A 110518-nucleotide genomic window follows, 5' to 3' on the forward strand; every position below is an offset into this window, starting at 1 on the left:
CGAGCGAGTCATCGGCACAGTGCGGTGGTGCCTCAGGTCGGCACGCAGCGGAGCGGAGTGCCGGCATGAGCGACGACCGCCAGGAACCGTCCGCCGGGGAACCCGACGACCGGACCCGCCCGCTGCCTCCGTCGGGCGAGCCCTCGGCCGGGGCGGAACCCGACCGTACGCAGCCGCTGCCCCGCCCCGACCGGCCCGCGCCGGATGCCGACGCCACCCGCCCCGTCGACGGCGCCACCCCGCTGGACCGTACGGCCGCCATGCCGCCGGAGCGGTCCGGGCCGGCGGCGTGGTCCGGCCGGGCGGAGGTGCGCCCCGCCCGGCCCGACGACCACCCGGAGGCCGAGTGGTACGCCGACGACCAGGGCTCGCGGCGCTGGTGGCTGCCGATCCTGTGGGGCGTGATCGTGCTGCTGCTGCTCGGCCTGCTCGGTGCCGGGCTGTGGCTGGCCCTCCAGTCGGCGGACGACGATCCGAGCGGGCCGGAGCCGTCGCCGTCGCCGTCGGTGACCCGCGCGTCGCCGACCACCGCCGCGCCGACCTCGGCCGTCCCCACCAGCTCGTCGCCCTCGGCGTCCCCGTCGCCCTCGGCGCCGGCCGAGCTGCCGATGCCGCCGGTGGTGAACCTGCCGCTGGCGACGGCGCAGGCGATTCTGGACGACGTCGGGCTGGGCCACCGGGTGGAGTACGAGACGTCCGACCGTCCCGCCGGCACGGTGATCCGCACCGAACCGGAGGCGGGTGAGCTGGTCCCGGAGGACGAGGAGGTCACGCTGGTGGTGGCCCGCGACGCCGCCTCGCCGACCGGCGAGGTCACGCCGTCGGTCGAACCGACCGCCACCCGGTGAGCCGCTGACCTCGCCGCCGCGGGGGGCGCCGCCGCGTCACCACATGCGCCGTCTCGTCCCGACCATGCCGAGTCCGGCCAGCGAGATGGCCAGTCCGAAGATGCCGGACCAGAAGAGGGAACGGCGGACGTCGTCGGGCGCGGGGCGGGCGGCCTGCGCCGTACCGGCCGGGGAGTCCGTGGGAACGCCGGTCCCGGCGGCGGCCGGTCCGGGCTCGTCGGCGTCGCCGAGCGCGTCCGGTCCGGCCAGTGTGTACGGGTCGTCGAGGTCTTCCAGCCCGTCGTCGCCGTCGGGCGGGTCCTCGTCCACCACGGTGATCTCCGGTGCCGGGACCGGGGTGGTCAGCCGCGTGGTGGACGAGAGGGCGGGAGCGCGGACCACGACCACCAACGTGGTGGCGGCGCCGATCAGCGCCAGGAGTCCGAAGGCGTAGGCGATACGGGAGCGGTGGTGCCGCCGCGCGGCGGGCTGATTGACCATGGCCATCCCAGGTTCGGGGTCCTGGACGCGCGGGGTGGAAACGTGCCGGGGTGGGCGTACCTCATCTTATGGCGACGGCACGCCCCTCGGCTGCCGATCGCGCAGGTCAGCCCACCCGGACCGGGGTGCGGGCGACGGGCCGGCGCGGCGCGCGCACGGTGTGCGGACGCGGCTCGGGAGCCGACCGCAGGTGGCGCAGCCCCTCCCGCTGGACGAAGATCGACCGCCGGTTGACCGCGTCCCCCGATGCGTTCAACTCGTAGCCTTCGAGCCAGACCCAGCCGTCGTAGGTCGGCCAGTCGAGCACCCGGATGACCCGGAACATGATGGGTCTGAGGAACTGGACACTCGCCGCGCGAGTCACGTGCACTACGTCACCGGAGCGGGGAAGCACATGGGCTCCTGGGGGAGGGTGGGCCGGCGGACGGGCCGGCGGTGCGGGTCGGGGGACGTCGATGGCCCGGGGGCGGGGTCGTGCCTCGTGGACCGGTGTCGCGGGTGGTGGTGGTCGGGCCGTACCCGCTGGTGGCGAACCGCCACCCGACCAACACCCGGCTACTCCGGGTACCGCTCCCGCCGCCGCAGCCAACTGGCGTGCAGCGGCGAGGTCATCAACCCGGGGCAGGTCTGGTTGTCGACTGTCGGGCGGTCCCGCCGCCGCGCGTCCCGCAGCCCGTGGGATCACCACGGCGGGGAAGCGGACGGAGACGGTGAGTAACCCGTGCCATACGGACAGACTGCATCAGCGACGTGCTTCATGCAAGTTGCACGTCGACTTTTGCCGATACGTGAGCGGCTCGCGCAAAGCAGCGCTTGAAGGCGTTCATGTATGCCCGGCACACTGGGAGCCGGTTTCGCCCGTCGCGGCCGGCCGATGACCGGCACCACCCCACGCCGCGAACGACGCCCGCCGCACGACGGTCGCGCCCCTGGCGGGTGACGACAGTGGCGCACGGCGAGGCGGAGGTGGACCGGGTGAGGCCTGACAGGCGGTGGTTCCGACCAGCGGGCGGGGTCGTGTCGTGAGCGAGCGGCGCAGCCCCACCATCCGACGTCGTCGCCTCGGCGCCGAACTGCGTCGGCAGCGGGAGGCGGCCCGGATCACCATCGAGGCGGTCGCCGAGCAGCTGGAGTGCTCGGCGTCGAAGGTCTCGCGGATCGAGACCGGCCACACCACGGCCACCCCGCGCGACGTGCGGGACATGCTGCGGATCTACGGCGTGGTGGGCGCCGAGAGCGACGAGCTGGTGCAGATCGCCCGGGAGGCGCGGCAGAAGGGCTGGTGGCACCCCTACAGCACGGTGCTGGTCGGCGCGTACGTCGGGCTTGAGGCGGCGGCCAGCTCGATCCGGGCGTATGAGCAGCAGGTGGTGCCCGGGCTGCTGGAGACCGAGGAGTACGCGGGCGCGATGATCCGGGCCGCCCGGCCCGACTTCACGCCCGAACAGGTACGGCAACGGGTGCGTGTCCGTCTGGGCCGTCAGTCGTTGTTGACGCAGGATGATCCGGTCGATCTGTGGGTGGTGCTCGATGAGGCGGTGGTGAGCCGTCCGGTGGGCGGGGACGACGTGATGCGTGACCAGCTCAAACGCCTGGTCGAGGTGGCGGAACTGCCGAACGTGACGCTCCAGATCCTGCCTTTCGAGGTGGGGGCGCACGCCGGCATGGACGGCACCTTCACGATCCTCAGCTTCCCTGAGCCCGGTGATCCGGATGTCGTGTACGCGGAGAATGCCACGGGTGGGCTCTTCCTGGAGAAGAGTGACGAACTGCAGAAGTACAGCTTCATCTTCGATCACGTCCGAGCGGCGGCCATTCGTCCGGAGGAGTCCATCGCACACATCGCGAAACTGGCAGAGGAGCCGTTGTGGAAATGGCGACCAAGGGGTTCCCCGTGGACCTGACGCAGGCAACGTGGTTCAAGAGCTCGAAGAGCGGGCCGAACTGTGACAACTGCGTGGAGGTGGCGTACGTGACGGGGGCGGTCGGCGTGCGGGACTCGAAGGACAAGACGGGCCCGGCCCTGGTCTTCGCCCCGGGTGACTGGCACGCCTTCGTCGCCGGCACCAGGGGCGGTGTGTTCGACAAGGGCTGACGGGCCCGTGGTGTGACGAGGTGCCCCCGTCCGGCGGTAGGGCCGGACGGGGGTGCCGCCGTGCCCGAGGGGCGGGTCGTGGCGTGCCCTCGCCCGGTGCCCGGGCGAGGGCACCGTCGTGCCCGCGTCCGGACCGGCCGGCGAAGACCTCCCGCCGTCGGCGTCGCCACATCGGGTCCCGGGTCGTTGTACCCCTCGGTACGGCGCTGGTCGACAGCCCGCCGCAGGGATCGGCAACCGAGCGAGACAGGCGAGACGGATGACGACGATCGGGTCAGACAACCTCACCAACGGGCCGGGCAAGCCGGAACGCTTCGGAGGCAAGTACCGGGGGGCACGCCGGGACACCGTCCTCACCGAGGTGGTGTCGACCGACACCGAGATCGGTGGCCGGGAGGGCCCGGCCGCCCCGCCGGAGCAGGCCGGTCCGCCACTCTCCCTGCCCTCGCTGGATCCCAACCCGCTGACCGAGCCGTCGTTCCCGCCCGGGGGCTGGTCGGTGGAGCCGGCCGAGTCGCTGGTCGACCACCCGCTGCTGCGCGGGCTGCTGATGGAACTGCCGCCAAAGGGCAGCGTTCCGCCGCCCGGCTGGCTCGACCGCTGGTTCGAGGCGACCCGGGCGATCCTGGAACTGCTATACGTGCAGGGCCCCGGCCGCTCGCGGTGACGCGGGCCGGGCCGGCACGGCCCGCTCGACGAGCCGGCTGTGTCGCAGGGCGTGGCGTACGCCGATGGCGACGACGCCCAGCACGCCCACGGTGATCGCCGGGCCGGTCACGCCGGGCCCGAACAGCAGGTCCGGCGTGCTCGCCGCGACCACCGCGGGCAGGACCGCCAGGCCGGTGACCTGCACCGGGAGCCCGATCAACGGGTGCGCGGCGGAGGCCCGCAGGCCGTGCGGCGCCGGGGTGCCCGGCGCCGAGGAGAGGGCGCCCGCGCCCGCCCGCAGCCGGCGTACCCGGCGCACCGTGCAGGCCGCGACTACGAGCGCGGGGGCGACGGCGAGGGTGAGTCCGGCGGCCGCCCGGTCCGCCGGGGTCGCGCCGGCGCTGGTGAGCCCCGCGACCAGCACGGCGGCCGTCAGCCCCAGGCCGGCCAGCGTCAGGGCGAGCACCCATCCGGTACGCCGACGCAGCGCCCGGGCGTGGTCCAGCCGGGGCAGCCCGTCCGCGAGCCAGCCGGCGACGAGCCAGACGGCGGTCAGCGACAGCAGGACGGTGAGGTGACTCTCCATGACGGAGAGCCTTGCCCGTTTTCGACGATCGTGAATCCGGGCAGGTCCCCGGTTCGTCCCGCAGCCGCCTCCCCTAGGGGCCATCCTCCCGATGTTATGGGGAAGTCGACATGTTTGAATTCCCGTTTGCCCCGCCCTACCCTCAGCCTGATCGGCATTCATCGATTCACTCGTCACGAACAGTTGGACGGTCGGTGCCGGTCGGAGGGAGTAGAAGATGGGTCTTCCACGCAGGTCCGTACTCGTCGGGGTGGCCACGCTGGCCATGGTGGCGACCGCCACGCCCGCCATGGCCGCCGAACCGGTGGGCACGATCCGCGCCGCGGGCGGTGCCACCGCCGTGGCCGACAGCTACATCGTCGTCTTCAAGGACAGCTCGGTCGCCCGCAGCGGCGTCGGTGACACCGCGCAGCGGCTGGTCGACCGGCACGGCGGCGCGGTCGCCCGCACCTACGGCGCCGCCCTGCGCGGCTTCGAGGCCCGGGTCGGCGCCAGGGCCGCCGCCCGCATCGCGGCGGACCCCGCCGTGGCGTACGTCGAGCAGAACCACACCGTCTCCATCAGCGGCACCCAGACCAACCCGACGTGGGGCCTGGACCGGATCGACCAGCGCGCCCTGCCGCTGGACAGCTCCTACACGTACCCGAACACGGCGAGCAACGTGCACGCCTACATCATCGACACCGGCATCCGGTTCAGCCACAGCGACTTCGGCGGCCGGGCCGTCTCCGGCTACGACGCCGTCGACGGCGGCTCGGCCGACGACTGCAACGGGCACGGCACGCACGTCGCCGGCACCGTCGGCGGTTCGGCGTACGGCGTCGCCAAGGGCGTCCAGCTGGTCGGCGTACGGGTGCTGAACTGCCAGGGCAGCGGCACGAACGCCGGCGTCATCGGCGGTGTCGACTGGGTCACCCAGAACGCGGTCAAGCCGGCCGTGGCCAACATGAGCCTCGGCGGCGGCGCGAACACCTCGCTCGACACCGCGGTGCGCAACTCCATCAACTCGGGCGTGAGCTACGGCCTGGCGGCCGGCAACGACTCCGGCGGCAACGCCTGCAACACCTCGCCGGCCCGGACGGCCGAGGGCATCACCGTCGGCTCGACGACCAACACGGACGCCCGGTCGTCGTTCTCCAACATCGGCACCTGCCTGGACATCTTCGCGCCCGGCTCGTCGATCACCTCGGCGTGGCACACCGGCGACACCGCGACCAACACGATCAGCGGCACCTCGATGGCGACGCCGCACGTGGTGGGCGCGGCGGCCCTCGTGGCCAGCGCCAACCCGGCCTGGTCGCCGCAGCAGGTCCGCGACTACCTGGTGAACAACGCCACCCCCAACGTGGTGGGCAACCCGGGCACCGGCTCGCCGAACAGGCTGCTCTACGTCGTCAACGGCGACACCCCGCCGCCGACCAACGACTTCTCCGTCTCGGTCTCGCCGACCTCCGGCTCGACCGCGCCGGGCGGCTCGGTGACCGCCACGGTCGGCACCGCGACGACCAACGGCTCCGCCCAGTCGGTGAGCCTCTCCGCCAGCGGGCTGCCGGCCGGGGCGACCGCCTCGTTCAGCCCGGCCACCGTCACCTCGGGTGGTTCCTCGACGCTCACCATCAGCACCTCGGCGAGCACCCCGCCCGGCACCTACACCGTGACCGTGACGGGCACCGCGGCCTCGGGCAGCAAGACCGCGACCTACTCGCTGACGGTCACCGGCACCGGTGGTGGCAGCTGCTCCGGCACCAACGGCACCGACGTCGCGATCCCGGACACGGGCGCCACGGCCAGCAGCTCGATCGTGATCTCCGGCTGTGCCCGCAACGCCTCGTCGGCCTCCACCGTCGCGGTGAACATCGTGCACACCTACCGCGGTGACGTGGTCATCGACCTGGTCGCCCCGGACGGTTCGTCCTACCGCCTGAAGAACAGCAGCTTCTTCGACGGCGCGGACAACATCAACGCCACCTACACGGCGAACCTGTCGAGCGAGGCGGCGAACGGCACCTGGCAGCTGCGGGTGCGGGACGTCTACTCGGGCGACACCGGCTACCTGAACACCTGGACCCTCACCCTCTAGCGGAGTACGAGGAAGGGCCCCCTCCCAGCGCTTTGCGCGTGGGAGGGGGCCCTTCCTGACGTCTGTCGGGAATCAGACGGCGAAGGTCGGCGGGCGTTCCGTGGCCGGGGCCGGCGGTCGCGCCTTCCACAGCCCCGTCTTCTGCCCGGCGAGCCGGGTCAGGTAGGCCGGGTTGAGGATCACGTAGCGTCGCCAGAGTCGCTTCGGTTCCAGGCCGAGGCGCCAGAACCACTCCAGGCCGGCCCGCTGCATCCACGGCGGGGGCTGGCGCAGCAGCCCGGCGTGGTAGTCGAAGGCCGCCCCGACCGCCATCAGCGGCATGTCCAGCAGCGGTCGCATGGCGTACGCGAAGACCTCCTGGCGCGGGCAGCCCAGCCCGACCAGCACGAGCCGGGCCCCGCTGGACCTGATCCGGTCGGCGATCTCGACGTCCTCGCCCGGCTGCACCGCCCGGAACTTGGACGGCTCCACGCCGGCGATCTTCAGCGCCGGGAACATCCGCTCCAGCGCCGGGATCAGCCTGGCCAGGGTCTCCTCGGTCGAACCGTAGAGGTAGACCGGCAGCCCCTCGTCGGCGAACCGGGAGAGCACGTGCAGGGTCAGCGTGGGGCCGTAGACCCGGTCGGTGAGCCCGGCGCCGTGCAGCAGGTTGAGCGCCCAGCGCACCGGCTGGCCGTCGGGGGTGACCACGTCGAAGGAGTTCAGCCGGGCGTTGTGCGCCGGGTCGAGCACCCCGGTCATCACGCCGTGCACGGCCAGCGCCGTCAGCGCCAGCGGGCGGCGCTCCTGCGCGGCCGCCACCACCTGCTCGGTCGCCGCAGCGTAGTCGGTGGCGTCGACCAGGACCCCGAGGACGTTCCGTTTGCCCCTGCCGGTCATGCTCCCGGCACCCACTTGTCCACGTTGGCCTCGTAGATCTCCCGCATGATCATGGGCACGTCGTAGACCTGCTTCCACTCGGGGTAGTCGGCCTGGAAGGCCTCGTTCGAGCCGATCCACCACTTGTGGTCGCCGATCCGGTTGGCCTCGACGTACTCGGTGATCATCTCTTGGCCGGTGATCTGCTCGGCGAGCGCGAACGCCTCGCGGTTGGAGGTGTTCGAGTGCCGTCCGCCGCCGAGGTTGTAGACCGCCGCCGAGCGGGGGTTGCGGAAGAACGCCTCGAACGCGGAGACCACGTCCGAGCTGTGGATGGCGTCGCGGACCTGCTTGCCCTGGTAACCGAAGATCTTGTAGGTCCGGCGCTCCATGTTGGCGCGCATCACGTAGCCGAGGAAGCCGTGCAGCTCCGTCGCGGAGTGCGCCGGGCCGGTCAGCGTCCCGCCCCGGAAGCAGGCTGTCCGCATGTCGAAGTAGCGGCCGTACTCCTGCACCATGACGTCGGCCGCCACCTTAGAGGCGCCGAAGATCGAGTGCAGGCAGGCGTCGATGGACATGTCCTCGCGGATGCCCTGCTCGTACGCGTGCCCCGGCTCGATCTCCCACCGGGTCTCCAGCTCCACCAGGGGCAGGCTGTTCGGCCGGTCGCCGTAGACCTTGTTGGTGGAGCAGTGGATCACCGGCGCCTCGACGCAGTGCTCGCGCACGTTCTGCAGGACGTTGAGCGTGCCAGCGGCGTTCACGTCGAAGTCGGTGAACGGGTCGCGCACCGCCCAGTCGTGCGACGGCTGGGCGGCGGTGTGGATCACTACGGCGACGTCGGTGCCGTACCGCTTGAAGAGCTTGGCCAGCGCGGCCCGGTCGCGGATGTCGATGCTGTGGTGCGAGTACGCGGACCCCAGCTCGTCGGTCAGCCGCCGGACGTTCCAGGCGGTGGACGCCTCCTCGCCGAAGAACTCCTGCCGCATGTCGTTGTCGATGCCGACGACCTCGAGACCGAGGCCGGCGAAGTGCCGGACCGCCTCGGAGCCGATCAGACCGCCCGACCCGGTCACGAACGCGACACTCACACGACACTCCTGGTCCGTCGGAGGCAGAAACCATCGGAGCATAGCGTGACGTACGGCACGCCCCGATACGGCGCGAGGGCCCCGCATGACTGCGGAGCCCTCGCGTATTGGTGGGGAAGGGGGGAGTTGAACCCCCACGCCCTTTCGGGCACACGGACCTGAACCGTGCGCGTCTGCCATTCCGCCACTTCCCCGTGGCCTGACCTCGAACACTGTAGTCTGTGCCGGTCCTGCTGTCTCCAGCGGGCCCCGGACATCCTACCCGGTCCGTGATCGTTGCACCGATCGGTTACCGTCCGAGGAGCGGTTACCGTTCGTGGCGGACGAAAGAGTAGCACGGCAGTAACGGCCCTTCCGAACGGGCCGCCGTCAGACGGCCGAGCGGCGTGTGAGCTGCGCGCGCGCCGGCCGGATACCATCATGTCCTCGGGACCCGAGGAGGAGCCGGTGAGCGTGCTGCAACGCTTCGAGAAGCGTCTGGAAGGCCTGGTCGAGGGGGCCTTCGCCAAGGTCTTCAAAGGGGTGGTCCACCCCGTGGAGATCCTCAACGCCATGCAGCGGGAGGCCGAGGCGCACAAGGCGATCCTGGCCGGTGGGCGCACGTTGGTGCCCAACCGCTACGTGATCGATCTCTCGCCCTACGACCACAGTCGTCTGGCGCCGTACGCCGCCGCGCTGGCCCAGGAGCTGGCCCAGTCGCAGGCGGAGTTCATCGGCGAGCAGGCCTGGACGGTCTACGGCGACGTGATCGTCGAGATCGAGCGCGGCGAGGGGCTGGACACCGGGATGTTCCGGGTCACCGCCGAGGTCTACACCGGCGGCGAGGTCGCCCCGGTCTCGGCGCCCGGCTACGACGCGGGCCCGCCCGCCTACCCGGCGTACGACCAGGGGGGTGGCTACGGTCCCCCGCCCGGCCACGGCGGCGGCCGCAACGTGCGGCTGGTCTCCGGCGACGGGCGCACCTACCCCCTCCAGATGGGCTCGACCGTGATCGGCCGCGGCGACCAGGCCAACCTCCGTCTGCCCGACGTCGGGATCTCGCGGCGACACGCCCGGCTGGACTTCGACGGCGGTCAGGTCGTGCTGACCGATCTTGGGTCGACCAACGGCACCATGGTCAACGGCCAGCGGGTCTCCGCCGTCGCGCTCAACCCCGGCGACATGATCCAGCTCGGCACCACGACGCTGACCTTCCGCGTGGACGGCTGATCCGCCTTGCCGGAACTCGTCATCACCGTCGCCCGGTTCGGGTTCCTCATCCTGCTGTGGATCTTCGTGTTCACGGTGGTCGGCGTGATCCGCCGGGACCTCTTCGCGGGCGCCAGGTCGGGCCGCCTGGTGGCCGCCCCCCGGGCGGTCGGCGCCTCGCTCGGGCAGGCGGCGAAGCCGGCGAAGGCGAAGCGGGGCAGGGCCGCGCACCAGCTCGTGGTGACCGCCGGTCAGCTCGCGGGGACCCGGATCACCCTCGGCGAAGCGCAGATCACCATCGGCCGGGCCGAGGATTCCACCCTCGTCATCACCGACGACTACGCCTCGGCACGGCACGCCCGTCTGGTGCCGCGCGACGGCCAGTGGTTCGTCGAGGACCTCGGCTCGACTAACGGCACCTACCTGGATCGCGCTAAGGTCACCGGACCAACCCCCGTCCCCCTCGGCGTGCCGATCCGGATCGGCCGCACTTCTCTCGAATTACGGCCATGACTCTGACCCTGCGCTATGCGGCCCACAGCGACCGCGGTCTGATCCGAGACGGTAACCAGGATTCCGTCTACGCCGGACCGCGGCTTCTCGCCGTCGCCGACGGCATGGGCGGCATGGCCGCCGGTGACGTCGCCAGCAACATCGTCATCGGTGCCATGGCGCCGCTCGACGAGGACGTCCCAGGTGACGCCCTCGTCGACGCGTTGCGTTCGGCCGTGGGCACCGCCAACCAGCAGCTCCGCGACACCGTGGACGCCAACCCCCAGCTGGAGGGGATGGGCACGACGCTCACCGCGACCCTCTTCTCCGGCAGCAAGCTGGGCATGGTCCACATCGGTGACTCGCGGGCCTACCTCCTGCGCAACGGCGAGTTCGCGCAGATCACCAAGGACGACACGTACGTCCAGATGCTCGTCGACGAGGGCCGCATCAGCGCCGAGGAGGCGAGCAGCCACCCGCAGCGGTCGCTGCTCACCCGGGCGCTCGACGGGCGCGACATCGACCCGGAATACAGCGTCCGCCAGGTGCTCCCCGGCGACCGCTACCTGATCTGCAGCGACGGCCTCTCGGGCGTGGTCAGTGCCGACACCATCGGCGAGACGATGCGCGAGTACGCCGACCCGCAGCAGTGTGTCGAGCGGCTGGTGCAGCTCGCCCTGCGCGGCGGCGGCCCGGACAACATCACGGTCATCATCGCGGACGCCACCGACCAGGACATCGTCGAGGCGAGCCCGATCGTCGGCGGCGCCGCCGCCCGGGACCGGGGCATGGCGACCTCCGCCGACGTCTCGACGCCGGCCGCCCGCGCGTCCGCCCTCTCCGCGCCCCGGCCCCCCGTCCCGGAGGAGCCCTCGGCCGGTGCCGACGACGATTCGGACGGCCCGCGGCGTCGGCCGGTGCGGGCCGCCGCGATCTCGCTGGCGTTGCTGGTCCTCGTCGGCGGCGCGGTCTTCGGTGGCTGGAGCTACACCCAGCGGCAGTACTACGTCGGCGCGACCGAGAACGGTCAGGTCGCCGTGTTCCGGGGCATCCAGGGCGAGATCGCCGGCATGGACCTCTCCACGGTGCACTCCACCAGCCCGGCTGACCTGGAGGACCTGACGCTGGCCGCCCAGGAGCAGGTCAAGCAGGGCATCCCGGCCAAGAGCAAGCCCGACGCCGAGCGCCGGCTGGCCGAGCTGACCAGCGACGACCCGACGAACCCGAACCTGAAGCCCGTCTGCCCGCCGAGCCCGAGCCCGAGCGCCGTGGCCGTCACCACCGCCCCGACGCCCAGCACTCGCCCGGTGTCGCCCGCCCCGGCCGCCAGCGCGAGCGCGAGCGCGCCGGTCAGCGGCCTGCCGAGCACGCCGGCCGCGCCGACCACCACGCCCGACGCCCCGCCCTCCGACACCGACTCGCCGGCGCTCGACCCCGCCGCGTGCCGGTCGCCGGAGTAGGCGCGACTCGATCCGAGGACGTTCCGTGACCGCAGCGGCCATTCCGGCATCCTCGCCCGCCACCACGGGCGAGCAGCCCGGCGTACGCCTGGCCCGGTCCCGGCGCAACGCCGAGCTGTCGTTGCTGCTGGTCGCCATGGTGCTGGTGGCGGCGTACGGGGCGATGGTCGAGGCGAAGGTGCTCGACACGATCACGGCCGACTTCTGGATGCCGGCCGCCGCGCTCACCGCCGTGTTCCTCGGCCTGCACCTGGTGATCCGGTTCCTGGCACCCTTCGCCGACCCGGCCCTGCTGCCGGCGGTCGCCCTGCTCAACGGGATCGGAGTGGGCTTCCTGCGCCGGCTCGACCTGGGCAACGCGGCGCCCGCCGAGCGGGAGGACCTGGCCATCTTCGCGGGCACGGGTGGCCGGCAGCTCGCCTGGACGCTCGCCTCGGTCGTCCTCGCCGCCGGCCTGCTCGCCCTCATGCGCGACCACCGCTCGGTGTCCCGCTACGCGTACACGCTGGGGCTGGCCGGCATCGTGCTGGTGATGATCCCGGCGGTGCTGCCGAACCGGTTCTCCGAGATCAACGGCGCGAAGCTCTGGATCCGGGTCGGGGGCTTCTCCATCCAGCCCGGCGAGTTCGCCAAGCTGGCCCTGCTGGTCTTCTTCGCCTACTACCTGGTGCGCAAGCGCGAGGTGCTGTCGCTGGCGAGCCGCCGGTTCCTGGGCATCGACTTCCCGCGCGGGCGCGACCTCGGCCCGGTGGTCGTGGTCTGGCTGATCAGTGTCCTGGTCCTCGTCTTCGAGAAGGACCTCGGCACCTCGCTGCTCTACTTCGGCATGTTCGTGGTGACGCTCTACATCGCCACCGAGCGGGTCAGTTGGCTGCTCATCGGTCTGGTGCTCTTCTTCGGCGGCGTCTACCTGGCCTACGTGCTCGGCGAGGTGGTCGGCGGGCCGTTCGCCAACTTCTACCTGCGCGCCCAGATCTGGCTGGACCCCTTCGCCGACCCGTACAACGACGGCTACCAACTCGTACAGGGGCTGCTCGCGCTCGGCACGGGCGGCCTGTTCGGCGCGGGCCCGGGCGGCGGCCAGCCGGGCCTGCTGCCCGAGGTGCAGAACGACTTCATCTTCGCGGGCATCGGCGAGGAGATCGGGCTCTTCGGCCTCTCCGCGCTGCTCGTGGTCTACCTGCTGATCGTCGAGCGAGGGCTGCGCGCGGCGCTGGCGGTGCGGGACTCGTTCGGCAAGCTGCTGGCCGGCGGTCTGGCGTTCACCCTCGGGCTCCAGGTCTTCGTGATCGTCGGCGGGATCAGCAAGCTCATCCCGCTGACCGGCCAGACCACCCCGTTCCTCTCCGCCGGCGGGTCGTCGCTGATGGCCAACTGGCTGCTCATCGCGGTCCTGCTCCGGATCTCCGACGGCGCCCGCCGGCCGGTGGCCGGCGCGGGCGGCAAGGCGGCCCGGCCGTCCGGCGGCCCACCGGAGCAGCTGCACGGTGCCCCCACGGAGGTGATCAAGCCGTGAACGCACCCCTGCGCCGCGTCGGCGTCGTCGTCATGGTTCTCTTCGGCCTGCTCTTCGCGAACCTGAACTGGATCCAGGCCTACAAGGCCGACGAATACCGCACCAGCGACTACAACGGCCGGGTCCAGGTCGCCACGTACGACCGCAAGCGCGGCAACATCGAGGCCGGCGGCACCGCGTTCGCGGTCAGCAAGGAGACCGACGGCAAGCTGAAGTTCCAGCGCAGCTACCCCGGCGGTGCGAAGTACGCGCACGTGCTCGGCTACAAGCCGGTCAACCTCGCCGAGACCGGCATCGAGAAGGTCGAGGACGACTTCCTGGCCGGCACCAGCGACCAGCTCTTCGCCAGCCGGTTCAAGGACATGTTCACCGGCGACAAGACCGGCGGCGGCAACGTGCTGCTCACGGTCTCGAAGCGGGCCCAGGACGTCGCGTACGAGCAGCTGCGCAACAACCGCAGGGACGTGTCGAAGGGCGCGGCGATCGCCATCGACCCGCATACCGGGGCGGTGCAGGCGCTGGTCTCGATGCCCAGCTTCGACCCCAACCCGCTGGCCAGCCACGACACCAACGAGGCCACGGCCGCGCACAACAAGCTGGAGCAGGACACGGAGGGCCCGCTGAAGAACCGGGCGCTCAACGAGGTGCTGCCCCCGGGTTCCACCTTCAAGATCGTGGTCGCCGCGGCGGCGCTGGAGAACGGCGTCGGTCAGGAGACCCGGATCCCGGCCGGTGCCAGCTGGACCCCGCCGACCTCGGGCACGCCGATCCGCAACGCGGCCCCGTCGATCTGCCCCGAGGACGAGGTCACCCTGATGAACGCGGTGACCGAGTCGTGCAACACGGGCTTCGCGCAGCTCGGCGTGCGGCTCGGCGCGGACAAGATCAAGGAGAAGGCCCGACAGTTCGGCTTCGAGCAGGAGGACCTCACCGTCGGCCACCTCGACCAGGGCGGCCACCCGGTGGCGGCGAGCCGGACCGGGAGCATGGAGAACCCCGACGGCGGGGTCAACCCGGCCGGGGTCGCGCAGTCCTCGATCGGTCAGTTCGACGTGCGGATGACCCCGCTCCAGGGCGCCCTGATCGCCGGGTCGATCGCCAACGGCGGCAGCCAGATGCGGCCGTACCTGGTTCGTCAGTTGCTCGGCCCGGACCGCACCACGAGCCACTACACCGCCAAGCCCAAGGAGCTGCGGCGGCCGGTCAGCGGCCAGGTCGCCAGCGATCTGCGGGACATGATGGTCAGCGTCGTCGAGAACGGCACCGGCCGCAATGCCCAGATCAACGGCTACACGGTCGGCGGCAAGACCGGCACGGCCGACATTCGTCCCGGCATCCCGCCCCACTCGTGGTTCATCGGCTTCGCGCTGGACAAGAACGGCAACCCGGTCTCCGCGGTCTGCGTCCTGCTGGAGAACGGCGGCGACGGCGGCAGCGCCGAGGCGGCCCGGATCGGCGGGCAGATCATGCGCGCCGCCATCGCCGACCCGGGGGGCCGCTGACATGCTCAGCCCCGGGGTGCAGCTCGGCAACCGCTACCGCCTGGACGAGCGGATCGCCAGCGGCGGCATGGGTGACGTCTGGCGCGGCACCGACCAGGTGCTCGGCCGGACGGTCGCCGTCAAGAGCCTGCTCCCCGCGCTGCTCGACGACCCCGACTTCGCCGAGCGCTTCCGCGGCGAGGCCCGCACCATGGCGACGATCAACCACCCCGGCGTGGTCGACGTCTACGACTTCGGCAACGACCAGCAGATCGCCTTCCTGGTCATGGAGTACGTCGAGGGTGACGCGCTGTCGGCCACGCTGGCCCGGGTCGGCCGGCTCACCCCGGCCCGCACGATGGCGCTCGTCGCCCAGGCCGCCGACGCGCTGCACGCGGCGCACGTCAAGGGGATCGTGCACCGGGACGTGAAGCCCGGCAACCTGCTGGTCCGTCCCAACGGCACCCTGGTGCTCACCGACTTCGGCATCGCCCGCTCGGAGCTGGTCGCCCAGCTCACCGCGGCCGGTTCGGTGCTCGGCACCGCCTCGTACATCTCTCCGGAGCAGGCCACCGGCGGGGTCGCCACGCCCGCGTCCGACGTCTACGCGCTCGGCGTGGTGGCCTACCAGTGCCTCGCCGGCCGCCGCCCCTTCGAGGGCGACAATCCCCTCGACATCGCCATGCGGCACGTCCGGGAGACTCCCCGCCCGCTGCCCGCCGACATCCCGCCGCAGGTCCGGGCGGTGGTCGAGCGGGCCCTGGCGAAGGACCCGGCGGCACGCTGGCCGAGCGCCGCCACGCTGGCCGGGGTGGCGCGTCAGCTGAAGGCCCAGCTCTCCCAGCAGGCCCGGGCAGCCGGCCAGCCCATCTCCGCCGCACCGGCGTCGCCGGCCGCCCCGCCCGGCCGCGCCCAGGTGCCGCCGCCGCGTCCGCCGGTGTCGCCCCACCGGCCGCAGAACGTCACCGCCCAGCCGCCGCGTCCGCCCATGACGGCCCACCGTCCGCCCGTGGCGAACCCTCGCCCGGCCGCCGCGCCGCACCGGCCCACCTCGGTCGCGCCCGCCGCGGCGGCACCCCGGCCGCAGATGGCGCCGACCGGCTACCCCCGCGGCGCGGCACCCGTGCCGCAGGCCCGGCCGATGCCGTACGCGGGACACGCCGTCCCGCCGGCGCACCAGCCGGGCGGGCAGCGGTCCCGGCCCGGGATGGTGCTCCTCGCCATCCTCGTGGCCGTGCTGGTCCTCGTCTGCTCCGGCGTGATTTCCTACAACGTGCGGGAAGGCACGAAGTCGGGTGCGGCCACCCCGCCGGCGGCGACGTCCGCCGCGCGGTGGCCCGACGGACGCGACGAACCGGCCGGGACGTCGTACCGTCGACAGGAACTGCCCCGGTGGGGCGGCGACGAGACGACGAGCGAAGGACGACAGACGCGATGACAGCGCAGGCCCGCCTGCTCGGTGGCAGGTACCAGGTCGGCGAGCTGCTCGGCTACGGCGGTATGGCCGAGGTGCACCGCGGTCGCGATCTCCGGCTCGGTCGGGACGTCGCGATCAAGATGCTCCGGACCGACCTCGCCCGGGACGCCACCTTCCAGATGCGGTTCCGCCGGGAGGCGCAGAACGCCGCGTCCCTCAACCACCCGGCGATCGTCGCCGTCTACGACACCGGCGAGGAGACCGCGCCGACCGGCGAGACCCTGCCGTTCATCGTCATGGAGTTCGTCAACGGGCGGACCCTCAAGGAGGTGCTGGGCGTCGAGGGGCGGCTCCAGCCGCGCCGGGCGCTGGAGATCTGCGCCGACATGTGCGCGGCCCTGGAGTTCAGCCACCGGCACGGCATCATCCACCGCGACATCAAGCCCGGCAACGTGATGCTCACCCAGACCGGCCAGGTCAAGGTGATGGACTTCGGCATCGCGCGGGCGCTGGCCAGCGGCGCCACCACCATGACCCAGACCAGCGCGGTCATCGGTACGGCGCAGTACCTCTCGCCCGAGCAGGCGCGCGGCGAGGCGGTCGACGCCCGCTCCGACGTCTACGCCGCCGGCTGCGTGCTCTTCGAGCTGGTCTGCGGGCACCCACCGTTCGTCGGCGACAGCCCGGTCAGCGTGGCCTACCAGCACGTGCGGGAGGCGCCCCCGACCCCGAGCGACATCAACCCGGACGTCAACCCGGCGGTCGACGCGATCGTGCTCAAGGCGCTGTCGAAGAACCCCCTCAACCGCTACCAGAGCGCCGGCGAGATGCGGGCCGACCTGCTCCGCGCGGCCGCCGGCCGCCCGGTGATGGCGACCCCGGTGCTGCCGCAGGAGGAGACGGCGCAGCTCGCCCCCGCCGCCGCCGGTTACGCGGGCACCCCCGGCGCGCCGCAGACCCGGCAGATGCCGGCCCGGGTCGGCGACCCGCGCCGACGGAAGGCGTCCTCCTGGCTGATCGCGACGTTCGCCGCGGTCGGCGTCCTCGCGGTGATCGCCCTCGCCGCCGCCCTGCTCAGTCAGCGCGACGGCGACGACCGGGTCACGGTCCCCACGGTGACCGGTTTGACCCAGCAGGAGGCGTTCGCCCGGATCCAGCAGGCCAACCTGGTCCCGAAGGAGGGCGACCAGGTCTTCAACAAGGATTGCCAGAAGGGTCAGGTGGTCAACCAGAACCCCCCCGCCAACTCCCCGCTGGAGCCGAACCGGGAGGTCGTCGTCCGGGTCTGCGGCGGCGTGGAGATGAAGGCCATCCCGCCCGGCCTCAAGGGCTCCACCTTTGAGAGCGCGAAGACGCGGCTGCAGGAAGCCGGCTTCGTGGTGAAGAGGGAGCTGAAGAGTGACGCCGAGAAGGCGGGCATCGTCCTCGACGTCTCGCCCGCCGAGGGCAAGGAGGTTGCCGCAGGAGCCACCGTCACCCTGACGGTCTCCCGGGGCAACGTCGGTCAGGTGCCGAACGTGGTCGGCTCCAGCGAGGACGACGCGAAGGACGAGCTGGACGAGGCGGGGTACGACGTCGTGGTCAAGCCGGGCCGGGAGGTGCCGCCGGACGAGGCCGGCCAGGTCACCTCGCAGACCCCGCGGGCGGGCAGCAGCCTTGAGAGGGGCAAGACCGTGACGATCGTTGTCACGGTGCCGCAGGCCGAGCCGACGCCCACCGACTCGGCGAGTCCGACGCCCAGCACCACGCCGTCCGCTCCCGGCGGCGGCGGGGGTCTCCCGCTGCCGACCACTCCGCCGATCCGGCTCCCCGAGCGCTGACGCGCTCGTGAGTGCGGGGGACCCGGCCGGGCAGCGCCCTGCGGATGTCGCCGGTCAGGGCCCTTTTGTTGCCGCCGGGCGGCGCCCTCCGGGCGTCGTCGACGACGAGGGACGGCCGGCGACAGGCGCGGCGGAACCGGCGAGCCGGTGGCGGCGACGCCTGATCCGCGCGGCGGTGCTGGGCCTGGTGGCGCTGGTTGTCGCCAGCCTCCCCTGGCTCTGGACGACCATCTCCGCCCGCGGCCACCTGTACGGCGAGGCCGACGCGCCGGCCGCCGACGTCGTGATCGTCCTGGGCACCGCGGTGGCGGCGGACGGCCGTCAGCCGGGTGACCGGCTCGCCGGCCGCCTGGAGACCGCCGCCGCGCTGGTGAAGAGCGGGCGGGCCCGGGTGGTCCTCGTGTCGGGCGACGGGGGCGGCACGTCCGGCGACGAGCCGGCGGCGATGACGTCCCACCTGACCGAGCGGCTCGGTGTCGATCCGCGTCGCGTCGTGGCAGACCCGTTCGGCCTGGACACCTACGACACCTGCGCCCGGGCGCGCGACGTGTACGGGGTCGACCGCGCCCTGATCGTGACCCAGTCCTACCACCTGTCCCGCGCGGTGACGCTGTGCCGGCACCTCGGCCTCGACGTCGACGGAGTGGCCGCCCGCTGCCCCGGCTGCGGGTCCGCCCTGCTCTTCGGCAAGGCGGTCCGGGACTACTTCGCCAGCGGCAAGGCGGCATGGGACGCGGTCCGCGACCGGCCACCCGCAGTGCGCTCGCCCCCGGATTCGGCGGTCCGGACCGCGCTGCGGGGCTGACCCGTCCTCGGGCGCCTGGGGCGAGCTGACCCCCTTCGGGGCCGCTCAGGAGCCGACGGGGCTCAGGTAGGAGACACCCGTCAGCCAGCCCTGGACAGATGTAAATATTCAGACTGTTGACTGTCTGCTTCTCGCGGTGATCGAATGAGGGGCCCTCGCTTTCTGTGAGGGCTTGATTACCACGGGGGTTCCATGCGCACGTCCATTCGTGCTGCCTTGCTACTGGCAGCGCTCGTTCCGCTGGTCATCGTCGCGCCGGGCGCGTCATCCGCTGCCGAGGCGCCGCAGGCGGCCTCGGCCCAGGCTCCGAGCTCCGCCGATCCCACGCGGCCGACGCGTGAGGAGGCCATCGCCAAGGAGCGGTACGGCCGGGACGACGTGACCCTGCCGAGCCGTACCGTCCGGCATGCCGACGGATCCGTCGAGACCATCGCCGACCCGGCCGCCGTCCGCGCCCTCAGCTCGACCCTCGCCGCCGGCGACGCCTGCGGCTCGGCCTGCGACGGGAAGGATCCCGCGTCCTACCTCGCGCCGATGCCTGGCGGGCCGTCGAACTACCGCTACTGCAGCACCGACGCCGTGACCGTCTACACGAAGAGCAACGGATACGAGTCGAGGGTCGAGTTGCGGTACAGCCCCGGCTGCCGTACGGCGTGGACTCGTGGGTGCTGCTACACGTCGATTGCCGGCTTCAGTTACTACTCCAGCGGCAACGTCAGGCTGTCGGTCTACAACTACGACGGTCGCTACAACGGCTCAAGCGTCTGGACCGCGATGCTCGACGACGCGGGTTACACCTACAAGGCCTGCTACGACACCCAGGTTGGTGGACCGTCGGTCTGGTCCTGCACGAGTGGCTATTAGCAGCCAGCAGCCCAGGTAAGGGGCTAGCGGGCCGGCGGACGGGTAGGGGCCGCCGCGACACGCGCGGCGGTCCTGCGGCATCATGCCGCCCGGCCGACTCCCGTAGCCGCCTCCCTCACCAAACACTGTCTGCACAGATTCTCTGACCACAGCAGCGGCTGGAGATTGGGTCTGCCCCTCTGCAGTTCCGTATTGGTCCGGCGCTGTCATACCCCCTCTCGAAGAAGGATCGCGGATGTCCGACGAGATGGTCCTGCGGGCCCAGCGTTTCATCAACAGCACGTACAACAACGGTGCAACTCTCGGCATATCCAAGCTGGAAGAGAATGGCCGAACCGGCTGGAGCACGATGTACGCCCTCACCCGGGCGCTCCAGTACGAGTTGGGCATCACGGCCCTGTCGGATTCCTTCGGCCCGACCACACTCTCGACGCTGCAGTCCAGATACCCCAGCCTGAACGCAGTCACCGTCCCGTCATGGATCTTCGGCTGCATCCTTCAGTCCGCCCTCTACTGCAAGGGCTACGACGGCGGCGGTATCGACGGCATATACAACTCCCGTGTCGAGGCCGCCGTCATCAAGTTGAAGCAGGACATGGGAGTCGACGGCGCATTCCCGGGCAGTTCCCTTGAACCCAAGGTGGTCAAGGCCCTGTTCAACATGGACGCGTACGTCACCGTCAACAACGGGTCGAGCGGGATCCGATCCGTCCAGCGGTGGCTGAACGGGCGGTACGTCAACCGGCGCGACTTCTTCATCATCCCGTGCGACGGTCACCACTCTCGCGACGTCGCGAAGTCGATGCTGCTGGCCATCCAGTACGAGTTGGGTATGGCCGACGGCACGGCCAACGGCGTGTTCGGCCCTGGCACGCAGGCGGGGCTGAAGTCCCACACGGTGACGCTCGGCACCACCGGCACCTGGGCGCAACTGTTCACCGCGGCAATGCTTCTCAACGCGCGGACCGTCGCCTTCGGGGACTTCACCGCCGCGGTGCAGGCTGCGGTCCGGGACTTCCAGGCGTTCGCGGCACTTCCGGTCAACGGAAACGGTGACTTCCAGACATGGGCGTCGCTGCTCGTCTCGTACGGCGACCAGACCCGCAGAGGCGCGGCGTGCGACGGTGTCACGAAGATCACGCCGGCTCGAGCGCAGGCGCTGAAGGACGCAGGTTACAAGTACATCGGTCGGTATCTCTACAACCCGTCGAGCACGAGCCTGCCCGAGAAGCAGATCCAGCCGGGCGAGCTCGACACGATCAGGCAGTACGGGTTGCGCTGCTTCCCGATCTACCAGACGTGGTCCCGGGACGCGGACTACTTCCGCTACTCGCAAGGGTGCGTCGACGCGTCCAACGCCATCGAATGGGCGAGGATCCACGGGTTCAAGCCGGGGTCGATCATCTACTTCGCTGTCGACTACGACGCGATGGACAGCGAGGTCACCTCCTACATCCTTCCGCACTTCAAGGGCGTCTACCGCACCATCGGCGAACTCTCCGACTACGGCGTGGGCATCTACGGCCCCCGCAACGTGTGCCAGCGCGTGTCCGACGCAGGGTATGCGGCCACCTCCTTCGTCTCCGACATGTCCTCCGGGTTCTCCGGGAATCTCGGTTACCCGCTGCCGACGAACTGGGCATTCGACCAGATCGCCACTATCTGGGTCGGCTCCGGCGACGGGCGGATCGAGATCGACAACAACATCGCCTCCGGTCGTGACACCGGTCAAGGAACCTTCGACCCCGCCACGCCCGTCACAAGCGGCCTGGACGTGGACCTTCAGGCCAGCTACAAGCCGGCGCTGCTGCACGACATCCAGACCTACCTCACCTCGATCGGCGTTCCGGAGACCGGCGGCGAGGGCTGGAAGGACGGTGACTGGGTCACCTATGACCAGGTCACCACGACAGAGGCGTTCAACTACGTCATGGAGGCCGACTGGCTGTTCACGAACCTGGCCCGGGCCTTGAAGCTCCGTAAGGCTCTCATCCAGGCTCCGGTCATGTGGGAGCTGCGCAAGCTGAACCCGCTCGATCCGATCGCCGACGACGCGGTGCGGACCGGGCTGAAGGACGACTCCAGCACCGGGTGGGGACAGATCTTTGCCTGGGTGGCCATAGAAGCCCGCAACTACTGCATCCAGCAGGGAATCATCAACGGCGTGCCGCTGAGCAGCAGCGACAAACGTGCGGTGTGGGACCTTCTCCAGGATCCGCACTACAACATTCCGACGGCCGCCTATCTGACGATCTACAATGCGCACCAGCTCGGAATTCCCCGTCCCTCGCTCACCACCGGCCAGGCCGACACCCAAGCTCTCCTGGCCCGGTACAACGGCACCGGTGACGGGGCGCAGCAGTACGGGCGAGAGCTGATCGGCCTTTACAACGTGCTGGAGAACTACAACCGCCTCAGCCGCGCCCAGTAGGGGGACTCGCTCTTGGCACGTCCGCGGACGTGGAACCTGGCTGTACCCGTCGGTGTGAACCTGCTGCTCGGGATACCGGCGATAGTGCCGTTGTTCCTGGCCTGGTACATCGTCGTGAACGGTCCGCTGGCAGCTCTGGGATGGACGCAGCGGGATCCGAACGAGGACGACGGGATGCTCCTCTGGTTGCTCATCGCCGCGCCGGTGTTCTGCCTCTTCGGCCTGATCTGGGGGCTGTCCAACCTGTGGATGCTCCGCAGGACAGCCGTGCCGGGATCCCAGTACTGGCCCGCGTGCGTTGCCGCCTCCCTCGCGCCGTACGTCGTGGGGTTCTTCCTGTTCTGACCATCCGAGAAGGGATACAGAGACATGGACCAGCAGATGACTCGGCGGACGGTTCTCAGAACCGCCGCCCTCACTGGCGCGGCCGCCGCCGTCGGCTCCGTGCTGCCCGCCGCTTCCGCATCAGCCGCTGAGCGCCGCGGGCCGAAGCGCCCGGCGACCTCGACGAACGGATGGACGATCCAGGCGAACGCGGACCGTGACTCACAGGTGTGGACTCGGTCGGTGGCCGGCACGGGGCTGAGCGTGGCGGTGTGGATCGGTGACGTCGAGTTGATCCTGTTGCACGTGGTACGCCGGTTCCACTACGAGATCGACCAGATCCAGCGGGCTGACCTGGTCGGATGGTGTGAGATCGGCAAGCTCCGCAAGGGCCTGCCCGAGTCCAACCTCGCTTCCGGTACCGCGGTACGCATCCGGCCGGGTGCCCGGGCCAGGGGAGGCTTCTTCCCACTGCAGGAACTGGCGCTGCGGGACGTCCTGGCGGACTGCGAGGGTGTCGTGCGTTGGGGTGGCGACGATCGTGAGGTGGACGAGTCACTGTTCTACATCGCTGTCGGTCCGCACGACAAGCGGGTTCCCGCTCTCGCCGACAAGCTCCGCGGATGGGCGGCGACACCCGGCGAGGGCGCTGGCGTGGGGGTGGACTTTCTGTCGCCGTCCCGGCGTGGTCGGGCCGACAAGCTGGCCCGCGTCCAGCGTCCGGGCTGACCCTGCGGTCGCCGGGGTCAGGCAGGGGAACGCCGTCGTACGGGGGAGGTGCGGCCGACGACCTGTCCGCGGCGTGCGGCCTCCACTGCGCGATCAGGAGTGCTGGTCAGGTGGTGGCGAAGGCGGCGCGGCGGCGGGCGTCCACCTCGGCGGCCAGCGCCGGGGCCCACTCCAGCGCCTCCGCGTGACCGCAGGCGGCGAGCCAGTTCGCCAGCATCAGGTGGCCGCCCTCGGTCAGCACCGACTCCGGGTGGAACTGGACGCCCTCGATCGGCAGCGTCCGGTGCCGCATCGCCATCACCACGCCGGAGCCCGTCCAGCCGGTGACCTCCAGCTCCTCGGGCAGCGTCTCGGGCAGCACGGCGAGCGAGTGGTAGCGGGTGGCGGTGAACGGGTCCGGCAGGCCGGCGAGCACCCCGACGTCGCGGTGACGGACCTCGGAGGTCTTGCCGTGCAGCAGCTCGGGGGCGCGGGTCACGGTGGCGCCGAAGGCCTCGCCGATCGCCTGGTGACCCAGGCAGACGCCGAAGATCGGCAGCTCGCCCGCGTACGCGCGGATGACGTCGAGGCAGATGCCGGCGCGGTCGGGGCTGCCCGGGCCGGGCGAGAGCAGGACGCCGGCCGCGCCGACCCTCCCCACCTCGGCGACCTCGATCTCGTCGTTGCGCCGGACCTCGCAGTCCACGCCGAGCTGGCCGAGGTACTGCACCAGGTTGAAGACGAACGAGTCGTAGTTGTCGATCACCAGGACACGCATCAGGGGCTCACTCGTTCGGAGAGGGCGGGGTGTTGTTCTGGTCGGTGTCGTACGGCAGGTCGTGATCGTCGCCGGTCGGGGCGCCGTCGCCCTCCCCACCGCCCGGCACCACGTCACCGCCGGGGTCGCCGGAATCCTGGGTGACCTGCACGTCGTCGAAGGGCAGCAGGGGCTCGGCCCACGGGAAGACCACGTACCAGAGCAGGGCCACCATCGCGCTGGCGATCAGCAGGCTGCCGGTGAGCTTGCCGGGCAGCCCGAAGGGAAGCTTGCGCCAGATCCAGCCGTACACCGTCAGGCCCCCAGTTCCGCCGGGCGCCCCGCCGACTTCGGCTGGCTGCGTGCCAGCTCGGCGTGGATGATCAGGCGTTGGTAGTTGTCGAACTTCGGGTTGCAGGTGGTCAGGGTGAGCATCGACCTGGTCGGCTTCTGCCCGGGCTTGCCCGGTACGGGCGCCACCACCTCGACCTGGGTGGGCTTGACGATCCGGCTCTCGGTGACCTTGTAGACGTGCCAGTCGGTCTTGCCCTCCACCACGATGGCGTCACCGTCGTTCAGCTCGTCGAGCCGCCAGAAGGTGGCCCGGTTGCGGTGCCCGGCGACGGAGAAGTTGCCGACCTGGCCGGGTAGGGCGCTGGAGGGGTAGTGGCCTGGCGCGTACCGGATGTCCTTCTGGGTGACGCCCTCGACGACGACCCAGTTCTTGTCGAGCTTGGGGATGTAGAGCCCGGCGATGGGCTTGCCCTGCACGGGCGGCTTCGGCTTGGTGGACGCGCTCGCCGACGGCGCCACCGTCGGGTCGCCCTCGGGGCCCCACGCCTGCGCCAGTTGCTGGCTGAGGTCGGTCTGATGGGCGTCGACGATCGCCGACTTGCCCCAGACCTCGTAGCCCGCGAAGAGCAGCACCACCAGGCCGAAGGTGATCAGCAGTTCGCCGCTGACCCGGATGCCGGTGCGCAGCCGGGAGCCCAGCGACGGTCGGGTGAGCTCCGAGTAGACGCTCTTGTAGCCCTCGCCGGTCTGCTCCGGGCGCAGCTGGACCACCCGCTCGCCCCGGCGTGGCCGAGGCTGCTCGGCGGGAGCGTCGGAGGTCTCCGGCTCGTCCGTCTTCGGAGGACGCGGCACCGCGCCCATCAGGGCGGTGGACTCGACGAGGGCGGCTGGGGCAGTCGGCGTACGCCCGGAGACGGCCGGGATCAGGGCGGTGGTCCCGGAATCGACGTCGCGGCCCGGGCCGGCCGGGGAGACCGGGGCCGACGGGCCGGTGCCCGACGCGCCCACCTTGGGGATGAACGCGGTCGGCGCGTCGGCGGTCGGCTGGCCCTCCCGGGCGGCGGCCCGATCGACCGGCGGGCGGAGCGAGTGCCCGCCCCCGGCCCCGGCCGCGCCCGGCCGTCGGAGGTCGTCGGACGGCGCGGTGGGGTGCGGCGGGGTGGCCGGCCGGACCGGGCCGGCACCGGGCCACGACGCCGGCGCGCCGGCACCGACGGACGGGCCGGAGTCGGCCGGGCCGGGGCGGCGGAGGTCGGCGGAGTCCGGACGGTCGAAGCCCGCCGGGCCGGGGCGGCGTGAGTCGCCGGGGCCGGGCCGGTCGAATTCGCCGGATCCGCGTCGGCCGGAGCCGGGGGACCCTTGGCGGTCGAAGTCGGCGGACCTGGGCCGGTCGAAGTCGGCGGACTCGCGCCGATCGAAGTCGAGTGACCCTGGGCGGTCGAAGTCCGCGGACCTGGACCGGTCGGAGCCGGCCGGCTCACGTCGGTCGAAGTCGGCGGACCCGCGCCGGTCGGCGGCGGCGGGCCGGTGCCAGTCGAGGTTGGCGGGGCCGGGGCGGCCGGGATCCGAGGGCTGATGGCGGCCGAGGTCGGCGGGGCCGGGGCGGCCGAGATCCGTGGGGCCGGGGCGGCCGAGATCCGTGGGGCCGGGGCGGCCGAAGTCGGCGGGGCCGGGGCGGCCGGGCTCGGTGGGCCGGGCGGGGTTGGCGGCGGAGCGACTCTGGTCGGAGCGGCTCCGGTCGCCGCCTGACGGGAACCGGCCGGGGTTGGCGGGTCGGCCCTGCTCCGGTGTCGGGCGGGCGGGTTCGGGCATGGCGCGCCATCCCCCGGCGGGCGGGCCGGCAGGCGCGCGACCGTCGCCGGCGGCCGGGTCGGGCCCGTGGGGCGGGCGGGGCGCCGGGGACCGGGTCGGCAGCGTGGGCTGCGGCCAGGCGCCGGCCGGGGCCGGGCGGGGCCCGGGACGGTCGACCTTGGGCAGGAATGCGGTCGGACCGTCAGCCTGGTCGCGGTGCCGGTCGTCGCGGTCCTCGGGCCAGTCGTCGGGCGCGCGGCTCACCGGGGCACCGTCGCCGAGCGCAGCGTGGTCGAGTCCTCGAACGCCGGCACGGTCACGGTGGAGACGGTCTCCCTGTAACCGAGCTTGTAGTCGTCGACCAGGTCCCTGAACAACCGGACTCCCTGAGAGTCGGCGAGGGCCTGCTGCAGGGCAGCGGGATCGCCGATTGCTACGATCTTGAATGGTGGGGAGTACACCCGGCCGTGCAGCAGCAGGGTGTTACCCACGCAGCGTACCGCGCTGGTCGACAGCACGCGGACGTTCATGATGGACATGGCCTCGGCGCCACCTGCCCAGAGGGCGTTCACCACCGCCTGCACGTCCCCCTGGTGGACGACCAGGTCGTCGTTGGTGGCCCCCGCGGGCAGCGTGCCGTCGTTGCGCCGCGGCGCGTCGTCGAGTTCCACTGTCACCCCGGGCCCCGCGAGCGCGGTGAAGCCGGCGTCGTCCCGACTGGCGGCGGCCCGGTCCTGCTGTTCCTTGATCGGGCCGTCGGAGCTGGCCAGGGCGTTCGTGCGGCCCTCGACCTCGTCGCGCAGGTCGGCCGCCCGCCGCTCGCTGGCCGCCACCTCCGCGCGCCGGTCCTCGATCAACTGGTTGAGCTGGGGTCGGCGGTCCTCGCGCAGGGCGGTGCCGCCGGCGGTGGTGGCCGTGGTGGTGAAGAGCAGCCCGGCCGCGGCGGCGATCAGCGGCACCCCGATCGACCAGCCCGGTCGTCGCTGCCGTGGGCGCCGAGGCAGCAGCCCGGCAACCGCCCGCCGGAGCACCTTCTGCCAGGAGGCCGCGCCGGATGTGTACTCCACCGAGCGTTCCTTCCCCGTCGTCTGGTTCAGCCCGCGGAGGCGCGGGCCGCTGCGGCGACCCGAACAGTCCCGCCTTTTTCGGTCACTGGGTGCACCGGCCTCGCCCCATTCGTGGATTGGACGCGCCTTCGGGACTACGCTAGCTGTCGAACATTATTGGCCATGGACCGTCGCCCCCGCGCCCGGTTGTCAGGCCGGACGAGGTCGTAACCCCTCTGGAGAGCGTCGTGCCCAAGTCTCAGGTTCGCAAGAAGAAGGTGTACACCCCGCCGACGGACGTCCGTCCGACGGCGACGGCGGCGACGCGCAAGCCTAGCCCGGTCTGGCTCCCGGTCTCGGCGGTCGCCCTCATCGTTTTCGGCATCGGCTGGCTGGTGGTCTACTACCTCTCCGAGCAGGAGTACCCGGTCATGGCGTGGGGTTACTGGAACCTCGCGGTGGGCTTCGGCGCCATGGTCGCCTCCCTGATCCTGCTCTCCCGCTGGCGCTGAGCCCGGCCACCCCGCCGCCGGCCGGCGGCGGGGCCCCTGGGCGCGATCAGCCCTGCCGTCGACCGCGGCACCGGCCCCCGAGCCGGTGCCGCGGCAATCCATGTCACTCAGTGGAGCCCCTACCCGGCGGTTCAGGGGCGTGCGCCCTATGGTGTGCGCAGGGCGGCGCGGCCCAGGTGCGAGATGACTCACGTTACTGCTGGGTAACCTTGCGCGTAGGCTGCACTGCATGACCGAGCGGAGCGAGGTCATCGACCGGTCCGGTCGAGGGTGCGGCAGCTGCGGCTCGCCGATCGCGCCCTGGCCCGGCCCCGGTCGCCGAGCCGCTCGACAGGCAGCAGACCGGGGAGGCCAACTCGATGGGCAGCGTCCAGATCGTCACCACGATCCTCGCGTTCGCCATCACCGCCGTGGCGGTGTGGCTTGCGGCACGCGCGGTCATGAAGATGGTGGCCGTCATCCGGCTGGGTCAGCCGGACCCGACCCGCTTCGGTGACAAGGGCACCCGCACGAAGACCATGCTGGCGGAGACCGTCGGCCACACCCGCATGCTCCGCTGGAGCGTGGTGGGCGCGGCGCACTGGTTCGTGATGGTCGGGTTCATCGTGCTCTCGCTGCTGGTGCTGGAGGCGTACTTCGAGGTCGTCTCCCCGACCGGCGGGCTGCCGCTGGTCGGCGGCTGGGCGCTCTACGGCGCGGTGACCGAGCTGATCGGCATCCTGGGCATCGTCAGCATCCTGGTGCTGATCGCGATCCGCGTCCGCAACCGGCCGACCCGGCCGGGCGGCCGCTCCCGGTTCACCGGCTCCACCATGTGGCAGGGCTACTTCGTCGAGGCCGTGGTCCTCGCGGTGCTGATCATGGGCTTCGTCATCCGGGGCTTCAAGGTCGCCACCGACCACTTCGAGTACCCGGTCTGGGCCACCCCGCTCAGCCACGCCGTCGGCGGGGTGCTGCCGAACTGGGAGACCGGCGTCAGCGTCGCCGCGCTCATCAAGATCGCCATCTCGATGACCTGGCTCATCGTGATCGCGCTGAACGTCACCATGGGCGTCGCCTGGCACCGCTTCCTGGCCTTCTTCAACATCTTCTTCAAGCGTGACCCGGGCGCCAACGTCTCCGGCCTCGGCGCGCTGCGCCCCATGACGAGCCAGGGCAAGCCGCTGGACTTCGAGGAGGCGGACCCGGAGAAGGACCAGTTCGGCGTCGCCCAGGTCGAGCAGTTCACCTGGAAGGGCCTGCTGGACTTCAGCACCTGCACCGAGTGCGGCCGCTGCCAGTCGCAGTGCCCGGCCTGGAACACCGGCAAGCCGCTGTCGCCGAAGCTGCTGGTGCTGAGCCTGCGCGACCACGCGTACGCCAAGGCGCCGTACCTGCTGGCCGGCGGGGGCAAGGACCTGACCGGCGAGGAGAAGGCGACCGCCGCCCAGCTCGCCCACATGGACGTCCTCGCGCTCGCCGAGGCCGACCGGCCGCTGATCGGCACCGCCGAGGAAGGCGGCATCATCGACCCGGACGTGCTCTGGTCCTGCACGACCTGCGGCGCCTGCGTCGAGCAGTGCCCGGTCGACATCGAGCACGTCGACCACATCGTCGACATGCGCCGCTACCAGGTGCTCATCGAGTCGAGCTTCCCGTCGGAGGCCGGCGTGATGCTGCGCAACCTGGAGAACAAGGGCAACCCGTGGGGCGCCCCGCAGAACACCCGCGAGGACTGGACCAAGGGCCTGGACTTCGAGGTGCCGCGGGTCGGCGAGGTCGACGACTTCGAGTACCTCTTCTGGGTCGGCTGCGCCGGCGCGTTCGAGGACCGGGCCAAGAAGACCACCCGGGCGGTCGCCACGCTGCTCAACGAGGCGGGCGTGAAGTTCGCGATCCTCGGCGAGGGCGAGACCTGCTCCGGCGACCCGGCCCGCCGCATCGGCAACGAGTTCGTCTTCCAGATGCTCGCCCAGCAGAACGTCGAGACCCTCAACGAGGCGTTCGAGGGCCGGGAGAAGAGCAAGCGGAAGATCGTCGCCACCTGCCCGCACTGCTTCAACACCCTGGGCAACGAGTACGGCCAGCTCGGCGGCGAGTTCGAGGTGGTCCACCACACCCAGCTCCTGGCCCACCTGGTCGCCACCGGCAAGCTCACCCCGGTGCAGCCGGTCGACGGCGGCGTGACCTACCACGACCCCTGCTACCTGGGCCGGCACAACCGGGTCTTCGCCCCGCCGCGCGAGGTGCTCGGCACCGCCATTGAGGGCGAGCTCACCGAGATGCCCCGCAACAGTGAGCGCTCCTTCTGCTGCGGCGCCGGTGGCGCCCGGATGTGGATGGAGGAGAAGATCGGCAAGCGGATCAACGTGGACCGGGTCGAGGAGGCCATGGCCACCGGGGCGAAGACGGTCGCCGTCGGCTGCCCGTTCTGCTCGACGATGCTCAACGACGGGGTGAACGGCAAGGGCGCCGGCGAGCAGGTCGAGGTCGTCGACGTGGCCAGCGTGCTGCTCCGGTCGGTCAAGCCCGAGCAGGCGCCGGGCGGCACGGACACCGAGCGGTTGCCGGTCGCCGGCTGACGCGTACCCCCTGCGACGCCCGACGGCGGCGGCACCCCCCCGGGTGCCGCCGCCGTCGTCGTTCAGGTGGCCGTGGTGGTCACGATGGCGACCGTGGTCGCCGTGGTGGTGGCGATCAGCAGGGCGGCCTGGGTCTCCTCGATGGCCTTCTTCGTGGCGGCGGACGCCCAGTCACCGGCGGCGATCTCGGTCAGCCGGCGCTTGACGTGCTGTTTCGGCAGCTCCGCGAAGAGCTTGCGGTCCAGGTTGACGGCCTGGGCGAGGCCGATGAGGGCGGCCGTCCGCGCGTCCACCGGGCCGTCCCCGGCCACGGCGGCGACCATCCGCTGCCGGGCCTGCGTCTCCATCGCCGGCTCCGCGCCGGTGGAGGACGGATAGCGGGTACGCGGGAAGACCCACAGCACCTTGTCGGAGTCGCGCCGGAGCACGCCGGCGGTGACCAGCCCGTCCAGCACCTGCTCGGGCAGGTCCTTGGCGAGCCGGCTGATCCAGTCGCTCGGCTTGCGCCGCTTCGGGTCGGCGGCGATCCGGGCCAGCGCGTCGTCGAGCTGCCGCTGGCCGACGGGGGTCGGGTCGCTCACCACCAGCCGGTCGTCGGCGATCTCGACCCGACCGGCGAGCGTCAGCTCCAGCAGCAGGGCGCCGGCCAGGCCGTAGTCGAGCGTGGGCCGGCCGAGCCGGTTGACGCCCGCGTCGTCGTAGCCGAGCAGGGCGAGTTCGTGGGCGAGAGTGAGCGGGGCCATGTCCCGACGGTAGCCCGGCCCCGCGAGACCGGCAGGTCTCTCGCCCGTGACCGGGGCCGCCGCCCGTGCGAGAATCTCGCCGAGGTGAGACGACCATCGATGGCCTGCTGCTGACCACGGTGCTGCCCCTGGTCGGCTTCGTGCTGCTGACCGGCGGCAACGCGTTCTTCGTCGCGGCCGAGTTCGCCCTGGTCACGGTGGACCGGCCCGAGATCGAGCGGCGGGCGACGGCGGGCGACGGCCGGGCCGCGACCGTACGCCGGGCGCTGCGGGAACTCTCCTTCCAGCTCTCCGGGGCGCAGCTCGGCATCACCCTCACCGCACTGCTCACGGGCTACCTGGCCGAGCCCGCCCTGGCCCGCCTCTTCACCCCGCTGCTGCGCCCGGTCGCCGGGGACGCCGCCGGCCGATTCACCCCGTTCCTCGCCCTGGCCCTGGCCACCCTGCTCTCGATGCTCTTCGGCGAACTGGTGCCGAAGAACCTCGCGTTGGCCCGGCCGATGCCCACCGCGCTCGCGACCGCCGGGCCGATGCGCGCCTTCTCCCGCGCCTGCGGCTGGCTGATCCGGGGGCTGAACGACTCGGCGAACCGCCTGGTCCGGCTGCTCGGCGTCGAGCCGCAGGAGGAGCTGGCCAGCGCCCGCTCGCCGGAGGAACTGGGGCTGCTGGCGGCCATCTCGGCGCGGGCCGGGGCGCTGCCGCCGGACACCGCCATGCTGCTGCGCCGGACCATCCGGTTCGGCGACAAGCGGGCCGCCGAGGCGATGACCCCGCGGGTCGACGTCGTCGCGCTGCGGGCCACCGCCACCGTGGCGGAGCTGCTGGCGCTGTCCCGCCAGACCGGGCGGACCCGGTTCCCGGTGTACGAGGAGACCCTCGACCTGGTGACCGGCGTCGCCGGGGTGCCCGACGCGCTGGGCGTGCCGCTGGCCCTGCGCGGCTCGACGACGGTCGGGTCGGTGGCCCGCGAGCCGGTGTACGTGCCGGAGAGCCTGGACCTCGACGGCGTGCTCGCCGCGCTTGGCAGCGCGGGTGCCGACCTCGCCATCGTCGTCGACGAGTACGGCGGCACCGACGGCGTGGTCACCACGGAGGACCTCGTGGAGGAGCTGGTCGGGGAGATCGCCGACGAGTTCGACCCGGACGCGGTGGACGACGTCGACCCGGCCGAGCTGACCGTGCCGGGCGGGGAGCGGACGGTCCTCGTCGACGGGGTGCTGCGCTCCGACGAGCTGGCGGAGCAGACCGGCTTCCGGCTGCCCGAGGGGCCGTACGAGACGCTCGCCGGGTTCCTGATGGCCCGGCTGGGGCACATCCCTCTGGCGGGCGAGACGGTCGACGAGTCGGGCTTCGAGTTCACCGTCGTGGAGGTCGAGCGGCACCGGATCGAGCAGGTCCGGGTGGTCCGTCCCGAGGAGCCGGACGGCGATGCCTGAGCTGTTGGTCACGGTCGCGCTGCTGCTCGGCAACGCGTTCTTCGTGGGCAGCGAGTTCGCGCTGATCGCGTCCCGGCGCACGGTGGTCGAGCCGTTGGCGGCCGGCTCGAAGCGGGCCCGCTGGGCGTTGTCGGCGATGAACCAGATCCCGCTCATGATCGCCGGGGCGCAGCTCGGCATCACCATCTGCTCGCTGGGGCTGGGCGCGATCGCCGAGCCCGCCCTCGCGCACCTGCTGGAGCCGGCGTTCCGCGCGGCGCGGCTGCCGGAGGGGGTGGTCCACCCGGTGGCCTTCGTGCTCGCCCTCGGCGTGGTGGTCTTCCTGCACACCGTGGTCGGCGAGATGGTGCCGAAGAACATCACGCTGGCCGGTCCGGAGCCGTCGGCGCTCTGGCTGGGGCCGGCGATGTTGGCGTTCTGCCTGGCCACCAAGCCGCTGCTGGTGGCGATGAAGTGGGCGTCGCGCCGGGTGCTGGGACTGTGGCGGATCGAGGCCACCGAGGCGGTGAAGACGGTCTTCACCGCCGAGGAACTGGCCGGGCTGGTGTCGCAGGCGCGTACGGAGGGGCTGCTCGACGCGGAGGAGCACGCCCGGATCACGGGTGCGCTCGCGTTGCACAGCCGGACCGCCGCCGACGCCCTGCAACCGTGGTCCACGGTGACCACGGTGGCCGATGACGTCTCGCCCGCCTCGCTGGAGGTGCTGGCCACCCGCACGGGCCGGTCCCGCTTCCCGGTGGTACAGCGATCCACCCGCCGGGTGCTCGGCTTCGTGCACGTCAAGGACGTGCTCGGGTACGCGGGTGCGAGCCGGCGGGCCCCCGTGCCGGCGGAGGTCTACCGGCCGCTGGCGGTGGTGCCGCCGGACCGTACGCTCGCCGACCTGCTGCTGTCGATGCGCCGGGAGCGGCGGCACATGGTGCTGGTCAGCGACGGCCGTCGTCCTCTCGGTGTGGTCACGCTGGACGACGTATTGACCGCGATAGTTGGCCGGCGGGCCGACACCCTTGGTACGCAAGCGGTTGCGCAGGCGTGAAGTGGACCCCGGTCGCCTTGATTCCGCTGCCGGCCTTCCCTAATGTTGGGCACCGGCCGCTGTGGGTCGTCTGTCTCGCCCCTCTTCCCTCGCGCGAGGCGCCAAGCGGCCGGGTTGCAAAAGGAGTCGGTGCCGGTGGCAACCATGCCCCCTCATCGTCACGCACCGGGACGATCTGCTCGTCCGGGTGGCCTGCGTAGGGTCGCCCACCGTCTGCTCACCCTGGTCGCCGCGGCGGTGGTCGGCGCCGGCATGCTGGCCGCGCCCGCCCACGCCGAGCCCTCGGTCGACGAGATCGAGGCCGCGATCGACAAGAAGTGGGAGCAGCTCGAGCCCACCATCGAGCAGTACAACAAGGTGCGGGCGCAGCTGAAGGTCAACCGCAAGAAGTCGGAGGACCTGCAGAAGAAGATCCAGCCGTTGGCGCTGGAGAGCGAGCTGGCGATGGACCGGGTCGGCGCCCTCGCCTCCCGCTACTACATCACCGGCCCGTCGCAGGAGATCGGCGCGCTGCTGGTCACCGCCAAGCCCCACACCCTGACCGAGCAGCTGACCCTGCTGGACCGGCTGGCCGCGCAGGAGCGCAAGCAGCTCGAGGGCGTGACCAAGGTCCGCGAGAAGTACGACGCGGAGAAGCAGAAGCTCGACGCGCTGATCGTCGCGCAGACGAAGCAGAAGGACGACCTGGCGGCGAAGAAGAAGCAGATCGACGCCGACATCAAGAAGCTCGAGGCGTCGCTGCCGGTGACGACCGTCAAGACGGAGAAGTGCCCGACCATCAACGGCGTGGTCAGCGATGCGGCCCGGACCGCGATCCGGACCGCCTGCGCCCAGGTCGGCGACCCGTACGTCTGGGGCGCCACCGGACCGAACTCGTTCGACTGCTCCGGCCTGACCCAGTACGCCTACAAGGCGGCGGGGATCCACCTGACGCACTTCACCGGTGCGCAGTGGAACGAGGGCAAGGCCATCCCGCGCTCCGAGGCGCGCCCCGGTGACCTGGTCTTCTTCTTCAGCGACCTGCACCACGTCGGCCTCTACCTCGGCAACGACAAGATGGTGCACGCGCCCCGGGCCGGCAAGCCGGTCAACGTCTCCAGCATCAACACCATGCCGGTGGCCGGGTTCCGCAGGCCCGGCTGATCCGCAACACCGCGCAACGCGAGGGCCCCCGGTCGGATCGACCGGGGGCCCTCGTCGTGCGGTGGGATCAGCGGGGCGCGCCCAGCGGGGACGGCACCAGGTTCACGTCGTCCAGGTTGACGAACATGACCCGGTGACCGAACTGGATCTGCACGTACCTGTTGTCGCCACGGACGACCGTGCGGTCGTGCGGGGCGGAACCGTCGAACGTGACGGCCCGGTAGTACTCGCCGGGGAGCACGTCACCGACGGCGTACCGCTGACCGGCCGAGAGGGTGTACTGCAGCGGCGAGATCGTCTGGTACGGCACGCCCTCCGGGTACGCGGCCTGCTCCGGGTAGGCCCGGCCGTACACCGGGATGGTGGTCTTGCCGGCCTTCGGGGTGGCGACCAGGCCGACGGCCCACTTCGCGGTCGGGGCCGAGGCGGGGTTGTGGAACCACGACTTCTGGCCGAGGTACCAGATCGCGGTCCAGTCGCCCCGGACCTCGGCCAGGGCGTACGTCTGTCCGGCCGAGACGCGGGCGCCGTGGTCGGAGACGTACGTGGTGTTCGGGGTGCCGTCGGGTCGCAGCGCGATGTCGTTGACCAGCGGCGCGTCGTGGCTCGGCGCGTTGTGCAGGAACAGCGCCGAGGAGCCCCGCAGCGGGCAGGGGGCGGTCGCCGGGGGCGGGTTCGGCACGCCCGGGGGCTGCCGGTTGCAGCCGGTGAAGGGCGGCTGGTTGGTGGCGAAGTCCGGGTCGATGGTGACCAGGCCCGTGTGGTGCGTGGCGGTCGACTTGAACGGCGCCTTGAGCAGGTCGAAGTAGTGCGACCAGTTCCAGTACGGACCCGGGTCCCAGTGCATGCCGCGCACGGTCGAGGCGACGGTGCCGGGGACGTTGTCGTGCCCGATGATGTGTTGCCGGTCCAGCGGGATGTTGTACTGCCGCGCCAGGTGGCGGACCAGCTTGGCGGAGGTGCGGTACATCGCCTCCGTGTACCAGGTGCCGTGCCCGGCGAAGCCCTCGTGCTCCAGCCCGATGGACTTGGAGTTCACGTACCAGTTGCCGGCGTGCCAGCCCACGTTCTTGGTCTTGATGTGCTGGGCGATGTGGCCGTCCACCGAGCGCAGGGTGTAGTGCCAGCCCACCCGCTTCGGGTCCTTGACCAGGTTGACGCTCGGCCCGAAGTAGCCCTCGGTGTCGTGGATGACGATGTATTCGATCTTCTGCTGCGCGGGGCGGTCGGCCAGGTCGTGGTTGCCGTAGTCCTCGATCGTCGGGCCGTACTGCTGGTACGGCGCCGGGATCCACTCGCAGGAGATGTCGCTCGGGCACTCCAGCCCGTCGGGCCGCGCGAGCTTGCGCAGGTTCAGCCGGTCCAGCCAGGAGCGGTCCGGCTGGACCGCGACGCCGGCCAGCGTGACCCGCTGCCCGTCGTCGGTCAGCCGGCTGTCGCCCGTGGCGATGGTGGCGTACACCTCGTTGGCGAAGGCCGCCGCGGCGTCGGCGCTGTCCGCGCCGGAGTACCGGGCCACCGCGCCGTACCAGGCCGCCGGGTCGGTGCCGGCGCCGACCGGGGCGCCGATCTCCTTCTGGTACGCGGCCAGCAGCGCCGCGCCGCCCCGGATGTTCGCCGTGACGTCCGTCCGCAGCGCCTCCTCGCTGGCGCCGGTCAGCTCCGCGGCGGCGTCGAGCGTCCGGAGCGCCGCCTCGTCGGGCGGCGCAGCGGCCGGCGGCTCGTGCGCCTCGGCCAGGGACCGGCGGGAGTCGTCGCCGCGCGGGTCCTCGGTGCCCTCGTCGTGGTGGGTGCCACCGGACAGGGCGGCGACGTGCTCGGCGTCGGTGAGGTGCATGGGTCCGTAGCCGCCGCTGGTGCTCGGCGTGCCGGCGTTGGTGTCCCAGCGGGACTGCAGGTAGGAGACCCCGAGCAGGACGCTCTCGGGCACGCCGTACTCGGTCGCCGCGGCGGCGTACTGCTGCTGCCGGTCGGTCGCCGGCGACGCGGCGGCGGATCCGGCGGCGGTGAGCGGCGTCGCCGCCAGGGCGGCGGCCACGGCCGCGGCCAGCAGGACGCGTCTGCTCCTTGATGTCGCTGACAGGTGCATCAGACCCCCAGTTCGGACGGGCAAAGATGGGGCCACCTTCGCCCCGTCCGCCGCCTCGGGTCAATACCTTTCCGCCCGACACTTCAAAAGGAAGGAAACTCTCGTCGTCCGGGTTGCGGATCCGCCCGCCCGGATGAGTACGGAGTGTCACCGCCCGAAGGGTTGCGGATCGATAACGGTCGTCTCTACTCTGGTCCTTCGTCGGCCGGTGACAATCCGTCCAACCAGGGCGGTGACGGTCCGGCACCGCCGAGTCGCTCCCGAGCGAGCCGGGGACCCAGGTTCCCCGGGGTGAATCCGCAGTCCCTGCGGTAGGGCGCCCCTTCCCGCCCGAACCCGTCAGCTAACCCGGTAGGCGGTACGGAAGAAGGAGTACGGACCCCGGTGGCACACCATGCCCCGCGGCCACCGTCGACCCGGTCGGCCCTCGCCGACCCGGTGACGGCTGCGCCGCGCCCACGCTGGTACCGCTGCACCACCGCCCTCGCCGCCCTGGCCGCGTTCGCCGTCGTCCTGACCGGCGGCGCCACGGCGGCCCACGCCGAACCGACGGTCGCCGAGATCGAGCGACAGATCGACGAGGACTGGAACAAGCTCGAACCGATCATCGAACGGCACAACGCCACCCGACAGGACCTGGCCGCCAGGCGGAAGCAGGCCGACGCGCTCGCCGCGCAGATCGGGCCGCTGGAGAAGCAGGTCGACCAGGCGATGGAGAAGGTGGCCGCGCTGGCCGCCCGCGCCTACAAGGGCGAGAACGTCTCCGTCGTCAACGCCCTGCTGGGCAGCCGCTCGCCGAGCGAGATGCTCGGGCAGCTCGAACTGCTCGACCGGTTCGCCCAGCACCAGCAGCAGGACGTGCGGCAGGTCGCCCAGCTGCGCGACCGGCTGGCCGGGAAGAAGGCGCCGCTGGACGAGATGGTCGTCCAGCTCAGCCGCACCGAGGCCCAGCTCGCGGCGAAGAAGAAGCAGATCAACGCCGAGATCGACCGGTTGCAGAAGCTGCGGCTGCGGGTCTACGGCAACGGTGGCGGCGGGCCGCTGCGCCCCGCCCCCTGCCCGGCCGGCTACCCCGGCGGGGCGGCCGGCACCGCCGTGAAGTTCGCCTGCGCCCAGATCGGCAAGCCCTACGTCTGGGGCGCCGAGGGGCCGAACTCGTACGACTGCTCCGGGCTGATGCTCGCCGCCTGGGCGAAGGCCGGGGTCTCGCTGCCGCACAACGCCGCGCAGCAGCGCCGGGCCACCGCGACCGTCAGCCGGGGCGAGCTGCGCCCGGGTGACCTCGTCTTCTACTACAGCGACCTGCACCACGTCGGCATGTACGTCGGCGGGGGCTGGGTGGTGCACGCCTCCCGCGCCGGGGTGCCGATCAGGATGAAGAAGGTCGACGACGGCCCGATCCACAGTTACGGCCGGCCCGGCTGACATGCCCGGAGGGCCCCTGTCCGGCGGGGGCCCTCCGCCCGGCCGAGGGTCGGGTCAGCGGGTCGGCCAGGTGCGCCAGTGCTGCCAGGAGCGGCTCGGGGTCGGCCCGCGCTGGCCCTGGTAGCGCGAGCCGTAGACGGCCGAGCCGTACGGGTGCTGCGCCGGCGACGAGAGCCGGAAGATGCAGAGCTGGCCGATCTTCATGCCCGGCCAGAGGGTGATCGGCAGGTTGGCCACGTTCGACAGCTCCAGGGTCACGTGGCCGGAGAAGCCCGGGTCGATGAAGCCCGCCGTGGAGTGGGTGAGCAGGCCCAGCCGGCCCAGGCTCGACTTGCCCTCCAGGCGGCCGGCGAGCTGATCGCCGAGCGAGATGACCTCCAGCGTCGAGGCGAGCACGAACTCGCCCGGATGCAGCACGTACGGCTCGCCCTCCGGCACCTCGACCTTCGACGTGAGGTCGTCCTGCTGCTGCGCGGGGTCGATGTGGGTGTAGAGGTGGTTGTTGAAGACCCGGAAGAGATTGTCCAGGCGTACGTCGATGCTGGAGGGTTGCACCAGCGCGGGCTCGAACGGCTCCAGCGCGAGCGTCCCCGCCTCGATCTCGGAGGCCAGGTCGCGGTCGGAGAGCAGCATCCGCACACCTTAGCGAGCGACGCGCGTGACCTGCGTGTCGGAGTGCGTCTTCGTACGTTTGTTCGATAGAATGCCGGCATGGCTTCCTGGTCCGAATTCGCCGCCGACGAGCCCCGCCTCGCCGACGGGATCCGCCTTCTCATGCAGCAGTACGGGCCGGGCTTCGGCTACCTGGCCACCGTCCGCGCCGACGGCGGTCCCCGGGTGCACCCGGTCTCCCCGGTGATCACCGACGAGGGGCTCTTCTGCTTCGTCGTCGACTCGCCCAAGCGGCGCGACCTGGAGCGCGACGGTCGCTACGCGCTGCACTCCTTCCCGCCGGAGGAGAGCGACGACGAGGCCTACGTCGCCGGCTACGCCCGGCCGGTGACCGACCCGGCCCGGGTCGCCCGGCTGGCCCGCAGCCACCGGGCCGCGCCGCAGGTCGACTGGCGGGTCTTCGAGTTCACCGTCGACGTGGCGATGCTGGCCCGCCGCGAGTCCGGCATCGCGGGCGGCGTCGGCGAGGGGCACGCCCGGCCCGCCGTCCAGGTGTGGTTCGATCCCCACGCGGCCGCCGCCGGCACCGCCGTGGTGCCCGAGACCCGGTCGGGGAGCGTCGGCGGCCACGCCGCCCGCCCGGCCGCCTGAGCCGCGGTGTGGCGCCCCGGGCCGTCCCCGTCCGGGGCGCCACACCGCGCCCACCACCCGCGTGCGCGCCCACGGGGCCTGCACAGACGCCGGTGCCGGCCCCGTCGAGCGAGGCCGGCACCGATGAGTCGTACGGCGGAACTACGCCGCGCGGTACGCGTTCCAGGCGGTCAGCATGCGGCTGGCCTGCCCGGCGGTGAACTGGTGCATGCAGGAGTCGTACGTGTAGTCCATGAAGTTGGTGATCGGGTCGGTGCCCGGGGCGGTGCAGGTGTCCCGTCCGGTCGGGCACTGGTAGGCCGGGGATGCCTCGGCCGCCGTGTCGCTGACGCTGTCGCCCGAGCCGGAGCAGCCGCCCTGGAAGGTGTGGTAGAGGTTCAGCCAGTGGCCGACCTCGTGGGTGCCCGTGTCGCCCTGGTTGTAGTTGGCGGCGGTGCCACCCGGCAGAGACTCGCTCAGCACGACGACGCCGTCCATGCTGTTGAGCTTGCGGGTCGGGAAGGTCGCCCAGCCGAGCAGGCTGTCGCTCAGCTCGCCCAGGTAGATGTTGAGGGTGTTCTTGCCGCCCGTACGCAGCGAGGTCTTCATCGACCGCTCCGCCGAGGAGCCCTGCACGATCGGGTACCAGGACGGGTTCGTCACCCGGTTGATCGTCTGGAGCTGGAAGCTGAACGCGGTGGACGCGCCGCCGGTCGCCCCACTGAACGACTGGTTCAGCACGCTGATCTGCGAGCTGATCATCGAGTCGGGGATGTTGCCGCCGGCCCGGGTGCTGTCCTCCTGGATCACGTGCACCACGACCGGGATGGTGACGGTGGCGGCCGCCGTGACGGCGCCGGCGCCGGCGCGGAACCGGGCCCGCTCGCGCAGCGCGGCGGCCAGGTCGGCCTCGCGCTCGCGGGTCTCCGCGAGGGTCAGCTCGTTCGGCTCGTGCTTGGCCCCGCCGCCCGGCTTGACGCGGGCGTCCGAGTGGACGTCGGCCGGCTCGGCGCAGACCTCGGCCGGAGCGGCGGAGAAGGCCGAAGCGGCCGGTACGACGCCCACGGCGGCGGTGCTGAGCAGCAGCGCGAGGGTCGTCGACGCGACGCCGGCCGTACGCCGGGTCAGCAGGTTGGGACGGAGTCCCATGGGCCCACCTCTTTCTTCCGGCGCGACAGGGGGTATGTCACGCCGTGGCTGGAACGTTGGGCAGACGTTACAACCGATCAAAGGATTTGAGAACGCCTATATGTTGCCGCGGTGGAACTTTTTCCTGGCGGCGGCGTTTCATGATCGACGCCCGGCGATGGGGGCGGCGCGTGGTGGCGTGGTGTGGGGCGCGGCGCGTGGTGGCGCGGTGCGGCGCGGTGCGTGGTGGTGCGTGGTGGTGCGGCGCGGCGCGATCTTGGTCAGTTGGGGCCCTTGCAGGGGCCGTCTGCTACCAAGATCGCAACACCGGGGAACGGCGGAGGGGTACCTGGGTGCACCGGCGAGACGACTCAGGTACAGTGGTGCCGCCTGCGGGTGTAGTTCAATGGCAGAACATCAGCTTCCCAAGCTGACAGTGCGGGTTCGATTCCCGTCACCCGCTCCAACACGAAGGCCCTGGCCAGGACGCGAGTCCCAGCCAGGGCCTTCGATGTTTTCAGCACATGTGCTTGCCGGCCAGCCAGCGGTAGAGCGCCACCGGGCGGGGACGCGGGCTGGGACGTTGGGCGACGATCGGGACCGGGCCGTGACGAGGCCGGCAGCCCAGCACCTCTCAACGCCACGTGGTTTCGGTGTTGGGCGCGGCACGCGCATGAGCTACGTCAGGCCGCCAGCAGTAGCCACGTATCTGGAGGAAGGTGCGGCTTGCCGGGAACGGCACGCCGTTCCTCGCGGTACCCCGTCGGGCAGACCTCGACGGCGAGCCGGCGCCAGAATCGGGCGGCGCCAGGGTTCTCCTCCTGGAAGGCCACCTCCCAGTGCCCCGAATGTTTGGCGAAGAGTTGGCGGGCGGCGAGACTGCCGACGCCCGAGCGGCGTACGGCTCGCACGACGAAGAATTCGGCGATGTGCAGCGGCGGGGTTTCCACGCCGGACACGAACGCGAAGCCCACCTTCCGTGTGCCGTGGCAGATGATGTAGCCGGCACTGTCTGGGTCATGGAGATCGGTCGGCAGGCGGGGATTGAAGAGACCCGTGTCGTCGGGCAGCATGCCCCGGAACTCGGAAAGGTCATGCCAGTACAGCTGCCACAGCCGTTCCATGAGGGGTAGGTCGTCGGGCACGATCGACCGAAGAGTGACAGGGTTCGGCATGCCGTCATCGTGTCAGATCGACAGGACGCATCGGCCGACGCCCGATCTGGGATCCAGTGATCGCGTACCCGTCGCCTGCCCGATGTGGTAGGTCGCTCATCCACCTTCGCCATTCACGCCCACGCCGGCCGTTCGTCGCCGAGCTCCGGACGCGGGCGAATCAGGGCATCGGATCAAACAGGTTCAGTTCATCCTGCGTGGGCCGTTCCCGCTGGAAGAAACTCCATGCCTGCTCGAGTTGCTCGTCGGTGATGCGAAAGACGCCGGGCGCCGGGGCGGCATTCCTCGTCCTCAACCGGTCAAGCAGCTCTTGCTTCGAGGGCTCCAGTAGGCAGAGCACTACCCGAGCCCCGAGCGCTTGAGCCTCCGACCGGTAACGATCGCGCTCCTCCTTGGCCCAAAGTCCCCAATCCAGGACGACATTGCAGCCCGACGCCAGCACCCGCAGTGCGGTCGACCACTGAAGCTCCTCCACGCGATCTCTGAGGTTGTCGAGCTCTGCCTCAGCCATCTCGGGATGGAGGGCATGGAGCCATTCGTCGGCGGTGAGCCGCAGGGCGGCGTGATCTTCTTCCAGCCGTCGGGCCAGGGTGGTCTTGCCGCTGCTCTGGATACCGCATGTCAGGAAGAGAGTGGCGGGCACGATCGGACGATATCGCCTCCGGCTGCCGTTCCGTCGCCGTCCCACCGCACGAATTCCCGAGAGCCGTTTCCGCTGCTGGTAGCCCATCCTCGCAGCTCGCCGAGTCGCAGCCGGAGAGGGAGGAACCGGGTGCCCGACGTGGCGACCCGCCAGTCATCCAGCGCTGACAGAGCCCGCTAGAACGACGAGGGCGGCAAATTCGAATGACTCCTACGCGCCGAATGGCCCGCGTCAGCGGGGGCGGTCCCAGCGGTCTTTGCGCGCACCGCCACTGCGGCGACGAGTAGCGCCCCGGCCGTGGCACACAGCAGCCGTACCGTGGTCGCCCATGGCAGTTCGTTGGCTGGCAGGAGCGGGGTCAGGGCGTACCCGATGATCGCGACGGCGCCCGCGACGGACCAGAACAACCTCGGGCGGGTGGGGACCGGCGGTGGGTTGCCGTGCCAGGCACGGAGGAGCCGGCGGCGGCCGACCGCGACGGCGACGGCGAGCGTGACCAGCGCGCCGACCAGACTGCTGGGAATGTCGGACACGGTCCACCAGGCGACGTCGCTGACCTGGTCCCAGTCGATGCCGAACACGGTGCGTAGCCACGCCTGGGTGTGGGTCAGATGGTCCCAGGCGATGTGGCTGGCCGCGCCGAGCAGCGCCGATCCGGCGGTGACCTGCCAGGGATGGCGCACCGTGGCGAGCACCCCGTAGTCGCGCAGCGCGAGCGGGCCGAGGTGGGGCAGGTGGGCGGCGACGGTCGCGACGGTGGCGCGGACGAGCCACGCGCCGAGCAGCGCCACCGGCAGACACCACCACGCCAGCGCGGTGAGGGTGTGGCTCTGCCACTCCGGTCCGATCCCGACGAACGCGTACCCGATGTCGGGCGCGACCGCCCCGGTGGTCAGCGCGACACCGTCGAACCATCGGGGTCGCCAAAGCTTGAGCGGGAGTACCGCACCCGGGTGCGACGGAAAGGTGAGCGGCATCGGCGCATCTTCCCATCTGAGGGTCGAAGGGAGGGGCCGGTCGAGCCTGACCGTGGCGGCTGGCCTGGTGGGCGACGGACGAGTCGACGGGTACGGACAGGTTCCGCTAGACCGACTGGTCGTGGAAGTAGACGGTGGCCGACCACCAAGCGCCGTCGGCGGTGACTTCGCTGTGCAGGACGACGTCCTGGATCTCGATGCCAGGCCGCTCGTCGATGCTGTCCGCGATGCGCCGTAGCAGGGCAGGGACGCTGTCTTGGCCGGGGCCGACCGGATTTGCCTGCGCGAAGTGTTTGATCGTCCAGGATTCCGGTTCCGACGGCATGGCGGGAGTTTGTCACGCTGCCGGCCGCCGGCGGCGTCTTGCAGTGGCGAGCAAGGGCAATCGTCCCGCTTCGTCCCGTGGGTCAGCGCGGCCGGAGCCGGCCTGGCTATGTTGCTCATCCAGCATGCGTCGACTACGTCGCGTGATGAACCGCGGGGGAAGGTGCGTCTCAGCATGTCCATCACTCTGTCCACCGGGCGTCGCATCGCGGCTGCCGCGCTCGGCTTGGCGGTCGGCGCGGTCGGCGCCGCGGCCCCGGCCGTCGCCGCACCGCAGAAGTCCAGCACCGGCACGCTGTCCATCACGGCGGAGCAGTTGGTCCTGGAGCCGACCGACCAAGGCTACGTCGGCACGCTCAACGCCACGGTCACGAACAACAGCCCGGCCGCCAGCTACTACAGCCTGAGCTTCCTGGAACCGGCCGGCGCCGCGGGGGGCCAGGTGGTTCCCGAGGACGCCTGCGTCTGGACAGGCACGGTCGGCATCCGCACCAAGCTGAACTGCGGCAACGGGAGCGTCGAACTGGCACCCGGCCTCAGCCAGACGCACAACATCCGGTTCCACGTCAGGACGACCCCCCGGGACTACCCGATGGTCGTCGACGACAGCTGGATCGGCGTGGTGCCGGAGGGCGATCAGGATCCGATCCAGAGCGCCCCGTTCACGACTCTCTTCCGCTCCACGAGTGGCGAGATCACCAACCCGCAGCCGTACGTGCAGGCAACCCAGACCGACATCTCGCTGAGCGCGAACGCGGTCAGGCTCGACCGGCTGCCCGACGGGAGCCTCAAGGGCCGTATGCCGCTGACGGTCCAGTACGGCAACGACGCGCCCTCCTTCGGGCTCGACGTCGCCGCCGGCCTGCCGGCCGGCGTCGTGGTGGACCACATCGAGCCGCAGGACATGCCGAGTTTCGGGGACTGGTTCACCGTGCCGGGCGGCCGGTTCGCCCCCGGTGAGGCGCGCACCTTCGACGTCATCCTCACCGCACCGGCCGGCACCCCGGCGGGTGAGCTGGGCACGGGCTCGTACACGTTCTCCTCGTCCTACGTGGTCAACCTGACCGACGTGGACCCAGCGGACGACACGACCTCGTTCAGCATCACGGCCGGCTGAAACCAGCGTCGTGCAAGGGCCCGGAACCGCTCGGTTCCGGGCCCTTCGCCTCGCCCGGTAGGGCGGTGCAGCAGTTCGACGAGCTTCCGGACCGCCCGGACCAGGAGGCCCCGGCCGCCGCCTTTCGACGTCCCTCGCGGTAGGGGCCGCTGTCGTACGGTGTGCCGATGGACAGCCAAGATCGCAGCACGTACCTGGCCGCGGCCGCGGCCAACCTGACCTTCAACTCGCCGCTCAGCGAGGACCGGGTGGCGGACCTGATCCGGCGGCTGGCCCCCACCGGGGCGGGCTGGCGAGCCCTGGACCTGGGCTGCGGCAACGGCGAGTTTCTCCTGCGGCTGTGCGCGGCCCACGGCATCGCCGGTGACGGGGTGGAGCGCGACGCCAGCGACGCCGAACGGGCCCAACTGCGCGCGACGGAGCGGGGAATCTCGGATCGGGTCGCGTTCCACGGCGCGGATGCCGCCACCTGGGACCGGCCCGCCGATCTCGTCGTCAACGTCGGGGCGGGCCACATCTGGGGCGGCGCCGCGCAGGCTCTCGCCGCGCTGCACCGGCTCACCGTGCCCGGCGGCAGACTGCTGTTCGCCGACGGCTTCTACCAGGCCAGCCCCGGCGACCAGGTCCGCGAGACCTTCGGTGACCTGCCCGACCTGGCAACCCTGGCCCAGCTCGCCGTGGACGCGGGGTTCCGACCCCTGCACGTCGCCGTGTCCACCGTCGCCGAGTGGGACGACTTCGAGTCCGACTGGCGTGCGGGCATCGAGCGTCTCGGCACGCCGGAGGCGCGGGCGTTCGCTGATCAGCGGCGCGACGGATACCTCAACGGCTACCGCGACGTCGTCGGCTTCGGATGGCTGGTCCTGACGCCGGCCTGAGCATCGGACGGCTGACCGCCCCGGACGAAGGACCCGGTCGGGGAGTGGGCCACCTCGGACGGTCCGGTGAGGTCAACGGTCCGGAGGAGTCGCCGGCTCAGGGCTCGCGGTCGTCGCTGGGCACCGGACGGGCGGCGAGGCGGTGCAGCCAGGCCAGGTCGGCGCGGTCCACGTCGCGCGGTTCGTAGCCGCTGTGGAACAGCAGTTGCTGTGCGACGGAGATGCAGTCGACCCGGCGACCAGCAATGGTGCCGGTGGTGAAGCAGCCACTCGGCCAGCGGAAGCTGCCGCCGTCGAGGCCGGCCTGGTGGCCGTCGCCGGCCTCGTCGAACGTCAGCGGGTGCAGGTCGACCCGACCCCGCCCCTCGGCGACGACCTCGACGCGGACCGGCCGCCAGTCGGTCTCGACGACGTAGCCGAGCCGGCCGAGAGCCCTCAACGCCGCGGCTTCGTGCTCCGCGGCGACGGCCAGGTCCAGGTCGCGGTGCGCGCGGGTCTGGTGCCCGACGAGCGCGTCGACGCCCCAGCCCCCGCCGATCCACGCCCTGCACCCGACGGCGGCGAGGGCGGCCAGGACGGTGTGGACCTCGTCGGCGCCCATGTCAGCGAAGCTGGTCATGACCACCGTTCTAGCCCCTGCGGGCACGTCCCGACCACCCCGGAATCACGGCCCGCCGGGAGGGCGGCGAGGTGGCCGGGTCGCGGCCGCGCACCGAGGGCGACCAGGCGGGCTTCCGCCGGCCCGACGAGCCGTTCGAGGACCGCGATAGCCCAGGGCGTCACGGAGGGCCAGATCTGATCGTACGGTCCGCCTACGCTCCCGCCGTGATCGCGAACCTCTCCCGGTTGCTGAGTTCGCTACCGCCCGCGTCGCTGCCGCCCGGCCGCATGGTCGAGCCGGAGGACGGCGGACCGCCGCCGTACTGGTTGAGCGACGGCCCGGCCGATCCGGGGCTGTGGGCGCGGATGCGGGCCCGGCATCCGGAGTCCGGGCTGTGGCCGCTGCTGCTGAGCGGCTTGTCGAGCGACGAGAGGCGCCCGTGGGTCGACGGCGAGGTGCGTCCGGCCGACATGTCGTCGCCGGAGCGCCACGACGTGGCGGAACTGCTGGCCCGGTGGTGGGCCGACCGTACGACGGTCGACGAGGACGAGACGTTGGCCGCCACGGCTCCGTTCGGCCGGAACTGGCCCGGCCTCGCCAGGCCCGGCGACCTGGCGGAGCCGCCCGCCGAGCTCGCCGACGAGTGCGCGGAGTTCCTCCTGGACGGGCGGACGCGTCTCGGGCTCGTGCCGGCCACCCGCAGCGCGGACACCCTCGCCGTGGCGGGTTGGTCCGGCCCGGCGAACTACACCGGCGACGCCGGGGAGATCTCGGCGGTGCTGCGCAGCTGGGAGGACCGGTTCGGCGTACGGGTGGTCGGCGCCGGGTTCGCCACCCTGAACCTCAGCGTCGCCGCGCCACCGACGTCCACCGAGCACGCCCTGGCGGTCGCGGCCGAGCACTTCGCCTTCTGCCCGGACAACGTCTGGCAGGGCGACGGCTCGCTGACCGCCTATGCCGACCAGCTCCTCGGCATGCACTCCTGGTTGTTCTGGTGGGACTGACACCCGCCTGCCGCTGCGCTCGACCCGATGGCACGGTGCTTCTCGCCGACTGGCTGTCCGACGCGTGGGCGCGGACCAGGGCGGTCCGGGTCCTCGACGGCGGCCTGGACGGCGGGCCGCTGGCCGACCGCGCGGTGCTGGCCGAGCTGACCGACCCGGACCGGCTGGCCAGGGCGCGGGAGCTCACCACCGGCGGGCGGCCGACCGGCGACATCTGTCGCTGCACCGGTGACGTGACGCTGGCCCTCTACGACGCCCAGGACCGGCCCGTCGGCAGCGCGGGCATCCACGGCCACGGCAGCGTCTCGTGGGAGCGGACGAGGTTCGCCGACGACCTGGAGGTGGCCGAGCCGGCCGCCCTCGCGCTCTTCCTCTCCGAGTGCGGCGTCACAGGGCTCCTCGTCGGCCTCCTCGCACCCCTCGTCGCGGCCCTCGGCCACGAGGAGGAACCCGAGGGGCCGCAGTTCCGCCCGGTCTCGGCACCCGCGATCCTGGCGGAGCGGCGGGTGCCCGGCCCGCTCCGGGACGAACTCGTCGGCATCGCCGGCGACCGCGCCGGAAGGCTCCCGGACGATCGGGTACGCGACCTCGCGCGGCGGCTGGGCGTCGCCGAGCCGGACCCGGTCGCCCGCGCGACGCTGCTCCTGGCCTGGCTGGGCCGGCTGCCGTACCCGACGGAGGCGCTGTGGGGTGAGGGCGTCCTCGTACGCCGGCTGCTGGCGGCGCTGACCGACGCGGACGTCGTCGCGGCGGCGGAGGCCGGGGACCCGGTCGTGGCGCTGGGCGCGCTCAACTGGGCGGCCCACCAACCGGACGACCGGGCGGTCGCCGTCGCCGTCGCGCCGACCCTGCGCGGCCTGCTGCCCTGAGCGCCGACTCCCGCCCTGAGCGCCGACTCCCGCTCGCCGATCGCGCGGCGGAGGAGTAGGCCCCGACGCCACCCCGCCCGACGTCGCCGCCCGGCGGCGCCCCTCCGGCGGTCAGCCGACGGCGGCCGTCGGCAGCGGGCTGCGCCGGGGCACGGTGGCCAGCGCCAGCCCCAGCAGCGCGCTCGCCGCGCCCGCCACGAACAACAGCGAGGCAGCCGGCTGGCCGAGCCACTCCCACAGCGGGTGCCACGTCGGGTGCGGCTCGGCGCGGTGGTGCCGCAGCAGGCTCGGGACGGCCAGCAGGACGGGCGTCCACCAGAGGAACAGGGTGATCGCGAGTAGGACGGTGACCGTTCCCCGGGCGGGGTGCGCCGCCTCGGTGCGCCGGCTGGCCCAACCGAAGACCAGCCAGCCGAGGGCCGCTCCGAACAGGCCACCGGCGACACCGGCCGGCAGCACGGCCGGCGGGGCCGTCCGGCTCAGGGTCAGCGACAGGCTGCTGCCTTCGGGTAAGGGCGGGGAGACGACGTGGAGTTGGAGGACGGTGTCGCCGCGCTGGGCGAGCAGGGTGGTGCCGGTGATCGTGATGACCGGGGCGCACATCTTGTCGACGCAGCCCGGGTCGGTGCGGACCATCGGCTCGTACAGCTGCCAGCCGGTCTCGCGCAGGCGCCGCTGCGCCAGTGCGAGCGTCTCGTCGGCGGGCATCCGGGGTGTGCCGGCCAGGCTGGCCACGACGGCGCTCTGCTGGTATTCGCCGCCGTCGCCGAGCAGCAGGTTGTCGAGCGCCCGCACGGTGAGCGGCTGGCTGTAGAAGGTGAAGAGCGCCGGCGCCAGCTCGACGTCGCCGAGGTCGTGCCCGGGTAGCACGGCGGCGAAGACGGCGGCGGTCTCGGCCCGGTCGGGCTGCGGTCGGGAGGTCTCCCAGGCGGCGCGGGTGGCGAGGGCGGCGGTGAACAGCCCGCAGATGACGGCGGCGAGCGTGGCCCAGACGCCGACCGTGCGGCTGGCCGGCCGTCCCAGCCGGCAGCGCAGGCCGTGCCGGATCAGGTTGGCGGCCTCGCGCGGCGTGGGCCGGGTGCGGCCCGCCGGCGCCGCGTCCAGCAGGACCCCGACCATCTCGTCGGCCCGGGCCCGCCGGTAGTCGCGGGGGTGGCAGAACAGCAGCCGCCGGTAGCGGCGGGCGAGCGGGTCGCCGGTCGTCGGCATGGCTGTCCCTTCCGATCGGTACGCACCGGCGGGGCTTGCGGGTGCGGCAGTGCGGTGGTGCTGCTTGGTGCTGACCGGGTCCGGTTGGTGCGACGCGGGGTCTTCGGGCGGGGCGGTCAGGCGGTGCCGGGGCGCAGCGCGCGCAGCCGGGTCTCGGCGGCGGTGGCGAGCTGGCGCAGCCGGGCGGTCTCGGCGTCCAGCGTGCGGACGCCGTCGGGAGTGAGGCGGTAGTAGCGGCGGAGCCGCCCGTCGACGGTCTCCTCGCGGTCGGGCGCGACGAGCCCCTGCGCGTGCAGCCGGTCGAGCGCGGCGTAGAGGGTGCCCGGCAGCAGGGTGACGCGTTGCGCGGACAGGTCGGTGACCTCCCGGATGATGCCGTAGCCGTGTCGCGGGCCACCGGCAAGTGCGGTGAGGATCAGGAAGGTCGGCTCACGCATCGCGGTCACGGGCGACACCATATTCAGATCATCGATATATGGTCAAGGCCCCGTGCGGGCGCGCCTCCAGGCGGCGGCCCTAGGCTGGCGATCATGCGGATTGGCATCGTGATCCTTCCCGACCAGCGCTGGTCCGACTCGCGGCGCCGCTGGCGGCAGGCGGACGAGTGGGGCTTCGACCACGCCTGGACGTACGACCACCTGGGCTGGCGGGACCTCGTCGACGGACCCTGGTTAGACTCCGTGACCACGCTGACCGCCGCCGCGACCGTGACCTCCCGGATCCGGCTCGGCACGCTGGTGGCGTCGCCGAACTTCCGCCACCCGGCGGCGTTCGCCCGGCAGGTGACCGCGCTCGACGACGTCTCCGGTGGGCGGCTGCTGCTCGGCCTCGGCGCCGGCGGGATCGGCTTCGACTCGGCCGTGCTGGGCGGGGAGACGCTGCCGCCGCGCCAGCGGGTGGACCGGTTCGCCGAGTTCACCGAACTGCTCGACCTCATCCTGCGCGAGGACGGCACGACCTGGCGCGGGGAGTGGTTCACCGCGGTGGACGCCCGCAACGCCCCGGGCTGCGTGCAGACGCCCCGGGTGCCGTTCGTGGTGGCCGCCAACGGGCCCCGGTCGATGCGGCTGGCGGCGCGGTTCGGCCAGGGCTGGGTCACCACCGGCCCGGGCGTGGACGACCTGGAGAGCTGGTGGGACGGGGTGGCCGAGGCCGCCGCCCGGATGGACGGGACGCTCGCGGCGGCCGGCCGCGACACGGGCACCCTGGACCGCTACCTCTCGCTCGACTCCGCGCCGGTCTTCTCGCTGCGCAGCGCCGAGTTCTTCGCCGACCAGGTCGGCCGGGCCGCCGCCCTCGGTTTCACCGACGTGGTCACCCACTGGCCCCGGGCCAGCAGTTGGTACGCCGGCGACGAGGCCGTCCTGGTGGACGTGGCCACCCACCTGCTGCCCGAGCTGCGCCACGGGCGCCTGACCGCGCGCCTTTCCTGAGGTTGGTGGTGCGGGAGGCGTCAGCCCGACCGGCCGGCGGACGCGCCGGCGGGCTCAGGTGCCGAGGTCCCCGGTGGCGATCGTGCCGTCGCCGCCGGAGACCAGCCGGAACCGGATGCAGACGACCTCGCTGTCGTCGGTGACGGGGGTGCCCACCCGCGCCCAGTAGGCGGCGTGACCCTCGCGCCACTCCTCGATGGAACGGTCGCCCTCCCCTTCCGCGCGGGCGAAGTCCCACGGCACGTCCGCGAAGCGGACCACCTCGACGCCGGTGACCTCCACGACGCCGACCAGCGCGTCCCCGTCGTCGACGAGGGCCAACCGCTCGCCGGCGTGCTCCAGCTCCTCGCCCTCCTCGGCGTACTCGGTCGTCAACCCGGCGGTCGCCGTCTTCACCCCGGCGAGCACCAGGGTGTTGAGCCGCGTCCGCAGCTCACCGGGGGTGCCGAGGGCGAGGGTGCGCAGTCCGCCGATCCGAGGCCACATCCTGCCGACGGTACCGGTGCCGTCGATCATCCGGCGCGGCATTTCCGCCCCCACCGTCCGTGCGGCAGGCGCTACGGTGGGTGGGGCGACGACGACCGGGAGGCGGCATGGCGGACAGGCGCGCGGTGCTCATCCCCGGCCGGGGCTACGACACCCGGTTCCCGCTCTTCGTCTACGCCGGTGAGGCGCTGCGCCGCGCCGGCTACGCCCTGCACGCCATCACGTGGGAGGTGCCGGAGCGGTTGGCCCCCGACCGGGACGGCCCCGGGCCGGCCGTCGACTGGGTGATCGGCCAGGTCACCCCGACCCTCGCCGAGCCGACGGACCTGCTGGTCGGCAAGTCGCTCGGCTCGATGGCGACGCCGCTCGCGGCCGACCGCGGGCTGCCGGCCGTCTGGCTCACCCCGCTGCTCCACGTCCCCGCCGTGGTCGACGGGCTGCGCCGCGCCACCGCGCCGTTCCTGCTGGTGGGTGGCTCGGCGGACCGGTCCTGGGACGGCTCGCTCGCCCGCCGGCTCACCCGGCACGTGGTGGAGATCGAGCGGGCCGACCACGCGCTGATGGTGCCGGGCCCGTTGGCCCGCTCGGCGGAGGCGCTCGGCCGGGTCTGCACGGCCGTCGAGGAGTTCGCTCAGATCAGCTGACGAGGCTGAGGTCAGGCCGTCAGGTCGGCGCCGTGCACGAGCCCTCGGACGCGCAGCTCGGTGGCGACCGCCGGGGGGCAGTCGAGCACGACCGTGGCGGTGCCGACCGGTTCCGCGCCCCGCGCGGCGCAGATCTCGTAGAGCGCGCGGACCTGCGCCCCGGTGGCGACCCAGTCGTCCACCACCAGCACCCGGTCGCCCCGGTCGAGGCCGTGGTCCCGCACGGCCAGGTCGACGCGTCGGCCCCGGAAGTCCGGCGGGCTCTGCGCCCAGGTGAGCGGCCCGGCGGGCAGCCGGCCGTCGCCCGGCTTGTGGGCCGGCACGAAGCCGACCCCGAGCGCCGTCGCGGCGAGCGGACCGAGCAGGTAGCCGGTGACCGCCGGCGAGACGACCACCGTCGGCCGGGCGGCCCGGAACGGCTCCACGAGGGCCGGCCCCAGCCGGGCGAGGATCTCCGGGTCCCGCCACCAGCCGGAGACGTCGCTGACCAGGTGACTGGCGCCGGGGCCGGGATCGATCCACCTGACCAGCGCGGCGAGACGTCCGCTCAGCTCGGAGGGCATGGGAACCATCCTGCGCCACGCGAGCCGGCCCGGGCGCCCCGCCTCGTACCCGGGCCGCCCGGCCCACCTCGGGTCGGATGATCGGCTACACGTATCACTGCAATTGCGGGCATACCACCATGATCACGTTGACTTCGGAAGTGCTTCTCTCGTTACGGTCCGACCCGGTTTGCTCAGATGACGAAAGGACCGGACCGGTGGCTGGCAGGCACTCCCGTACCCGCATGTTCTCCTCCCCGGCCGGCATCGCGGCCACCGCGGCGGTCGGGGTCGCCCTCGCCGTCGGCGGCACCGTCGGCGCCGTCCAGCTGACCTCGGGCGCGGAGCCCGCCCGCCCGGCCGCCGTCGACCTCGCGCCCACCGGCCTGCCGACCAGCGCCGCCCCCAGCTCGCCGGCCGTCCCGTCGGTTGCTCCGCCGAGCGCCAGCGCGTCGCCGAGCGCGACCGCCAGCCCCAAGGCCAGCCGGTCCACCCAGGCCCCCTCCCGGAGCAAGCCGCGCACCGCCGCGCCGAAGCCCACCGCGACGAAGAAGAGCAGCACCGCCCGTCCGGTGGTCGACAGCGGCTCGTGCGGCGCCTCGTTCTACTCCGAGGGGCAGCTCACCGCCAACGGCGAGAACTTCGACCCGTCCGCGCTGACCGCCGCCCACAAGACCCTGCCGTTCGACACGAGGGTCCGGGTCACCAACCCGGCGAACGGCAAGTCCGTGACGGTACGCATCAACGACCGCGGCCCGTTCATCGAGGGCCGCTGCCTGGACCTGTCCCGGGCCGCGTTCGCCGACATCGCCTCGCTCGATGCCGGCCACGTCGAGGTCCGCTACGAGGTGCTCGGCTGAGCCGCTCGCCGGGCGGCGATCGGCCCGGCGACACGGTCCGGGTGGGCAGAACATCCTCGGACGACGGGCCAGGTTCATTCACCCGCTCACGTCCATCAGGCATGCTGTCCCTCGTACGCACGCGACCCTTCCAGTCGGGCCCCGGCCCGCTGAGCCCCGGATCCCGCGCCGGCCTCGGCGCGGCCTTCGTCCTGCTCGCGATCGTCTCGGCCGTGGAGCTGGCCGACGGCCGTCCGGCGAACTACATCGCGTTGATGGTGGCCGCGCCGTTCCTGACCGCGGCGCTGGCGTCGTGGCGGATCACGCTCGGCGTGGGCCTGGCCGCCACGGCCCTCGGGGCCGGCTTCGCGTTCGGCGAGGAGACCATGGCGCTCCCCACCACGGTCGCCGTGGCGGGCATCGCGCTGGGCACCGCGATCGCGGTGGCCACGGCGGCCGTACGGCAGCGCCAGGCCGAGCGGATCGCCGAGCTGTCCCGGCTGGCCTCGGTCGCCCAGCAGGCCGTGCTGCGTCCGCTCGGGCCGCAGGTCGGCACGCTCTCGGTGGCCGCCCGGTACATCTCGTCCACCGCCACGGCCGAGATCGGCGGTGACCTGTACGAGGCGGTCGACACCCCGTACGGGGTGCGGATGATCATCGGCGACGTGCGCGGCAAGGGCCTCGACGCGGTGCGGCTCGCCAGCATCGTGCTGGGCTCGTACCGGCACGTGGCGTACGAGCGGGCGGACCTGCGGGCCGTCGTGACCGACCTGGACCGGGCGGTGGCCCGGAGCGTGGGCGACGAGGACTTCGTCACCGCCGCGCTGGTCGAGGAGCGGGGCGGGACGCTCACCATCGTCAACTGCGGCCATCCGCCGCCGCTGCTGCTGCGCCGGGGCGCCGTCATCCCGCTCGAACCGCCGGCCCCCGCCCCGCCGCTGGGCTTCATGCCGGTGGTACGCCCCCGGGTCGAGCGGCTGGAGCCCGGCGACCGGCTGCTGCTCTTCACCGACGGGCTCGGCGAGGCGCGCCGGGACGGGGAGTTCTTCCCGACCGCCGACCGGGCCTGGCGGCTGCTGGGCCACGGCACCGTCGGCGACGGGCTGGCCTCGTTGGAGACCGCCCTGGTCGAGTGGGTGCACGGCCGGCTCGACGACGACATCGCCCTGGTCCTGATGGAGTACACGGGCTCGCGCGGCGCCGCCACGGTGGCCGTGCCGAGCTGGGAGGTCGGCGCGGCCGAGAGCTGAGCCGACCAGCCGTTCGCAACCCGAACGGGAAGTGTGTAATCGCCGTCACTTCCGAGATCGGCTTGTCGCTGCCTACCCATCGGTAATACAGTCTGGGTTACTGATCGGTAACACCTGTCCGGAAGCGGGGCCAGCGAGCATGACCCACTACAAGAGCAACCTTCGGGACCTCGAGTTCAACCTCTTCGAGGTCTTCGGGGCGGACCAGGCGTTCAGCCAGGAGCCGTACACGGACCTGGACGTCGACACCGCGCGCGACATCCTCGCCGAGGTCGACCGCCTCGCCCGTGAGGATCTGGCCGCCAGCTACACGGACAGCGACCGCAACCCGCCGGTCTTCGACCCGGCCACGCACACCGCGCCGCTGCCGGAGTCGTTCAAGAAGTCCTACCGGGCGTACATGAACTCCGAGTTCTGGCGGCTGGAGCTGCCGACCGAGCTGGACGGCAGCAACGCGCCCCGGGCGCTGGTGTGGTCCCTCGCCGAGCTGATCGTCGGCTCCAACGCCGCCGTGTGGATGTACGCCTCCGGCCCGTCCTTCGCCCACGTGTTGCAGGTCGAGGGCACCGAGCAGCAGAAGAAGTGGGCGAAGCTCTTCGTCGACAAGCAGTGGGGCTCCACGATGGTGCTCACCGAGCCGGACGCCGGCTCGGACGTGGGCGCCGGTCGGGCCCGCGCCATCCAGCAGCCCGACGGCTCCTGGCACATCGAGGGCGTGAAGCGCTTCATCACGTCCGCCGAGCACGACCTGAGCGACAACATCATCCACTACGTGCTGGCCCGACCGGTCGGCGTCGAGGGCGTCGGCGGCCCGGGCACCAAGGGCCTGTCCCTCTTCGTGGTGCCGAAGTACCACTTCGACGAGAACACCGGCGAGCTGGGCGAGCGCAACGGCGTCTTCGCCACCAACGTCGAGCACAAGATGGGCCTGAAGGTCTCCAACACCTGCGAGCTGACCTTCGGTGAGCACGGCGTACCGGCCAAGGGCTGGCTGCTGGGCGAGAAGCACGAGGGCATCCGGCAGATGTTCATGATCATCGAGAGCGCCCGGATGATGGTCGGCACCAAGGCCATCGCCACCCTCTCGACCGGCTACCTGAACGCCCTCGAGTACGCCAAGAGCCGGGTGCAGGGCGCCGACCTGACCCAGATGGCGGACAAGACCGCGCCGCGCGTGACCATCACCCACCACCCGGACGTGCGCCGCTCGCTGATGCTCCAGAAGGCGTACGCCGAGGGCCTGCGCGCCCTGGTCTGCTACACCGCCACCTGGCAGGACAAGGTCGCCATCGCCGAGGCGGCGGGCGACGAGAAGGCGACCAAGCTCGCCAAGCGGGTCAACGACCTGCTCCTCCCGCTGGTCAAGGGCGTCGGTTCGGAGCGGGCGTACGAGCTGCTCGGCCACGAGTCGTTGCAGACCTTCGGCGGCTCCGGCTTCCTCCAGGACTACCCGCTGGAGCAGTACGTCCGGGACGCGAAGATCGACACCCTCTACGAGGGCACGACGGCGATCCAGAGCCTCGACCTCATCTTCCGGAAGATCGTCCGGGACAACGGCAAGGCCCTGATGGCGGTCGCCGGCGAGATCCAGGAGTTCATCGCCACCGAGGCCGGCAACGGTCAGCTCAAGGAGGAGCGGCTGGCGCTGGGCAAGGCGCTCGCCGAGATCCAGAACATGGTCGGCGTGATGACCGGCTGGCTGGGCGAGGCGCAGGGCGGCGACACCCGGGCGCTCTACAAGGTCGGCCTGAGCAGCCGCCGCTTCCTGCTGGCGATCGGCGACCTGGTCGTCGGCTGGCTGCTTCAGAAGCAGGCCGACGTGGCCCTGAAGGCCCTGGCCGGCGAGGTCTCCGCCGCCGACAAGGCGTTCTACACCGGCAAGGTGGCCGCCGCCCGGTTCTTCGCCCGCGAGGTGCTGCCCCGCATCGGCGCCGACCGGCGGATCGTCGAGGGCACCGACCTGGACATCATGGACCTCCCGGAGGAGGCCTTCTGAGGTACGCCGTAGCGCCGCACGGCGCGGCGGTGGAGCCGGGAACGACCCGGCGGTGATCCGGCACGACGGCCGGCGGGCAGCAGCCCGCCGGCCGTCGTCGTCCATCCTCCGGGCGTCCGGGTGGTGGCTCACCCGCCGCCGCTCACCTGCGGGGCCGGCGCCCGCGTGCCGCCCGCGCCTCCGTCGGTGCCCGCTCGGACCGCACCTGGCGAGACAGCGCACCGCGTCCACACCTGGGCCGTCCTGCTCGGCCGCGGCCTTCCCGATGCCCCGGCCCGCCGAGGCACGGCGAGCCGGTGGCGGCCGTCCCGGGTGCTCGCGCGGCCGATCACGCAGCGTCACGAAATCTCCCGCTCTTCCGGCCCATCCGCTTCGCCGCTTTGCTCTGCAGCCACGGAAGCGCCAGCAACTCTGGGTGCCTGTTGCTTCCGTGGCTGCAGAGCAAAGCGTCCGCGAGTGTGTGGCGCTGGCAGCGCTCTGGCGCGTCGATTGGCCGGTATTGCGCCGCCATGTCCGCTTTATGGAGTGGCGGCTGTGGTTGGCGGTCACTACAAGGAGTTACGGCCCGCGTCTCGGGGCGTGGTCACCGTGCGCAGTCGCGGCGACGACGTCCGCCGGGCGGCAGGTGACGGCGGTCGGCCGGCCGGAGCGGGGTTCGGCCGGCTATTCGGGGAGGTCATCCGGGTAGCCGGGCGGTGTGGCGGGTAACCGTCGCGAGGCCACGTCAGAGAACGCCCAGAGCCACCGCACGGGGGAGTGCAGCGCACATGGGCATTGGTAGCGGAATCTTCCTGATCGCCATCGGCGCGATCCTCACCTTCGCCATCAGGGCCAACGTCTGGTGGGTCGACCTGCGTGCGGTCGGCTGGGTGTTCATCCTGGCCGGGCTGGGCGTCCTGCTCACCACGCTCTGGTTCTGGCAGGACCGGCGCAAGCGGGCGCGGACCCTGATCGTCGAGGAGAATCGGCTCTCGCACCCGACCGCGATGATGCCACCGCCGCCCGACCCGCCGCCGCCGACGGCGCCACCGTCCTGAGCCACCTTCCTGAGCTGCCGCCGACGGCGCCACCGTTCTGAGCTGCCGCCGGCCCCTCGGGCGCATCCGAGGGCCCATCAGGCCGCCCGGCCCATCAGGCCGCGCCCGGCCCGTCAGCGGCCCGGCCCGCTCAGCCGCCGGCCAGGCGGTGTCCACGGCAGTCCACGAGCGGCACCTGAGCCACCCGCCACGCACCGGCGGGTGGCTCAGCCGCGTGCGGTGTGCCGGTCGGTGATCGGTGCCCGGCTCAAGCCAAGTTCCGGCCAGTCGACCTCGGGCCGGTGCACCACCACGTCGCTGGTGCGCATCCCGTCCTGGTCCGCCCGCTCCGGGTCGAGCAGCGCCGAGAGCAGCGAGATGCCCGGGTTGTGCGCGATCAGGAGGACCGTGCGGGCGGCCGGATCCACGTCCCGGACCAGCGCCAGCAGGTCCTGCGGGCGTGCCTCGTACGCGTCGGCCTCGTAGCGCACGACGGGAGCGGGGCCGGCCGAACCGCCCTCCGGCGGGGAGCCGGTCATCCCCATCGCCACACCGTGCCAGGTCTCCCGGGTGCGCCGGGCGGCCGAGCAGACGACCACGTCCGGCAGCAGGTCGTGCTTGGCCAGCCACGCGCCGGCCGCGGCCGCGTCGGCCTGGCCCCGCGCGGCCAGGGGACGGTGCACGTCCGGCACCACCTCCCCGGGCGGCTCGGCCTTGGCGTGTCGGAGCAGCACCAGCGTCCGTCCCTGGGCGTGAGCATCCGTCATGTCCCCAGCTTGCCCGATTGGCGATCAGAGCGCCTGGGTAAGTCGATGGATGCCGCAACCTCACCGATGGCCGCGGCGGAAGGAAACGCCAGGTGACAGCCGAGGAGGCGACGAGATGGGCTTTGGTGGCAGTATCTTCCTGATCGCGTTGGGTGCGATCTTCGCGTTCGCCGTGGAGGCGGATCTGGGCTGGCTCAACCTGGCCGTGGTCGGCTGGGTGCTGATGCTCGCCGGCGTGGCCGGCCTGCTGCTCACCCTCCACTTCTGGAACTCGCGCCGGCGGGCCGTGGTGGCCCCGGTGCGCGGTGAGCGCGTGGTCGCGGAGCAGGTCGTGCCGGTGCAGGACGACCGGGTCGTCGAGGAGTACCGCGAGGTGCGTCGGCCGCGCCGCACCGTCTGACGTCCGACCGGACACCGTTCTTTCCGGGGGCTCCGCCACGCGGCGGGGCCCCCGGGTGCGTGTCCGTCAGGCGAAGAGGGCGAAGTAGATGGCGATGTGGTGGCAGAGCGCGGCCACGAGCGTGCAGGCGTGGAAGAACTCGTGGTGGCCGAAGACGGTGGGCCAGGGGTTGGGCCGGCGGAGCGCGTAGAAGACCGCGCCCACGCTGTAGATCGCGCCGCCCACGATGAGCAGCACCAGGGCGGTGACGCCACCCTGGTGCAGGATGTCGGGCAGCATCGCGACGGAGACCCAGCCGAGCGCCAGGTAGAGCGGCGCGGAGACCCAGCGCGGGGCGTGCGGCCAGACCAGCTTGAGCGCCACGCCCGCGAGCGCGCCGCCCCAGACCAGCGCCAGCATGATCGTGGCCGGCCGGGGTTCCAGCAGCAGTACGCAGAACGGCGTGTAGGTGCCGGCGATGAACACGAAGATCATCGAATGGTCCATCCGGCGCATGATCTGGTAGCCGCGCTCGGACCAGACCCGCCGGTGGTAGAGCGCGCTGGTGCCGAAGAGCCCGCAGACCGTCACGCTGTAGATCACGCAGCTGACCAGCGGGGCCCAGCCGGGCCGGGTCGCGGCGACCGCGCTGAGCACGATGCCGCAGACTCCGGCGACGAAGAACGCGTACGTGTGCAGCCAGCCGCGCATCCGGGGCTTACCGATGTCGACCGGCTTGAGTCGAAGCGGTGCGGAGGTGGTCACGCCCTTAGGTTACGACACCGTAGGTTACTTTCAAGTAGTGCGTCCGGTCACGTGGGACGGCGGTCGACCGACCCTGGCGCCGCGCGCCGGTCGGGGAGTATGGCGGGATGCGGATCCGACCCGTCGGGGTGCACGCCCTGCTGATCGACTGTGCCGGCGCGGACCAGGTGGAGGCGTGGCGGGCCGAGCTGTGGCGGCGGCGCGAACGCGGCGAGCTGACCGCCGTCGAGATCGTGCCGGCGGCCACCACCGTCCTGCTCGACGGGGTGCCGGATGCGGTTGCGACGGCCGCGCGGATCGCCGCCTGGCAGCCCCGGCCGGACGCACCCGTGCCCCCCGGCGCGCCGGCCGCCGGCAGCGGGGCGGCAGCCGGTGGGGGCACCCCCGCGGCCGCCGGCCCGGTCGAGGTTCCGGTGACCTACGACGGGGAGGATCTGCCCCTCGTCGCCGACCACTGGGGCGTGGACGTGCCGGCGGTGGTCGACCGATTGAGGCGTACCCGGTTCCGGGTGGCCTTCTGCGGCTTCGCCCCCGGGTTCGCCTACCTCACCGGGCTCCCCGCCGAGCTGGCGGTGCCCCGGCTGCCCTCCCCCCGCCCCCGGGTGCCGGCCGGCTCGGTCGCCCTGGCCGGCCCGTACGCCGGGATCTATCCGGCGGCCTCGCCCGGCGGCTGGCTGCTGGTCGGGCGCACCGGGATGCCCCTCTTCGACGTGCGTGCCGACCCGCCGGCCCGGCTCACCCCGGGCACCCGGGTACGCCTGGTGGCCGCGTGAACGCGGTGGTCGAGGTGCTCCGCGCCGGGGCGCTGACCACCGTGCAGGACCTGGGCCGGGCCGGCTGGGCGCACCTCGGCGTACCCCGGTCGGGCGCGCTCGACCCGGCGGCGCTTCGGCTGGCCAACCGGCTCGTCGGCAACCCGGAGTCCGCCGCCGGCCTGGAGATCACGATGACGGGCTGCGAGCTGCGGTTCCCCCGCGCGGCGGCGGTCGCGGTGACCGGTGCCGGTGCCGTCGTACGGGTCGGTGACCGCCCGGGTGACGTGGGCCGGCCGCTGTCGGTGCCGGCGGGCGCCGTGCTGCGGATCGGCCCGCCGCGCGACGGCCTGCGCAACTGGCTCGCCATCGGCGGCGGCGTCGCCGTCGAGCCGGTGCTCGGCAGCCGCGCCACCGACACCCTCTCCGGGCTCGGCCCGCCGCCACTGCGCGACGGCGACCGGCTGCCCCTGGGCACACCGGCCGGACCGCCCGCCCCGGTGGACGTCACCGTCCCGGCACGCACCCCGACGGAGCTGCGGCTGACCCTGCGGCTCGGTCCCCGCGACGACTGGTTCACGGCGGCCGCCCTGGACCGGCTGTTCGGCGACGCGTACGCGGTGAGCCCGGTGGGCAACCGGGTCGGCGCGCGACTCACGGGCGCGGCGCTGCCCCGCGCGGTGGCCGGGGAACTGCCCAGCGAGGGCATCGTGCTCGGCGCGGTGCAGGTGCCGGCGGACGGCCAGCCGTTGATCTTCCTCGCCGACCATCCGACCACCGGCGGGTACCCCGTCGTCGGGGTGGTGGACGACGTGACCCCGCTCGCGCAGGCCCGCCCAGGGACTACGGTCAGGTTCCATGGACCTCAACGCTGACCTCGGCGAGGGATTCGGCATCTGGCGCCTCGGCGACGACACCGCGCTGCTGGACCTCATCACCTCCGCCAACGTCGCCTGCGGCTTCCATGCCGGCGACGCGTCGACCATGCGCCGGGTCTGCGAGGGCGCCGCCGAGCGCGGGGTGGCCGTCGGCGCGCAGGTCGGCTACCGGGACCTCGCCGGCTTCGGCCGGCGGCACATCGCGTACGCCTTCGCGGAGCTGCGCGACGAGGTCACCTACCAGCTCGGGGCCTTGGAGGCGTTCTGCCGGCTGTTCGGCACCCGGGTCCGCTACCTGAAGCCGCACGGGGCGCTCTACCACGCCGCCGCCTGCGACGAGGCCCAGGCGGCGGCGCTGGTCGCGGCGGTCGGCGGCTACGACGACCAGCTGCCGCTGCTCTGCCCGCCCGGCTCGGTCCTCGCCCAGCTCGCCGCCGGCGCCGGGCTGCGGGTGGTCGCCGAGGGCTTCGCCGACCGGGGCTACCTGCCCAACGGCTCGCTGGTGCCGCGCACCGCCCCCGGCGCGCTGGTGACCGACCCGGAGGAGGTGGCCGCCCGGGCCGTCCGGATGGCCACCGAGCGGTGCGTGGTCGCGGTCGACGGCAGCGTCGTCCCGTGCCCGGTCGAGTCGATCTGCCTGCACGGCGACACCCCGGGCGCGGTCCGCTGCGCCGAACTGGTGCGCGCCGCCCTGATCGACGCGGGGGTCACGCCCACGCCGTTCGCCTGAACGGCCGCCCCTTCCCGCGCAGGAAGGGGCGGCCTTTCCTGACGCCGACCGCGACCGGTGTCAGGCGTCGTCCAGGCCCCGTAGCACCAGCGGAAGCCGGGCGGCGGCGCCGTCGACCACCCGGACCGGGACGCCCCAGTCCTGCCGGGTCAGGTGGCAGGCCGCGTGCTCGACGTCCGCGTCGCAGGTCGCCGCCTGGGCGGTCACCTGGAGCACACCCCCGGCCACGGTGCCGTCGACGACCAGCCGGCGGGACAGCTCGGTGCCGGTGCCCGCCCCCTCCAACAGCAGCTCCGGCGGCGACGCCGACACCACCAGCCGCGTCGACGGGCCGTACGTCTCGTCGAGCTTCTGCCCCGGCGCGGGGGTGAAGATGACGTCCAGGGTCACCTCGCCGGCCGCCACGTCGGTGGGCTTGCGCTCGGTGCGGTGCCGGGGACCGTCGACGGTGCTCGCGCCGGCCGCCGAGAGCGCGCCGGGCGCCAGCCGGGTCAGCCGGTGCGCGGCGGACTCCACCACCAGCACCTCGCCCGCCGGGGTGAGCACCAGGTCGCTCGGCTCGGCGAGCCCGTCGGCGACCGTCGAGACCCGGTTGCTCTCCGGGTCGAAGCGGCGGACCGCCCCGTTGTACGTGTCGGCGACCAGCACCGAGCCGTCCGGCAGCGCGCACACCCCCAGCGGGTGCTGGAGCAGCGCCTCCGACGCCGGCCCGTCGACGTGCCCGAAGTCGAAGAGCCCCTGCCCGACGGCGGTGCCCATGACGTCGTTCTCGACGTAGCGGATCGCGCTGGTCTCGCTGTCGGCCACCCAGAGCCGGGCGCCGTCGGCGGAGACGGAGAGGCCGGACGGCTGCGCCATCCACGCCTCGGCCAGCGGGCCGTCGCGCAGGGCCTCGACCGTGGTGCCCGCGTACATGCCGGCGGTGCGCTTCACCGGGTCGAACCACCACAGCTGGTGGATGCCGGCCATCGCGATGACGACCTTGTCGTCGTACCAGGCCAGGTCCCAGGGGGAGGAGAGGTCGACCGCGAGCGCGTCGTGCGAGTGGTCGTCGACCGTGGAACGCCACTGCCGGCCGGTGCCGGCGACCGTCACCACCTCGCCGTCCGCCAGCCGTACGCCGCGCAGCAGGTGGTTGACGGTGTCGGCGACGACGAGGTCGTAGCCGGCCACCTCGGCGGTGTGCGCCGGCAGCAGGCACAGCCCCTGCGGCTCGGAGAAGGTGGCCGCCCCGGCCGGACCGTCGGCCCGGCCCCGGGTGCCCGCGCCGATCCGGCGGACCAGCGTCTCGCCGTCACCGGCCAGCTCCGCCAGCGAGTGGTGGGCCGAGTCCGACACCAGCAGGTTGCCGTTCTCCAGCGGCACCGCCTTGCCCGGGAAGCGCAGCGTGGTCTCCGGCTGCGCCGGCGGGACGTACGGGCCGTCGCCCCGGTGCAGGGTGCCCTTCGCCTCGTGGGTGGCGGTCAGGTCGTCGACGAGGCGGGCGAGCCCCTCGGCGTGACCCTCGCCGGCCATCGTCGCCACCACGTAGCCCTCGGGGTCGATCACCGACAGGGTGGGCCAGGCGCGGGCGGCGTACTGCTGCCACATGTCCAGCTCGGGGTCGTCGAGCACGGGGTGGTGCACGCCGTACCGCTCCACCGCGGCGGCCAGCGCGTCCGGGTCCTTCTCGTGCTCGAACTTCGGCGAGTGCACGCCGATCACGACGAGCACGTCGCCGTACTTCTCCTCCAGCGGGCGCAGCTCGTCGAGCACGTGCAGGCAGTTGATACAGCAGAAAGTCCAAAAATCCGCGATCACGATCTTGCCGCGCAGGTCGGACAGCTTCAGCTCCCGCCCGCCCGTGTTCAGCCAACTCCGGCCCCGCAGCTCGGGGGCACGTACGCGCGGTGTCGTTCCCATGGTTGTCAGCCTGCCATGTCGCGCTGGGCCGAGCCGGGCTCCGTGACCCGGACGACAGCGGCGAGCCGGAAAGACCCATGGCGGCACCGTCAGAGGTCGAGCCGGATCTCCCGGATCGCCTGCTGAACCCAATGGTTTCCGTCGGATGCTTCCAACCGTGCGAGCTCTCGCTGGAACTCTGGTGCCCTGGGCTCGAGGACGCCCAGGAGTTCCAACGCGCCGATCCTGGCTCCCACATGTGATGAAGACAGCCAGGGATAGTAGGCCGCCCGACCGCTGTGGATGATGGCCCGGATCCGGGTGACGAACTCGGACAGGTGCGTGTCACCAGGGCGCAGGGGCTCGGGATGGAATGGGCCGTCCTCGCCGACACAGCTCAGCAGGAGGTTGAGCGCCTCGGTGGCCACCTCGGGCCGTCCACCGCGACACAGTTCGATGAGGAACGGAGCGGCCGGTTCGGCGGTGCGGAAGTACAGGCCGGAATGGCCGTGGATCAGGGCGCCCTTCAGCGCCTCGCCCCACTCGCGTGCCGCCCGGCCTTCCGCCGTCGCCAGGCCGCGGATCAGGTCTGGGATCTCACACGCGTCGCGTGCGGCGTCTCTGGGATCGCGCGGTCGGAACCTCGCCCAGTCGACCGAGTCCAGCCCCGCGAAGGGTTCGGGACGCGAGCCAGGCGGCGAAGCAACCATCGAATCAGAGTACGGGGACCACGTGGGTTAAGGCGTGGCGCGAAGGTGCCTGAACGAGGCTGCTCGGTGGTCGCCCGATGGGCCCGTCGGCACCCGAGTTACGAGACGTCCCTCAGCGGGCGCGGGCCCAGCCGGTGAAGCGCTCCGTCAGGTCCGCCGGCGGATTGCCGTGATCCAACTCGGCGAGTTGCCCGGCGGCCTCCTCGCACAGCCCCGCGAGGTGGACCATCAGCGCGTCGCGGTTCTCGCGGTACTTCGCGAGGAGGAGAAGCTTCGCCGTCGAGCAGGGCCACGCCACCCCGCAGGCGCTGCACCGCCAGGTGGGCCGGCTGGGGACGTGGGCGCGGACGTGCACCATCAGCCCACCGCCAGGCGAGAGCGGGCCGGTGGCCGGCGGGAGAGAGTGGGCCGGGCCGGGGCCGGCGCGGTGACGACCCACTCAAGGCCCTCGCGCAGGACGAACAGCTCGCGCTTCGCCACCGCGCGGCCCTTGGCGTCGAGCTGGTAACCCTCGAACCAGAGCCAGCCGTACGGCGGGAAGCGGTCGGAAAGCTCACGGATCACGCGGACGCGCATCGGGGTCACGAACTGCGGCGACGCCGCCCGGGTCAGGCTGAGCACCTCGCCGGCTCGCAGCATCCGTACGGGAGGTGGCGTCCGGGCGGTCACCGCAGACCCCGGTTGCACCGGGCGGACCAGCGCGACGCGGGGACGACGTTGCTTACGCGCCCGGGCCCCCGGTACGGCGGGATGAGGGGACCGATCGGCCCCGGGACGACCGGGCGGGCCGGCGGCGAATCGCTCTCCGGTGCGGGTGTTGGCTTCGGTCTCTCATCGGGCATCGCTTCCCCCTCGTGCGGCGGTGGTGGGAGGGGCCGCCCGGCTGCTCGCCCAGGGCGGCCCCGTCAGCGCGACCGGCGGGCTCCCATCGCCTCCACCGGCTCACGCCGTCTAAGAAGCACCCTGCCGAGGGTTGTCGGACAATCACACAGCGTTGTCTAATCTCTTTCGGGCAACTGATTTGTTCTCGGGAAGGGCTGGCATGAACCACGCCTTTGTCGCGGCGCTCGCCGAGGCTGGCCACACGGCGGAGAGCCTTGCAGGTCACATAGGAGTTCACCCGAAGACGGCGGCACGCTGGGCAAATCCTGGACACATTCCGCAGAGCCGGCACCGCGTCCAGGTAGCAAACCTGCTGGGGCGAGATGTGGACACCCTGTGGCCGGACGTTGGGCGGCGACGTGAGCCGGTCTGGTTCCGGCCGTGGGTGGACATCGAACGAGAGGCGGCCACCCTGCGCGCGTTTGAACTCGCGTGGGTGCCCGGTCTTCTCCAGACCGAGGCGTACGCGCGAGCGACGCTCGCGGGCGGCGTACTGACGGCCGACGCCATGAACGATCTCGCCGACGCGCGAATCAGCCGGCAAGCGATTCTCAGACGCGAGCGCGGCCCCCTGCTGGTCGCCGTGCTGGACGAGGGGGTCCTACGTAGACGAGTCGGGGATGACCGGTCACTCATGGCAGATCAGCTCGCGTATCTCGTCTCATGCGCCGAACTGCCGACTGTGCAACTGCACGTCGTTCCCGCCGACGCGCCCAGCTATCCGGGGCTGGACGGGCCCTTCACCATCGCCGACATGTCGGACGGGACTCGGGTCGCGCACGTCGATAGCCCGGCGCAGGCTCAGATCCTGGATCAGGCATCCGACCTTGTTACGCTTGAACGACGTTGGGAACGCATTCGCGGGGAGGCGCTTCCCCGGGGGCGGACTCTGAATCTCCTGAGAGAAGCGGCGAGATCATGGACCTGACCGGCGCGCAGTGGCGCAAGAGCACGAAGAGCGGCGGCAACGGCGGCAACTGCGTCGAGGTCGCCGACAACCTTCCTGGCGTCGTAGGGGTACGCGACTCGAAGGACCCGACCGGCCCGGCCCTCGTCTTCGCCCCGGCCGCCTGGCGCGCCTTCGTCGCCCAGGTCACCGAACGGTCCTGATCGACCAGACGCGCGAGAGCGCCCGTCCCCCATGCGGGGGCGGGCGCTTTCGTTTCGTGCGACGACACGCGGCGCTGGCGCTGTCGGTGTTCGCGGCCGCACGACGCCGCCCTTCGGAACGACGACGGCGGGGCCCCGGCTTCCCGTGGCCCCGCCGTCGTCGTTGTAGCTACTGACCTGCCGGCTTGAGGCAGAGCACCCGGTTGCTCCCGCCGCCCTGGAGCACGATGTGCGGCTGGGTCGGGTCGGCGCACTTGTCCTTCGCGTCCACCTTGGAGACCACGGTGAAGGCGCCCGCCTCGCCGCACTGCGCCGCCGCCGCGCTTTCGCCCGACTTCTTGACGCAGCTGCCGACCGCCGGGTCGAACGCCGGGGCCTTGTCCTCGCCGCCGACCTTGCCGAGCAGCATGAGCAGGCCCAGCGGCACCGCCAGGATGAGCACCGCCGCGACGAGCACCGCGGCGAGCACCCGGCCGTTGCGCACCTTGGGCGTGGGGGCCTCGGTCTTCGGCTCCGCGATCGGCTTGAACGAGTCGAACCGGTTCTGGTCCTGCTCCGAGCCGCCCTGGTCCCAGGAGGGGCCGGACTGCTGCGGGGGCGGCGGGAAGGCCGGCGGGAACGCCCCGCCCGGCGCGTGTTCGGTCGTCGGCGCGGGCCCGTAGCCGGGTGCCGCGCCGCCGGCTGCCGGCGTACCGAAGGGGTCGGCGGGGCGGTCCGCGTCGTCGTGCGGCCGGACCCCGTTCACCGGTCGGTTGCTGGCCGGTGCGTCGACGAAGGACGGCACACCCGGCGGGAAGGCCGGGGGCGCAGCCGGCGAGGCGGGCGCCACCGGGGCGACCGCGCCGAAGACGGCGGTCCCGCTCGGCGCCCGGTCCCGGTCGTCGAAGCGGGCCTCCGGTCCCTGGTCGAACTGGTTGGCCTGGCCCTGGTCGAACCGCGGCTCCTGGCCGAACCGCGGGTCCGGCTCCTGGCCGAAGCGCGGGTCCGGCCCCTGGTCGAAGCGGGGCGCCGGCGCGTGGTCCGGGCGGTGGCCGCTCGGGTCGTCCTGCTCCGGCTCGTCCGCCGGCTCGGGGCGGGCCGGCCGGCCGTAGACCCGGGGCTGCGGCGCGGGCGTGCCGCCCGGTCGCAGGGCCTGGTCGGCCGGCGGCAGCACCCGGCTGGCCAGCGGCACCGAGGCGCTCGCCGAGACGCTGCCGGCGGCCGGTTCGGCACCCTCCGGCGACGGTACGGCGGCCCGCCCGCCCGCCTCCGGCGAGGTGCGCGGTGCGGGGACCACGGGACCGGCGGGCGACTGCGGCTCGTCGTGCCGGGAGCCGGGCTGGGCCCAGGCCGGCTGCTCCTGCTCGTACGCCGGCAGGCCGCCGTCCCGGCCGGGCTGCTCGGGGGCGAACTGGGCCGGCGGGGTGTAGTCGACCGGCGGGGCGGCGGCCAGGCTGGCGCCGGGCACCCGCTGCTCCTGCGGCGGCAGCGGCACGGCGTTGGCCGGCGAGATGCCGGGCCCGGGTGCGGGCTGGTAGATCGGCGGCTCCTCGGCCCGTTCCGGCTCCCAGCCGTTGCCGGCCCGGCCCGGGGCGGGCTCGCCGGCCTCGGCGCGGCCCCACGCCTCGTCCGCCGACCACGGCTCGACGTCCGGTACGGCCGGACGCTCGGCGGCGTTGCCGGCCCACTGCGGCGGGTTCTCCGCAGCGGGGCCCCACGGCTTCGGCCCGCCGTCGCCCGGCACCGGGACGGAGGCCCGGCCGGGCGGGGTGGAGGTGGGCTGTGCGGCGCCCCAGCCGTTGGCGTCCCGGTCGTCGGGCTGCGGCGGCACGGACGCCGCACCCCGTGCGGAGCGCTCGTCGCGGGGTGGCCACTCGTCGCCCTGGGGCTGGTCGTCCCGGGGCGCGTCGTCGCGGGAGGCGGCCCAGGCTCCCGCCGGGCGCTGCTCCGCACCGGCGTCCCAGCCGGGCTGCTCGCCCTGCTGCTGCTCGCCGCCGGCCCAGCCGCCGGAGCGGTTCGGGTCGTCCTGCTGCTGTCCCGGGTTCCAGCCGTTGGCGGGGTCCTGAGGGGACTCGGCGTTCCAGCCGCCGGAGCGGTTGGGGTCGTCCTGGGCGGGCCAGGGCTGGGGGGCGGGTGCGGCCTGCGGGACGCGGGCGGCGCCACGGGCGGCGGGCTCGGGCTGCGCCCAGGCGGGGGACGCCTGCTCGGCCGACGCCCAGGCCGGCTGCTCCGGGGCGGCGTGCGGCGGCTGCGGGGCGGCGTGCGGCGGCAGCGGCGGCGGCGGCGGGGCGGCGGCCCAGGCCGGGCCGGACTGCTCCTGCGCGCCCGGCCACGCCGGCTGCGGCGATCCGCCGGCCGGTCCCCACTGGCCGGGCTGGGGCGGGTCGGTCTGCTGTGGCGCCTGGGCGGCCCACGCGGGGGCCTGCTGCTGCTCGCCCTGCGCGCCCCAGGCGGGCGGGTTCGGCCGCCCCGACGGGGGCGGGGGCGCCCAGCCCAGGTCGGGGGCGCCAGCGCCGTAACCGTTGTCCTGCGGTGCCGGGCGGTCGCCGTACGGCGCCGGTCCGCCGGCGCCCGGCGACACCTCGTCCGGCTGCTGGCCGGGGTGGTGCGTGCCCTCGGACGTCATGCGTGCGCCTCCTCCATCACCTGTCGGCCGCCGCTGCCGATCGGTCTGCTCGGCAGGGTGGCCGGCGTCGCCGGTGTACCGGCCGTGCCGGCTCCCCGCACCGTATCCGGTGACCGCCCGAGGGCGCCCGGGGAGCACGGCCGTCACTCCCCGTGGCCGGATGGTGTCGAGCGGCTTCTATCGACTCGACTGCTCCGGGTCGGCGGGCGACGACCGAAGCCCACCGTACCGGGCGCTGGGGCGAGGTGGAATCCCGGTGTCAACCGCTGCGAAACGCCGACGACCCGCCCGGGCGGACCGGGCGGGTCGTCGATCTGGAGGAGGTGAGAGAGGTCCTGGGCGTCAGCTCATGTGACGCTGGGCGATGGCGAGGATCTCTTCGCGGACCGCGGGCGAGTTGGCGGAACGCAGCGCGTGCTCGATGGCACGGGCGCGGCGGTTGGCGTCGCGGCGGTTACGGATTCGCTCGATCATGCTCACGGGTCTCTCCTCCTGGCTATTCGGTTGTCAGCCCCTTGATGTCTCCATTGAACCCCAAGACGGCCGCAACTTCCATTGATTCTTAGGTGAGCTGGGACACCCGCCGAACAATCGAAGGTCTGCGAGCCGTCTGGCCGACGTTTCCGTGTGCCGGCGGTGAATGGCCGGTGTGCCGGGCGTGAACCCCGCGCCAACGGACACGGCCGGTGTGCCGGGCGTGAACCCGTGCACACCGGCCGTGGCTGGTGTCGAGACCGGTCAGGTCCAGGCGAGCAGCGCCGCCTCCGGATCGGCCAGGAACTCCCCGATGTCGCGCAGGAACTTCGAGCCCAGCTCACCGTCGATGATGCGGTGGTCGAAGGACAGGCCCAGCGTGGTGACCTGACGCGGCCGGACCTTGCCCTTGTGCACCCAGGGCATCTCGCGGACCGCGCCGAAGGCCAGGATCGCCGACTCGCCCGGGGGCAGGATCGGCGTGCCGGTGTCCACCCCGAACACGCCGACGTTGGTGATCGTCAGCGTGCCGCCGGACATGTCGGCCGGCGAGGTCTTCCCGGCCTTGGCCGTCTGCACCAGGTCGGTCATCGCGTCCGCCAGCTCGCGCAGCGAGAGCCGGCCGGCGTCCTTGATGTTCGGCACGATCAGCCCGCGCTCGGTGGCCGCCGCGATGCCCAGGTTGACGTAGTCCTTGACGACGATCTCGTCGCCGGCCCAGGTCGAGTTGACCATCGGGTGGCGCTTGACCGCCAGCAGCACCGCCTTGGCCACCAGCAGCAGCGGCGAGACCCGCACGTCGCGCCACTCCCGACGGTTGCGGAGCCGGTCCAGGGCCTTCATCGCCCGGGTCACGTCGACGGTGAGGAACTCCGTGACGTGCGGCGCGGTGAACGCCGAGCGGGACATGTTCTCGGCGGTGAGCTTGCGTACCCCCTTGACGGGGATGCGCTGCTCGCGGTCCGCGCCGAAGCTCGCGGCCGCCGTGACCGGAGCCGACACCGCGAGCGGCTCGGCCGCCGCCGTGGCCCCGCTCGCCGCCCGCTGTACGTCCTCCCGGGTGATCGAGCCCAGCGGGCCCGAACCGGTCAGCGTGGCGAGGTCGACGCCGAGGTCCTTGGCGAGCTTGCGTACCGGCGGCTTGGCCAGCACCGGCCCACCGGCCGGGCCGTGACCGTTCGACGGCGCGGTGACCACCGGGGCGGGCGGCGCCGGCGCGACGGGTGCCACCGGGGCCGCCGCCTGGGCCGGCACCGGGGTGTCGCCCCTGCGGGGGCGGCGCTTGGCCGCCGTGTTCCGCGGGCCGTAGCCGACCAGCACGGCGGTACGCCCACCCGGGGCGGGACCGCCGATCAGGCCCGGCTCGACCGCGCCCTCGGCCGGCGCCACCTCGACCGCGGCCAGCGACGCCGCCGACGGGGTGGGCAGGGCGGCGGCCGGCGCACCGGTCGTCGACGCCTCGATCGGGCCGGCGCCCGGGTCGGTGTCGATCGCGATGATCGGCGTGCCGACCTCGACCGTGCTCCCCTCCGGGTGGAAGATCGCCTGCACCTGGCCGGCCCACTTCGCCGGGATCTCGACGGCCGCCTTGGCCGTCTCCACCTCGACGATCGGCTGGTTCAGCTCGATGACGTCACCGACCTTGACCAGCCACGCGAGGATCTCACCCTCGGTCAGGCCCTCGCCCAGGTCGGGCAGGTTGAACTCCTTGATCCGCGACATGCCGCTCACCAGCCGAAGGTGCGGTCGACGGCGTCGAGCACCCGGTCGAGGTCGGGCAGGTACTCCTCCTCCACCCGGGCGGCCGGGTAGGGGGTGTCGAAGCCGGTCACCCGCAGCACCGGGGACTCCAGGGAGTAGAAGCACTCCTCGGTGATCCGGGCCGCGATCTCCGAGCCCAGGCCCAGGTTGCCCGGGGCCTCGTGCACGACCACGCAGCGGCCGGTGCGCTTCACCGACTCGTACGCGGCGGTCAGGTCCAGCGGGGAGAGCGAGCGCAGGTCGATGACCTCCAGCTCCCGGCCGTCCTCGGCGGCGGCGGTCGCCGCGTCCAGGCAGGTCCGCACCATCGGCCCGTACGCCAGCACCGTGGCGTCCGTGCCGGTCCGCACGACCCGGGACGAGTGCAGCGGGTACGCCCCGGACAGCGGGGCGTCCAGGTCGACCGGGCCCTTCTCCCAGTAGCGTCGCTTCGGCTCCAGGAAGACGATCGGGTCGTCCGAGGCGACGGCCTGCTGGATCATCGTGTACGCGTCCTGCGGGTTGGCGCAGGAGACCACCTTCAGGCCGGCGGTGTGGGCGAAGTACGCCTCGGGCGACTCCGAGTGGTGCTCGACCGCGCCGATGCCGCCGCCGAACGGGATCCGGATGACCATCGGGATCCGGACCTTGCCCTGCGAGCGGTAGTGCATCTTCGCCACCTGCGACACGATCTGGTCGTACGCGGGGTAGACGAAGCCGTCGAACTGGATCTCGCAGACCGGCCGGAAACCGCGGATGGCCAGGCCGACCGCGGTGCCGATGATGCCGGACTCGGCGAGCGGCGTGTCGATCACCCGCTGGTCGCCGAAGTCCTTCTGGAGGCCGTCGGTGATCCGGAAGACGCCGCCGAGCTTGCCGACGTCCTCGCCCATGATGACGACCTTCGGGTCGTTCTCCAGGGCCCTGCGCAGGCCGGTGTTGAGGGCCTTGCCGAGGCTGAGCGTCTCCGTGGCCATCAGTGGGCGCTCCCCTCGAACGACTCCATGTAGCTGGTGAACTGCGCCCGCTGCTCGTCGAGCTCGGGGGACCCGTGCGGGTAGACGTGGTCGAACATCGTCACCGGCTCCGGGTCGGGCATGGCGAGCACCCGCTCGCGCAGGTGCACCGACTCGGTGCGGGCCTGCTCGTCGACGGCCGCGAAGAAGTCCGCGTCGGCGATCTGCTGCTTCTCCAGGAACGCCTTCATCCGGGCGATCGGGTCCTTCGCCTGCCAGGCCTCGACCTCGCTGGCGATCCGGTAGCGGGTCGGGTCGTCGGAGGTGGTGTGCGCGCCCATCCGGTAGGTGTAGGCCTCGATCAGGCTGGGGCCCTGGCCGAGCCGGGCGTTGTCCAGCGCGTGCCGGGTCACCGCGTACGACGCGAGCACGTCGTTGCCGTCCACCCGGACGCCGGGGAAGCCGAAGCCGCCCGCCCGCTGGTAGAGCGGCACGCGGGTCTGCCGCTCCAGCGGCTCGGAGATGGCGTACTGGTTGTTCTGGCAGAAGAACACCAGCGGGGCGTTGAAGACGCTGGCCCAGACGAACGCCTCGTTGACGTCGCCCTGGCTGGTGGCGCCGTCGCCGAAGTAGGCGATCACCGCCTCGCCGTCCTCGGTCCCGGTCTTGCCGTCCATGTGGACGCCCATGGCGTACCCGGTCGCGTGGAGGGTCTGCGCCCCGATCACGATCGTGTACATGTTGAACTTGAACTCGTTCGGGTCCCAGCCCCCCTGGTCGACACCCCGGAACAGGCCGAGCGGCATGATCGGGTCGATGCCCCGGCAGTAGAGGACGCCGTGCTCCCGGTAGGTCGGGAAGGCCATGTCCTGCGTACGCAGTGCGCGTCCCGAGCCCACCTGCGCGGCCTCCTGGCCCAGCAGGCTGGCCCACAGGCCCAGCTCGCCCTGGCGCTGCAGCGCGGTGGCCTCGGCGTCGAGCTTGCGGACCAGCACGAGGTCGCGGTAGAGCCCGCGGTACTCCTCGTCGGTGAAGTCGACGCGGTACTCGGTCCCGTCCGGGCCCGTCGCGCTCTCGATCCGCTCACCCTCCGGGGTGAGCAGCTGCACCAGCTGCGGGTCGCCGGTCGCACCCTTCCTGGACCGGGGTGCGGCCCGTCGGCCGCGACTGGAGACCCCGGGGTCGCCCTTTGCCATCCGTCTCTCCCTGTCTGTCTGCGTCGGCACCGGGGGGTCACCCGGCCGCGCAACTCGTGCGCCTGCCCGGCTGGTGCCGGACGGGTTCCTGGCGGCCGCGCCTAGCCCCGGTAAGGGTTGCCGCGCGGCGTGAGCCGGATTCTTGGCCGAACCCGGTTCGGGAGCGCCGGCGCCCAGCCGCGCCTGCCGCGGGGGTGCGCGGAGGTCGTGGCTGCGTTGCCGTCGTGGTCCATATTCGCATCACACGTGAGCGCGCCCACACTGCGCCTGTCCCGCGCCGTGGTGGTGGCCCGCTTCGTCGCATGAACGGCCCGGTGTCCGTTGCATCGACGCCCGGCCGATCCGGCGGTGGTTCGTCACCGTTCGGCCATATACGCGTGTCGACACGCTGTACAGGGTTGGCCGACGCAACGTCACTGGTCCAGGCTGATTGGCGCGGGATCGTCCGCGTCGGGCGGTTTGCCGCTTCCACGTGTCCGGGCGGTACGCCGGGCGCTCCGGGGCGGTCGCCGTACCGGGCCGTCCGCCGCCGAGCCGACGAAAGGGAGTGCGTGGTGTCCGAGCCAGCCCAAGATCCCGCCACTCCCTTCCTCGGCCGGCATCGCGCCCCCGGCGGCTACCGGAGACTGGTCGGGGCGCACCGGGCTCCCGGCTCGGGCGGGCCGTCCCGGGGCTACCTGTTCACGGTGGCGCTGCTCGCCGGCACCGCGTCGATGCCGGTCCTCGCCGCGGTCAGCACCGGCTCCGCCACCGTCGGCAGCACGGCCCTGCCGGACAGCAGCACCCCGTTCCTGCCGACGCCCTCGGTCGGCCCCGTGGTGATCCCGGTGCCGGCGACGGGTCAGCCGCCGGTCGTCCCGTCGACCCCGTCCCCCGCCGTGGCCACCCCGGGCGACTGGTGGATCGTCCCGCCCTTCCCGCGTACGCCGATCGTCGCCGCGCCGGCCCCGCCGCCGGCGCACCGCCCGGCGGCGCATCCGAAGCCCCCGCCCCCGCCCCGGCCCGGTGGCCGGCCGGCCCCACGTCCCCCGGCGAGCCCGTCCCCGAAGCCGTCCCCGTCCCCGAAGCCGTCCCCGAGCCCGTCGCCGTCACCCACGCCGAGCCCGAGCCCGAGTCCGGCACCCACGCCGAGCGGCGAACCGACGTCGGTGGAGCCGACGGGCAGCCTCTCGCTGCCGCCGCCCGAACCCACGGCGACCCCGGCACCCAGCGCGACCGACGGTCCCGGCCCGACCGTCGACCCCGGCCCGACCGTCGACCCCGGCCCGACCGTCGACCCCGGCCCGACCGGCGGTCCCGGCCGGAGCGGGCACCAGGCGGGCCGGTCACGGGTACGGTGACGGTCGACGGCAGGTGATCCACGGCCGGGCCCGGCCCTGGCGGAGCGCCGGGCTGCGGACGGGGACGGGTCCGGGCGGCGGCCCGGTGGAGCAGAGGCGGGGCGCTGAACGGGACGGGCGGTTCGGACGCGGAACCCCAGACCCGTCCGGCCGCCGCGCCGCCACCCGGCCGGGGCCTCCGGCTCGCCCGGTTCGTGACCGAACTGACCGCGCCCGCGGTGCTGGTCTCGGCGCTGACGCTGGCGGTCGGCTGGCACAGCGCCCAGGGCGCCCACGGCCTGGCCTGGGGGCTGCTGGCCACGCTCTTCGTCAGCGGGATCCCGTTCGCGTACATCCTCGGCGGGGTGCGGCGGGGCCGGCTGACCGACCATCACGTGGGTGTCCGCGAGCAGCGCCGGGTCCCGCTGCTGTTCGGGCTCTGCTCGGTCGCCGCCGGGCTGGCCCTGCTCGCGGTGCTCGGCGCGCCGCGCCCGGTGCTGGCCCTGGCCGCGGCCGGACTCGTCGGCCTGGTGGTCGCCGTGACGGTGAGCCACTGGTGGAAGATGTCGATCCACTCGGCGGTGGCCGCCGGGACGGTGGTCGTGCTGGTGCTCACGTTCGGGGCCGGGTTGCTGGCGACGGCGCCGCTGCTCGTACTGGTCGGCTGGTCCCGGGTCCGCCTACGCGACCACACGGTGCCCCAGGTGGTCGCCGGGCTCGCCCTGGGCGCCCTGGTCGCCGCCCTGGTCTTCGCCCCCCTCCGCTGACCCGCCCCGACCCCTCTTCCCTCCCGCCCGACGATGCGCATCCCCGCCAAGGCCGTCGATCATGCAGTTGTGGTGCTCCGTAAAAGCCGCGCAATGCTGCTTTTCGCCCACCACAACTGCATGATCGACGCGCGCGGGGAGGGGTGACGCGCGCGGGAGGGCCGGTGCGGGGTGGGGGTGGGTGGGTCAGGCGGGGTCGTCGGTCAGGCGGTGGCGGTTCGCCTCGATCCAGGCGTCGAGGGCGGCCGGGTCGTCGGGGTCGACGCCGTCGGCCATCAGCTGCGCGACGGCGGCGGTGGCGGGGCTGCGGCGTTCGCCGGTGCTGTAGAGGCGGGCGAACTCCGGCACCATCTCCTCGATGGCCGTGTCGGTCTGCGCCGCCGCCTGCTCGGGCAGCCCGCGCTTGCGGGCGGCGTACCCGGCCCAGGCGCGCAGCACCCGGGGCAGCAGTGCGGCGTCGTCCATGTCCAGCACCGCCCTCCGGTGCACCCAGTCGAGCAGGAACAGCCCGGCCACGGTGGGGCTCCACCGCATCGGGTCGGCGTCCGGGAAGCTGGCCGCGTGGTCCAGCAGCAGGCTGAGGCAGAAGTGCAGCGAGGCCAGCTCCGCCCCGTCGATGGCGTCCAGGCCGAACCGGGCCGCCTCCGGTGCGGCGAGGAACCGGCGGACCAGGTCCGTACGCTCGGCGGCGGAGAGGGGCTCGGCGGCGGGCGTGGCCGCCCCGGCCGCCTGGGGCAGCAGCGCCAACCGGGCGCCGAGCAGGGCGCGGTCGGTGGCGAGCGAGCCCTCCCCGGGCAGCTCGGTCATGCCGTCGGTGATCGCCAGGTGGCGGGTCACCTCGGCGCGCATCCGGGCCGGCTCCTCGTCGCGGAACCAGGTCAGCTCGTCGCCGGTGCACATCTGCCGGACCTGGTCGAGGATCCGGTCGGGCGGCCCGCCGACGAAGACGTCCTTGGTGATGCCGATGTTGTGGTCGAGCAGCGTCACCACGGCGTGCGCCGAGCCACCGGCCGGGTCGTCGTAGGCGAAGGTCGCCAGGTAGGAGGTCTGGTCGCCGTACACGTCGCCGTAGGACCAGCAGCCGGTCAGGTGCACGCGGCCGAGCTGGGCGGCCCAGGCCGGGGTGGCGGCGCCCGGGCGGACCCGGCCGGCGCCCTCGGCGTCGGGCACCAGCGCGGCGAAGACGGAGCGGATGGTGGTCGCCGCGGCCGAGCGGCGGCGGGAGGTGGCGGCCAGGAAGCCGGCCACGAAGTCCCGGACGGCGGCGTCTCGCTCGGTCTCGGCGACCGAGTAGACGCTGCCCAGCAGGGCCGCGCCGAGCATCTCCGCGTCGAGGGCGTTGTCCAGCTTGGCCACGTCGCGGGCGGCGTGCAGCACCGCGTCGTACGGGGTCTGAGGCGTTCCCATCCACCGACCCTACGCCGCCGCCCGCCTCCGGACGGTACGAGCGACCCGAGCGTCCGGCACGCGTCGCGGCGCCACGCCGCCGACCTGCGGTTGCCGGGGGACGGGATTCCGGCTCAGCGGCCGGCGGCCTCCCCCAGCGCCGTGCGGGCCTCGGTGTAGGAGGTGAGCACCGCGCGTACCGGCGTCAGCACGTGCTCCTCGCCGACCGTCGCCACCGCGGCGGTGAGGCGCCGTTCGGCCCGGCGACGGGCCCGGCGGGCCGCCCAGCGGACGACCGGCCTGGTCAGGGCGGCCACCAGCAGCCCGGCGAGCAGGCCGCCCAGGAGCAGCAGGGTGGGCAGCGGCACCTCGCCGACCATCGGGTGCTCCAACGCCGGCAGGCCCAGCGCGCGCAGCCCGTAGCCGAGCGCCAGCCAGCCCAGCCCGGCCAGCGCGGCCAGGGTCACCAGCCACTGGAGGCCGCCGACGATCCGCCACCAGAACGGTCGCCGGTCCATGCCGAGGTCCGTGCCGGCCACCGCGCGGTCCAGCGCGTCCGGCAGGTCGCCGAGGCGGGACCGGGCGGCGGCGGTCACCGCGGCCGGCCAGGCGGCGGGCAGGTCCGCCCCGGCCCGGTCGGCCACCGACCGGATCGCCAGCCCGAGCGCCGAGCGCTGGGCGGCGGTGGGGTCGGGCACCGAGGTCGCGGCGACGAGGCTCTCCGCCGGTTCGTCGCGGCCGGCGGCCGGGCCGGGCAGGTGCAGCCGGCGCAGCGGGTCGGGCCGCAGCCGCCGCCAGCCCCGGACCAGCGGCCAGCCGGTGGTGGCGCCGCCCCGGTGCCGGTACGCCTGCTCGACCGCCTCGGCGACCGCCGGTACCCCGGCCGCGCCGGCCAGCGCCCGGTGCAGCGCGGTGACGGCGGCGTCGTCCGGCCCGCCGGCCGGCGAGGCGCCCCCGACCAGCTCGTCGAGCCCGGCCACCACCGCGTCCACGTCGCCCTGGAGCCGCCGCAGCGCGGCCTGCCGCTCGGCCACCGTGCGTTCCAGCGCCTCCCGCAGCCCGGCCATGCCCGCCGGGTCGACGGCGGTGGTCGCCAGCAGCGGTACGCCGTCCAGGCCGTCGGCGTCGAGCAGCCGGCGCAGGTCGGCCAGCACCCGGGGCAGCTCGGCCGGCGGCAGCCGGTCGGCCTGGTTGAGCACGACCAGGGTGACGTCCCGGTGCCGGTGGAACTCGCTCAGGTAGCTGGTGTGGATGACGCGGTCGGCGTACTTCTGCGGGTCGACCACCCAGACCACGAGGTCGACCAGGCCGAGCAGTCGGTCCACCTCCAGCCGGTGGGACCGCTGCACCGAGTCGAAGTCGGGCAGGTCGAGCAGGATCAGCCCGCGCAGGGAGGACTCGTCGTCGGCGTCGAGCACGCTCTCCCGGACGAACCGGTGCCGGGGCAGCACGCCGATCCAGTCGAGCAGCCGGTTGCCGCCGTCGAGCGGCCCCCAGACGCAGGCGTGGGTGACGCCGGTGGTGGGGCGGCGCACGCCGACCGACGAGAGTTCCATCCGGGCGAGCGCGTTGAACAGGCTGGACTTGCCGCTGCCGGTCGCGCCGGCGAGGGCCACCACGGTGTGGTCGCGGGAGAGCGCCAGCCGGGTGCCGGCCCGCTCGACCAGGGTGTGCGCCGGCACGAGCTGCGCGTCCGGCAGGTGGCCGTCGACGACGGTGAGGAACCGGCGTACGGCGTCGAGGCGGGCGATGAGCGCGTCGGCGTCGACCCGCTGCTCACCGCGGAACGCCTCGCGCATCCGCCCGACGATGTTGGTCATGTCCCCTCACCCTCGGTGCCGGGCAGGCCCGCGACGCTCGCGCCGGCGAGGCCGCTGCGGTTCCGGGCGATCTCCACCCGGTTGGCGGCCCCGCGCAGCGCCTCCGCGGTGTCCGCGGCGGGCCGCGCCTCCGCGGTCCGGTCCAGGTAGCGGGCGGCCTCGTCGTCGAGCAGGGCCCGCACCCGGTCCAGCAGGTCGGCCCGGGCCTTGGCGGCCAGCGTACGCACGGCCTGGTCCCCGAAGATCGCCTGGAGCACGGTCTGCGCGGCGACGGTCGTGCCGGCCCCGGTGGCCAGCTCCAGCCCGGTGGGGATGAACGCCGTCGAGGCGAACACGGCGATCATCACGGCGAGCCCGGTGGCGTTCACCGCGTACGCGGCCGTCCGGGCCACGAAGCGGCGGTCGCCGCCCTCGGCGCGGACCAGCTCCAGCACGCCGCGCTGCCACTCCCGCACCAGCCGCTCGGCCCGCTCGGGCAGGTCGGCGGCGGGATGGGCGAGCCCCGGTTCGAGCAACGCCGCCCCGGCGGGATGGGCCTTCCATCCGGTGTACGCGTTCTCGGCCGCCTCGGCGGCGACGCCCCGCAGCAGGGTCACCAGCTGGGACTCGATCGCGTCCCGCAGCTCCGACGCGGGCGCGGGCCGGCCGGTGACCGCCGCCACCACCCGGTCGCGGATGCGCCCGATACGGGCCTCCAGGGTGCGGAAGAACTCGCCGGTGCCGACGAACTCCTGCCAGCGGGCGAGCACCTCGCCGCGGAGCAGCCGACCGTCCTTCAGCCCCTGCTCGACGGTCCGGTGCGCCCCCCGGTACGCGGCCCGCACCCGCTCGTCGAGCGCGTCGGCGGCGGTGACCTGCTCCTCGGCGGCGTCGGCGAGCCCCTCGACCGCCGGGTGCAGCGCGGCGAGCGCGCCGTCCAGGGTCTGCCGGACCACGGCGGCGCGGGCGTCGGCGTCGGCGGCCAGCCGCGCGAACCAGGCGGCGAGCGGCGCGGTGACCCGCTCGGGCAGCAGGCCCTGCCCGTCGACCCAGGTCTCCGGCAGCACGAAGAGCGGGGCCGCCCCCAGGTCCTGCGCGGCGAGCATCTCCGACAGGTGGGCGGCGATCTCGTCGGCCGCCTCCGGGGGCACCCGGTCCAGCACCATGGCGATGACCGCGCCCCGGGCCCGGGCGCTGCGCAGCAGCTCCCAGGGGACCGCGTCGGCGTAGCGGGCGGCGGTGGTGACGAAGAGCCAGAGGTCGGCGGCGGCCAGGAGTTGGCCGGCGAGGGCCCGGTTGGCGTCGACCACCGAGTCGATGTCGGGGGCGTCGAGGAAGGCCAGCCCGGCCGGCAGGGCCGGGGCGGTGACCAGTTGCAGGGTGCGCGGATCCTCGCTGGGCTCGGTGGTGCGGGTCAGGCCGGGCAGCAGCTCGCCCTTGCGGAACCAGCCCGAGTCGGCCGGGTTGCAGACCAGCACGGGGGAGCGGGTGGTCGGGCGGAGCACCCCGGCGGCGCTCACCCGCGCCTGCACCAGGCTGTTGACCAGGGTGGACTTGCCCGCGCCGGTGGACCCGCCGATCACCACGAGCAGCGGCGCGTCGAGCCGGCGCAGTCGGGGCAGCAGGTAGTCGTCGAGCTGGTCGGTGAGGCCTGCGCCGGAGCGACGGGCGGGCTCGGCGGAGGGCAGCGCGAGCGGGAACCGGGCCGCCCCGATCGCGGCGCGCAGGTCGGCCAGTGCGGCGGGCAGGCTGTCGTCCCCGGTGGTGGCGGGCCGGTCCTCCCCGGCATCCGTGGGGCCGGTGCGGGCTGCGACGGTGGGCGTGCCGGCCGGGATGGCGGGATCGCCGTGCGTCGTCACCGCTAAAGCGTGCCCGACCGACGCAAGGGAAGACAACCGGTCGGTAAGAACCTGGGGTTGCGTCGGGTCGACTCAACCCCGACTTGACGATTTCGCGGGGCGTGGCACTATTGAGTCAAGTTCACTCAACTTGTGGTGGGGTCGCTGCGGGCGACGCCCGCCGGGCAGCTCGACGGGCGTCGCCCGTCACCTGCCCACAACGTGATGAAGCGAGGAAGCGAAGATGGCACGTGCGGTCGGTATCGACCTCGGCACGACGAACTCCTGCGTCAGCGTCCTGGAGGGCGGTGAGCCCACCGTCATCGCCAACGCTGAGGGCTCGCGGACGACCCCGTCGATCGTCGCGTTCGCCCGCAACGGCGAGGTGCTCGTCGGTGAGGTCGCCAAGCGCCAGGCGGTGACCAACCCGGACCGGACGATCCGCTCGGTCAAGCGGGAGATCGGCACCAACTGGTCCGTCGACATCGACGGCAAGAAGTACACCCCGCAGGAGATCTCGGCCCGCACGCTGATGAAGCTCAAGCGGGACGCCGAGGCGTACCTGGGCGAGCAGATCACCGACGCGGTGATCACCGTCCCGGCCTACTTCAACGACGGCCAGCGCCAGGCCACCAAGGAGGCCGGCGAGATCGCCGGCTTCAACGTGCTGCGGATCGTGAACGAGCCGACCGCGGCGGCCCTGGCGTACGGGCTGGACAAGGGCTCCAAGGAGCAGACCGTCCTGGTCTTCGACCTCGGCGGCGGCACCTTCGACGTGTCGCTGCTGGAGCTGGCCGAGGGCGTCGTCGAGGTCAAGTCGACCAGCGGTGACAACAACCTCGGTGGCGACGACTGGGACCAGCGGATCATCGACCACCTGGTGAAGACCTTCCGCGGCGAGCACGGCATCGACCTGGGCCAGGACAAGATGGCCCTGCAGCGGCTCCGCGAGGCGGCCGAGAAGGCCAAGATCGAGCTGTCCGCCGCCACCACCACCAACATCAACCTGCCGTACATCACGGCCGGCGCGGCGGGCCCGCTGCACCTCGACGTGACGCTCAGCCGGGCCGAGTTCCAGCGAATGACGCAGGACCTGCTGGACCGCTGCAAGGGCCCGTTCGAGCAGGCCGTGAAGGACGCCGGCATCAAGGTCTCCGACGTCGAGCACGTCATCATGGTCGGCGGCTCGACCCGGATGCCGGCCGTGACCGACCTGGTCAAGCAGCTCACCGGCAAGGAGCCCAACAAGGGCGTCAACCCGGACGAGGTCGTCGCCGTCGGCGCCGCCCTCCAGGCCGGTGTGCTCAAGGGCGAGGTCAAGGACGTCCTGCTGCTCGACGTGACCCCGCTGAGCCTGGGCATCGAGACCAAGGGCGGCATCTTCACCAAGCTGATCGAGCGCAACACCACCATCCCGACCAAGCGCTCCGAGGTCTTCACCACGGCGGACGACAACCAGCCGTCGGTGCTGATCCAGGTGTTCCAGGGCGAGCGGGAGATCGCGGCCTACAACAAGAAGCTCGGCACCTTCGAGCTGACCGGCCTCCCGCCGGCGCCGCGCGGCGTGCCGCAGATCGAGGTCACCTTCGACATCGACGCCAACGGCATCGTCAACGTCCACGCCAAGGACCTCGGCACCGGCAAGGAACAGAAGATGACGATCACCGGCGGCTCCTCGCTGCCGAAGGACGACATCGAGCGGATGCGCCGCGACGCCGAGGAGCACGCCGAGGACGACAAGCGTCGCCGCGAGGAGGCCGAGACCCGCAACCTGGCCGAGGCGCTCCAGTGGCAGACCGAGAAGTTCCTGGCCGAGAGCGGCGACAAGCTGCCGTCGGAGTCCCGTGACCAGATCAACGAGGCGCTCGGCGAGCTGCGCGGCGCGCTCGGCGGCCAGGACATCGAGAGGATCAAGTCGGCGCACGAGAAGCTGGCGCAGGTCTCCCAGCAGGCCGGCTCGCTGCTCTACAGCCAGCAGGGCGAGCAGCCGGGCGAGGCCGGCCCGGGCGCGGCGGGTGCCGCGGGCGCCGGGGCGACCGGCGGCGCGCAGGCCGGTGGCGCGGACGACGTGGTCGACGCGGAGATCGTGGACGAGGACAAGGACAAGAAGTGACGGTTCGTCCCCGGACACGGAACCACGGCAGAGGGATGAGGTAGCCCCATGACGGAGAAGCCACGAGCTGCCGCCCCGGGTGCGACCGGGTCGGCGCCGGGTGGCTCCGCGCCCGCCGAGCAGGCCGGCGACGGGCCGCGGGTCGTCATCCGTAACAACCGCAAGATCAGCGAGACGTCCGAGCCGGCCGCCGCCGACGCCGGTTCGGACGCCCCGGCCGAGGGCCTGGTCGAGGAGGCCGAGGTCGTCGTCGACGAGATCGAGGTCGAGGCGGCCGAGGTGGTCGGCCCGCCGGTGGTCGACGCCCCGGCGCAGCCGGTGGACGGCGGCCCGACCGCGCTCGGCGCCGAACTCGAGGCGCTGCGCAAGGATCTCGACGAGCGGACCCGGGACCTGCAGCGGGTGACGGCGGAGTACGCCAACTACCGCAAGCGGGTGGACCGGGACAAGGGCCTGGTCACCGAGCAGGCGACCGGCGCGGTGCTCGCCGCGCTGCTGCCGATCCTCGACGACCTGGACCGGGCCCGCGAGCACGGCGACCTGGTCGGGCCGTTCGGCACCGTGGCCGAACAGCTCACCACGGCGCTCGGCAAGTTCGGGCTGACCCCGTTCGGCGAGCAGGGCGACCCGTTCGACCCGACCCGGCACGAGGCGGTCGCCCACCAGACCTCGGCCGACGTCACCGAGCCCACCTGCGTACAGGTGATGCGCCGGGGCTACCAGGTCGGTGAGCGGCTGTTGCGGCCCGCGATGGTCGCGGTCGCCGACCCGGAGTAGTGCGGAACGACGACCGGACCGTCCCGCCCGCCCGCAGAGGGCGGGCGGGACGGTCGGTCCCCAGCTAGGGAAGGGGGTGGACCGGTGAGTTCCAAGGACTGGATCGAGAAGGACTTCTACGCCGTGCTGGGCGTGGACAAGGCCGCCTCCGCCGACGACGTCAAGAAGGCGTACCGGAAGCTGGCCCGGGATTCGCACCCGGACCACAACCCCGGCGACCCGAAGGCCGAGGAGCGTTTCAAGGCCGCCTCCGAGGCGTACGCCGTCCTCGGCGACGACGCCAAGCGGCGGGAGTACGACGAGCTGCGGTCGCTGTTCGGTTCGGGGGCGTTCCGGCGCGGGGCCCGTGGCGCCGGCCAGCCCGGCGGCGTGCCGTTCGACGTCTCCGACCTGTTCGGGGGCGCCGCCGGCGGGGCCGGTGACCGCCGCTTCGGCGGGGCCGGCTTCCAGGACCTGTTCAGTTCGATCTTCTCGGGCGGCGCCGGTGGCCCCACCGGTCCGGCGGCGGCCCGTGGCCCGGCCCGGGGGCGGGACGTCGAGGCCGAGGTGGCCCTCGACTTCGGCGACGCCGTACGCGGGGTGACGATTCCGCTGACCCTGCGCGCCCCGGGAGTCTGCGACACCTGCCACGGCAACGGAGCAAAGCCCGGCACCCAGCCGCGCACCTGCCCGGTGTGCCACGGGGCCGGGGTGACCAACCGCAACCAGGGGTCGTTCAGCTTCTCGGAGCCGTGCCGCAACTGCCAGGGCGTGGGCACGGTCGTGGAGGAGAAGTGCCCCGAGTGCCAGGGCACCGGCGGGGTCACCAAGACCCGCACGCTGAACGTCCGCTTCCCGGCCGGGGTGGCGGACGGGCAGAAGATCCGGCTGGCCGGGCGGGGCGAGCCCGGCGCGCGGGGCGGGCCGGCGGGCGACCTCTTCGTACACGTCAAGGTGCGGCCGGACGAACTGTTCGGGCGTACCGGCGACGACCTCACGCTGACGGTGCCGGTCACGTTCGCGGAGGCCGTGCTCGGCACGGACCTGCGGGTGCCCACCCTCGACGGCGCGGTGACCCTGCGGGTGCCACCGGGCACGCCGAGCGGCCGGATCCTGCGGGCCCGGGGCAAGGGGGTGGTCCGCCGTGACGGTCAGGCGGGCGACCTGTTGGTGACGCTCGACGTGGTGGTGCCCGCGCGGGTGTCCGACGAGGCGCGTGCGGCGTTGGAGACCTTCGCCGCGCAGACCCCGCCGGCCGCCCGGGAACATCTCGAGGCGCGGGTACGTCGATTCAGTTGACCCGGTGTTCAGTCGGCTCGGTGGAGTGCACGCGGAGGTGAGCGGGATGTCGGACGAGTTCGTCGGCTCGGGTGACCCTGCCTACGAGGCCAAGGTGCTGATGATCTCGGTGGCGGCGCGGATGGCGGGGATGCACCCGCAGACCCTGCGCCAGTACGACCGGTTGGGCCTGGTCCAGCCGGGCCGGGCCGCCGGCGGCGGGCGCCGCTACAGCGTCCGCGACGTGGTGCTGCTGCGCGAGGTGCAGCGGCTCAGCCAGGACGACGGCATCAACCTGGCCGGGGTCAAGCGGATCATCGGGCTGGAGCGGCTGCTGGAGCAGGCGCAGCAGCGGGTGGCCCGGCTGGAGGCGGAGCTGGACGCCGCGTACCGCCGGATCGCCGAGCTGGAGGCGCTGGCCCGCTTCCCGGGCAGCGACCTGGTGCCGACCAACCGCACCTCCACCGCGCTGGTGGTCTGGCGTCCCCGCCGGGGCCCCGAGCGCTGACGACACCTGACCTCACCGCGCCCGGCCGCCCTCCCGCGGCCGGGCGCGGTCGTCTCCGCCGTCCCTTCCGGCGCGTCACGTCCGACGTCGCGCCGGACACCACCCCGACCTGCGCACCGTCGGTGGAACACCACGGGTGTCACCGCCCGTCGATGACACCCGTGGCGTTCCACCGGACGTGGTTGGCGGTTCGTCAGCGGGGGCGGCAGCGGATCCGCTAACCTGCGAATCAGGTCCAACCAGCTTAATCCGGACTCCAATGGCAGGGGGAGCCATGGCGGAAGCGGCGAGGAAGGTTGCCCAGCAGGCGGAGGAACGGCTCGAAGAGGTGGCGAAGAACGTCCGGGAGAGGTTCGACCGGGTCACCGAGGGCCGCCTCACCGACAAGATCAAGAACGGCACGTCCGCCGACCAGCCCGACGACGGCACCGACCGGGGGCGCGACACGGCGAGACGCGACAAGCAGGGCGGATCGGAACACTGACGATCCGCCGACGTGCGGGCCGGGACCCACGGGGGGTCCCGGCCCGCACGTCGTCGGTGGGTGCGGGCCGGGACGCCAGGAGCCCAGGGCGGGGGTCCCGGCCCGTTCGTCGTCGGTGGGTGCGGGCCGGGACGCCCGGGGGCCAGGGCGGGCGTCGCGCTCAGGCGATGCGGCGGTTCTCCCGGACCAGGCCGCCCTCGCACCAGTCCCGGTAGACGAAGAGTTCCGGGCGGGCCAGCAGCGCCCGGCTGTTGTACGCCCAGGTGCGCATCAGGTCGTCGCCGTTGCGCTCGGCCTGCTCGACCAGCTTGCGGAAGCGCCGCTTCGGGTGGGCGCGGAAGTTCGTCCGGATGCCGTCGGCAGCGTAGATGTAGAGGCAGTGCAGCGCGAACCGGCGCGCCGGGCAGGCCGGGTCCATCGCCAGGTCGAAGAGCACCGCCACCAGCCGGTCGCCGGAGACCAGCAGGTCCCAGTCCGGCGGCATCGAGGTCAGCGGTACGGAGTCCGGCTGGTAGGCCCACGTCCGCAACTCGGTGGGGGTCGGGTCGACGGGGTTGGCGAAGCCGTGGAACGTCGACTCCTGCACGCTCACGGCCAACCTTCCGCTCTCGTCCGCGGGGGCCTCGGCCACCCGCGAGCTCTGGCTGCTGGGGCGAAACGGTAACCCGGAGCGCGGATCGGCGGTAGACCCCGTGGGGAGCAATTCGACACCCGTTGGCCGAGGGCCGACCGACCGTACGGTCGATCCGGCCCTCGGCCAACGTGGGTCAGTCCGGTACGGGTGCCGGCCGGCTCCGCTGGGCCGCGCCGCGCTGCCGCAGCCAGCGCTTGAACCACGCGAAGTCGGGCAGCCGTGCCAGCATCGGCCCGGTAACCACGGTGATCAGCACGTACGCCGTGGCGAGCGCCGCCAGTTTCGGCTCGACGCTGCCGGCTGCCACCGCGAGGCCCGCGATGACGATGGAGAACTCACCCCGTGGCACGAGGGCGAGACCGGCCCGCCATCGACCGGGCTCGGCGATGCCGACCCGGCGGGCCGCCAGGTAACCGGTGAGGGTCTTCGTCCCCATGGTGACGATGGCCAGCGCCAGCGCGGGCAGCAGCACCGGCGGGATGTCCCGGGGGTCGGTGACCAGGCCGAAGAAGACGAAGAAGACCGCCGCGAAGAGGTCCCGCAGCGGCGTGAGCAGTTCCGTGGCGTGGTGCGCCACCGGCCCGGAGAGGGCGATGCCGACCAGGAACGCCCCGACCGCCGCCGACACCTGGAGCTTCGCCGCGATGCCGGCCACGAGCAGGGTCATCCCGAGTACGCCGAGCAGCAGCGCCTCCGGGTCCTTCGCCGACATGGCCGTGGAGATGATGTTGCCGTACCGGATGGCGACCACCAGCACCAGGAGCACGGTGCCGACCGCGACGCCGAGCGCGATCCCGCCGCCGAGCAGGCCGGTGCCGGCGAGCACGGCCGTCAGCAGGGGCAGGTACAACGCCATGGCCAGGTCCTCGATCACCAGGACCGAGAGGACCACCGGCGTCTCCCGGTTACCGAGGCGGCCGAGGTCGGCGAGCACCTTGGCGATGACGCCCGAGGAGGAGACCCAGGTGATGCCGGCCAGCACCAGGGCGGCGACCCAGTCCCAGCCGAGCAGCAGTGCGAACGCCGCCCCCGGCAGCGCGTTGAGCACCCCGTCGATCAGCCCGGCGGGGGCCGCGGCGCGCAGGTTGCCGACGAGCTCGTTGGCCGAGTATTCCAGGCCGAGCATCACCAGCAGCAGGATCACGCCGATCTCGGCGCCGACCGCGAAGAACTCCTCGCTGGCGGCGAGGGGGAGCAGGCCGCCGTGCCCGAAGGCGAGCCCGGCGAGCAGGTAGAGGGGGATGGGCGAGAGGCCGATCCGGCGGCTCAGCCGACCGAGGAGGCCGAGCAGGAACAGCAGCGCGCCGACTTCGACGAGCAGGGTTGTCGTGTGGTGCATCCGCGCCTCAGCCGTCCGGGTCACTGTCGGCGAGGATGGCTGTCACTCCGTCGAGACCCTTGCGGGTCCCGACGACGACCACCACGTCACCGGCGGCGAAGCGGAAGGACGGGTCCGGCGAGGCGATCACCTCGCCGTGGCGCAGCACCGCGACGATCGAGGCGCTCGTGCGGGAACGTGCCTGCGTGTCGCCGAGCTTCCGGTTGACGTACTTCGACCCGGCCGGAATGGCGATCTGCTCGGTGAGCAGCCCGGCGGCCTGGTCGCGCAGCCCGGAGAGCTGGCCCAGCATCAGGGACGCGCCGAGGATGTCGGCGAGCGCCTCCGCCTCGTCGTCGGTCAGCGGTATGTCGTGCTGACATGAGTCGGGATCGTCCGGGTCGTACAGGACGAGGTCACGGCGGCCATTGCGGTGGGAGACGACGCCGAGGCGGCGGCCGGATTCCGTCAGCAGATCGTGACGGACCCCGATGCCAGGCAGGGCGGTCTGTTCGACACGTACGCGCACGCGGCCAGGCTACTCCCCGCCGTCACCTGCGGATCTTCTCAGGCGGCCGCCTGCCGCTGAGTGATCTGTCAGTGCTTCTCCGCCACGGACCGCGCCGCGACGGGTCACCGCCCGGGCGGTACGTGATGTCGTGGACGATTCAGCTCGACAGGGGCCGCGCGCCGGCGAGCGGGCGCAGAAGTGATCCAGCTCACGTCGCCAGGGTTGAGCGGAATAGGCTCAACTCTGGTTGTGTCCTTCCCAGTGGACACGCCGATCCGGGGGAGCCCATGAACACGGAACGTCTCACCACCAAGAGCCGCGAAGCCATCACCGGTGCCGTCGCGGTGGCGAACCAGCGCGGACACGCCACCGTGGAGCCCTGGCACCTGCTGCTGTCACTGCTGGACACCGCCGGCTCGACCGCAGCCGGCCTGCTGCGCGCCGTCGGGGCCAATCCCGTCGAGCTGCGCCGGGTCGCCCAGCGCTCGGTCGACAACCTGCCCGCCGCGCGGGGCTCCAGCATCGCCGAGCCGACCCTGGCCCGGGAGTTCGTCAACGCCATCGGGGCCGCCGAGCAGATCGCCCGGCCGCTCGGCGACGAGTACACCTCCACCGAGCACCTGCTCGCCGGTCTGGCCCGGGTGGGCGGCGCGGTGTCGAACGCGCTGAAGTCGGCCGGCGCCACCGAGGAGACGCTCGTCGCCGCCTTCCCGTCGGTACGCGGCGGGGACCGGCGGGTCACCAGCGCCGACCCCGAGCAGACCTACCAGGCCCTGGCGAAGTACGGCGTGGACCTGACCGCCAGCGCCCGCGACGGCAAGATCGACCCGGTCATCGGCCGGGACTCGGAGATCCGCCGGGTGATCCAGGTGCTGTCCCGGCGCACCAAGAACAACCCGGTGCTCATCGGTGAGCCGGGCGTCGGCAAGACCGCCATCGTGGAGGGCCTGGCCCAGCGGATCGTGGCCGGCGACGTACCCGAGTCGCTGCGGGACAAGAAGCTCGTCTCGCTCGACCTCGGCGCGATGGTCGCCGGTGCGCAGTACCGCGGCCAGTTCGAGGAGCGGCTCAAGTCCGTCCTGGAGGAGATCAAGAACTCCGACGGCCAGGTCATCACCTTCCTCGACGAGCTGCACACCGTCGTCGGCGCCGGCAAGGGCGAGGGCTCGATGGACGCCGGCAACATGCTCAAGCCGATGCTGGCCCGCGGTGAGCTGCGGATGGTCGGCGCGACCACGCTGGACGAGTACCGCGAGCACATCGAGAAGGACCCGGCCCTGGAGCGCCGCTTCCAGCCGGTGCTGGTCGGCGAGCCGACCATCGAGGACACCATCGGCATCCTGCGCGGCCTGAAGGAGCGCTACGAGGTGCACCACGGCGTACGGATCACCGACGCCGCCCTGGTCGCCGCCGCCTCGTTGTCGGACCGCTACATCACCGACCGGTTCCTGCCGGACAAGGCGATCGACCTGGTCGACGAGTCCGCGTCCCGGCTCCGGATGGAGATCGACTCCCGGCCGGTCGAGGTGGACGAGATCGAGCGGGCGGTGCGCCGGCTGGAGATCGAGGAGATGGCGTTGGCCAAGGAGCCGGACGCCGCCTCCGCCGAGCGGCTGGAGCGGCTGCGCAAGGAGCTGGCCGACAAGCGCGAGCAGCTCACCGTCCTGTCGGAGCGCTGGCAGCTGGAGAAGAGCCACATCACCAAGCTCTCCACCGCCAAGGAGGAGCTGGAGCGGCTCGGCGGCGAGGCCGAGCGGGCCGAGCGCGACGGCGAGCTGGAGCGGGCCGCCGAGCTGCGCTACGGCCGGATTCCCGCCCTCAAGGCCGAACTGAAGCAGGCCGAGGAGGAGCTGGCCCGGCTCCAGGCCGAGGGCGCGATGCTCAAGGAGGAGGTCGGCGCGGACGACATCGCCGCCGTGGTCGCCTCCTGGACCGGCATCCCCGCCGGCCGGCTGCTGGAGGGCGAGACCGCCAAGCTGCTGCGGATGGAGGAGTCGCTCGGCGCCCGCGTGGTCGGCCAGGCCGAGGCGGTCGGCTCCGTCTCCGACGCGGTCCGCCGCGCCCGGGCCGGCGTCGCCGACCCCGACCGCCCGACCGGCAGCTTCCTCTTCCTCGGCCCGACCGGCGTCGGCAAGACCGAGCTGGCCAAGGCGCTCGCCGAGTTCCTCTTCGACGACGAGCGGGCGATGGTCCGCATCGACATGAGCGAGTACGGCGAGAAGCACTCCGTCGCCCGGCTGGTCGGTGCCCCGCCCGGATACGTCGGCTACGAGGAGGGCGGCCAGCTCACCGAGGCGGTGCGCCGCCGGCCGTACTCGGTGATCCTGCTCGACGAGGTCGAGAAGGCCCACCCGGACGTCTTCGACATCTTGCTCCAGGTGCTCGACGACGGCCGGCTCACCGACGGGCAGGGCCGCACGGTCGACTTCCGCAACGCCATCCTGATCCTCACCTCCAACCTGGGGTCGTCGGTGATCGGCGACCTGACGCTGGCCGAGGAGCAGCGCCGGGAGGGCGTCCTCGCGGTGGTCCGCTCGCACTTCAAGCCGGAGTTCCTCAACCGCCTCGACGACATCGTGGTCTTCGCCGCGCTGCGCGGGGACGACCTGCGGGCCATCGTCGACATCCAGCTGACGCGGATGCGCAGGCGTCTCGCCGACCGTCGCCTCGGCCTGGAGATCACCGAGCCGGCCCGGGTCTGGCTCGCCGAGCACGGCTACGACCCGATCTACGGCGCCCGCCCGCTGCGCCGCCTGGTCCAGACGGCGATCGGCGACCAGCTCGCCAAGGCGCTCCTGTCGGGCCAGATCCGCGACGGCGACACGGTCAAGGTCGACCTGGCGGACACCAGGGACTCCCTGGCGGTCTCGACGGCCTGACCCCCGTCCCGCCCCGGCCGGCGACGCCGGCCGGGGCGGATCCGCGTCGATCAGGAGGTTTGCGCCTCGGCAACGCCCGACCGAGGGCGCGAACCTCTTGATCGACAGGGTGGGCGGGGGTGCGGCGGGGAAGGAACAGGGGCATGTTCGGTATCGGGAAGAAGCGGGACCGGGAGGTCGAGGCGGCCCTCGACGAGCTGCGGCAGGCCGACACGGTGGCGTTCGGCGGGGTGGGGATCGCCGGCACGCTGCTGCCGGTGACCGAGGCGTACCGGCGGGTGGAGGCGGCGCTCGCGGAGGACCCCGAGGGCGTACGCGGGCAGCTCGACCGGCTGCTCACCGAGGCCACGCCGGCCGGCCGCGTCTACGCCGCCACGCTGCTGGAGCACGCCGACCCGACCGCCGGGCGGGCCGCCTGGACGGCGCTGCGCGACGACCCGGCCGAGTTCGGCACCTTCACCGGCTGCGTCATGGGCCGCACCACCCTGCGCGAGTACGCCACCGGGCACCTCTCCCGGGGCTGACCCCCGGCGCTCGGGGACGGGCCTGGGGCACACCGGGGAGGGTCCCGGCGCAGGGCACGCCGGGTGACTGTTCCCTCACTCAGGAGACAGCGTGTTTCCCCAGGTGCGCGGGGTTGTTACCGTCTGCGCCGACGTACCTGGGGAGGTGGTCGGGATGAGCGGGACGATCGCATACGTGCTGGCGGCGATGGGCTGTCTGGTCGGAGTGGCGGGTCTGGTCGTGGCCGCGGTGGCCTGGAACCGGACGCGTTCCCGCCCGCAGCAACGGCCCAAGGGACCGGGCGACCCGCTGCGGGACCGGGACGCCGACGCGCTGCGCGGCGACCCGCGCCGCCTGAAGCCCGGCGACATCGTCGAGATCCGGGGCGTGTCGTACGCGGTGCGCGGCTCGATCCGCCTGGTCGAGGGCGGCTGGAGCTGGGCCGAGCACCTGCTCGACGACGCCGCCGGCGTGCGGCGCTGGCTCTCCGTCGAGGAGGACCCGGAGCTGGAGCTGGTGCTCTGGGGGGCCGAGCGGGGCGCCACCGTCACCCCCGGCGCCCCGACCATCGACTTCGCCGGCCGCCGCTACAACTGGAACGAGTCCGGCCAGGCCCGCTACACCGCTGTCGGCAACACCGGTCTCGACCCCACCGGCACCATGCGGTACCACGACTACCAGGCGCCCGGCGGGGCCCGGCTCTCCTTCGAGGCGTACGGCGAGGCGGGCTGGGAGGTGGCGCTCGGTGAGCTGCTGCACCGCGGCGACGTGATGATCTACCCGCAGGCCGAGGTGGGCTGATGCTCGTCACCCTCGATGCCCCGTACGTCGACACCAGCGCCGCCGACCTCAGCCTCGCGCTGGACGACGTCGAGCGGCCCGCGCTGCACGTGCTCGACCTCGACCTGCCCGGCGACGTCCGGCTGCGGCTGCGGCTGCTCGGCGCCTCGCACCAGGTGGTCCTGCACGCGCCCGGCGCCACGCTGACCGAGACGGTCGCCTGCCTGCCCGGCCGCCCGCCCGAGCTGCCGCCGGCGGTGCGGGACGAGGCGGGCGGCTACCACTTCACCGCGACCGTGCTGCGGCCCGCCGGCACCGGGCTCAGCGAACAGGTCGCCGCGCTCCGGGCCGACCTGGCCGACGACCCGTACGCCCTGGTGGGCGTGTTCCCCGGCGACGCCGACGCGGTGACCGCGCTGGCGGTCCGCCCCGATCCGCCGGCCGGCACCCTCGCCTGGCGCACCTGGCACGCGTATCCCCAGACCAACGAGCTGGTCCTGACCGAGACGGTGGTGGCACTGCGATGACGTACCGACGCTGGTTCGTGGTGGGGGTGGCGTTCGCCGTCATCGGCGCCCTGGTCGCCGCCTTCGCCATCTTCTACGGCAGCTTCTCCCCGCGCGGTTACGTGGAGGACAAGTACAGGCGGGCGGCGAGCCACGACATCGGCCGCAACGCCATCGCCTACACCTCGAACCGATCGCCGAGCCAGGTGGCGAAGGAGGTCACCGAAGCGTGGCAGCCGGCCGACCAGTACGTCGACGGCAGCGGCGTCTACCTGCGCTACGACGACGACTCCGTGGTGATCCTGCCGATCGCCGCCGGCTCGGTGATCCTGCTGGAGCGCATGAGCACCGCCTACCCCCGCTACCACTCCACGGTCGGCTCCCACTGGGGCTGGGGCCGTGGCAGCACCGTCCGGGGCGGCGGCCCCGGCAGCGGCAAGTGACGCCCCGACCCCCCTCACCCTGGAGCCTCCTGTGCAGACCCTCGTCACCGATCTGCTGGTCACCCTCGCCTACGGGGCGGTCGGCGTCCTGCTGATGGGCATCGGCTACGTCCTGGTGGACCTCGCCACCCCCGGCCGGCTCAACCAGCTGATCTGGACCGAGCGCAACCGCAACGCCGCGCTGCTGCTCGCCTCGAACCTGGCCGGCGTCGGCATCATCGTGGTCGCCGCGATCGCCGCCAGCGACGACGACTTCGTGCTCGGCATCGTCGGCGCGTCCGCGTACGGGATCCTCGGCCTGGTCATCATGGCGGCCGCCTTCGTGCTGCTCGACGTGGCGACGCCGGGCAAGCTCGGCGAGATCCTCGTGGACCAGCAGCCGCACCCGGCGGTCTGGGTCTCCGCCGTCGTGCACCTCGCCACCGGCGCGATCATCGCCGCCGCGATCAGCTGATGGCCACGGCGAAGAAGCCCGCCGGGCGGCCAACGGCGGGCGGAAGCGCGACCAAGAGCGGCAGCTGGATCATCTGGGCGGTCGTCGCCGGGCTCTTTTTGTGCTGCGTGGGGATCGGCGTGGTCAACGGCAACGACGGCGGCGACGACGTGCTGCCCCCGACGGCGCAGGAACGCGGCGACACCGTGCCCATCCTCCAACGCTCCAGCGACAGCCAGGGCATCTGCTACGGCTGGGTGCTCCGGGACTACTACCGGTACACCGACCTCAGCGTCGGATCGAACCTCGGCGACGGGGTGGCGGTCGAGGAGAACGCCGCCTGCCCGCGCTGGGTGCAGGTGGTCGCGCGGGTCGCGTACACGTCGGAGAGCAGCGAGAGCAACGACTTCGCCCGCGTCACGGTGGAGACGTCCGACGACGTCCCCGCGTTGGCCCGCCTGCGGATGCAGAACGGGCTGGAACGGCTCGGGCTGACCGAGGACGCCTTCGTCGACGAGCCGGGCTGGGCGGTCACCCGGGCCGCCGTCTCGCTGCCGTTGCTCGCCGCCGAGGCGGGGGTGGTGGAGCCGGCTCCGACCCCGGCAGCCGCGACAGGCGAGCCGTCGCCGCTGCCGGAGACCAGGAGCGACCTCTGGCGTGACCGCTGGGGCTACTTCCTCGCCGCGTTCGGCCTGCTGCTGTTCACCGCGCTGCTGTTCGCCGTCGGCTTCTGGCAGCGCGGCCGCCAGCACCGCAAGGAGGCCGAGGGGCAGGGGACCGCGCGGGTGAGGGCCGCCGGGCGTACGCCGGAGGGTCGGTGACCGTCGACGCGCCGGCACCCGCGCGGTGGCGGCTGTCCCGCGCGGCGGTGCTCGTCGCGGTCTTCGTCTGCGCCGCCTGCGGCCTGGTCTACGAGCTGGCCCTGGTCGCCCTGGGCAGCTACCTGATCGGGGACACGGTCGGGCAGGCGTCGATCGTGCTCGGCGTGATGGTGTTCGCGATGGGCGTCGGCGCGCTCGCCGCCAAGCCGTTGCAGCCCCGGGCCGCCGCCGCGTTCGCGGCGATCGAGCTGGCCCTGGCCCTGCTCGGTGGCCTCTCCGTGCTCGGCCTCTACGCGGCCTTCGCGTGGCTGGACCTCTACGGCCCGGCGCTGATCGGCACCGCCTTCGTGCTCGGTCTGCTGATCGGCGCGGAGATCCCGCTGCTGATGGTGCTGCTGCAACGCATCCGGGAGCAGGCCGCCGGCAGCGCGGTGGCCGACCTGTTCGCCGCCGACTACGTCGGCGCGCTGCTCGGCGGGCTGGCCTTCCCGTTCCTGCTGCTGCCGGTCTTCGGTCAGCTCAAGGGGGCGTTGGTGGTCGGCGCGGTGAACGCCGTCGCCGGCCTCGCGCTGGTCTGCACGGTCTTCCGCCGGGAGCTGAGCCGCCGGGCCCGCGTCGCGCTCGGCGCCGGCAGCGTCGTGGTCTTCCTCAGCCTCGGGTACGCGTGGGTGACCGCGCACGACTTCGAGCTGACCGCCCGCCAGCAGCTCTACCGGGATCCGGTGGTGCACGCCGAGCGCAGCCGGTACCAGGAGATCGTGCTCACCCGCTCGGTCGCCGAGACCGGCCGTGCCGGCACCGACCTGCGGCTCTTCCTCAACGGCGACCTCCAGTTCAGCTCCGTCGACGAGTACCGCTACCACGAGGCGCTGGTGCATCCGGTGCTGAACGGCCCGCGTGGCGAGGTGCTGGTGCTCGGCGCCGGGGACGGCCTCGCCGTACGCGAGCTGCTGCGCTACCCGGACGTCCGGCGGATCACGGTGGTGGACCTGGACCCGGCGGTGGTGGCGCTGGCCCGCAGCGAGCCGCAGCTGCGCCGGCTCAACGGCGGGGCGCTCGACGATCCCCGGGTGCGGGTGGTGCACGCCGACGCGTTCTCCTGGCTGCGTACCGCCGCCGACCGGTTCGACGCGGTGGTGGCCGACCTGCCCGACCCGGACGAGACGGCCACCGCCAAGCTCTACACGGTCGAGTTCTACGCGCTGGTGCGGGCGGTGCTCGCCGAGGGCGGCCGGCTGGTCGTGCAGTCCGGCTCGCCGTACTTCGCGCCCCGGTCGTACTGGTCGATCGAGGCGTCGCTGCGCGAGGCGGGCTTCGCCACCACGCCGTACCACGTGGACGTGCCGTCCTTCGGCGACTGGGGTTTCCTGCTGGCCGCCCCCGGCCCGACCGCGCCCGCCCTGGCCCTGCCGCCGGACGCGCCCGCGCTGCGCTTCCTCGACGTGGCCACGCTCTCCGCCGCCGGCAACTTCCCCGCCGACCGCCGCCGGGTGGACGTGCCGGCCTCCACCCTACTCCAGCCCCGGGTGCTGGAGTACGCCCGCGCGGAGTGGCGCGGCTACTGACGCGTCGCCCGTGGCCCGCCGATCGCCCCGCCGTCCGGCGGGTCGGTGTCCGTCTGACGTGCCCGAGTGGCTCGACCTGGATACGGTGTGACCGCGATCTAGGGAAGGAGAATCATGGTCGATTCCCACAACACGCCGGCCCGCACCCGGCCGGGTGTGGTGACCATTTCCACGTATCTGCTGTGGCTGTTCGCGCTCACCCAGCTGATCGGCCTCATCATCACGCTCGCCACCGTCGGCACCATCTCGGAGGTGCTCGACGACGCGTACCGGGGCACCGACGCCAACGGCACGCAGAACCTGGCGGACATCACCACGATGATCACCATCGGTGGCGCCGTCTTCGTGCTGCTGATCGCGGTCGTGCTGGCCGTGCTCGGGGTGTTCAACAACCGGGGCAGCAACGGGTCGCGGATCACCACCTGGGTGCTCGGCGGCATCATGGTCTGCTGCACGGGCGGCGGGCTGGCCAGCGGGCTGGGCGGCGGCATTGGCACCGGTCAGACGACCGGCGACGGGCCGAGCCCGGAGGAGATCCAGCGTCGTCTCGACGAGGCGCTGCCCAGCTGGTTCAACCCGGTCACCACGCTGCTCGGCGTGCTCGGACTGCTCGCGCTGCTCGCCGCGCTGATCCTGCTGGCGCTGCCGAAGGCCAACGAGTTCTTCCGCAAGCCGAAGCAGGCGTGGGAACCGCCGGTCCCGGGTGCGGCCTACCCGCAGACCGGACAGCCCGGCTACCCGCAGACCGGCCCGGCCGGCCAGCCCGGCTACCCGCCCACGCCGGGTTATCCGTCGACGCCGGGGCAGCCGCAGGCCCCCGACCAGCCGGGCTACCCGCCGGCTCCGGGCAGCCAGCCGCCGTCCGCTCCGTACGGCGGGGACCAGCCGGGGTCGCACCCGGGTGGCGAGCAGCCCGGGTCGGACCGTCCCGGCCCGACCCCGCCGCCGGTGAGTTGACCGGTCGACGACAGCGACGCCGACGGTCCCTCCGAGTAGGTTGCAACCCGACGCCTACCGGAGGGACCCGTCGTGTCGTACCCCGATAGGGCACCGGCCCGCCGCCCGGCCGTGGTCACGGCGGCCGTGGCGGTGCTGGCGCTGATGGCGGTCGCCGCCCTCGCGTACGCCGCCGCCGGTGTGGCGACGCGGGGCGGCACCGTCGACCGGTTCCGCGCCGCCGCCGACGGCACCTCGGCGCGACCGGACCAGATCGACCGGATGGTCACCCTGCTGGGCATGTCCACCGTGTTGACGGCGGTGGTGAGCCTGCTCGCGGGGCTGCTCCTCGGCGGTCTCGCCCTCGGCCTGCGGGCCGGGCGGGACGGCGCCCGCACCGCGACCTGGGTGGTCTCGGGGCTGGGGCTGATCGCCGGGTGCTGCGGGCTGGCGCTGCTGGTCGGCCAGCGTGCCACCCCGCTCGGGTCGGGTGAGGACGACCGGGCGACGGCGGAGCTCTTCGGCATCCTCGCCGACGCCTACCCGTCCTGGTGGATCCCCCTGGGCGCGGGGCTTTCCGTCGGCCAGGTGCTCGGTTACCTTGTGGTAGCCGTGCTGCTGGCACTGCCGGCGGCCAGCGCCTGGTTCCGCCGGCGGCCCGCGCCGTCCACCCCGCACCACCCTCCGGCGTCCCCCGCGCCGCCACCCGCTCAGCCCCCGCACCAGCCGCCCTGGGCGCCGCCCGCGCCCCCGCACCAGCCGAGGTGAGGACCGCCCGTGACGCTCGACCAGTCGACCAGCGAGCGGCGGGCCCTCATCACCGGTGCGACCGCCGGCATCGGCGCCGCCTTCGCCCGCCGGCTGGCCGCCGACGGCTGGCACCTGGTGCTGGTGGCCCGGGACGCGGCCCGGCTGGCCGCGACGGCCGCCGAGCTGATTGGGCGGCACGGCCGGGAGGTCGAGACGCTCCCGGCCGACCTGTCCACCGACGACGGTTGCGCGACGGTGGAGCGGCGGCTGGCCGAGGGGTCGCCGGTCGAGTTGCTCGTCAACAACGCCGGGATCAGCCTGAACACCCCGTTCCTGCGGTCGTCCGCCGACGACGAGGCGCGGCTGCTGCGGCTCAACGTGCACGCCGTGATGCGGCTGACCCTCGCCGCCCTGCGTCCGATGACCGAGCGGCGCTCCGGGGCAGTGATAAATGTCTCTTCGGTTGCGGGGTTCGGCGCGGTCATGCCGGGATCGACATACTCCGCCAGCAAGGCGTGGGTCACCAACTTCAGCGAGTCCGTCGGCCAGTCCGCCCGGCCCTTCGGCGTACGCGTGATGGCGCTCTGCCCCGGCTACACCCGTACGGAGTTCCACGAGCGCGCCGGCATCAACATGTCGAAGACGCCGGAGTGGATGTGGCTGCGGGCCGATGACGTGGTCGACGAGGCCCTGCGTGACCTGCGGAAAGGCAAGCTGGTCAGCGTTCCCGCCTGGAAGTACAAGCTCGCCGTGGCGGGCCTGCGGCACGCGCCCCGGCGGCTGCTGGAGCGGGTGTCCCGGGACACCCGGGGCCGGATCGGCCGCGACGCGGGCTGAGTGCCCGATCGGGGCCGGTCCGCCCCGTCGACCCTCGTCGATTGCCCGCTTTGCCCGGCTGAACGGTCGCTCAGCGTAGCCAGGCATCGCCACCCGTCGGTCGTCCCCAGGGCTGATCCGGGTGGACCCCACACACGACTCCCAGACTTGAGCAGTACCCTCTATCGGCATGGGGGACCACGACGACCTGCGTAAATTCATCACTGACCTGGCGGTGGTCCACGGCCGGGTGGTGCTCTCCTCAGGTCGCGAGGCCGACTGGTACGTCGATCTACGTCGCGTCACGCTCCATCACGAGGCCGCTCCGTTGGTGGGGCGCGTGATGCGTGACCTGACGGCCGACTGGGAATACGAAGCGGTGGGCGGGTTGACCCTCGGCGCCGATCCGGTGGCGCTGTCGATGGTGCACGCCGCGTCCGGGACAGGCCGCCCGCTGGACGCGTTCGTGGTTCGCAAGACAGGCAAGACGCACGGGCTCCAGCGTCGGATCGAAGGGCCGGACGTGACCGGCCGGCGGGTGTTGGCGGTGGAGGACACCTCGACCACCGGGGGAAGTGTGTTGACGGCGGTCGAGGCCCTTCGCGAGGTAGGGGCCGAGATCGTGGGTGTGGCGGTTATTGTTGATCGAGGCGCCGGCGACGCCGTACGAGCCGCCGGACTGCCGTATCGGGCGGCCTATACGTTGGCTGACCTCGGCCTTGTGGCGTAAAAGTCTGCCGATTCGGATCCGCCGATATGCAGGCGGATCGATGCTGCTGGTGGAAGGATGGAATACGTGGGAACTGCGTTGGCTGAAATGACTATGCCTCAGATCTCGCCGCTTGCCGGCGAGCCGATCGAACGTGCCGATGCCGAGCGTCTCGCGGGGGTCCTCAAGGCCCTCGCCGACCCCGCTCGACTCCGGCTGCTCAGCCTGATCCAGTCGGCGCCCGAGGGCGAGGCGTGCGTGTGCGACCTGACCGCACCCCTCGGCCTCTCGCAGCCGACGGTCAGTCACCACCTGCGTATCCTCACCGAGGCCGGCTTGCTGGAGCGGGAGAAGCGCGGTGTCTGGGCCTACTACCGGCTGGTGCCGACGGCGATCGCCACGATCGCCGATCTGCTGACCCCGCCGCGCAAGCGCGCCACCAAGAAGGCGCGCTGACCTTCACCGATCGTCCGGTGCCATCCCCGACCGGGGACGGCGCCGGACGGCCGGTCGGTCAGTGCTTGCCGTAGTGCTCGCGGGTCTCCCGGATCGCCTCCTCGGCGGCGGCCCGCTCCTGCGGAGTGGTGCCACGCCTGGCGGCCATCCACGCCCGGAGCAGTTCGACGGCGATCGGGATGACCGAGATCAGCACGATGCCGATCAGGATCATCTCGATGTTCGCCTTGACGAACGGGATCTGGCCGAGGAAGTAGCCGAGCACGGTCACGCCCGTGCCCCAGAGCACGCCGCCGATCACGTTGTAGATCACGAACGTGCGGTAGTTCATCCGGCTGACCCCGGCGACGATCGGCGTGAACGTCCGCACGATCGGCACGAAGCGGGCCAGCACGATGGAGCGCGCGCCGTACTTCTCGAAGAACTCGTGCGCCTTGAGCACGTTCTCCTGCTTGAACAGCCTCGAGTTCGGCCGGCGGAACAGCGCCGGGCCGACCTTGCGGCCGAACGCGTACCCGACCTGGTCGCCGGCGATCGCCGCGATGGTGATGAGCAGGCAGACCAGCCACAGCGGGTAGGTGATGTACTTCCCGTCCGCCGTGAGCAGCCCCGCCGTGAACAGCAGCGAGTCGCCCGGCAGGAAGAACCCGATCAGCAGGCCGGACTCGGCGAAGACGATCACCAGGATGCCGATCAGCCCGAACGTCGAGATCAACACCTCTGGATCGAGCCAGCTCGGCCCCAGGGCCAGGGTGGTGGTGGGCGTCGGCACGAGGCGACCTCCGATGTATGCCGGTCGGTGACGGATCGTCCGTAGTCTAGGTGGCTGCCCGTCGTGCCGGTGCTCGACGTCACACCGGTGCCCTGCCGGGCCGCCTCAGCGGGGTGCGACGACGAGCGTCTGCACCGCGCCGCCCACGGTGCCCTCGGCGTCGGCCAGCCGGCTCGCCGGGGCCGGCGTGCTGGGCGGCGGGTCGCCCGCAGCGCTCGTCACCCGTTGCTCGCCGTCACCCGTCGCCGGGTGTCACAGCCGGGGGTCGACCGGCTCGGACTCGCAGGCCAGGATCGCGAAGACCAGCTCGTGCCGGCGCCACAGCGGAGCACCCGCGACCAGCGCGTCCAGCGCCGCCAGCCCCAGCCCGTGCTCGCGCAGTGCCAGCCCCCGCTTGCGCCCCAGCGACCGGCGACGCAGCGCGGCGAGCTGCTCCGGCTCGTCGTACCCCGGGCCGTAGATGATCCGCAGGTACTCCCGGCCCCGGCACTTGATGCCCGGCTGGAGCAGCGAGCCCCGCTCGGTCCGGGCGGCCGGGCCGGCGTACGGCTTCACGACCATGCCCTCGCCCCCGACCGCCGTCAGCGCCAGCCACCACTGGGTGGCCGCCGCCTCGGCGGCCGGATCGGCCAGGTCGACGACCTGGCGACGGGTCGGCGTGAAGAACTCCGGGTCGGCGGCGCAGAGCCGGTCGGCCAGCCCGAGGTGCCAGCCGTGGTCCCGGTCGGCGTAGCTGGCCTTCGCGCCGGCCAGCACCGCGAACGGGGCCAGGGTCACCCCGCGCAGCCCGTCGGTCGGCCCCACGTACGCCCGGTAGGCGTCCGAGTAGGCCAGGATCTCGTCCCGGCGCCGGGCCGTCCGGTCGCGCAGCGCGTCCACCGGCAGGCCCCGACCGGCCGCGGCCTCCAGCGCGGCCAGCGCCGCCGGGAGCGCGGCCCGGCCGGCGGCGCCGACTCCGGCGTACTGCTCGCGGATCAGCCCACCCGCCTTGGCCGACCAGGGCAGCAGCTCGCAGTCGAGCAGCAGCCAGTCGGTCCCCAGCTCGTCCCAGAGCCCCGCCCCGCCGACCGCCGCACGCACCCGGTCGAGCAGTTCCGTGTCGAGCGGCGCGCCGAAGAACGGCCGGCCGGTGCGGGTGTGCACCACCCCGCCGCCCGGACCGAACGGCCCGCCGTCGGGCTCCCGGCAGACGAGCACCACCGCCCGCGAGCCCATGTGCTTCTCCTCGCAAACCACCCGGTCCACGCCCGCCGCGCGGTAGTCGGCGAACGCCTGCGCCGGGTGCTCCAGGAAGCCGCCCGCCGTGGCCGTCGAGCAGGGCGCCATCGTCGGCGGGAGCCAGGCCAGCCAGCGCGGGTCGACCGCGAAGCGGCTCATCACCTCCAGCGCGGCGGCGGCGTTCTCCGCCGGCACGGTCAGCGACCCGTACGCGTGCTCGATGTGCCGCCGGCCGGTCACGTCGGTCAGTTCCAGCACCTGGTCCGGCCGGGCGGGAGCGGCGGCCAGCGGCCGGACCGGGGCGTACCACTCCCGCTCCGCCGGCACCGACACCAGGTCCTTCTCGGGGTAGCGCAGCGCGGTGAGCCGGCCGCCGAAGACGCAGCCGGTGTCGACGCAGATGGTGTTGTTCACCCACTCCGGCACGGCGGCGGGGGTGTGCCCGTAGACCACCATCGCCGAACCCCGGTACTCCCGCGCCCACGGGTAGCGCACCGGCAGCCCGTACTCGTCGGTCTCGCCGGTGGTCTCGCCGTAGAGCGCGAACGAGCGCACCCGGCCCGAGGCACGGCCCTGGTAGGCCTCCTTCAGCCCGGCGTGCGCGACCACCAGTCGGCCGCCGTCCAGCACGAAGTGGCTGACCAGGCCGTCGATGAAGGTCGCCACCTCGGCCACGAAGGCGTCCGGCTCCGCCGCCAGCTGCTCCATCGTCTCGGCCAGCCCGTGGGTGAGCCGCACCTCTCGGCCGCGCAGCCGGCGCAGCAGCTTCTGCTCGTGGTTGCCGGGCACGCAGATCGCGTGCCCGGCGGCGACCATGCCCATCACCAGGCGGAGCACGCCGGGGGAGTCCGGGCCGCGGTCCACCAGGTCACCGACGAAGACGGCGGTACGCCCCGACGGGTGCGTCGCGTCCACCGGCCGGCCCCGCTCGTCGCGGCGCAGCTCCCAGCCGAGGCGGACGAGCAGCGCCTCCAACTCGGCGCGGCAGCCGTGCACGTCGCCGACGATGTCGAACGGCCCGGTCAGCTCGCGCCGGTCGTTGAACAGCTTCTCGTAGCGGATCTCCGCGGCCTCGATCTCCTCGACGCCGCGCAGCACGTGCACCTTGCGGAAGCCCTCCCGGGCCAGCTGCCCGTACGACCGGCGCAGGTCGCGCTGCATCCGGGCGAGCACCTGCCGGCCGAAGGTGCGGTCGGCGCGGCCCTCGGTGCGTTCCCAGGCCAGCGCCTCGGGCACGTCCAGCACGACGGCCACCGGCAGCACGTCGTGCTCGCGGGCCACCCGCACCAGGGCGGCCCGGGCGTGCGGCTGGAGGTTGGTCGCGTCGACCACCGTGAGCCGGCCCCGGCGCAGCCGTGTGGCGGCGACGTGGTGCAGGGCGTCGAAAGCGTCGGCGGAGGCGGACTGGTCGTTCTCGTCGTCGGCGACCATCGCCCGGAACGCGTCCGAGGAGAGCACCTGGCTGGGCGCGAAGTGCCGGCGTGCGAAGGTGGACTTGCCGGAGCCGGAGACGCCGACGAGTGCGACCAGAGCCAGCTCGGGGATGTCGAGGGTGGTCACGGGTTCTCCTTCCGGGTCAGCACGACGAGCTGGGTGGGGGCGCCGACCTCGGGATCGTCGTCGCCGATCCCGCCGATCGCGGCGGTGTAGCCGTACGTGGTGGACACCCGGTCGACCCAGGCGGCGAACTCCGCGCGGGTCCACTCGAAGCGGTGGTCGGTGTGCCGGAACCGCCCGGCGGGCAGTCCCTCGTAGCGGACGTTGTACTCGACGTTCGGCGTGGTCACCACGACGGTGGCCGGCCGGGCGTGACCGAGCACGGCGTCCTCCAGGGCCGGCAGCCGGGGCGGGTCGACGTGCTCGATCACCTCCATCAGCACCGCCGCGTCGTACCCGCGCAGCCGGTCGTCCCGGTAGGACAGCGCGGACTGCCAGAGCCGGATGCGGTCCCGCTGCCGCTCGGGCAGCCGGTCCAGCCGCAGCCGCCGCGCGGCCAGGGTCAGCGCGTGCGTGGACACGTCGGTGCCGACGATCTCGGTGAACCGGCGGTCGCCGACCAGCGCGGCGAGCAGGGCGCCACCGCCGCAGCCGAGGTCCAGCACCCGGCTCGCACCCGCCTCGACCAGCGCGCCGAGCACCGCCTCCCGCCGGCGCGCGGCCAGTGACGCCCGGCGGGCCGTGACCTGCCCGCCCTCCCCGGTCGCCTCGTCCGTGGTCGTGCCCTCCCCGGTCGCCTCGTCCGCGGTCGTGCCGTCGGCGGCCGGCTCGTCGGTCGGGTGTCGCTCGGCCAGGCGCGTCAGGGCCAGCCCGGCCAGCGCCCGCCGGTGCGCCAGGTAGCGGCGGGTGATCACGTCACGCTCCGGATGGTCGGCCAGCCAGCCCTCGCCGGCCCGGAGCAGCTTGTCGACCTCGTCCGGCGCGACCCAGTAGTGCTTCGCGTCGTCGAGCACCGGAAGCAGGACGTAGAGGTGGTTGAGCGCGTCGGCGACGCGCAGCGTGCCGGTCAGCGTCAGGTCGACGTACCGGCTGTCGCCCCACTCCGGGTGCCGCTCGTCGAGCGGGATCGGGGCGGCGGTGACCGCCCAGCCGAGCGGGCCGAACATCCGGACCGCCACGTCCGCGCCGCCCCGGCAGCGCAGCACCGGCACCCGCACCTGAAGCGGGATCGGCGTACGGGCCAGCTCGGGGCGCTCGCGGGACTCGCCGCGCAGGGCCGAGCGGTACACCTTGGACAGCGCGGAGGAGAGCAGGCTGGACGCCGCGTAGGGCCGGTCGTTGACGTACCGCCCGAGGGTGAAGCTGTCCGGGGTCGGGGCCTGCTGCCGGCCGCGGCCCTTGCCCCGCGCGCCCGCCAGCCGCAGCGGGTCGACGTCGAGCAGCAGGGCGGCGGTGCACCGCTGCTCGCCCGCCTCCGGATAGAAGACGTGCGCGGTGCCGACCGGCACGTCGAAGGAGTGCGCGCGGTCGGGGTGCTTGACCAGGAGGTGCCCGAGGTCGGTGGCCGGCCGGTGCGTGGTGGTCAGGGTGAGCAGCACGCGCCCATGGTCTCAGCCGCGTCGATCTTGCGTCGTCCCGTTTTCGCTCGTTCGTGGGTGGGGTTTCCGGGGGAGCCCCGCCCGCTCCGGGCGGTCAGGCTTGATCCCTGCGCGGGCGGGGCTCCCCCGGAAACCCGTCGTGGTTCCGGTCCGCCCGGCCGTGTCGGTCCCGGGCGGTGGGGGCGCGCCGTGCTGTCGGGGTGGGGCTTGGGTGGGGCGCGTGCCGGTTGGGTGGGCGTCTTGGGGTGGGTGTCTGGAGGGGCTTGGATGTGGCGGTGCCCCGCCGGCCGGGTGGTCGGCGGGGCACCGGTGGTGCGGGGTGGATCAGGCGACGAAGCGGGTCTTGCGGCGCTTGGTCACCACGTAGCCGCCGACGCCGGCGACGAGCAGCAGAGCGCCGATGCCGGCGATCAGGCCGGTGGACTCACCGGTGATCGGCAGGGTGCCACCGTCACCGTCACCGCCGCCCTGGCCGCCGGTCGCGTTCACCAGGATCTTGGCGGCGTCGTTGGTCGGGTCGAGATCCTTGACCACGGACTCGTCGTAGCCGGTGCGCAGCTTGACCTCACCGCTGTGGCTGCCGGCCTTGTCGATGCGCAGCTCGAAATCGAACTCCGCCTTCTTGCCCTTGCCGAGATGACCGTTCAGGAAACACCGGTAGACCGAGGCGCCGGGCTCGCCCGGCTCACCCTCGCCGCTGCCGTTGCTGACGCAGGTCTCCGGGGCGCGCACCGCGGTGACGCCCTTCGGCAGCGTGACGGTGGTCGAGACCCAGATCCCCTCGCTGCCGCCGGTGCCGACGGCGGCCGGGCCGTTGTTGACGTAACCGACCGTCACCGGGACGGTCTTGCCGACCTCGGCCTCCACCTTCGCCCCGAGCGCCGCCACGTCGGCTCGCTGGTCGCCGGTCACCTGGAGCTGGATCCAGGTCTCGTTGTCGTACGGGTTGACGTCGGTCTGCGCCGAACGACGCATGGCGCCGGACTTGAGTTCGAGCTTGCCGTCGGTGCCCTTCGGCCCGAGTTCGTCGGCCACGTCCACCTGGGACTTGAACTCCTCCCAGTCCGCCGGGGTGAACCAGATCGCGGCGCCGGCGTAGGTGTTCGGTGCCCAGGTGTCGGCCGGCACGGTGAAGCCGAAGCTGGGGTCGAGCCGGGCGGCCTCGTTCGGCTCGATGACGGTGTCGAACGTGCAGGCGAAGGCGTAGGCGTCGAACTCGCCGGTGGTGTACTCGCAGTTCTCGTACTTCTTGGCGGGGCTGAGCCCGTAGGCGCCGAAGACGAACAGCACCGCGCCGCGGGTGGCCGTCTCGCCCCGGTTCTCCACCTTGAGCGGGGCCTTGAGCGTGGCGCCGGGAGCACCCGACAGATCCAGGGACTCGGCGGCGGCGAGATCCACGCCCTCCCCGACGGCGACGGTCGAGCGGAAGCTGGCCGAGTCGGAGTCGGTGGAGGTGACGGTGAACTCCAGTTCACCCTTCTGGTCCGGCTTGGCGCCGTCCTTCGCGCGCACGTACAGCTCGACCATGTTCAGGTACGAGCCGTCGTCGTCGACGTCCTGGACCTTGCAGGTCAGGATCGCGCCGGACTCGGTGCAAGCGTCCTCGGGCCCGCTGTTCTGCACCTCGGCGAAACCGGCGACCTTGCTCCGGTCCACCTTGACCGTGTAGTCGCCGGGCCGCTCGGTGGTGAGGGCGAAGAGGGTGACCCACTTCTCCGTGCCGCCGGGGGCGACGATCACGTTGTTCGCGTAGAGATCAAGGTCCTCGGCCGGTGCGGCGGAGGCGGGGGAGGCGGAGGCGGCGACGAGCGCGCCTGCGACGCCCAGCCCGGCCAGCCAGCGCCGGGTGGAGTGCTTGAGCATGTGGGGGGGTTCCTCCCGTGGGAATGCCAGGAGTGGCCAGCGGATCCTAAGGACTCCTTAAGACACGCCGCTGCCCGGTCCGCCCCCGGCGACCGAACATCGACCGAACGGCTGACCAGGATCGCCGCAACGTTCCGGGCGTCCGCATCCGTCATCAGGAGCAGGAGCCCGGGAGGTGCAGTGACGTACGAGGAGTTCGCCGACTCACGGCTGGCCGCGCTGCTGCGGTACGCGGTCATGCTGACCGGCGACCCGCACCAGGCGCAGGACCTGGTCCAGGACACCATGGTCCGGGTCCAGCTCAACTGGCGTCGGGTGGCCCGTGCCGACTCGCCCGAGCGCTACGTCCGGCGGATGCTGACCAACCAGTACGTCGACTGGCGGCGAGGCTCCTGGATGCGCCGGGTGCTGCTGCGCGCCGAGCCCGACGACGCGGTGCCGGTGCCGGCCGACCACGCCCAGCACGCCGTGGAGCGGGACCAGGTCTGGTCCTGGCTGTCCCGGCTGCCGCGCCGGCAACGGGCCACGCTGGTGCTGCGCTACTACGAGGACCTGCCCGACGCGGAGATCGCCGACATCCTCGGCTGCGCCGTCGGGACGGTCCGCTCGTCCATCTCCCGCGCCCTGGCCACGCTGCGCGCCGAATACGTGGAGGCCCGATCGTGATCGAGGACGACCTGCGTGCCGCCTTCGCCCGGCACGAGACCCTGACCCCGCCGGCCGGCCCGCTGCGGTCCGCCATCGACCGGCTCGCGGCCGCCCGTCGCCGGCGCCGGCTGCGGCTGCGGGCCGGGGGTGCCGCGCTGGCCCTGCTCGGCGTGCTGGGGATCGGGGTACCGCAGCTCACGCCCGACCGGGTCGCCGAGGACGCCACCCTGCTCGCCGACCCCGCCGGGCCGGCGTCGACGGGCGCGCTGAACGTCCTGCTGCTCGGCGTGGACGGTGCGGCGGAACGTCCCTACCGGCTGGCGGACTCCGTCCTGCTGGTGCACATCCCGGCGGACCGCAGCCGGCCGTACCTCGTCTCGCTGCCCCGCGACCTGGCGGTGGCGATTCCCGGGCACGGGCCCGACAAGCTCAACGCCGCCTTCCTGTACGGCGCCGGCGAGCCCCGGCCCGACCTGAAGCGCGGCTACGAGCTGACCCGCCGGGTGGTCGCCGACCTGACCGGCGTACGCGTGGACGCCGGCGCGGTGCTCACCTACCCGGTGCTGCGCCGGCTCACCGACGAGGTCGACGGTGTGGAGGTCTGCCTGCCGCGCGAGGTGCGCTCCGCCCACACGGAGCGGGTCTTCCCGAGCGGCTGCCAGCGACTCGACGGCGCCGCCTCGGTCGACCTGCTGCGGCAGCGGCGGGGACTGCCCGAGGGCGGGCTCGACCGGGACCGGCACGCGCAGCTCTTCGCCGCCGGGCTGATCCGCCGGGCCGGCGAACAGGGGGTGCTGACCAACCCGGTCAGGCTCTCCGCCCTGGTCGACACCGTCGGCGCGGAACTGGTGGCGGGCCTGGCCGTCGTCGATCTGCTGAAGGTGCTCGCGGATCTGAAGTCCGTCGACCCGGTCGGGCTCAGCCTCCCGGTCGGGCCGCCGGACGACCTCGGCTGGCGGCTGCCACCGGATCCGAAGGAAGCCCCGGCGTTCCTCGCGGCGTTGCGGGAGGACCGGTTGGCGCAGTGGGCGGCGCAGCATCCGGACCGGGTCAACCGCACCCGCTGAGCGCGGGCCGGACGCCACCGAGGGTGCGTCCGGCCCGCGCCCGGCTCAGCGGTAGTCGTCCTCGTCGGCGGCGACCACCCGGGCCTGCTCCATCGCGTCCCAGTCGCCGACCTCCAGGCCGCGCTGCGGCTCGGCGTCGGCCTCGCCGGGGCCCACCACGGTGGCCTGCTCGACCGCGTCGGCCGGCTCCGCCTCCATGTCGCGCTCCTCGGGGCTGAGGTGGTCGCTGGGTGCGAAGTCCTCTTCGGGCTGACCCATATCAGTCCCTCCCGGGATCTCGGCGGACAGTTCCCCACACACCGTACGGGCTGCGCCCGCCTGCCGCCCGGAAGCCGAGTCGACCGAATCGCCCCACCGGCCGTCGCCCCCGGTGCCAGGATGGGGCCGTGGGCTTCCTGATCCGGTTGGCGATCACCGCCGTCGCGCTGTGGATCACCACGCTGATCGTGCCCGGGGTGGAGGTGAGCGGCCGGTCCGGCACCACCACCGCCCTCACGCTCGTCGTCGTGGCTCTGATCTTCGGCGTGGTGAACGCGGTGCTCAAGCCCCTGATCAGGGTGTTCGGCTGCGTCTTCTACCTGCTCACCCTCGGCCTCTTCGCGCTGGTGGTCAACGCCCTGCTGTTCCTGCTGACCGACCGGATCGCCCGGGCGCTGGACCTGCCGTTCCAGGTGGACGGTTTCTGGGCCGCGTTCTGGGGCGCCATCGTGATGGCCGTGGCGACCTGGCTGATCAGCGTCGTCGTGCCCGACAGGTGGGAAGGGCGGTGAGACGGTGGCCAGGGACCGGGCGCGTACCCGGGTCGGTTGTGCCCGCCCCGGTCTTCTACGGGATACTGCCGACGGTGGACAGCGCGGTCCGGCGCACCCAGGGACAACAGCGGCCGGTGACGGCCGAGAGCGGTAAGTAAGGAGCGTTCGACATGCCCATCGCTTCCCCCGAGACCTACGCGGAGATGCTGGACCGCGCCAAGGCCGGCCGGTACGCGTACCCCGCGATCAACGTGACGTCCTCGCAGACCCTGAACGCGGCGCTCAAGGGCTTCGCCGACGCGGAGAGCGACGGCATCATCCAGGTCTCGACCGGTGGTGCGGAATACCTCTCCGGCTCCTCCGTGAAGGACATGGTCACCGGCGCGGTGGCGTTCGCCGCGTACGCGCACGAGGTCGCCAAGAAGTACCCGGTCAACATCGCCCTGCACACCGACCACTGCCCGCAGGAGAAGCTGGACAAGTTCGTCCGGCCGCTCATGCGGATCTCCAAGGAGCGGGTGGCCGCCGGCCAGGAGCCGCTGTTCCAGTCGCACATGTGGGACGGCTCGGCCGTGCCGGTGGCGGAGAACCTGGAGATCGCGGCCGAGCTGCTCGACCGGGCCGCCGAGGCCAAGATCGTCCTCGAGATCGAGGTCGGCGTGGTCGGCGGCGAGGAGGACGGCGTCGAGAACGCCATCAACGACAAGCTCTACACCACCGTCGAGGACGGCCTGGCCATGGTCGAGGCGCTCGGCCTGGGCGAGAAGGGCCGCTACATGGCGGCGCTGACCTTCGGCAACGTGCACGGCGTCTACAAGCCGGGCAACGTCAAGCTCCGCCCGGAGATCCTGAACCAGATCCAGGAGGCGGTCGGCGCCAAGTACGGCAAGGAGAAGCCGCTCAGCCTGGTCTTCCACGGCGGTTCCGGCTCGCTGCTGTCGGAGATCCGCGAGGCGCTGGACTACGGCGTGGTGAAGATGAACATCGACACCGACACCCAGTACACCTTCACCCGGCCGGTCGCGGACCACATGTTCCGCAACTACGACGGCGTGCTCAAGGTGGACGGCGAGGTCGGCAGCAAGAAGCTCTACGACCCGCGGGTCTGGGGCAAGGCCGCCGAGGCCGGCATGGCCGCCCGCGTCGCGGAGGCCTGCGAGCACCTGCGCTCGACCGGCACCACGCTGGCCAAGTGACGCGCTGACGCGTACCGCCGACGGCCGGCTCCCCGCGCGGGGGCCGGCCGTCGGCGTGTCCGGAGCCGTCAGGGCGTCGCGGTGAGCACCCGGACGGCCTCGTGGACGTCGTCGGTGAGGTGCACGGTGGCCGACAGGTCGCCGAACGGCGAGGCGCCCAGCAGCGGCCGCAGCAGCGACTCCACCGGGAGCTCGTCGGTCCAGTACGCGCGGTCCAGGAAGACGTACGCGCCGCTGGCCCCGTCGGTGCCGTAGTACGTCTTGGTGGCGGCCTGGAACACCTCCTGCACCGTGCCCGCCCGCCCCGGGGCGAAGACGATCCCGCCGCGGGCCAGCCGCAGGATGGTGTCCTCCCGGATGGCGTTGGAGAAGTACTTGGCGATCCGGCCGGCGAAGAGGTTCGCCGGCTCGTGCCCGTACAGCCAGGTCGGGATG

General features: G+C 72.9%; 109 protein-coding genes, 2 tRNA genes and 1 riboswitch (1 of these 112 only partly in view). Of the genes, 65 read left to right on the top strand and 46 right to left on the bottom strand.

The genetic code is table 11. The annotated features are described in order from the left end of the window. The first annotated feature begins 65 nt into the window (after positions 1–65). Positions 66–848 carry a PASTA domain-containing protein gene (locus AB0G08_RS03680; RefSeq protein ID WP_358082568.1) on the top strand — a complete coding sequence of 261 codons (783 nt, stop codon included), beginning with the start codon at positions 66–68 and terminating at the stop codon, positions 846–848. A 36-nt stretch (positions 849–884) separates the two neighbouring features. Here AB0G08_RS03680 and AB0G08_RS03685 read toward each other — a convergent pair whose 3' ends face one another. Then, complete coding sequence (locus AB0G08_RS03685; RefSeq protein WP_358082571.1) at positions 885–1334, bottom strand: hypothetical protein; 450 nt, start codon at positions 1332–1334, stop codon at positions 885–887. A 100-nt stretch (positions 1335–1434) separates the two neighbouring features. Next, on the bottom strand, positions 1435–1722 hold the full coding sequence (locus tag AB0G08_RS03690; protein ID WP_358082574.1) for a hypothetical protein: 288 nt from the start codon (positions 1720–1722) through the stop codon (positions 1435–1437). A 628-nt stretch (positions 1723–2350) separates the two neighbouring features. Between AB0G08_RS03690 and AB0G08_RS03695 the strand changes: the two genes are divergently transcribed. The 3 genes from AB0G08_RS03695 (at position 2351) to AB0G08_RS03705 (ending at position 4090) form a co-directional block, all read left to right on the top strand. Next, positions 2351–3232 (top strand): helix-turn-helix transcriptional regulator, encoded by an 882-nt coding sequence (locus tag AB0G08_RS03695; RefSeq protein ID WP_358082577.1) that lies wholly within the window; start codon positions 2351–2353, stop codon positions 3230–3232. Further along, positions 3202–3423 (top strand): DUF397 domain-containing protein, encoded by a 222-nt coding sequence (locus AB0G08_RS03700; protein WP_357866662.1) that lies wholly within the window; start codon positions 3202–3204, stop codon positions 3421–3423. The genes AB0G08_RS03695 and AB0G08_RS03700 overlap by 31 nt, the downstream gene beginning before the upstream one ends. 259 nt (positions 3424–3682) lie before the next feature. Further along, positions 3683–4090, top strand: coding sequence for a hypothetical protein (locus tag AB0G08_RS03705; RefSeq protein WP_357866660.1), 408 nt, complete (start codon positions 3683–3685; stop codon positions 4088–4090). Here AB0G08_RS03705 and AB0G08_RS03710 read toward each other — a convergent pair. After that, entirely contained in the window at positions 4058–4657 is a 600-nt protein-coding gene (locus AB0G08_RS03710; RefSeq protein WP_358082580.1) for a hypothetical protein, read from the bottom strand. The genes AB0G08_RS03705 and AB0G08_RS03710 overlap by 33 nt on opposite strands. A gap of 217 nt (positions 4658–4874) precedes the next feature. On the opposite strand from AB0G08_RS03710, the gene AB0G08_RS03715 reads away from it, so the two are divergent. Then, on the top strand, positions 4875–6737 hold the full coding sequence (locus AB0G08_RS03715; RefSeq protein ID WP_358082583.1) for a S8 family serine peptidase: 1863 nt from the start codon (positions 4875–4877) through the stop codon (positions 6735–6737). Between the two features lie 72 nt (positions 6738–6809). Here AB0G08_RS03715 and AB0G08_RS03720 read toward each other — a convergent pair whose 3' ends face one another. The 3 genes from AB0G08_RS03720 to AB0G08_RS03730 all read right to left on the bottom strand — a co-directional run bounded on the left by AB0G08_RS03720 (position 6810) and on the right by AB0G08_RS03730 (position 8880). Continuing rightward, positions 6810–7616 (bottom strand): WecB/TagA/CpsF family glycosyltransferase, encoded by an 807-nt coding sequence (locus AB0G08_RS03720; RefSeq protein ID WP_358082586.1) that lies wholly within the window; start codon positions 7614–7616, stop codon positions 6810–6812. Continuing rightward, positions 7613–8728 (bottom strand): NAD-dependent epimerase/dehydratase family protein, encoded by a 1116-nt coding sequence (locus AB0G08_RS03725; protein ID WP_358082589.1) that lies wholly within the window; start codon positions 8726–8728, stop codon positions 7613–7615. The genes AB0G08_RS03720 and AB0G08_RS03725 overlap by 4 nt, the downstream gene beginning before the upstream one ends. A gap of 66 nt (positions 8729–8794) precedes the next feature. Beyond that, positions 8795–8880, bottom strand: a tRNA-Leu gene (locus tag AB0G08_RS03730). Between the two features lie 226 nt (positions 8881–9106). Here AB0G08_RS03730 and AB0G08_RS03735 point away from each other — a divergent pair. The 12 genes from AB0G08_RS03735 to AB0G08_RS03790 all read left to right on the top strand — a co-directional run bounded on the left by AB0G08_RS03735 (position 9107) and on the right by AB0G08_RS03790 (position 23213). Then, positions 9107–9895, top strand: coding sequence for a DUF3662 and FHA domain-containing protein (locus AB0G08_RS03735; protein ID WP_088996759.1), 789 nt, complete (start codon positions 9107–9109; stop codon positions 9893–9895). A 6-nt stretch (positions 9896–9901) separates the two neighbouring features. Continuing rightward, the gene (locus AB0G08_RS03740) at positions 9902–10387 is read left to right on the top strand and encodes an FHA domain-containing protein (protein WP_111134465.1); all 486 of its coding nucleotides are present in this window, start codon (positions 9902–9904) and stop codon (positions 10385–10387) included. Then, entirely contained in the window at positions 10384–11826 is a 1443-nt protein-coding gene (locus AB0G08_RS03745) for a protein phosphatase 2C domain-containing protein (protein WP_358082592.1), read from the top strand. The genes AB0G08_RS03740 and AB0G08_RS03745 overlap by 4 nt, the downstream gene beginning before the upstream one ends. Before the next feature lie 136 nt (positions 11827–11962). Continuing rightward, entirely contained in the window at positions 11963–13342 is a 1380-nt protein-coding gene (locus AB0G08_RS03750; protein WP_358082918.1) for an FtsW/RodA/SpoVE family cell cycle protein, read from the top strand. Continuing rightward, positions 13339–14844 carry a penicillin-binding protein 2 gene (locus tag AB0G08_RS03755; RefSeq protein WP_358082595.1) on the top strand — a complete coding sequence of 502 codons (1506 nt, stop codon included), beginning with the start codon at positions 13339–13341 and terminating at the stop codon, positions 14842–14844. Before AB0G08_RS03750 ends, AB0G08_RS03755 begins: the two co-directional genes overlap by 4 nt. A gap of 1 nt (position 14845) precedes the next feature. Beyond that, on the top strand, positions 14846–16261 hold the full coding sequence (locus AB0G08_RS03760; RefSeq protein ID WP_358082598.1) for a protein kinase: 1416 nt from the start codon (positions 14846–14848) through the stop codon (positions 16259–16261). Beyond that, complete coding sequence (gene pknB / locus AB0G08_RS03765; RefSeq protein WP_358082601.1) at positions 16258–18060, top strand: Stk1 family PASTA domain-containing Ser/Thr kinase; 1803 nt, start codon at positions 16258–16260, stop codon at positions 18058–18060. The genes AB0G08_RS03760 and pknB overlap by 4 nt, the downstream gene beginning before the upstream one ends. A gap of 187 nt (positions 18061–18247) precedes the next feature. Further along, positions 18248–18865 (top strand): ElyC/SanA/YdcF family protein, encoded by a 618-nt coding sequence (locus AB0G08_RS03770; protein ID WP_358082604.1) that lies wholly within the window; start codon positions 18248–18250, stop codon positions 18863–18865. 192 nt (positions 18866–19057) lie between these two features. Continuing rightward, positions 19058–19729 (top strand): DUF2690 domain-containing protein, encoded by a 672-nt coding sequence (locus tag AB0G08_RS03775; protein ID WP_358082607.1) that lies wholly within the window; start codon positions 19058–19060, stop codon positions 19727–19729. A 235-nt stretch (positions 19730–19964) separates the two neighbouring features. After that, positions 19965–22160, top strand: a complete 2196-nt coding sequence (locus tag AB0G08_RS03780) for a glycoside hydrolase domain-containing protein (protein ID WP_358082612.1) — start codon at positions 19965–19967, stop codon at positions 22158–22160. A gap of 54 nt (positions 22161–22214) precedes the next feature. Continuing rightward, a complete protein-coding gene (locus AB0G08_RS03785) occupies positions 22215–22505 on the top strand; it encodes a hypothetical protein (protein ID WP_358082615.1) in 291 nt (96 codons plus the stop codon). Between the two features lie 24 nt (positions 22506–22529). Next, the gene (locus AB0G08_RS03790) at positions 22530–23213 is read left to right on the top strand and encodes a hypothetical protein (protein WP_358082618.1); all 684 of its coding nucleotides are present in this window, start codon (positions 22530–22532) and stop codon (positions 23211–23213) included. A 106-nt stretch (positions 23214–23319) separates the two neighbouring features. Here AB0G08_RS03790 and AB0G08_RS03795 read toward each other — a convergent pair whose 3' ends face one another. The 4 genes from AB0G08_RS03795 to AB0G08_RS03810 all read right to left on the bottom strand — a co-directional run bounded on the left by AB0G08_RS03795 (position 23320) and on the right by AB0G08_RS03810 (position 27101). Further along, entirely contained in the window at positions 23320–23970 is a 651-nt protein-coding gene (locus AB0G08_RS03795) for an aminodeoxychorismate/anthranilate synthase component II (RefSeq protein WP_358082621.1), read from the bottom strand. Positions 23971–23977: 7 nt separating this feature from the next. Beyond that, positions 23978–24262 (bottom strand): hypothetical protein, encoded by a 285-nt coding sequence (locus AB0G08_RS03800; protein WP_358082624.1) that lies wholly within the window; start codon positions 24260–24262, stop codon positions 23978–23980. 2 nt (positions 24263–24264) lie between these two features. Continuing rightward, positions 24265–26055: a class E sortase gene (locus AB0G08_RS03805; RefSeq protein ID WP_358082627.1), complete on the bottom strand. Its 1791-nt coding sequence runs from the start codon at positions 26053–26055 to the stop codon at positions 24265–24267. Between the two features lie 239 nt (positions 26056–26294). After that, complete coding sequence (locus tag AB0G08_RS03810; protein ID WP_358082630.1) at positions 26295–27101, bottom strand: DUF881 domain-containing protein; 807 nt, start codon at positions 27099–27101, stop codon at positions 26295–26297. Positions 27102–27328: 227 nt separating this feature from the next. Here AB0G08_RS03810 and AB0G08_RS03815 point away from each other — a divergent pair, with 227 nt between their 5' ends. Both AB0G08_RS03815 and AB0G08_RS03820 read left to right on the top strand, forming a co-directional pair. Further along, positions 27329–27592: a cell division protein CrgA gene (locus AB0G08_RS03815; RefSeq protein WP_089002723.1), complete on the top strand. Its 264-nt coding sequence runs from the start codon at positions 27329–27331 to the stop codon at positions 27590–27592. A 359-nt stretch (positions 27593–27951) separates the two neighbouring features. Beyond that, a complete protein-coding gene (locus AB0G08_RS03820) occupies positions 27952–30153 on the top strand; it encodes a (Fe-S)-binding protein (protein WP_358082633.1) in 2202 nt (733 codons plus the stop codon). A 62-nt stretch (positions 30154–30215) separates the two neighbouring features. Here AB0G08_RS03820 and AB0G08_RS03825 read toward each other — a convergent pair whose 3' ends face one another. After that, positions 30216–30896 (bottom strand): GPP34 family phosphoprotein, encoded by a 681-nt coding sequence (locus AB0G08_RS03825; RefSeq protein WP_358082636.1) that lies wholly within the window; start codon positions 30894–30896, stop codon positions 30216–30218. A 122-nt stretch (positions 30897–31018) separates the two neighbouring features. Here AB0G08_RS03825 and AB0G08_RS03830 point away from each other — a divergent pair, with 122 nt between their 5' ends. From AB0G08_RS03830 to AB0G08_RS03840, 3 genes are all read left to right on the top strand, one after another. Next, positions 31019–32332 carry a hemolysin family protein gene (locus AB0G08_RS03830; protein ID WP_358082921.1) on the top strand — a complete coding sequence of 438 codons (1314 nt, stop codon included), beginning with the start codon at positions 31019–31021 and terminating at the stop codon, positions 32330–32332. Continuing rightward, complete coding sequence (locus AB0G08_RS03835; RefSeq protein ID WP_358082639.1) at positions 32325–33368, top strand: hemolysin family protein; 1044 nt, start codon at positions 32325–32327, stop codon at positions 33366–33368. The genes AB0G08_RS03830 and AB0G08_RS03835 overlap by 8 nt, the downstream gene beginning before the upstream one ends. 129 nt (positions 33369–33497) lie before the next feature. After that, complete coding sequence (locus AB0G08_RS03840) at positions 33498–34511, top strand: NlpC/P60 family protein (RefSeq protein ID WP_358082642.1); 1014 nt, start codon at positions 33498–33500, stop codon at positions 34509–34511. A 67-nt stretch (positions 34512–34578) separates the two neighbouring features. Here the strand turns inward: AB0G08_RS03840 and AB0G08_RS03845 are convergent, their stop codons facing one another. Continuing rightward, positions 34579–36600 (bottom strand): peptidoglycan recognition family protein, encoded by a 2022-nt coding sequence (locus AB0G08_RS03845; protein WP_358082645.1) that lies wholly within the window; start codon positions 36598–36600, stop codon positions 34579–34581. A 237-nt stretch (positions 36601–36837) separates the two neighbouring features. Next, positions 36838–36972, top strand: a riboswitch (cyclic di-AMP (ydaO/yuaA leader). A gap of 12 nt (positions 36973–36984) precedes the next feature. Here AB0G08_RS03845 and AB0G08_RS03850 point away from each other — a divergent pair. Further along, positions 36985–38025 carry an NlpC/P60 family protein gene (locus tag AB0G08_RS03850; RefSeq protein ID WP_358082648.1) on the top strand — a complete coding sequence of 347 codons (1041 nt, stop codon included), beginning with the start codon at positions 36985–36987 and terminating at the stop codon, positions 38023–38025. Positions 38026–38079: 54 nt separating this feature from the next. Here the strand turns inward: AB0G08_RS03850 and dcd are convergent, their stop codons facing one another. Further along, positions 38080–38658 carry a dCTP deaminase gene (dcd, locus tag AB0G08_RS03855; RefSeq protein WP_357866609.1) on the bottom strand — a complete coding sequence of 193 codons (579 nt, stop codon included), beginning with the start codon at positions 38656–38658 and terminating at the stop codon, positions 38080–38082. Between the two features lie 78 nt (positions 38659–38736). Between dcd and AB0G08_RS03860 the strand changes: the two genes are divergently transcribed. Next, complete coding sequence (locus AB0G08_RS03860; RefSeq protein ID WP_358082651.1) at positions 38737–39288, top strand: pyridoxamine 5'-phosphate oxidase family protein; 552 nt, start codon at positions 38737–38739, stop codon at positions 39286–39288. A 141-nt stretch (positions 39289–39429) separates the two neighbouring features. Here the strand turns inward: AB0G08_RS03860 and AB0G08_RS03865 are convergent, their stop codons facing one another. Then, positions 39430–40416, bottom strand: a complete 987-nt coding sequence (locus AB0G08_RS03865; RefSeq protein ID WP_358082654.1) for a zinc metalloprotease — start codon at positions 40414–40416, stop codon at positions 39430–39432. A 371-nt stretch (positions 40417–40787) separates the two neighbouring features. On the opposite strand from AB0G08_RS03865, the gene AB0G08_RS03870 reads away from it, so the two are divergent. After that, positions 40788–40861: transfer RNA gene (locus AB0G08_RS03870), tRNA-Gly, on the top strand. Positions 40862–41078: 217 nt separating this feature from the next. On the opposite strand, the gene AB0G08_RS03875 is transcribed toward AB0G08_RS03870, so the two are convergent. The 4 genes from AB0G08_RS03875 to AB0G08_RS03890 all read right to left on the bottom strand — a co-directional run bounded on the left by AB0G08_RS03875 (position 41079) and on the right by AB0G08_RS03890 (position 43515). Then, complete coding sequence (locus tag AB0G08_RS03875; protein WP_358082656.1) at positions 41079–41570, bottom strand: GNAT family N-acetyltransferase; 492 nt, start codon at positions 41568–41570, stop codon at positions 41079–41081. A gap of 160 nt (positions 41571–41730) precedes the next feature. Next, positions 41731–42213, bottom strand: a complete 483-nt coding sequence (locus AB0G08_RS03880; RefSeq protein WP_358082659.1) for an AAA family ATPase — start codon at positions 42211–42213, stop codon at positions 41731–41733. Between the two features lie 176 nt (positions 42214–42389). Further along, positions 42390–43190, bottom strand: coding sequence for a DUF4184 family protein (locus tag AB0G08_RS03885; protein ID WP_358082662.1), 801 nt, complete (start codon positions 43188–43190; stop codon positions 42390–42392). Positions 43191–43296: 106 nt separating this feature from the next. Further along, complete coding sequence (locus AB0G08_RS03890) at positions 43297–43515, bottom strand: hypothetical protein (RefSeq protein ID WP_358082665.1); 219 nt, start codon at positions 43513–43515, stop codon at positions 43297–43299. A gap of 174 nt (positions 43516–43689) precedes the next feature. On the opposite strand from AB0G08_RS03890, the gene AB0G08_RS03895 reads away from it, so the two are divergent. Together AB0G08_RS03895 and AB0G08_RS03900 are read left to right on the top strand one after the other, a co-directional pair. Further along, positions 43690–44631 (top strand): hypothetical protein, encoded by a 942-nt coding sequence (locus AB0G08_RS03895; RefSeq protein ID WP_358082668.1) that lies wholly within the window; start codon positions 43690–43692, stop codon positions 44629–44631. Between the two features lie 167 nt (positions 44632–44798). Next, positions 44799–45509, top strand: coding sequence for a class I SAM-dependent methyltransferase (locus tag AB0G08_RS03900; protein WP_358082671.1), 711 nt, complete (start codon positions 44799–44801; stop codon positions 45507–45509). A 97-nt stretch (positions 45510–45606) separates the two neighbouring features. Here the strand turns inward: AB0G08_RS03900 and AB0G08_RS03905 are convergent, their stop codons facing one another. Next, complete coding sequence (locus tag AB0G08_RS03905) at positions 45607–46128, bottom strand: aminoglycoside adenylyltransferase (protein WP_358082674.1); 522 nt, start codon at positions 46126–46128, stop codon at positions 45607–45609. 206 nt (positions 46129–46334) lie between these two features. Between AB0G08_RS03905 and AB0G08_RS03910 the strand changes: the two genes are divergently transcribed. Both AB0G08_RS03910 and AB0G08_RS03915 read left to right on the top strand, forming a co-directional pair. After that, positions 46335–47114 carry a DUF4253 domain-containing protein gene (locus AB0G08_RS03910; protein ID WP_358082676.1) on the top strand — a complete coding sequence of 260 codons (780 nt, stop codon included), beginning with the start codon at positions 46335–46337 and terminating at the stop codon, positions 47112–47114. A 35-nt stretch (positions 47115–47149) separates the two neighbouring features. Continuing rightward, positions 47150–47983 (top strand): hypothetical protein, encoded by an 834-nt coding sequence (locus tag AB0G08_RS03915; protein WP_358082678.1) that lies wholly within the window; start codon positions 47150–47152, stop codon positions 47981–47983. 111 nt (positions 47984–48094) lie between these two features. On the opposite strand, the gene AB0G08_RS03920 is transcribed toward AB0G08_RS03915, so the two are convergent. Together AB0G08_RS03920 and AB0G08_RS03925 are read right to left on the bottom strand one after the other, a co-directional pair. Beyond that, entirely contained in the window at positions 48095–49192 is a 1098-nt protein-coding gene (locus AB0G08_RS03920; protein ID WP_358082681.1) for a hypothetical protein, read from the bottom strand. A gap of 116 nt (positions 49193–49308) precedes the next feature. Further along, a complete protein-coding gene (locus tag AB0G08_RS03925) occupies positions 49309–49629 on the bottom strand; it encodes a helix-turn-helix transcriptional regulator (protein ID WP_358082924.1) in 321 nt (106 codons plus the stop codon). Positions 49630–49722: 93 nt separating this feature from the next. On the opposite strand from AB0G08_RS03925, the gene AB0G08_RS03930 reads away from it, so the two are divergent. Further along, positions 49723–50625, top strand: coding sequence for an LLM class flavin-dependent oxidoreductase (locus AB0G08_RS03930; protein WP_358082684.1), 903 nt, complete (start codon positions 49723–49725; stop codon positions 50623–50625). Between the two features lie 54 nt (positions 50626–50679). On the opposite strand, the gene AB0G08_RS03935 is transcribed toward AB0G08_RS03930, so the two are convergent. After that, positions 50680–51111: an ASCH domain-containing protein gene (locus AB0G08_RS03935; RefSeq protein ID WP_358082687.1), complete on the bottom strand. Its 432-nt coding sequence runs from the start codon at positions 51109–51111 to the stop codon at positions 50680–50682. 107 nt (positions 51112–51218) lie between these two features. On the opposite strand from AB0G08_RS03935, the gene AB0G08_RS03940 reads away from it, so the two are divergent. Next, positions 51219–51755 carry an alpha/beta hydrolase gene (locus AB0G08_RS03940; protein WP_358082690.1) on the top strand — a complete coding sequence of 179 codons (537 nt, stop codon included), beginning with the start codon at positions 51219–51221 and terminating at the stop codon, positions 51753–51755. Positions 51756–51766: 11 nt separating this feature from the next. Here AB0G08_RS03940 and AB0G08_RS03945 read toward each other — a convergent pair whose 3' ends face one another. After that, complete coding sequence (locus AB0G08_RS03945; RefSeq protein ID WP_358082692.1) at positions 51767–52318, bottom strand: phosphoribosyltransferase family protein; 552 nt, start codon at positions 52316–52318, stop codon at positions 51767–51769. Positions 52319–52515: 197 nt separating this feature from the next. Between AB0G08_RS03945 and AB0G08_RS03950 the strand changes: the two genes are divergently transcribed. From AB0G08_RS03950 to AB0G08_RS03965, 4 genes are all read left to right on the top strand, one after another. Next, positions 52516–53157, top strand: coding sequence for a septal ring lytic transglycosylase RlpA family protein (locus AB0G08_RS03950; protein WP_358082695.1), 642 nt, complete (start codon positions 52516–52518; stop codon positions 53155–53157). Between the two features lie 101 nt (positions 53158–53258). Next, positions 53259–54386 (top strand): PP2C family protein-serine/threonine phosphatase, encoded by a 1128-nt coding sequence (locus AB0G08_RS03955; protein WP_358082698.1) that lies wholly within the window; start codon positions 53259–53261, stop codon positions 54384–54386. A gap of 139 nt (positions 54387–54525) precedes the next feature. Further along, positions 54526–56382, top strand: a complete 1857-nt coding sequence (locus AB0G08_RS03960; RefSeq protein WP_358082701.1) for an acyl-CoA dehydrogenase — start codon at positions 54526–54528, stop codon at positions 56380–56382. A gap of 767 nt (positions 56383–57149) precedes the next feature. Continuing rightward, the gene (locus AB0G08_RS03965; protein WP_013730795.1) at positions 57150–57419 is read left to right on the top strand and encodes a DUF6458 family protein; all 270 of its coding nucleotides are present in this window, start codon (positions 57150–57152) and stop codon (positions 57417–57419) included. A gap of 206 nt (positions 57420–57625) precedes the next feature. Here AB0G08_RS03965 and AB0G08_RS03970 read toward each other — a convergent pair whose 3' ends face one another. Then, on the bottom strand, positions 57626–58165 hold the full coding sequence (locus AB0G08_RS03970) for a histidine phosphatase family protein (RefSeq protein WP_358082704.1): 540 nt from the start codon (positions 58163–58165) through the stop codon (positions 57626–57628). A gap of 115 nt (positions 58166–58280) precedes the next feature. On the opposite strand from AB0G08_RS03970, the gene AB0G08_RS03975 reads away from it, so the two are divergent. Continuing rightward, the gene (locus tag AB0G08_RS03975) at positions 58281–58565 is read left to right on the top strand and encodes a DUF6458 family protein (RefSeq protein WP_089002696.1); all 285 of its coding nucleotides are present in this window, start codon (positions 58281–58283) and stop codon (positions 58563–58565) included. Positions 58566–58631: 66 nt separating this feature from the next. On the opposite strand, the gene AB0G08_RS03980 is transcribed toward AB0G08_RS03975, so the two are convergent. Further along, the gene (locus tag AB0G08_RS03980) at positions 58632–59309 is read right to left on the bottom strand and encodes a hemolysin III family protein (protein WP_358082707.1); all 678 of its coding nucleotides are present in this window, start codon (positions 59307–59309) and stop codon (positions 58632–58634) included. Positions 59310–59416: 107 nt separating this feature from the next. On the opposite strand from AB0G08_RS03980, the gene AB0G08_RS03985 reads away from it, so the two are divergent. The 3 genes from AB0G08_RS03985 to AB0G08_RS03995 are packed head-to-tail and all read left to right on the top strand — an operon-like array spanning position 59417 to position 61669. After that, positions 59417–60082 (top strand): carboxyltransferase domain-containing protein, encoded by a 666-nt coding sequence (locus AB0G08_RS03985; RefSeq protein WP_358082710.1) that lies wholly within the window; start codon positions 59417–59419, stop codon positions 60080–60082. Continuing rightward, on the top strand, positions 60079–60936 hold the full coding sequence (locus tag AB0G08_RS03990; RefSeq protein ID WP_358082713.1) for a biotin-dependent carboxyltransferase family protein: 858 nt from the start codon (positions 60079–60081) through the stop codon (positions 60934–60936). The genes AB0G08_RS03985 and AB0G08_RS03990 overlap by 4 nt, the downstream gene beginning before the upstream one ends. Continuing rightward, complete coding sequence (locus AB0G08_RS03995) at positions 60920–61669, top strand: 5-oxoprolinase subunit PxpA (protein WP_358082716.1); 750 nt, start codon at positions 60920–60922, stop codon at positions 61667–61669. The genes AB0G08_RS03990 and AB0G08_RS03995 overlap by 17 nt, the downstream gene beginning before the upstream one ends. 60 nt (positions 61670–61729) lie before the next feature. Here the strand turns inward: AB0G08_RS03995 and AB0G08_RS04000 are convergent, their stop codons facing one another. The 4 genes from AB0G08_RS04000 to AB0G08_RS04015 form a co-directional block, all read right to left on the bottom strand. Continuing rightward, positions 61730–63571 carry an NHL domain-containing thioredoxin family protein gene (locus tag AB0G08_RS04000; protein WP_358082719.1) on the bottom strand — a complete coding sequence of 614 codons (1842 nt, stop codon included), beginning with the start codon at positions 63569–63571 and terminating at the stop codon, positions 61730–61732. An 89-nt stretch (positions 63572–63660) separates the two neighbouring features. Beyond that, the gene (locus AB0G08_RS04005) at positions 63661–64260 is read right to left on the bottom strand and encodes a hypothetical protein (RefSeq protein WP_358082722.1); all 600 of its coding nucleotides are present in this window, start codon (positions 64258–64260) and stop codon (positions 63661–63663) included. A 112-nt stretch (positions 64261–64372) separates the two neighbouring features. Next, positions 64373–64618, bottom strand: a complete 246-nt coding sequence (locus AB0G08_RS04010; RefSeq protein ID WP_358082725.1) for a flavin reductase — start codon at positions 64616–64618, stop codon at positions 64373–64375. Then, positions 64618–64899: a hypothetical protein gene (locus AB0G08_RS04015; protein WP_358082728.1), complete on the bottom strand. Its 282-nt coding sequence runs from the start codon at positions 64897–64899 to the stop codon at positions 64618–64620. Before AB0G08_RS04015 ends, AB0G08_RS04010 begins: the two co-directional genes overlap by 1 nt. A gap of 403 nt (positions 64900–65302) precedes the next feature. Here AB0G08_RS04015 and AB0G08_RS04020 point away from each other — a divergent pair, with 403 nt between their 5' ends. Both AB0G08_RS04020 and AB0G08_RS04025 read left to right on the top strand, forming a co-directional pair. After that, positions 65303–66070, top strand: a complete 768-nt coding sequence (locus tag AB0G08_RS04020) for a DUF5753 domain-containing protein (RefSeq protein WP_358082731.1) — start codon at positions 65303–65305, stop codon at positions 66068–66070. After that, on the top strand, positions 66061–66252 hold the full coding sequence (locus AB0G08_RS04025) for a DUF397 domain-containing protein (protein ID WP_358082734.1): 192 nt from the start codon (positions 66061–66063) through the stop codon (positions 66250–66252). Before AB0G08_RS04020 ends, AB0G08_RS04025 begins: the two co-directional genes overlap by 10 nt. Before the next feature lie 169 nt (positions 66253–66421). Here the strand turns inward: AB0G08_RS04025 and AB0G08_RS04030 are convergent, their stop codons facing one another. From AB0G08_RS04030 to pdhA, 5 genes are all read right to left on the bottom strand, one after another. Next, a complete protein-coding gene (locus tag AB0G08_RS04030) occupies positions 66422–68857 on the bottom strand; it encodes a hypothetical protein (protein WP_358082738.1) in 2436 nt (811 codons plus the stop codon). Positions 68858–69199: 342 nt separating this feature from the next. Continuing rightward, positions 69200–69337 (bottom strand): hypothetical protein, encoded by a 138-nt coding sequence (locus AB0G08_RS04035; protein ID WP_165947779.1) that lies wholly within the window; start codon positions 69335–69337, stop codon positions 69200–69202. 258 nt (positions 69338–69595) lie between these two features. After that, on the bottom strand, positions 69596–71053 hold the full coding sequence (locus AB0G08_RS04040) for a dihydrolipoamide acetyltransferase family protein (RefSeq protein ID WP_358082927.1): 1458 nt from the start codon (positions 71051–71053) through the stop codon (positions 69596–69598). 5 nt (positions 71054–71058) lie between these two features. Further along, positions 71059–72048, bottom strand: coding sequence for an alpha-ketoacid dehydrogenase subunit beta (locus AB0G08_RS04045; protein ID WP_358082741.1), 990 nt, complete (start codon positions 72046–72048; stop codon positions 71059–71061). Then, positions 72048–73223 (bottom strand): pyruvate dehydrogenase (acetyl-transferring) E1 component subunit alpha, encoded by a 1176-nt coding sequence (gene pdhA / locus AB0G08_RS04050; RefSeq protein WP_358082744.1) that lies wholly within the window; start codon positions 73221–73223, stop codon positions 72048–72050. Before pdhA ends, AB0G08_RS04045 begins: the two co-directional genes overlap by 1 nt. A 554-nt stretch (positions 73224–73777) precedes the next feature. Between pdhA and AB0G08_RS04055 the strand changes: the two genes are divergently transcribed. Both AB0G08_RS04055 and AB0G08_RS04060 read left to right on the top strand, forming a co-directional pair. Further along, positions 73778–74563, top strand: coding sequence for a hypothetical protein (locus AB0G08_RS04055; RefSeq protein ID WP_358082747.1), 786 nt, complete (start codon positions 73778–73780; stop codon positions 74561–74563). A gap of 194 nt (positions 74564–74757) precedes the next feature. Further along, positions 74758–75309, top strand: coding sequence for a phosphatase PAP2 family protein (locus AB0G08_RS04060; protein WP_358082750.1), 552 nt, complete (start codon positions 74758–74760; stop codon positions 75307–75309). A gap of 186 nt (positions 75310–75495) precedes the next feature. On the opposite strand, the gene AB0G08_RS04065 is transcribed toward AB0G08_RS04060, so the two are convergent. The 3 genes from AB0G08_RS04065 to AB0G08_RS04075 form a co-directional block, all read right to left on the bottom strand. Next, positions 75496–76716 (bottom strand): hypothetical protein, encoded by a 1221-nt coding sequence (locus AB0G08_RS04065; protein ID WP_358082754.1) that lies wholly within the window; start codon positions 76714–76716, stop codon positions 75496–75498. Positions 76717–76829: 113 nt separating this feature from the next. Next, positions 76830–78515: a GTPase gene (locus AB0G08_RS04070; protein ID WP_358082757.1), complete on the bottom strand. Its 1686-nt coding sequence runs from the start codon at positions 78513–78515 to the stop codon at positions 76830–76832. Further along, on the bottom strand, positions 78512–80353 hold the full coding sequence (locus AB0G08_RS04075) for an ABC transporter (protein ID WP_358082761.1): 1842 nt from the start codon (positions 80351–80353) through the stop codon (positions 78512–78514). The genes AB0G08_RS04070 and AB0G08_RS04075 overlap by 4 nt, the downstream gene beginning before the upstream one ends. Before the next feature lie 223 nt (positions 80354–80576). On the opposite strand from AB0G08_RS04075, the gene dnaK reads away from it, so the two are divergent. The 5 genes from dnaK to AB0G08_RS04100 all read left to right on the top strand — a co-directional run bounded on the left by dnaK (position 80577) and on the right by AB0G08_RS04100 (position 85471). Beyond that, positions 80577–82445, top strand: coding sequence for a molecular chaperone DnaK (gene dnaK / locus AB0G08_RS04080; protein ID WP_358082764.1), 1869 nt, complete (start codon positions 80577–80579; stop codon positions 82443–82445). 48 nt (positions 82446–82493) lie between these two features. After that, positions 82494–83222 (top strand): nucleotide exchange factor GrpE, encoded by a 729-nt coding sequence (grpE, locus tag AB0G08_RS04085; RefSeq protein ID WP_358082767.1) that lies wholly within the window; start codon positions 82494–82496, stop codon positions 83220–83222. Between the two features lie 84 nt (positions 83223–83306). Then, positions 83307–84500 carry a molecular chaperone DnaJ gene (gene dnaJ / locus AB0G08_RS04090; protein ID WP_358082770.1) on the top strand — a complete coding sequence of 398 codons (1194 nt, stop codon included), beginning with the start codon at positions 83307–83309 and terminating at the stop codon, positions 84498–84500. 46 nt (positions 84501–84546) lie between these two features. Then, positions 84547–84987 carry a helix-turn-helix transcriptional regulator gene (locus AB0G08_RS04095; protein ID WP_121399143.1) on the top strand — a complete coding sequence of 147 codons (441 nt, stop codon included), beginning with the start codon at positions 84547–84549 and terminating at the stop codon, positions 84985–84987. A gap of 274 nt (positions 84988–85261) precedes the next feature. Beyond that, positions 85262–85471 carry a hypothetical protein gene (locus tag AB0G08_RS04100; RefSeq protein WP_358082773.1) on the top strand — a complete coding sequence of 70 codons (210 nt, stop codon included), beginning with the start codon at positions 85262–85264 and terminating at the stop codon, positions 85469–85471. A gap of 160 nt (positions 85472–85631) precedes the next feature. Here the strand turns inward: AB0G08_RS04100 and AB0G08_RS04105 are convergent, their stop codons facing one another. From AB0G08_RS04105 to AB0G08_RS04115, 3 genes are all read right to left on the bottom strand, one after another. Further along, complete coding sequence (locus AB0G08_RS04105) at positions 85632–86063, bottom strand: hypothetical protein (RefSeq protein ID WP_358082776.1); 432 nt, start codon at positions 86061–86063, stop codon at positions 85632–85634. A 175-nt stretch (positions 86064–86238) separates the two neighbouring features. After that, entirely contained in the window at positions 86239–87444 is a 1206-nt protein-coding gene (locus AB0G08_RS04110; protein ID WP_358082930.1) for a cation:proton antiporter, read from the bottom strand. 7 nt (positions 87445–87451) lie between these two features. Next, positions 87452–87952 (bottom strand): TrkA C-terminal domain-containing protein, encoded by a 501-nt coding sequence (locus tag AB0G08_RS04115; RefSeq protein WP_121397280.1) that lies wholly within the window; start codon positions 87950–87952, stop codon positions 87452–87454. Positions 87953–88221: 269 nt separating this feature from the next. Here AB0G08_RS04115 and clpB point away from each other — a divergent pair, with 269 nt between their 5' ends. The 13 genes from clpB (at position 88222) to AB0G08_RS04180 (ending at position 99532) form a co-directional block, all read left to right on the top strand. Then, a complete protein-coding gene (gene clpB, locus AB0G08_RS04120; protein WP_358082780.1) occupies positions 88222–90813 on the top strand; it encodes an ATP-dependent chaperone ClpB in 2592 nt (863 codons plus the stop codon). A 143-nt stretch (positions 90814–90956) separates the two neighbouring features. Then, a complete protein-coding gene (locus tag AB0G08_RS04125; protein ID WP_358082783.1) occupies positions 90957–91337 on the top strand; it encodes a hypothetical protein in 381 nt (126 codons plus the stop codon). Positions 91338–91491: 154 nt separating this feature from the next. After that, on the top strand, positions 91492–92118 hold the full coding sequence (locus AB0G08_RS04130; protein WP_358082786.1) for a DUF4178 domain-containing protein: 627 nt from the start codon (positions 91492–91494) through the stop codon (positions 92116–92118). Beyond that, positions 92118–92624: a DUF2617 family protein gene (locus AB0G08_RS04135; protein WP_358082789.1), complete on the top strand. Its 507-nt coding sequence runs from the start codon at positions 92118–92120 to the stop codon at positions 92622–92624. The genes AB0G08_RS04130 and AB0G08_RS04135 overlap by 1 nt, the downstream gene beginning before the upstream one ends. Continuing rightward, positions 92621–93046 (top strand): DUF4247 domain-containing protein, encoded by a 426-nt coding sequence (locus AB0G08_RS04140; protein WP_358082792.1) that lies wholly within the window; start codon positions 92621–92623, stop codon positions 93044–93046. Before AB0G08_RS04135 ends, AB0G08_RS04140 begins: the two co-directional genes overlap by 4 nt. 31 nt (positions 93047–93077) lie before the next feature. Continuing rightward, positions 93078–93500: a DUF350 domain-containing protein gene (locus AB0G08_RS04145; RefSeq protein ID WP_089002664.1), complete on the top strand. Its 423-nt coding sequence runs from the start codon at positions 93078–93080 to the stop codon at positions 93498–93500. Beyond that, positions 93500–94300: a hypothetical protein gene (locus AB0G08_RS04150; protein ID WP_358082795.1), complete on the top strand. Its 801-nt coding sequence runs from the start codon at positions 93500–93502 to the stop codon at positions 94298–94300. Before AB0G08_RS04145 ends, AB0G08_RS04150 begins: the two co-directional genes overlap by 1 nt. Continuing rightward, the gene (locus tag AB0G08_RS04155) at positions 94297–95865 is read left to right on the top strand and encodes a polyamine aminopropyltransferase (protein WP_358082798.1); all 1569 of its coding nucleotides are present in this window, start codon (positions 94297–94299) and stop codon (positions 95863–95865) included. Before AB0G08_RS04150 ends, AB0G08_RS04155 begins: the two co-directional genes overlap by 4 nt. 114 nt (positions 95866–95979) lie before the next feature. Next, positions 95980–96822 (top strand): hypothetical protein, encoded by an 843-nt coding sequence (locus AB0G08_RS04160; RefSeq protein ID WP_358082801.1) that lies wholly within the window; start codon positions 95980–95982, stop codon positions 96820–96822. 72 nt (positions 96823–96894) lie between these two features. Then, complete coding sequence (locus AB0G08_RS04165; protein ID WP_358082804.1) at positions 96895–97569, top strand: hypothetical protein; 675 nt, start codon at positions 96895–96897, stop codon at positions 97567–97569. A gap of 9 nt (positions 97570–97578) precedes the next feature. Then, complete coding sequence (locus tag AB0G08_RS04170) at positions 97579–98388, top strand: SDR family oxidoreductase (protein WP_358082807.1); 810 nt, start codon at positions 97579–97581, stop codon at positions 98386–98388. Positions 98389–98557: 169 nt separating this feature from the next. Next, positions 98558–99097: an orotate phosphoribosyltransferase gene (locus AB0G08_RS04175; RefSeq protein ID WP_358082810.1), complete on the top strand. Its 540-nt coding sequence runs from the start codon at positions 98558–98560 to the stop codon at positions 99095–99097. A 57-nt stretch (positions 99098–99154) separates the two neighbouring features. Next, positions 99155–99532, top strand: coding sequence for a metalloregulator ArsR/SmtB family transcription factor (locus tag AB0G08_RS04180; protein WP_007073957.1), 378 nt, complete (start codon positions 99155–99157; stop codon positions 99530–99532). A gap of 58 nt (positions 99533–99590) precedes the next feature. Here AB0G08_RS04180 and AB0G08_RS04185 read toward each other — a convergent pair whose 3' ends face one another. From AB0G08_RS04185 to AB0G08_RS04200, 4 genes are all read right to left on the bottom strand, one after another. Then, positions 99591–100304, bottom strand: coding sequence for a VTT domain-containing protein (locus AB0G08_RS04185; protein ID WP_334604555.1), 714 nt, complete (start codon positions 100302–100304; stop codon positions 99591–99593). A 252-nt stretch (positions 100305–100556) separates the two neighbouring features. Next, positions 100557–103082 (bottom strand): polynucleotide kinase-phosphatase, encoded by a 2526-nt coding sequence (locus AB0G08_RS04190; protein WP_358082813.1) that lies wholly within the window; start codon positions 103080–103082, stop codon positions 100557–100559. Then, entirely contained in the window at positions 103079–104557 is a 1479-nt protein-coding gene (locus AB0G08_RS04195; RefSeq protein ID WP_358082816.1) for a 3' terminal RNA ribose 2'-O-methyltransferase Hen1, read from the bottom strand. The genes AB0G08_RS04190 and AB0G08_RS04195 overlap by 4 nt, the downstream gene beginning before the upstream one ends. 324 nt (positions 104558–104881) lie before the next feature. Beyond that, on the bottom strand, positions 104882–106420 hold the full coding sequence (locus AB0G08_RS04200) for an LPXTG cell wall anchor domain-containing protein (protein ID WP_358082819.1): 1539 nt from the start codon (positions 106418–106420) through the stop codon (positions 104882–104884). A 180-nt stretch (positions 106421–106600) separates the two neighbouring features. Here AB0G08_RS04200 and AB0G08_RS04205 point away from each other — a divergent pair, with 180 nt between their 5' ends. Then, complete coding sequence (locus AB0G08_RS04205) at positions 106601–107086, top strand: SigE family RNA polymerase sigma factor (protein ID WP_132235206.1); 486 nt, start codon at positions 106601–106603, stop codon at positions 107084–107086. Then, a complete protein-coding gene (locus AB0G08_RS04210) occupies positions 107083–108135 on the top strand; it encodes an LCP family protein (protein ID WP_358082823.1) in 1053 nt (350 codons plus the stop codon). Before AB0G08_RS04205 ends, AB0G08_RS04210 begins: the two co-directional genes overlap by 4 nt. Positions 108136–108180: 45 nt before the next feature. Here the strand turns inward: AB0G08_RS04210 and AB0G08_RS04215 are convergent, their stop codons facing one another. Next, positions 108181–108393, bottom strand: a complete 213-nt coding sequence (locus tag AB0G08_RS04215) for a hypothetical protein (protein ID WP_357869898.1) — start codon at positions 108391–108393, stop codon at positions 108181–108183. Between the two features lie 128 nt (positions 108394–108521). On the opposite strand from AB0G08_RS04215, the gene AB0G08_RS04220 reads away from it, so the two are divergent. Together AB0G08_RS04220 and fbaA are read left to right on the top strand one after the other, a co-directional pair. Then, on the top strand, positions 108522–108905 hold the full coding sequence (locus tag AB0G08_RS04220; RefSeq protein ID WP_357869896.1) for a phage holin family protein: 384 nt from the start codon (positions 108522–108524) through the stop codon (positions 108903–108905). Between the two features lie 152 nt (positions 108906–109057). Continuing rightward, the gene (fbaA, locus tag AB0G08_RS04225; RefSeq protein WP_357869893.1) at positions 109058–110083 is read left to right on the top strand and encodes a class II fructose-bisphosphate aldolase; all 1026 of its coding nucleotides are present in this window, start codon (positions 109058–109060) and stop codon (positions 110081–110083) included. A 68-nt stretch (positions 110084–110151) separates the two neighbouring features. Here the strand turns inward: fbaA and AB0G08_RS04230 are convergent, their stop codons facing one another. After that, a protein-coding gene (locus AB0G08_RS04230; protein WP_358082825.1) for a hypothetical protein crosses the window boundary here: on the bottom strand, positions 110152–110518 show its final stretch. It continues 899 nt past the right edge of the window; only the last 367 of its 1266 coding nucleotides appear in the window; the start codon falls outside the window, past its right edge — the gene reads right to left on this strand; the stop codon is at positions 110152–110154.

It is taken from the genome of Micromonospora sp. NPDC023644, from assembly GCF_040640115.1.
Classification (GTDB): domain Bacteria; phylum Actinomycetota; class Actinomycetes; order Mycobacteriales; family Micromonosporaceae; genus Micromonospora.

Excerpts from the sequence above, each read along its gene's own strand:
- AB0G08_RS03925 (WP_358082924.1), bottom strand. The coding sequence starts at position 49,629 with ATGCGTGAGCCGACCTTCCTGATCCTCACCGCACTTGCCGGTGGCCCG.
- AB0G08_RS03875 (WP_358082656.1), bottom strand. The coding sequence starts at position 41,570 with ATGCCGAACCCTGTCACTCTTCGGTCGATCGTGCCCGACGACCTACCC.
- AB0G08_RS03820 (WP_358082633.1), top strand. The coding sequence starts at position 27,952 with ATGGGCAGCGTCCAGATCGTCACCACGATCCTCGCGTTCGCCATCACC.
- AB0G08_RS03890 (WP_358082665.1), bottom strand. The coding sequence starts at position 43,515 with ATGCCGTCGGAACCGGAATCCTGGACGATCAAACACTTCGCGCAGGCA.
- AB0G08_RS03715 (WP_358082583.1), top strand. The coding sequence starts at position 4,875 with ATGGGTCTTCCACGCAGGTCCGTACTCGTCGGGGTGGCCACGCTGGCC.
- AB0G08_RS04215 (WP_357869898.1), bottom strand. The coding sequence starts at position 108,393 with ATGGGTCAGCCCGAAGAGGACTTCGCACCCAGCGACCACCTCAGCCCC.
- AB0G08_RS03905 (WP_358082674.1), bottom strand. The coding sequence starts at position 46,128 with ATGACCAGCTTCGCTGACATGGGCGCCGACGAGGTCCACACCGTCCTG.
- AB0G08_RS03685 (WP_358082571.1), bottom strand. The coding sequence starts at position 1,334 with ATGGCCATGGTCAATCAGCCCGCCGCGCGGCGGCACCACCGCTCCCGT.
- AB0G08_RS03795 (WP_358082621.1), bottom strand. The coding sequence starts at position 23,970 with ATGCGTGTCCTGGTGATCGACAACTACGACTCGTTCGTCTTCAACCTG.
- AB0G08_RS03975 (WP_089002696.1), top strand. The coding sequence starts at position 58,281 with ATGGGCTTTGGTGGCAGTATCTTCCTGATCGCGTTGGGTGCGATCTTC.
- AB0G08_RS03900 (WP_358082671.1), top strand. The coding sequence starts at position 44,799 with ATGGACAGCCAAGATCGCAGCACGTACCTGGCCGCGGCCGCGGCCAAC.
- AB0G08_RS03700 (WP_357866662.1), top strand. The coding sequence starts at position 3,202 with ATGGCGACCAAGGGGTTCCCCGTGGACCTGACGCAGGCAACGTGGTTC.
- AB0G08_RS03725 (WP_358082589.1), bottom strand. The coding sequence starts at position 8,728 with ATGCTCCGATGGTTTCTGCCTCCGACGGACCAGGAGTGTCGTGTGAGT.
- pknB (WP_358082601.1), top strand. The coding sequence starts at position 16,258 with ATGACAGCGCAGGCCCGCCTGCTCGGTGGCAGGTACCAGGTCGGCGAG.
- AB0G08_RS04020 (WP_358082731.1), top strand. The coding sequence starts at position 65,303 with ATGAACCACGCCTTTGTCGCGGCGCTCGCCGAGGCTGGCCACACGGCG.
- AB0G08_RS04040 (WP_358082927.1), bottom strand. The coding sequence starts at position 71,053 with ATGTCGCGGATCAAGGAGTTCAACCTGCCCGACCTGGGCGAGGGCCTG.
- AB0G08_RS03750 (WP_358082918.1), top strand. The coding sequence starts at position 11,963 with ATGGTGCTGGTGGCGGCGTACGGGGCGATGGTCGAGGCGAAGGTGCTC.
- AB0G08_RS03860 (WP_358082651.1), top strand. The coding sequence starts at position 38,737 with ATGGCTTCCTGGTCCGAATTCGCCGCCGACGAGCCCCGCCTCGCCGAC.
- AB0G08_RS03940 (WP_358082690.1), top strand. The coding sequence starts at position 51,219 with ATGGCGGACAGGCGCGCGGTGCTCATCCCCGGCCGGGGCTACGACACC.
- fbaA (WP_357869893.1), top strand. The coding sequence starts at position 109,058 with ATGCCCATCGCTTCCCCCGAGACCTACGCGGAGATGCTGGACCGCGCC.
- AB0G08_RS03780 (WP_358082612.1), top strand. The coding sequence starts at position 19,965 with ATGTCCGACGAGATGGTCCTGCGGGCCCAGCGTTTCATCAACAGCACG.
- grpE (WP_358082767.1), top strand. The coding sequence starts at position 82,494 with ATGACGGAGAAGCCACGAGCTGCCGCCCCGGGTGCGACCGGGTCGGCG.
- dcd (WP_357866609.1), bottom strand. The coding sequence starts at position 38,658 with ATGCTGCTCTCCGACCGCGACCTGGCCTCCGAGATCGAGGCGGGGACG.
- AB0G08_RS04110 (WP_358082930.1), bottom strand. The coding sequence starts at position 87,444 with ATGCACCACACGACAACCCTGCTCGTCGAAGTCGGCGCGCTGCTGTTC.
- AB0G08_RS03735 (WP_088996759.1), top strand. The coding sequence starts at position 9,107 with ATGTCCTCGGGACCCGAGGAGGAGCCGGTGAGCGTGCTGCAACGCTTC.
- AB0G08_RS03825 (WP_358082636.1), bottom strand. The coding sequence starts at position 30,896 with ATGGCCCCGCTCACTCTCGCCCACGAACTCGCCCTGCTCGGCTACGAC.
- pdhA (WP_358082744.1), bottom strand. The coding sequence starts at position 73,223 with ATGGCAAAGGGCGACCCCGGGGTCTCCAGTCGCGGCCGACGGGCCGCA.
- AB0G08_RS04200 (WP_358082819.1), bottom strand. The coding sequence starts at position 106,420 with ATGCTCAAGCACTCCACCCGGCGCTGGCTGGCCGGGCTGGGCGTCGCA.
- AB0G08_RS04000 (WP_358082719.1), bottom strand. The coding sequence starts at position 63,571 with ATGGGAACGACACCGCGCGTACGTGCCCCCGAGCTGCGGGGCCGGAGT.
- AB0G08_RS03835 (WP_358082639.1), top strand. The coding sequence starts at position 32,325 with ATGCCTGAGCTGTTGGTCACGGTCGCGCTGCTGCTCGGCAACGCGTTC.
- AB0G08_RS04095 (WP_121399143.1), top strand. The coding sequence starts at position 84,547 with ATGTCGGACGAGTTCGTCGGCTCGGGTGACCCTGCCTACGAGGCCAAG.
- AB0G08_RS03705 (WP_357866660.1), top strand. The coding sequence starts at position 3,683 with ATGACGACGATCGGGTCAGACAACCTCACCAACGGGCCGGGCAAGCCG.
- AB0G08_RS04100 (WP_358082773.1), top strand. The coding sequence starts at position 85,262 with ATGGCGGAAGCGGCGAGGAAGGTTGCCCAGCAGGCGGAGGAACGGCTC.
- AB0G08_RS03775 (WP_358082607.1), top strand. The coding sequence starts at position 19,058 with ATGCGCACGTCCATTCGTGCTGCCTTGCTACTGGCAGCGCTCGTTCCG.
- AB0G08_RS04065 (WP_358082754.1), bottom strand. The coding sequence starts at position 76,716 with ATGGGAACGCCTCAGACCCCGTACGACGCGGTGCTGCACGCCGCCCGC.
- AB0G08_RS03970 (WP_358082704.1), bottom strand. The coding sequence starts at position 58,165 with ATGACGGATGCTCACGCCCAGGGACGGACGCTGGTGCTGCTCCGACAC.
- AB0G08_RS04135 (WP_358082789.1), top strand. The coding sequence starts at position 92,118 with ATGCTCGTCACCCTCGATGCCCCGTACGTCGACACCAGCGCCGCCGAC.
- AB0G08_RS04010 (WP_358082725.1), bottom strand. The coding sequence starts at position 64,618 with ATGGTGCACGTCCGCGCCCACGTCCCCAGCCGGCCCACCTGGCGGTGC.
- AB0G08_RS04125 (WP_358082783.1), top strand. The coding sequence starts at position 90,957 with ATGTTCGGTATCGGGAAGAAGCGGGACCGGGAGGTCGAGGCGGCCCTC.
- AB0G08_RS03995 (WP_358082716.1), top strand. The coding sequence starts at position 60,920 with ATGGACCTCAACGCTGACCTCGGCGAGGGATTCGGCATCTGGCGCCTC.
- AB0G08_RS03955 (WP_358082698.1), top strand. The coding sequence starts at position 53,259 with ATGCTGTCCCTCGTACGCACGCGACCCTTCCAGTCGGGCCCCGGCCCG.
- AB0G08_RS03790 (WP_358082618.1), top strand. The coding sequence starts at position 22,530 with ATGGACCAGCAGATGACTCGGCGGACGGTTCTCAGAACCGCCGCCCTC.
- AB0G08_RS04070 (WP_358082757.1), bottom strand. The coding sequence starts at position 78,515 with ATGACCAACATCGTCGGGCGGATGCGCGAGGCGTTCCGCGGTGAGCAG.
- AB0G08_RS03710 (WP_358082580.1), bottom strand. The coding sequence starts at position 4,657 with ATGGAGAGTCACCTCACCGTCCTGCTGTCGCTGACCGCCGTCTGGCTC.
- AB0G08_RS03680 (WP_358082568.1), top strand. The coding sequence starts at position 66 with ATGAGCGACGACCGCCAGGAACCGTCCGCCGGGGAACCCGACGACCGG.
- AB0G08_RS03745 (WP_358082592.1), top strand. The coding sequence starts at position 10,384 with ATGACTCTGACCCTGCGCTATGCGGCCCACAGCGACCGCGGTCTGATC.
- AB0G08_RS03720 (WP_358082586.1), bottom strand. The coding sequence starts at position 7,616 with ATGACCGGCAGGGGCAAACGGAACGTCCTCGGGGTCCTGGTCGACGCC.
- AB0G08_RS03935 (WP_358082687.1), bottom strand. The coding sequence starts at position 51,111 with ATGTGGCCTCGGATCGGCGGACTGCGCACCCTCGCCCTCGGCACCCCC.
- clpB (WP_358082780.1), top strand. The coding sequence starts at position 88,222 with ATGAACACGGAACGTCTCACCACCAAGAGCCGCGAAGCCATCACCGGT.
- AB0G08_RS03960 (WP_358082701.1), top strand. The coding sequence starts at position 54,526 with ATGACCCACTACAAGAGCAACCTTCGGGACCTCGAGTTCAACCTCTTC.
- AB0G08_RS03965 (WP_013730795.1), top strand. The coding sequence starts at position 57,150 with ATGGGCATTGGTAGCGGAATCTTCCTGATCGCCATCGGCGCGATCCTC.
- AB0G08_RS04175 (WP_358082810.1), top strand. The coding sequence starts at position 98,558 with ATGGGGGACCACGACGACCTGCGTAAATTCATCACTGACCTGGCGGTG.
- AB0G08_RS04045 (WP_358082741.1), bottom strand. The coding sequence starts at position 72,048 with ATGGCCACGGAGACGCTCAGCCTCGGCAAGGCCCTCAACACCGGCCTG.
- AB0G08_RS04140 (WP_358082792.1), top strand. The coding sequence starts at position 92,621 with ATGACGTACCGACGCTGGTTCGTGGTGGGGGTGGCGTTCGCCGTCATC.
- AB0G08_RS03930 (WP_358082684.1), top strand. The coding sequence starts at position 49,723 with ATGCGGATTGGCATCGTGATCCTTCCCGACCAGCGCTGGTCCGACTCG.
- AB0G08_RS03805 (WP_358082627.1), bottom strand. The coding sequence starts at position 26,055 with ATGCCCGAACCCGCCCGCCCGACACCGGAGCAGGGCCGACCCGCCAAC.
- AB0G08_RS03895 (WP_358082668.1), top strand. The coding sequence starts at position 43,690 with ATGTCCATCACTCTGTCCACCGGGCGTCGCATCGCGGCTGCCGCGCTC.
- AB0G08_RS03760 (WP_358082598.1), top strand. The coding sequence starts at position 14,846 with ATGCTCAGCCCCGGGGTGCAGCTCGGCAACCGCTACCGCCTGGACGAG.
- AB0G08_RS03985 (WP_358082710.1), top strand. The coding sequence starts at position 59,417 with ATGCGGATCCGACCCGTCGGGGTGCACGCCCTGCTGATCGACTGTGCC.
- AB0G08_RS03945 (WP_358082692.1), bottom strand. The coding sequence starts at position 52,318 with ATGCCCTCCGAGCTGAGCGGACGTCTCGCCGCGCTGGTCAGGTGGATC.
- AB0G08_RS04005 (WP_358082722.1), bottom strand. The coding sequence starts at position 64,260 with ATGGTTGCTTCGCCGCCTGGCTCGCGTCCCGAACCCTTCGCGGGGCTG.
- AB0G08_RS04160 (WP_358082801.1), top strand. The coding sequence starts at position 95,980 with ATGGTCGATTCCCACAACACGCCGGCCCGCACCCGGCCGGGTGTGGTG.
- AB0G08_RS04015 (WP_358082728.1), bottom strand. The coding sequence starts at position 64,899 with ATGCTGCGAGCCGGCGAGGTGCTCAGCCTGACCCGGGCGGCGTCGCCG.
- AB0G08_RS04180 (WP_007073957.1), top strand. The coding sequence starts at position 99,155 with ATGGAATACGTGGGAACTGCGTTGGCTGAAATGACTATGCCTCAGATC.
- AB0G08_RS03845 (WP_358082645.1), bottom strand. The coding sequence starts at position 36,600 with ATGCACCTGTCAGCGACATCAAGGAGCAGACGCGTCCTGCTGGCCGCG.
- AB0G08_RS04150 (WP_358082795.1), top strand. The coding sequence starts at position 93,500 with ATGGCCACGGCGAAGAAGCCCGCCGGGCGGCCAACGGCGGGCGGAAGC.
- dnaK (WP_358082764.1), top strand. The coding sequence starts at position 80,577 with ATGGCACGTGCGGTCGGTATCGACCTCGGCACGACGAACTCCTGCGTC.
- AB0G08_RS03865 (WP_358082654.1), bottom strand. The coding sequence starts at position 40,416 with ATGGGACTCCGTCCCAACCTGCTGACCCGGCGTACGGCCGGCGTCGCG.
- AB0G08_RS03920 (WP_358082681.1), bottom strand. The coding sequence starts at position 49,192 with ATGCCGACGACCGGCGACCCGCTCGCCCGCCGCTACCGGCGGCTGCTG.
- AB0G08_RS04130 (WP_358082786.1), top strand. The coding sequence starts at position 91,492 with ATGAGCGGGACGATCGCATACGTGCTGGCGGCGATGGGCTGTCTGGTC.
- AB0G08_RS03885 (WP_358082662.1), bottom strand. The coding sequence starts at position 43,190 with ATGCCGCTCACCTTTCCGTCGCACCCGGGTGCGGTACTCCCGCTCAAG.
- AB0G08_RS04025 (WP_358082734.1), top strand. The coding sequence starts at position 66,061 with ATGGACCTGACCGGCGCGCAGTGGCGCAAGAGCACGAAGAGCGGCGGC.
- AB0G08_RS04030 (WP_358082738.1), bottom strand. The coding sequence starts at position 68,857 with ATGACGTCCGAGGGCACGCACCACCCCGGCCAGCAGCCGGACGAGGTG.